Below are 115,343 nucleotides of genomic sequence, written 5' to 3' on the forward strand. Positions count from 1 at the left end.
TGATTGCCTGCCTGTGGGCCATGGAAAAGGCGGCCAACGCGGCCCGGCAGGGCAAGGGCTCGTTCGTGATCGAGATGGTGACCTACCGCCTCAGCGATCACACCACAGCCGATGACGCTCGCCGTTATCGCCCCGGAGACGAAGTGGAAGAGGCCTGGGACCGCGAGCCCATCAAGCGGCTCAACGCCTACCTGACCGACCAGAACGTCTGGAATGAAGAAAAGGAAAACGAGCTGCTCGAAGAGTGCAAGCAGTGGGTTCAGCAGGCCGCCGATGAATATCTCGACACGATCGAGAACGACCCGCAGCCCGTGACCGCGATGTTCGATTACATGTTCGCCGAGCTGCCGCACGATCTGGTCGAGCAGCGCAGCTACGCCCAGAATTACGCCGAAGACGGAGGGCAGCACTGATGGCAGAGATTACCCTGATTGAAGGCGTCACCATGGCGCTCGCCCGGGCCATGGAAGAAGACCCGAGCGTGGTGATGTTCGGCGAGGACGTCGGCGTCAACGGCGGCGTTTTCCGGGCCACCGCCGGCCTGCACGACAAGTTTGGCGACGATCGCGTGATTGACACGCCGCTGGCCGAGGTCATGATCGCGGGCATGAGCGTGGGCATGTCGACCCAGGGCATCAAACCGGTCGCCGAAGCTCAGTTCTGCGGCTTCACCATGCCCATGATCGACCACATCATGTGCCACGCCTCGCGCCTGCGCAATCGCACGCGCGGGCGCATGAGCTCGCCGATGGTGCTGCGCTTTCCTTCCGGCGGCGGCATTCACGCACCCGAACACCATTCCGAAAGCCCGGAGGCGCTGTTTGCCCACATGCCGGGCGTACGCGTGGTCATCCCGTCATCGCCTTCACGCGCCTACGGCCTGATGCTGGCCGCCATCCGCGATCCCGATCCGGTGATCTTCATGGAGCCCAAGCGCATCTACCGCTGGCAGAAGGAAGAGGTGATCGACGACGGCGAAGAGCTGCCGATGGACGTGTGCTATACGCTGCGCGACGGCAACGACATCACCCTGGTGACCTGGGGCGCAATGATCAAGGAGACCATGGAGGCCGCCGACCAGCTCGAGGAACAGGGCGTCAGCGTCGAGGTCATCGACGTGGCCACCGTCAGCCCGCTGGACATGGACACCATCATCGAGTCAGTCGAGCGTACCGGTCGCTGCGTGATCGTGCAGGAAGCGCCCAGGCAGTGCGGCGTGGCGAGCGAAATCGCCGCCGGCCTGGCCGATGCCGGCATCTGGCACCTGCTGGCACCGGTCAAGCGCGTTTGCGGCTACGACGTGGTCATGCCACTGTACCGAAGTGAAATGAAATACATGCCCAGCGTGCGGCGCATTGTCGACGCGGCCCAAGAAATCCTGGAGGTCTCATGAGCGTTTTCCACCTACCCGATCTGGGCGAAGGCCTGCCCGACGCCGAAATCGTCGAATGGCTGGTTTCCGAAGGCGATGAAGTCGAGGTTGATCAGCCGATGGTCTCGATGGAAACCGCCAAGGCCGTGGTCGAAGTGCCCAGTCCGTTCGACGGCCGGGTAACCAAGTTCTACGGCCAGGCAGGCGATGTCATCAAGACCGGCGCGGCGCTGGCTGAATTCGAGGTCGAGGGACAGGCCGGCACTGAAGAAGCAGCCACCCCGGACCAGCCGCCCGCCACCGAGGCGGCCGCCGATCAGGCCAGCCCTGACGAGGCGACCCCTGCTGCACCCGCCGACGAGGCGGATGCAGACGAGGAGCGCGAAGATTCCGGCACGGTCGTCGGCAAGATGCAGGCCGGCGGTGAAGTGCTGCGCGAGCGCACTTCCACCATCGGCGGCGTCAAGGTCACACCGGCCGTGCGCGCGCTGGCGCGCAAGCTCAAGGTCGACCTGTCGCAGGTCAGCCCCAGCGGTGCCGACGGCGTGGTTACCGCCGCCGACGTGCGCAAGGCGGCCGAAGAAGGGACCGCTCAGGCACAGCCGCGTCAGGCGCAGCCGGCCGCAGATTCGGGACCGGCGTTCCCTACCCGCCCGGAAAGCGGGCAGCCGGCCGCCTCATCGAGCCCGGCGAGCGCAACGGCCAGCCGGCCGGCGGCCGTCGCCAGCGGCGAGTGGGAACCGCTGCGCGGCACCCGCCGCACGATGGCGCGCACCATGAGCGAGTCGGCCAAACGCGTAGTGCCGACCACGCTGATGGACGACGCCGACATCCACGCCTGGCACGCCGGCGAAGACGTCACCTTCCGCCTGTTGCGCGCGCTGGCGGCCGGAGCGAAAGCCGAGCCGGGCCTGAATGCCTGGTACGACGATGAGCAGAACATGCGCATGCTGCACAAGGGCATGGACGTGGGCATGGCGGTGGACACCGCCGACGGCCTGTTCGTGGCGCGGGTCAAGGGCGTGCACAATGGCTCTCGCGAGGACATCCGCGGCGAGATCAATCGCCTGAAAGACAACGTCAACAACCGCAGCATTCCGCCCGAGGATCTCAAGGACTACACCATCATGCTGTCCAACTTCGGGGTCTTCGCTGGGCGCTACGCCACGCCGATCATCAATCCGCCCTGCGTGGCCATCGTCGCCGCCGGCGTGCTGCGCCACGAGGTGGTGCCGGTGCTCGGCGGGGTGGAAGTGCACCGCACGATCCCGCTGTCGCTGACCTTCGACCATCGCGCCTGCACCGGCGGCGAAGCGGCCCGCTTCCTCAAGGCCATGATCGCCGACCTGTCGAAGGCGGAGTAGAAACCAAAAAAGCATGCAACCACGGAAATCACTGAATACACGGAATGTCTCGACTCGATCGTTTTCAACTTCCGTGAATTCCGTGTCTTCCGTGGTTCCATGTCTTGTGTAGGGCGCAAGAGATGATGAAAGGCCACGCCGCTCCCAACATGATCGTCGGGGCCTGTGAGTGGGTCGCCCTGCCCGAGCTGGGCATACGCCAGCTCCGGGCGCGCGTCGACACCGGCGCGAAATCCTGCGCCCTGCACGCCTGCGATATCGAGCCGTTCGAGGTTGACGGCCAGAAACGAGTGGCGTTCAGGGTGCCCATCGGGCACCCTCGACCGAGGCGCTGGCAGCATTGTGACGTTCCGCTGCTGGCACAGCGGCGGGTTCGCAACACCTCCGGCGAGTTCGAAAAGCGCTATACCATCCGCACGCCTTTGGTTGTTGGTCACTCGCGATGGGATGTCGACATCACGCTGACCAACCGTGAGAGAATGAAATATCGCATGCTGCTCGGGCGAACCGCGATGGAAAACCATGCGCTGGTCTACCCGGCCCGCACGTTCCTGCAGGGCAAGCCGCGCCTGTAGGTTTCACTTTGCATATCGAGGGATTCGCCCGCCATGCGCATCGCCATCCTCTCTCGCAGCCGCACGATCTATTCCACCCGGCGCCTCGTCGAAGCGGCCCAGGCCAACGGTCACGAGATCGAGGTCGTGGACACGCTGCGCTGCTATATGAACATCGCCTCGCATCGCCCGACCATCCACTATCGTGGCGAGCAGATCGAACCCTTCGACGCCGTCATCCCGCGAATCGGCTCGTCAATCACGTTCTATGGCACGGCCGTACTGCGCCAGTTCGAGATGATGGGCACCTTCCCGCTCAACGAATCGGTGGCGGTAACGCGTTCCCGCGACAAGCTGCGCTCGCTGCAGCTGCTGGCGCGCAAGGGGATCGGCCTGCCAGTCACCGGCTTTGCCTACGCCACCAAGGATATTGACGATCTCATCCGCATGGTCGGTGGTGCGCCGCTGGTGGTCAAGATGCTCGAAGGTACCCAGGGCATCGGCGTGGTGCTTTGCGAAACCCGCAAGGCCGCCGAGTCGGTGCTGGAAGCGTTCATGGGCCTGAACGTCTCGATCATGGTGCAGGAGTACATCAAGGAGGCCGGCGGCGCCGACATCCGCTGTTTCGTCGTCGGCAACCGCGTCGTGGCCGCCATCAAGCGCCAGGCACAGCCCGGTGAATTCCGCTCCAATCTGCACCGCGGCGGCTCGGCCAGCCTGATCAAGATCACCCCGGAGGAACGCTCAACGGCAGTGCGTGCGGCCAAGATCATGGGCCTCAACGTCGCCGGCGTGGATTTGCTGCGCTCCAATCACGGTCCGCTGGTGATGGAAGTCAACTCCTCGCCCGGACTCGAGGGCATCGAGAAGGCCACCGGCAAGGACGTCGCCGGACTGATCATCCGCTTCATGGAAAAACACGCTCGCCACAACAAGACCCGCACCCGCGGCAGGGGCTGAGGCGCGCCTGGCGTCTGTCAAGCGCGTGCGCGCCGCCAGCGCAGCAGCCAGCCGCAGCCAAGCCCGCTGAGCAGCACCAGATAAGCGCTGACAACCGCCATGATGTTGCGGTTGAGATCCTCGTATTCCAGCGTCAGATGCAGCCAGACCAGGACCACGACGGATGCCACCAGGGACACTGCCGCCGGCAGTCGATCGACCCACCAGCGCCGTCCGCTGAGACCCCGCGGACCCGAGTAGGCGTAAAGCCAGAGCAGAAACACGGTCACGGGCAACAGAATCAGGGCGTCGATCAGCATCATGTTCTCCAGTCATTCATTCAGTGGCCGTTGCGTTGCGCTGCGGCCGCAGACAGGCCTGAGCCCGCCATCAGGCGGCTGTCATCACGAAATCAAGCTCCGGCAAGCCCTCGATATGCGCCTTCACCCGCTGACCGGGCTCGAGCGCCGACACCCCGGCCGGCGTGCCGGTGAACACGGCATCCCCGGCGGCGAGCGTCACCGTCTGCGATAGCTCCGCGAGCAGACCGGCCACGGTGCAGAGCATCGCTCCCAGCTGCGCTGATTGTCGCAGCTGGCCGTCAACCGACAGCTTGATTGCGGTGTCGGATGCCGGCTGCCAGTCGCGCGCCGGGACGATCAGGCCGACCGGGCCCGCCTGATCGAAGCCTTTGCTCATTTCCCAGGGCTGGCCGGCCTGTTTGGCGCGGGCCTGAACTTCGCGCCGCGTCAGGTCGACCCCGACAGCGTGACCGAAAATCGCGGATCGAGCCTGGGCCGGCGACAGATCACGTCCTCCCGAGGCAAGAAAAACGACCAGTTCGACCTCATGATGAAGCAGTGCCGTTTCCGGTGGCCAGGCAATGCTTTCGGTGTGCACCAGAGCCTGCGCCGGCTTGGAAAAGAAGACCGGCGCCGAGCGATCCGGATCAACGCCCATCTCGCGCGCGTGTTCGGCGTAGTTGCGCCCGACGCACCAGACCTGGCGTACCGGAAACACCCGCCCGTCGGTGACCGGCAACAGCGGCGGCTGCCACGTTACCGCCGGCTTGTTCATCCCAGCGCTCTGATGCCCACGGCGTCGCGCAGCTCGGCAATGAACGGCCGGCTGAGCTCGCGCGCCCGCTCGGCGCCGTGCTGAAGCTCCTTGTCGACCCTGGCCGGGTCGCTGATCAGCGCAAGATAGCGCTCGCGCGGGCCTTCGAGCTCGGCGTTGATCAACTCGAACAGCTGCTGCTTGACCTCACCCCAGGCAATGCCGTCGGCAAACGCCTGGCGCATCTCGGCGCGCTGTGACTCGCTGGCAAAGGCGGCATAAACCGAGTAGACCGCAGCGCTGTCAGGATCCTTGGGTTCACCCGGCTCCTGGGAGTTGGTCTTGATCCGCATGATCGCTTTCCTGAGCTGTTTTTCCGGCAGCCACAGCGGGATGGTGTTGTCGTAGCTCTTCGACATCTTGCGTCCGTCAGTGCCCGGCAGCGTGGCGACATGCTCGTCGATCACGGCCTCGGGCAGCGTGAAATGCTCGCCATGGCGGTGATTGAAGCGACCGGCAATGTCGCGCGCCATCTCCAGGTGCTGCATCTGGTCGCGACCGACCGGCACACGATGAGCGTTGAACATCAGGATGTCGGCGGCCATCAGCACCGGATAGGAGAACAGACCCATGGTGATGCCCCAGTCCGGGTCCTCTCCGGCTTCCGTGTTTTCATCAACGGCTGCCTTGTAGGCGTGCGCACGGTTCATCAGCCCCTTGGCGGTCACGCAGGTGAGAAGCCAGGTCAGCTCGGGAATCTCGGTAATGTCGGACTGACGATAGAAAATCGAGCGTGAAGTATCGAGCCCCAGCGCCAGCCAGGTGGCTGCAATTTCCAGCGTCGAGCGCTGCACGCGTTCGGGCTCTTCGCACTTGACCAGCGCATGATAGTCGGCCAGAAAATAGAAGGCGTCGATCGCGGTGTCGCGGCTGGCGGCAATCGCCGGCTTGATGGCGCCGACGTAGTTGCCCAGATGCGGCGTACCGGTCGTGGTGATGCCGGTCAATACCCGTGTCTTGTGTTTCATCCGAACAGATTTTCCCTGAAGATGGCGATCAAGGGGGGTATTTTACCGCCTGAGCTCCGGCAGTGGACCACGACTCACTCAGCGGCACCCGGGCCTGCGCGCAGGCTCATTCACGAATGACGGGCATCGGCTTCATCTGCTGGTCGACAGCGACCATGGCCAGATCCCCCTCGATGGCGAGTTTCTGTGCCCCGGACTCGACTTCCTCGACCAGAATCTGGACGCGCACGCCCATCGAGGTGTTACCAACGCGCACGACCTCGCCGACAAGCTCGACAATGGCGCCCTGGGGAATGGCCACCTTGAAATCCACGCGATCCATGGAAACGGTCACCACCTGGCAGCGGGCAAAGCGCGTGGCAGCCAGAAAGGCAACCTCGTCCATCCACTGCAGCGCGGTGCCGCCGTAGAGCGTACCGATGGGATTGGTGTCGTGCGGAAACACCTGGCGGGTGATGCGCGTTCTCGACCGCGCGACGCGATGTGAATGCTGTTCCATGGCGCCAGTATACGTGGAGTTACGGCCTCGGTCGCAAGGGCCTCGCGGTGTCGCGAGGCCATCACCGGCGCCGGCGGCGCAAACCGCGGGCGCACCGTCAACAACTCATGTCATGCAGCCGCTTGGGAGCGCCCGTCGAGCCCCTCGGCGTCGAACACGGTTGCCACCGCATGCACCACCGAAGCAATCCGAACGGCGTGCTGCACAACGTCATTGCTCACACCGGCCTGCTTGAGCACTTTCTCGTGGCTGTCGATGCACAGCCCGCAGCCGTTGACGGCAGAGACCGCCAGCGACATCAGCTCGAAATCCACCTTGTCGATCCCGGGGCGACCGATCACGCTCATGCGCAGCCCCGCCGGCATGCTGCCGTAATCCTTGTTCGAGGCGAGATGCACGAAACGATAGTAGATGTTGTTCATGCCCATGATGGCGGCCGCCGCTTTGGATGCATTCAGCCACTCTTCACCGAGCTTCGGGGCAACCTCTTGCTCGATGGCGTTCATCAGCTCGAGATTGCGGCTGGCGATGGCCGTGGCCAGCGCAGTGCCGTAAACCTGCTCGGCCGACATGCCGTCGGCGGCCCGCTCGGGGTCGAGAACGTTGCCGATATTGATACGCAGATCCTTCGCATAGTCGGGAATCTGCTGTTTGATGCGATCGATGCTCATGGATTCACCCGCTTTGTGGATTGAATGGTGTTGGGATAGTTGCGGACCACCCGCGCAGCGCGCGGGTGTCCGTTTTCACTACAGGCGCCGGAAAGAGCAGCCGGTGTGGCCGCCGTCCGGGCTGGCCTGATCAACGCGGCTGCGCCGGCTCAGGCGGCTTCCAGCACGTCGTCGCCGGGCTGCCAGTTGCAGGGGCACAGCTCGTCGGTCTGCAGCGCATCGAGAATGCGCAGCGTTTCCTTCGGGTTGCGGCCCACGCTCATGTCAGTGACCGAAACGTGGCGGATGATGCCCTGCGGGTCGACCAGGAAGGTCGCGCGGTTGGCCACGCCTTCTTCCTTGTGCAGGATACCCAGCGCCGAGCTCAGCTCACGCTTGACATCGGCCAGCATCGGAATCTTGAGATCCTTGAGATCTTCATGGCTCTGACGCCAGGCCAGATGCACGAACTCGGTGTCGGTGCTGGCAGCCAGGACCTGGCAATCGCGATCGGCAAATTCGCCGGACAGATCGCTGAAGGCCTTGATCTCGGTCGGGCAGACAAAGGTGAAGTCCTTCGGATAGAAGAACACCAGCTGCCACTTGCCGGCATAGGTGTTGTTGTCAATGTCGGTGAAGGCGGACTCGAGCTCGGTGTCCACGGTGGCCTTCAGGTTATAGTTGGGAAACTTGTCACCAATTGTCAGCATGTGATTGATACTCCTTTGGGTTCAGGGCTTTGAATGGTTCACGGCGGGCAACTCCGCGCCGCCGATTAATAGGATCGGGGCTGGCGCGATTCTTTTCAAATTGATTGTTTCAATCATATTGATAGGCAATTGATATAGTGGCGCAATGAACCTCCGCTCTCTTCGATATCTCGTCGCCCTGGCCGATGTCCGCCACTTTTCACGCGCGGCCGAACGCTGCCACGTCAGCCAGCCCACGCTGAGCACCCAGATCCGCAAGCTCGAGGACAAGCTCGAAGTTCAGCTGGTCGAACGCCACCCCCGCCAGGTGATGCTCACGCCGGTGGGCGAAGAGATCGTCAGCCGCGCACGCAGCGTGCTCGGCGAGCTGGATGCCATTCGCGCGATCGCGCGCCGCTCGCGCGATCCGCACAGCGGCATGGTGCGCATCGGTATCTTTCCAACCCTGGCGCCCTACTTTCTGCCGCACGTGATTCCCGAAATTCGCCGGGCCTTTCCCCGTCTCTCGCTGCGCCTGTACGAAGAAAAGACCGAGGACGTGATTCGCATGCTCGCCGAGGGCAAGCTCGATGCCGGACTGTTGGCCCTGCCCTTGAACGAAGACTGGCTGGTCAGCCACACCTTGTTCGAGGAACCCTTCGTGCTCGCCATGCCCGAACAGCACCCGCTGGCCAGCAAACGGCAGGTGTGCATGGCCGATCTGGCCGGCCAGGAGCTGCTGCTGCTCGAGGAGGGACACTGCCTGCGCGACCAGGCGCTGGAGGTCTGTCACCTCGCCGGGGCGGCCGAAAAGCTCGATTTCAACGCCACCAGCATGGAAACCCTGCGCCACATGGTGGCCGCCAACACCGGCATCACGCTGATGCCCGCGCTGTCGGTCAATCCGCCGCCGGCCGGCACGCCAAACCTGGTCACCCGCCCTTTTCTCGAACCCGCTCCGAAACGAACCATTGCGATGGCGTGGCGCAGGTCTTCTGCCCTGGCCGGTTTTCTGCAGGAGCTGGCCGATATCTTTGCCGCTATCGATCCCGAGCTGCTGGCACCGCCGGCAGCGCAGTGAACGGCGCTACTCCGACGCCGTCGATTCCTCGTCGGGGGGCAGCAGCAGATCTCCGCCAGTCGGGCGCAGCCGCTCGAAGCGCTCCTCGGTGATCGCAAACTGCCAGGGCGACAAGCGACCATCGACGGCAACGATGTCGAGATCCGGCCCGTCGGTTTGCGTGTCGTTGTCGCCGGCATCGGCCTCACCGACGCTGAAGTGCACCCAGTGGCCCCGATCGTCGCTGAAACTGCGGGCGACGAACTGCAGGCCGTCGCGCGTGCGAAAAATCGTGGTCACTGCATCCTCGGGCACCGGCACCGAGTCGGCCGGCCGCACGTCTTTCATGTTCAAACGCGCCAGTACACTTGCCGTCTGTGCCAACTCCCAGCTCGGCTTGACCTCGCGGCCTGCGGGCACATCGAGCATTACCCAGTCACTGCCCGGCTCATTGCCGGAGCGCAGTTCGACCTCATCGCCATCGGCAGACCGGATGGTCACCGATCGGATATCGGCCGCAGGAATGTCCATGATGGCGCGCTCGAGCCATTCCATGCGCTCGAGCGGCAGGTCGATATCGCGGTCGATCAGCCAGGCGTGGGTTTCTCCCTCAAGGCGTACATAGCGCCCCAGGCCGGCGGGATCCTGGTGACCGATGATGACAGCCGGCAGATCGAGGTCGGGGAACTTCACCAGTACACCATCGGCACCGGCCTTGCCCGGCGAGACCACCCCCAGACGCCCGTACCAGTCGGGGTTGCCGGTCTTCTTCTCCAGCCGGAAGGCCTGGGCCAGATCGCGCAGCAGCTGATGAATGCGCGCGAAATCGGCTTCGTAGTCGTGCTTCTGACGCAGCCGCCAGCGCTCGCGCGAGCGCTGCAGGCTAGCGACCGTTTCGCCCTCCGGCCCGACGATCTCCAGCGCGGCGACGGCATTGACCCGATCGGAAAGCGCCGGCAACAACAAGGCGGCGCTGCCCGCACCCGATGTGGGCTCATCGGGGCGATCGACAAGCGTCAGCGCCAGACCCACGGCAACAATGACTGCCGCGATCAGAAAGATAAAGGCCGTTCGGTTCATGGTGATACCGCCTCCCCGCCGGCACGCCAGCGCCGTCGCCGCCAGGCCAGCAGCAAGGCAAACAGCGTGACCAGAGCCGGCATCAGCGCAATATTGATCACCTTGATGCGCGCACCCAGCGCTTCGATGTCTTCGTCAAGCTGGCGCCGCACCCGCCGCAGCTTGCGGCGAATGTCCAGGCGCTGCTCCATGAATCGGTCGAGTTCGGCCTGCTGCTCCGCGGTCAGGATTTCCAGATTACTGTCGCCGCGTGCCTGCTGCAGTTCCGTCAGGCGCTGCTCGGCTTCGGCCAGCTCGGCCTCGAGGCGCTGTTCGGTGGCTCGCAGGTTCTCTTCGGCCTCGCGCCGCAGCGACTCGACCAGGGTGAAGGGCCGATTCGAGGTGGCCCGGGAACGAACGCTGATCAGGTCCGCATTGCCCATGAGATTGTCGATGGCGTTGACCACGAAATCACCGTTGTCGGCAAAGGGCTCGAGCATGGTGGTCCCGAAAAATCGCTGGCGCTGCACCCAGTAACGGTCGGCCAGCAGGTCAACGTCCGCCACCACGATGGCATTGAGCGGATAGGTGTTGTCAGCGCCATCGCGACCGTCTTTTTCTTCCAGCGCGCGGGGCACCTCGCCGCCCAGGCGCGCTGCCAGCGTATAGCGCTCGCCGGTCGCGCCCATCTGGTCAATCAGGCTCGACGGATCGGTCAGCATCTGCAGGCGCTGAACATCGAGCAGGCCGGCCTGCTCGCTGGAGTGCATCAGCGGCTCGAAGTCAAGCGGGCTGTCGTCGGCCAGGGCCAGGCTGCCGGCGCTGGCCAGGTTGACCGCATCCAGCTCGCCGGTAATGACGTCATCGGGATTCATGTTGTCGGCAGGAACGCCCAGAATGCCGACGTGACGCACCGGCCGCTGTCCCTGGGCGACGTTGACCTGCAGGGCCAGGCCGACATCGGCCACGAAACGCTCGGCGCTGAAATCAAGGCCCCAGGCGTCGAACAATGCCGCCAGGTTCGAGGTGCGATCCATGCTCATGGCTGCCATCGGATCATTCGGATCAGGTGGCGTGGCCGACTCGGCGTGTGGGTCGACGAAAGCCAGCAGACGCCCGCCTGCGGCCAGGAAACGCTCGATGTCGGCCAGCAGCGGATCGGCAAGGTCTCGGGGATGAATCACGACGAGCACGTCGACGTCCTGCGGCAGCGATTCATCGTCGGCTGCAACCGTCTCGACCGAAAACATCTCGTTGATCTGCTCCTGTATCGCCCAGGGCTCGCGTTGCTGACCGGTCTGCATGTCCATGCCACCGCTCATGTCAATGCCGCTGAGCAGCGCGACGCGCGGTTTGTCCGGCCGGCTCAGCAGATACACCATGCGCGCCAGCTCGTATTCCATGAACTCCTCGCGCGACGGCGAGACAAACGGCAGCACTTCCAGGCCATCGATGGTATTGGTGCCGACAACGCCGAGATACAGACTGTCGCCGGCACGGCCCACGGGCACCGCCTGCAGACCGTAGCTGGCCGCCTGATCTTCAGCCTCGCTGAACGGCTCGGGGTTGACCCGTCTTACCTCGAGCCGGCCATCGGCGCGCTCCTCCATTTCGTCGAGCAGCTCCTGAATCCGGCGGGCAAAATTGCGCACCATCGGCAGCTCGGCGCTCGCCTCCTCGCTGAAGTAGAACTCCAGGGTCACCGGCTCCTGCAGGTCCTCAAGAATGCTCACGGTTCCGGGACTGAGCGTGTAGAGCCCCTGCTCGGTGAGATCGACACGCATACCGCGCAAGGTCGCGCCGCTGAGGATGGTCAAGGCCAGAAACAGGATGGCGAACAACACCAGGCTGGTTGCGCTGTAGATGTTCTTCATGACTCAGTCTGCCTTTTTCAGTTCAAGCACGATGCAGTTGGCCAAGAGCCAGAAGCCGATGACCAGGGCAAAGTAGACGAGATCACGCAAGTCGATCACGCCGCGCGCAATCGAATTGAAATGCACCAGAAAACTCAGGTTGGCAACGCCATCGATCAGCACCTGTGGCAGCCAGCCGCGAAACAGATCCAGCACCATGGGCAGACCCGACAGCAGAAACCCGAAACAGACCACCACCGAGATGATGAAAGCCACCACCTGATTGCGCGTCACCGCCGAGAGCGCCTCGCTGATGGCCAGCATGCCCCCGGCCATCAGCCAACTGCCGATGTAGGCAGCCAGGATGACGCCATTGTCGGGATTACCCAGCAGATTGACCGTGATCCAGATCGGAAAGGTCAGCGCCAGAGCCAGGCCGACGAACAGCCAGGCAGCGATGAACTTGCCCACCACCGCCTCAGCGATGGTGATCGGCAAGGTCAGCAGCAGCTCGACGGTGCCGGACTTGCGCTCCTCGGCCCACAGGCGCATGCCCACGGCGGGCACCAGAAACAGATACAGCCACGGGTGAAAGCGGAAAAAGGGCTCCAGATCGGCGATTTCGCGTTCGTAAAAGCCACCCAGATAAAAGGTAAAGGCAGCCGACATCACCAGGAAGATGACAATGAACACGTATGCGACCGGGGTAGCGAAATAGCCGGTCAGCTCGCGCCGCAAGACGGTTCCCACACTGCCCGGCCTCATGCTGCCTCCTCACGCGTGATGGTTCGAAAGACCTCATCGAGTCGACCGGGCTCATACTGAAGCTGCTGCACAGGCCAGTGCTCCTGCTCGATGACCCGGGTGACGGCCTGCAAGAGATTGCCCTGATCGGAGGGGAAGACAGTGACCCGGGCATGACGGACCTCGACCTTGCGCGCCTCGGCAAGCTCGCTCAGGCGCGACGCCGCCCGCTCGGGATCGTCCACATGCAGCGTCACCGCGTTGTGGTAGCGCGAGCGCTTGAGCAGGCCAGCCGGTGTATCATCGGCCAGCAGCTGGCCACCGGCAATGATCATGGCCCGCGAACACAACGCGTCGACCTCCTCGAGCAGATGCGTGGAAATGACGATGATCTTGTCCGGCGCCATGTCGCGAATCAGCTGGCGTACCTGCTGCTTCTGGTTGGGATCAAGGCCATCGGTCGGCTCGTCGAGAATGAGTACCGGCGGGTCGTGCAGAATGGCCTGCGCCAGCCCGACCCGCCGCTTGAAACCCTTGGACAGCGTTTCAACGCTCTGGCGCATCACCCCACCGAGCTCCAGCCTGGCGGCCGCATCGGCAACGCGCCGGTCGCGCTCGCCGCCCGAATAGCCGCGGGCGTCGGCTATGAAACGAAGCAGCTGGGCAACGGTCAGCTCGCCGTACAGCGGCGCCCCCTCCGGCAGATAGCCCAGCTTGCGCCGCGCCGCGACCGGATCGGTGCGCGTGTCGTGGCCAAAAATTTCGGCCGTCCCCGAGGATGGCAACAGAAAGCCGGTGAGCATTTTCATGGTGGTGGACTTGCCCGCGCCGTTCGGGCCGAGAAAACCGAGAACGGTTCCGGGCGCCACCTCGAAGCTGAGGTCGTCGACGGCGACAAGATGACCGAATCGGCGGGTCAGATTCCTGGCTGCAAGCATTCGTCCATTCTCTCGTGGTTGATTATCAAGCTCCAGCGCTGTCCGGAGTAGGGGCAGATGCGCAAGTTTTCAAGGTCGCCGAGAGCGCTCGAACCGGGTCGTTGGCGCGGCCCGAGTCCAGCATCGCGCGCTTGGTCAGTGAAAATCGTGATGACGCCGAATACGGTAACAGGTCTTTCCAGCGCGGCACCAAACGGTTAGTTTATCGGGTGTCATGGAACCCGTCATTATCGATCACCTGCCCCCGAACCTGCTCGAGCGCCCGGCCGAACAACTGCACGAAGTGCTCGACGGCCCGACCCTCATCCACCTGCCCGGACGCCGTCCACAGCCGCTGTTTGTGTGCGTGCTCCAGCACGGCAACGAAATTTCCGGCTGGGACGCCGTGCGGCGCCTGCTCAAGGGCCGCTACGCCCGCGACCCGCTGCCGCGCAGCCTGATTCTGATGATCGCCAACGTGCGCGCGGCCGCCCGCAACCGCCGCCACCTGGCCGACCAGCCCGATTTCAACCGCTGCTGGCCAGGCAGCGATACAGCACACGGACCGCTGCATGAGCTGTTCGCGCGCATTACCCGTTATGTGCGCGCTCAAAAGCCGCTGGCCAGCATCGATATTCACAACAACAGCGGCGAAAATCCGCACTACGCCGCCATCAACCGCACCGAGCCGGCACATCTGCGTCTGGCCTCGCTGTTTTCGCATACCGTGCTTCACTTCACCCACCCGACCGGCGTGCAGTCGATGGCGTTCGGCGAGTTCTGCCCCGCCGTCACGCTGGAATGCGGCCCGCCATCAAGACCCGACGGAGCTGACCACGCGCTGTCCTACCTCTCGACCATTCTCAATGCCGAGCCAGCCGACGCGCGGCCGCCCGCACCGGAAGATATCGAACTGTTCCGGATGGTGGCCACCGTGCATCTGCCGCCGGCGCACTCCTTCAGCTTTTCCCCCGACGGCTCGGATATCGAACTGCGCTCCGACCTGGAGCAGCTCAATTTTCGCGAGCTTCCCCCAGGTACCCGGCTGGGCCGGGTGAACGCGGCCCTGGATCGCGCGCTGCTGGTGAAAGCCCACGACAACGCCGACGCCGCGGCTGCCTGGTTCAGCCTCGACCAAGGCGAAATCCGGACCAACCGACCGCTGATGCCAGCCATGCTCACCACCGATGAACGTGTCATCCGCCAGGACTGCCTCTGCCACCTGCTCGAGCGCCTGACCATGCGAAAACCCTCGCAGTTGCAGGTTGACTACCGGCCCGGCTTGCCCGAGAGAAACTAGCTTCGCCGACGGCAGGCCACGAAACAAGACCCCATGCTTGACATTAATCACATCTCCATTGCATAGTGTGATCAACATCACAGTGTGATGAAGGTTACACAGGCTAAAACCAGTCCGGATCAGCAATCTCGGTGAGGGTCGAGACAACGTGGGGAAAGTACGCTTCGGAATTGCCGTCTTCTCCAAGCGAGCAGCTCATGCACACAACGCAACAGAATTTGCTGCCCCGCCGTCCTTCATAAGGGGTGACGGGAACAGCAGATGATTGCCCGCCTGCACCACCACTCGTTGCCGAATGTCTATTGCCGCTTCCGTCGATTGATCTTGACTCGCACCACGGAGCCGCGGTGGGTCCGTGGCGTCATGAAACAAGCAGGGAGCAACCGTGCAGACAACGCAGAGCAGAGGGAGCCGGCCGACCAAAAGCGGGATGTGGCTGGCCGGACTATTCACCGTTCTGCTGGCCGGACAGGCCAGCGCCCAAATCGACCTCACCGCCGACTTCAGCGGACCAGCCGAATACACGCCCGGCAGCTCGAATATCAGCTACCAGCTGGTAGTCACAAACCGCGGCGGCACGGATGAGACCGCACCTGCACTGAGCACCAGCTTCCCCGCTGGCGCCAATGTGGCATGGAGCTGCACCGCCAGCGGAGGCTCGACCTGCAGCGCCGGCAACGGCAGCGGCAACCTCAATGACAGCACAAGCATGATCGCTGCCGGCGGTGGCAAGCTCACCTTCAGCTTCGAGGTCGATTTCGGCTCGAACCTGATTGCTGACCCACTGACGGTCGCCGCCAGCGTGATCGATAGCAACAGCACCCCGGTCACACCAGCGTTGAAGGTTGCAAGCGACCTGCACCTGGTAGCCGATCTGTCGATCACCAAGACCGCAGCAGCCGCCAGCTACGTGCCGGGAACAAGCGTCACCAGCAACTACACGATTGCGGTCACCAATGCCGGCCCGTCCGATGCCGACGGCGTATTGCTGGAGGATACCGCGCCGGCCGACATGGTCATCGGCGCCTGGGGATGCGAAGACTCCGGGGGAACCCCCTGCCCCAATGGATCGGGCAGCGGAGACATCAGCGAGACGTTCACGATTCCGGCCGGCGAGACCTTCACTTGGACCCTCGATGCCAGCTATCCGGCCGATGCGCTCACCGACCCGCTGGTCAACGAGGCCGTACTGACCGTGCCCGACCGGCTGAACGATCCGGACGACAACGACCCCAATGCCGGCGACCACAGCGAGTCTGACAGCAGCAGCCAGGACCGTGATGCCCGGGTTGATCTGAGCGCCGGCTTCCAATCTCCGACCAGCACCTATACCCCCGGCACCACAGCCACGCATCACCTGATGCTGGCCAACGCCGGCCCGAGTGACGCTCGCGCCGCGGACGCCAGCATCAGCTTGACGCTGACCGATCCGGACCGGATCGAAAGCCTCGATCTGAGCTGCGACCCGACGGCCAACTGCACCCCGTCAACGGCAGTGCTGACCGATTTCAGCGCCGCACAGAATGGCGATGGCAGTTTCACTTTGAGCTTCGACTTTTCTGTCGATATCGCCAGCTCCGACAGCGTGAATGTCGCGCTGGAAATCGACCACGACAGCCGTGCGCTCAGCGACGAGCTGGTGCTGGGCGCCACCATCACGGCCGCGGCGGATGAAACCGATACCGACACAGACAACAATGACTCCGAGCTGCCGCTCGACATTGACCGGCGCGCCGGCATCCGCATCGAAAAGACCGCATCGGTTGCACAAACCAGCCCCAACAGCGAGTTCACATATACGCTGATCGTCCACAACGACGGCCCCGGCGATCTCGGACACGACCAGGGCAGCAATGACGGCGCACTGGTCACCGACCTCCTCTCGACCAGCCTCAAGGGTCAAGCCAGCGTCTGCCCGGAAAATGACGGCAGCCAGCCCTGCTGGAAATACTGCCGAAGCGATAACGGCGCAAGCACACCGATCGACCCGGACAACTGTCCGAGCGAAGTTGTCACCGGCCAGGGCAGTCTCGATAACGTGCCACTGTCCATTGCTGCCGGTAATTCCAGCACCGTTGTCATCTACGTTGCCACCGCAGGCACCGCCTCAAGCTCCATCAACAACACCGCCAGCGTCGCGCTTGCCTCGCCCGGCCCGGTAACCGAAGAAGGCCCGAGCGGCGACAACGAGGACTCCGCAACCGTCGAGGTCATCATTGGCGGCGACCTGTCCGTAGCCACCGACGACGGCACGACAACGGCCGTACCCGGCGAGGAGCACAGCTATACGGTAGTGGTCGAGAATCACGGGCTCATCGGCGCCGACAAGGTCCGGGTGGCGAATGCCCTTCCGATCTTCAGCACCGGCAACAGCGCCGGATTCGAGCCCGGCAGCAGCTCCTTCCAGTGCCAGGCATTCGACGGCGCCTGCTGTCAGCACAACTCTAGCCAGTGCGGCGCAGGCCAGCCAACGCCCCCGCGATTTGCCGACGGCCTCGACGAGTACGTTGACCTGCCCGGCGGCTCCAGCGTGGTCTACACCATCACCGGCACACTTCACCCCAAGGCTGAGGGCACACTCAGCAACACCGCCTCGATCACGGCGCCGGCCGGATTCGAGGATCCGAACCCGGCCAATGACTCCTCGACCGACGACGACACCGAGCTGGTTCCGGTCGCCGGCCTGGCCATCACGAAGAAGCTGGTCAGCCTGGAGCCGGTCAATGAAAGTGACGACGGCCCACCGTTCCAGATGACCTATCAGATCGATGTCAGCAATGCCGGCCCCAGCCACGTCGACGACGGGCTGATTCAGGATCTGCTCGACGACCCCGGGTTTGAAAACGGCACGGCGAGCTGGTACTGCGAGGTCACCGATCCATCGGGCGGCAGCGAATGTCTCGACACCAGCCCCGCAGCGCCGATACGAGACGTCTCCTCAGTTACCGAACACGTCATTCTCGGCCCCGGTGGCTCAGTTCGACTGATGGTCGAAGTCGCCACCACCGATATCGCCGAGGGCCAGATCAACAATCAGGCGGATGTTACCTCCGGTGCGGGCAGTGACTCGACTGCAATCAGCTCCGGCCTGCGCGGCCAGGCCGACCTGTGGCTGAACAAGACCTCCAACCGCAGCGCCATCGCGCCCGGAACAGAAATCGAGTATCTGATCACGGTAGGTAACGACGGCCCGGACAATGTATTCGGCGCCGCCGTCAGCGACACCTTCCCGCCGCAGATCACCGATGTCTCGTGGACCTGCCAGGCCACCACACCCATTCCCGGCGATCTGAGCCTGCAGCGAACCCTTGGCACGGCCGAGACAGCCGGTCGAGCCGCGGTCAGCAGCGCCGACGGCCGCCACATCTATCTGGCCGCCGGCAGCGGAGCGCTTTTCGTCTTCGACCGCGACGCGACACCCGGTCTGACGTTCGGCCGCATTGCCCTGCTGGAGACCGAAATGCAGGGCAAAAACGATTCCAGCGATACCGGCCGCGCCGTCAGCGGCATGACAGCCCCCATCGATGTGCTGCTCTCGCCCGACGGTCGCCACGTCTATGTGCTGTCGGCAGCGGCCGGCGAAAACCCGGCCGCGATCGCCACCTTTAAGCGCAATTACGACCGCGACGACCAGGCTAGCTTCGGCCGCTTGACTTTCGTCGATCAGGTCACCGAAGGCGTGCCCTCGACACCGCGGCGCATGACCATGACCGACGACCACCTCTACTTGAGCGGCGACGAGCAGATCGCGATATTCGCTCGCGATCCCGCCACCGGGCTGCCGGCCCACAACGGCGATTTCAGCGTTGATCTGCCGCCCGCGCCAGGCCCAATGGTGATCGATCCGGCCGGCCCGTATCTGTTCGCAGGCTCAAGCAGCGGGCAAGGCATCACGGCCTATACCATCGCAACGGCCGGTGGCGACTTCCCTGCCGGGCAGCTGATACCCATCAACACCTTGAACACGTCCGATAGCACGGGTCTGGTTGACCTGAAGCTCGCACCGGATGCCCCCCAGCTATATGCCGTGGCGGCACAATCTCAGCGCCTTGTAATGATCGACTACAGCGATCTTGACGCCACTGGCCTGCGCCTGGACTTCAGCTACACCAACACCGACCTGGGCGGCAGCGGCTTGCTCGATGCCAGCGCCCGAATTGATATCACCGGCGACGGCGAACACCTGCTGCTGAGCAATCACAGCGCTGGTGCTCTGACCCGTCTGCGTCGCGATCCGGCCTCTGGCGGCCTCAGCCTGGAGGAGTCCCTCAGCAGCGCTGATGCGGGCCACGCCGTGCTGGCTTATGCATCAAACCTGCTGGTCACGCCCGATGGCCGCCATGTACTGGTCGTGCTCGACGGCTCGCCGGCCGGCAGCCTGGCTCGCTATTCACGGCTGGCACCTGATCCCCTGTTTGCATTCATCGAACAGGATCGCGATGGCCAGGCTGGCCTTACCGGCATGCGCGGAGTGCACGATGTCGCCGTCAGCGTCGACGGTGATCATGTCTATGCCCTGAGCTTCGCGGATGACTCGATTCATGTCTTCAACCGCGACCCGCGCGGCGGCATGACCGACGATACGCTGGGCGCTCACCTGCAGCACTTAGCCTCCTACAGCCAGGGTGAGAACGGCATCGACGGTCTGGTCGAACCGCGCCGCATTCTACTCAGCCGCGACGGTCGCAGCGTGTTCGTGACCAGCGGGGATCATGACTCGCTGGCGGTATTCCAGCGCAATAACGACGACGCCAGCCCGAACTACGGCCGGCTGAGCTTCCAGGCCGTCCATCGCGACGGCAACGCTGGCGTGAATGGCCTGGCCGGCGCCCAGGGCATGGCGCTCGACAGCAGCGGCCGGCACCTCTATGTCGCGGGTGCCTTTGCTGCCGCCATAGCGGTTTTCGATCGCGACCCGACCACGCTCGAGCTCACCTGGCGCCAGCACCTGCTCAACGGCGTCGATGGCGTCCGCGGGCTCAACGGCATTCGCGATCTGGCGCTCAGCCCCGACGGCAGCCAGCTTCTGGGCGTGAGCACAACCGACAACTCCCTGGTAGTGTTCAACCGCGACAATCAGGCTGCCAGCGAAACGGCCGGCGCACTGACCTTCCTGCAGCGTCAGCAATCAGGCATCGGAACACAGCCAATGGCGCTGGCCATTCCCGGAGCCAGCGCTGAAGGTAGCGGCGAGCATGTCTACGTGGCCGGGCAGAACAGCAACACGATTGCCGTACTGCGGCGCGTAACTGACCCTTCCAGCTTGGCTTTCGGCCAGGTTCAACCGCTGGAGATCCTGAACAACGGTGACGCCGGGGTGGCGTTTCTTTCCGGCCCGCGCGCGCTGGAAGTCAGCCCCGACGGCAAGCGGGTTTATGTCGCGTCTGAAGGCTCCGGATCACTGCTGGTGCTCGATCGCGACCTCAATGCAACCAGCCCCGGTTTCGGCCGCCTGACGGCCGTCGAGGTACGGCGCAACCAGGTCGACGGGGTGGCCGGCATCGGGCAGGTGCGTGCCCTGGCCGTCAGCAACGACTCGCGCAACGTCTACGCTGCCGGGTTCGGTAGCCACGCACTGGCTTCCTTTCTGCGCGGCACGGGCTCGTCCTGTACCGCCGGCGGCGGCGGCGATATCGACGACCGGGTGGACATCGGTGTCGGCGGCACGCTGCAGTACCGCGCCCGCGGCACGGTTGCGGCCAGCGCTTCCGGCCAGCTGCTCAACACTGCCCGGATCAGCCCGCCGGAGCGCTTTGATGACCCGGACGCAGATGACCCGGGCGGCAACAACGAAGACGACGACCGCATCGACCTGATTCCCGAGGCCGACCTGAATCTTGCCAAGGTCGCCGGCAGCGTCTCCGTTACCGCTGGCGAATCCACCAGCTACGAGCTGACCATCACCAACCCCGGCCCCAGCAACCTGGTGCACGAGCCCGGGATGCCGCTGACCCTGACCGACAGCCCGGATCCGGCGCAGTTTGATATTGCCAGCGCAAGCTGGACCTGCCAGGCCAGCGGCTCGGGCGCGCTGGAGTTTCTTTCGGCGCGGCTTCCGGCCGATGCCGGTGGTGCTCCAGGTTTTGATGCCATGCGCGGCCTGACCGGTGCTGTTTATGTTGACGCCGCGGGCAACATTCCCGCTCTGGCTGCCGTGAGCGTGATCGACAGTGCGCTGCTGGTCTTCCCGCTCGATCCGATCAGCGGCGAGCTGGCGCCGCCCATCGTGACGCAAAACGGCGACAGCCTGCCCGGCGGGATTGTCGCAAGCCTGAGCGGCGCAAGTTCCATTGCCGCCAGCGCTGACGGTCGTTTCCTGTACGTGGCCAGCCGGATTGACGACGCGGTGACGGTATTCGAACTGCTCGACAACGGTGGCGACATCGAAATCGATCTGCTTGAGCAGCATGACGGCGCTACGGGGCTCGATCAGGCAGTGCACCTGATCCTGGGCCCGGGCGATGCCCAGCTGTATGTGGCCGGCGTCAACGATAACGCCGTGGCGGTATTCACGCGCCATGGCGATGGCTCGCTGACTTTGCTCGAGTCCCTGCAGAACGGCCAACCTGGCGCTGGGAACGTGATCGCCGGCCTGCTCGACGTGGAACATCTGAGTATTTCACCCAACGGCGAGCACTTGTACGCCCTGTCGGGCAGCAGCGGCCAGATTGCCGTATTCGCAAGAGACGCGGCCGACGGCAGCCTGATCTGGCAGCAGCGCTATGGCGAAAGCGAGCTCGGCAGTCCCATGGGCGGCGCGGGCTCGGCAGTGTTCGATACGCAAGGGCAATATCTCTACGTTGCCGCCGCGGCTGCCGATCGCATCGTCGTCTTGCAGCGCGAAAGCTCCGGAGAGCTCAGCCTCGCGTCTTCCTTCAGCCAGGACGAGACCGGTATTTCAGGTTTGGGTGGCGTGCGCAGATTATTGCTCAGCGGTGACGACCATCACCTGTACGCCACCAGCCCGGTCGCCAACTCGGTGATCTGGCTGCGGCGCGACCCGGCCGACGGCAGCCTTCGCTACGGTGGCGTTCGCGCCAACTCGTCAGCCCTGGTCGACGGTCTGGAAGGCGCCACCAGCATGGCGCTCAACCCCGCGCTTGATCAGCTATTGATTACCGGCACCCAGCAGCCGGCCGTCAGCCGCTTTCAGCGCCAGAACGACTCTTCCTGCCCGGCCAGCGGCAGCGGCGCCATCGAGGCCGTTGCCTTCGACATTGCCGCCGGCGGCACCGTGCGCTTCGACATGACCATTGATGTGCTCGCCGAAGTCGATTCGGAAGTCACCAATACCGCTTCGCTGAATGCCGCGCGCGACAGCAACCAGGCCAACAACAACGCCACCGAAACGAGTCCCATCTCGCAGTCGGCCGACCTGAGCATCACCAAGGACGACGGCCTGCGCGAAATTGACGGCCTTGCCGACGCTGCAGCTCTGGCCGGCACGGCCGACACCCTCTACGTTGCCGGCCGCGGCGATGCAGCGATTGCGGTATTTAATCGCAACGCCGCAAGCGGCGACGCGCAATTCGGCAAGTTGAGCTTCAAGACCGCCCTGCGCGACGGCGACGCCGGCCTGACCGGCTTGAGTGAAGTCTCGGACCTGGCCCTCGACAGCCACGCCGAAACGCTGTATGCCGCTGCCCGCGGCGACAACACGGTGGTTGTCTTCAACCGCCAGGCCGATGGTGGTCTGGAAGCCCGACAGGTCCTGAAAAACGGCGTCGACGGCGTCAGCGGAATTTCCGGCGCCAACCGTCTCGCGGTGGCACCCGACAACGCGCACGTCTACGTGACCGGGGCCTACTCGAACTCAATTGCAGGCATGAAGCGGACCGACAATCCAGGCGGCAGCGACCACGGCCAACTGCAGCTGTTTGAAAGCCTGGAAGACGGCGTCAACAACGTACAGGGCATCGGCAGCCCCGCTGCTTTCGCGCTCTCGCCCGACGGCCGACATGCCTATGTCCTGGGGCGCGAGGAAGACTCGCTGGCACTGTTTTCCCGCAAGGCCAACCCCCGCAGCGCAAACTTTGGCCGCCTGAGCTATCAGACGCACTACCGCAACAACCGCGATGACATTGTCGGGCTTGGCGGCGTGCGTGATATGGCCATCAGCGCCGACGGCCGGTTCGTCTACGTGCTCGGCGACGAGGACGGCACGCTGGCCGTTTTCGAACGCGACCCCTCCAGCGGCGAGCTGGTCTGCCTGCCCAATAGCGAAAGCGAACAGACCGCCTGCTTTTTCCGACAGGACGGCTTCGGCGATACCGCGGGACTGCGCAACGCCCGCTCGCTGCGCCTGGACGGCGACAATCTCTATGTTGCCGGTAACGGCAGTATCGCCCGCTTCAGCTTAGACCCGAGTGATGGCATCCCGACGTTCACCGAACAGATCGTCAATGGCGATCCGGCGCACTTGACCGGCGGCGAAGTATTTGGCCTGGATGACACGGCGGCACTCTGGCTTCCGGCCGACGGCGGGCAACTCTACGCTGCCTCCGGCCGCGCCAATGCCGTCATCACCTTCCAGCGCAATGTCGCTGCCGAGCCTTCGCTTGCCTTCGCCGACATTCAAATCGACGGCCTCGGCGGCGTCGCGCCCGGCGAAGAGGTGTTCTACACCATTGTGGTGCACAACCACGGGCCCAGCGCTGCTCCTGAAGCACTCGTAGTTGACGAGTTTCCGGACCAGTTTGAAAACGTCTCCTGGACCTGCACTGCCGCGCACGGCGCGCAGTGCGCCGGTTCCGGCGAAGGTGACATCAATACCGAGGTTGCACTTCCAGTCGGCGGTCGCGTGACCTTTACCGCCGGCGGTCGCATCAAGGATGACGCCACCGGCCGCCTGGTCAACACCGCCAGCGTCAGCGGCGGCAACATACTCGACCCAGACCCGTCCAATAACCAGGCGACCGACGACGACACCGTTCTGGCGCCGGCCTCGGATCTCAATATCAGCGTGACCAACGGTAGCAACGAAGTCACGCCCGGGCTTGCAACAAGCTACGAGGTAAAGATCCGGAATCTCGGACCCTCCTACGCCGACGATATTGGCATCAGCGACATCGTGCCGGCTGCGCTCTACGATGTCAGCTGGGAGTGCACACCGCAGCCGCGGGCCGGCGAGCTGGCTTCCTCGATCGGCAGCCCGATGGTCCTTGATGAACACCGGGACATCATTTTTTCCGGCAACGGTCGACATGCCTATGTTTCAGGCCGGATCGGCGGTGACGATGCCGTGGTCGTCTATCAGCGCAACAGCATCAGCGGCGCACTGGAGTTCAGTCAGGCTCTTCGCCAGGACGTCGACGGCGTGGTGAGCCTGCAGGGCGTCAACGGCCTGGCGCTATCGCCAGACGGCCGCTTTCTGTATGCTGCGGCGCGCAGCGCCGATGCCATCGCCCGCTTCGAGCGGGATGCAGCCAGCGGTGATCTGAGCTTCCAGGGCTTTGTGCAGGACGGCCAGGCGGGCATTCAAGCGCTGGGCGGCGTCAGCCGTCTGCTGTTCAGTCCCGACGGCGCCTGGCTGCACGCCATCAGCCCCGACGCAGCGGCATTGTCCGTCTTCGCGATCAACCCGTCCGATGGCTCGCTGGATCAGCAGTGGGTGCTGCGCAACGGCGACGTCCTGCCTGACCAGGCCTTTGTGCTGGATGGCCTCAATGACGCAACCGATCTTGCCTGGAGCGCTCAGGGCGACCATCTGCTGGTCAGCGCGGGGGCCAACCGCAGCCTGACGGCCTTCAGCCGCAATAGCTTCAGCGGGGAGCTCGCCTGGGCGGGGATGATCAGCAGCGACGGCAGCGATCAACTCGATGATCCTGCAGCGCTGGTGGTGACCGAAAATGATGAAATATTCGTCAGCTCGCCGACGGCCAACCGAGTCGACCGCTTCCAGTTCACGGTCGCGTCAGACAACGGCGTCGAGTTCGATCCGCTGACACCCATCACTGCCGCCACCCTGCCCGGCGCGAACATGGCCTCGGCCGCCGCACTGGGCTACTCGGCCGATCGCGCACGCCTCTACGTCCAGCATCAGGGCGGGGTGACCCTGATCAGTCTGATGCAAACCGAGCCGCTGCTGATCGCCAACTACCGCATCAACGACCATGCCCTGCTTCAGGGGCTGCGCTCGCTGACAATCGGTCCCGGACAACGCCAGCTCTACACCCTGGGCAACCAAGTGGCCGCCTGGTCGCGCGAGCGCGGCTCGCGCTGCCAGCTGGAAGGCCACGAGCAGCTTGACGGTCAGCAGGCAGAAATCACCGCCGGTGGCAACTTGACCTATATAGTCCACGGGCGAATTCAGGCCAACGCCATTGGCGAACTTCGCTATCGCGTTGAGGCCATGAGCGCCCTGCCCGAGCGCGAGCTCAACCCGGCAGATAACCAGGCGGTCGACAGCGATACGCTGCTGCCCAGGCCCGACCTGTCGATCATCAAATCAGCCGCTCCCAATCCGGTCGTCGCGGGTGAAGCCATTACGTTCGCCATCGATTCACGCAATGACGGCCCCAGTGACGCCATGCTGGCACAGCTGGCGGATACGCCGCCGATCCACCCGGACGCCGGCGGCCTGCTGGCCGGCTCCGGCAGCTGGCAGTGCAGCGCCAACCCGCCGCTGGAGGCAGCACAAGCCTGGCCGGGCAGCCATGTACTGTCGGACCTGGCCGTGGGCAACTTCGGCGTGTACGCCGTCAGCGCGACGGACGATGCCCTGATTATTTATCCGCGCACAGCCAACACGCTCGGCACGCCTGCCATCATTCAAAACGGTGACATTCACAGCGGCAGCACCGTGGCCGGACTGGGCGGTGCGACTGCACTGACCGTCAGCCCCGAAGAGGATCACCTCTACGTGGTCGGCCACGCAGACGACAGCCTGACGGTCTTCACGCGATCGGGTCCGGGCGCAGCGTTCGAGATGCTCGAACACCATCAGTCGGGAGTCGACGGCGTCATCGGGCTGATTGCGCCGGTCTCTGTGCAGCTCTCGGCAGACGGGCGCAACGTCTACGTCGCATCCGATGCCGCTGACGGCCGGGCCAAACCGGCGATTGCCGTATTCTCGCGCGAGCCAGGCAGCGGCAAGCTGGCCTTCGTGGAGCGACTGGCCGACGGCATCAGCCTGGGCCAGCAAAGCGATGTGCTCAACGGCATTCGTACTACCTTCACGACCCGCGACGAGGGCCACCTGTATGCCGTGGCGCATGATTCAGCAGCGCTGTCGCACTTCCAGCGCAGCCACGAAGACGGGTCGCTGTCCCTGGCTGCCGTCTGGCGCCACGGTGATGTCGACGATGGCCGCACGGTGGCCATCGAAGAGCCAGTCGATCTGACCAGCGGGCCGGGCGATGAACAACTCTACGTGCTTGGCAAGACCGGCATCGCCCGCTTCAATCGGACGGCCGACGGCAGCCTGGTATTTCAGCAGGCCTGGTCCGACATTTCAGGCCTGGGCGAGCCCCGGGCGATCGAGATCGACCCGGCGGGCACCCGCCTGTATCTGCTCGACGACCAGGCCATCCATGTATTTTCCCGCGACTGGGCGAGCGGCAATATCGAGCACCGCGACCGCATCGAGCTGGCGGGCGCCTCCCGCCTTGCAGGCGACTCCGACAGCTCCCTGCTGTGGTCTTTCGCAGGCGACACGCTGCTCGCCTTCCCCGAGCTGGCCCTGTCGCGCTGCTTGCAGTCACAAGACATTGCCGACAACCTGGCTGTGGAGCTCGAGCTGGGCGTCGGCGGCTACTCGGCAATCGATTACGGCTCCGTGGTTCATCCGTCCGCACGGGGGCAGGTGATCAATATCGCCAGTATCGACTCTGGTACGGGCATCGATGATGACACCAGCGACAATATCTCCGAGTCAGTGACCGACATCGAAGTGGTATCCGATATTGCCATCAGCAAGTCCGGACCCGCAGAGGCCATCGCCGGCGAGCGCATCACTTATCGCTTCGAGGTAACCAATGCCGGCCCCAGCAGCGCGCTGGGAATCGGCATCGATGACTTCACCGACCCGCCGGCGGCGCTGCTCGATCCCGAGTGGTCCTGCACCGTGGTCGACAACGGCGGCACCGGTGATTCCACCTGCCCGAGCACCAGCGACAGCGCCGGTTTTGCTGCCGACCTGATGGTCGGAGACGTACTGATCATCGAGGCTGAGGTCACCATCGATCCAGCCATCATCGGCGAGCTGATCAATACCGCCGAGCTCGTCCCCGAACCGGATGCCACCGATCCCACCCCGCAGGACCAGTCGTCTTCGGCTCGCACCCAAGTGCGCGCAGTGGCCGATGTGGCCGTGAGCAAGAGCCTGCAAAACGACGCCGTGGTCGCGGGCGAGCAAATCGAGTGGGAAATCGTCGTCAGCAATCCCGGCCCCAGCGATGCGCCTCAGGTGGCCGTCAGCGACGTGCTTGACAGGCGCCTGCGCAACAAGCAGTGGACCTGTCAGGGCATCAACGGCGCCACCTGCCCCGGCGCCAGCGGCAGCGGGGATCCCGTGCTGACTCTTGCGCTCCCGGCCGGCAGTCAAGCGCGCCTGGGGGTGAGTGGCCTGCTGCCTTCCGATGCCACCGGCGAGCTGTTCAACGAAGCCACCGTTGAAGCGGCCGCCCCGGTCGAGGATCCGGATCACGGCAACAACTCGGCTGCCACCCGTCACAGCGTGGTCGTTCAGCCGGATGTGGCAGTTGCCATCACCACGCCTTTGAACCCGTTCGACCCCGACGGGCCGGCACAGCTTCCGCTGACGTTGACACTGCACAACAACGGCCCGTCCGATGCGAGCGAAACCATGGTCGATCTGAGCTTCGACGCCGGGGTATCGGCCACGGCCCAGGGCTGTTCACGCCAGACCAATGGCCTGAGCTGCCGGACGCTTGTCCTGCCGAGCGGGGACTCGGTCAGCTGGCACGTTCTGATTTCCGATCTGCCCCCGGCCGGACGATCACTTGTGGCTCAAGCCCTTGCAGTCACCCTCGATGACGACCCGAGCCTTGCCAACAACGCGGCCAATCAAACGATCGAGCTGCGCAACGGGCCGGACGTGAATGTCGCCATTGATAACGGGCGCGACGAAGTCAGCCCGGGCGAGCAGCTGACCTACACCATCACTTTCAGCAACCTGGGTTCAAGAACGGCCAACGTCGTTGCGGTCAACGTGCCGATTTCCGCTGATCTGATCGACGTCAACTGGACCTGCCTGGCCGCCGGCAGCATCGGCTGCGACAAGGCCGGGACCGGCGACATCAGTGACCAGCTGACCCTGGCCCCTGGTGAGCAGGTGGTTTACATGCTCGAAGCCCGCGTGGACCCGAACCTGAATCCGGGCAGTGGCATCTACTTCGTGGAGCAAGCAGCGCACGCCACTCCGGCAAGCCCCGATGAACTCAACGACGACAACAACAGCGCCATGGATCGCGATCTGGTGCGCATCACCCTGTTCCAGGACCGCTTTGAACAACATTAATCACGGAGAGAATCAATGAAGCAACTCTTCATCGCGCTGCTCATCTTTGTCGCCGGCCTTGCCGCCGGCTGGTGGTGGAGCAGTACAGGACAAACGCTGGCCCAGGCGCCCGACGGCTGGATTGCGCGCATTGGCAATACCTATATCGACGCAGACGAATACGTTGATGCAATGCGCCGGCGCGGCGGCCACCGGCCCGGGCAGTATCACGAACTGGCACAGAAAGAAGAGCTGCTCGAAGCCTTGCTCTATCGCAAGGCACTCGCAGCCGCTGCCGTGCAGGACGGGCTTGATGCCGAACCGGAGGTGCGGCGCTCGCTGGAAAGAATCCTGGTCAACAGCTACGTGGCCCATCACCTTCGCCCGCGTCAGGAAGACGCCACCATCACCGATGAAGATGTCGAGCGGATCTATCGGCAGGAAGCCGATGACTACGCCATCCCCGCCCGCCGGCGAGTCGCGATGGTTCACATCAAGGTGCCCGGGGGCGCCGACCCGGCAGCCCGCGAAGCCGCGCGCGAGAAAGCCATCGAGGCCTACCAGGCAGCAAAGCAGCTCGATCCGGAAGTCACACACTTTGGCGCGGTGGCGCGCGAGTACTCACAGGATCAGTCCAGTCGCTATCGCGGCGGCGTCATCGGCTGGATCGGCGAAGACGCACCCGAGCGCTATCGCCACGACCCCGCCGTTATAGAAACGGCCAACAGCATGTTCGAACCCGGCACGCTATCAGGCGTGATTGAAGGAGCCCAGGGCTTCTATCTGGTCCGGCTGGTCGAGTATCAGCCCGAGCGCAGCCGGCCACTCGAAGAACTCCAGGCAGGCATTCGTCAGCGCCTGCTGCGCGACCACTACCGCAGCGTGGAAGACGCATTTCGCCAGGAGATGCTGGCACGTTTTGAAACCGATATTCGCCGGCAGCGCCTGGCCGACATCGAACCGCTGGGTCCGCCAGGCCCTGAAGAGCAACGCCCCCCACAGGGTCCAAGCACCGCATTGACAAGGTCATGAACATGCTTTCTTCAATCACTCGTCTCGCCGCACTCGCAGCGCTGTCGGCAGTTGGTCTTGCAGTGGCCAATCCGGTCGCGGCACAGCAGTCGGGCACAGTGCAGCAGGTGATCGATCTCGAGCCCGGCTGGAATGCCGTGTATCTCTACGTCGAGCCTGATGAGCGTGACATCAGAAAGGTCTTTGCCGGCCTGCCCATCGCCAGCGTATGGCGCTGGTTGCCAGACCAGCCCGGCGCAGAGTTCATCGAGGACCCTTCCGAAGGCCTGGAAAACATCGAAGGCTGGTTCGCCTGGTTCCCGGAACCACGGCCCGAAGCCTTCCTTTCGAACCTGTTTCGCATCGATCCGAATACCGCCTATCTCATCGAAGTAGAAGGCAGTACGACGCAGCAGATCACCATCGAGGGCCGCCCGCGCCATCGCCGGCAAAGGTGGGAAACCGATGCGTTCACCCTGACCGGGCTTACGGTCAATCCTGATGCGCCGCCCACCTTTCAGGAGTTTTTCGAGTCCTCGCCAGCGCATGCCGGGCAGCCGGTCTATCAGCTCTCGGCCAACGGCAAGTGGCATGCGATCGACAAATCGTCGACGCCCGTCAAGAACGGGCAGGCCTACTGGATTCATACCCGCGGAGCATCACGCTATCAAGGCAAGATGGCGCTGGTTCTCGAACATGGCGACTCACTCGAGTTCAGCGCGGCGCTGACCGAAAGCCGCCTGGTGTTGCGCAACCGAAGCGGACACAACGGCTCGTTTCTCATACGCCGCGTTGGCGGCAGCAGCATGCCGATAGCATTTCTCAACGAGGATCCGGAAACGGGAGAAACAGCCTGGCCGGATCTGCGAAACCAGCTCGTTGTGCCGGCACCAGCGGGCGAGGACATTCAGCTCACGCTGGCCGTACTACGAGAAAGCTTCGACCGCTCACGCATGGAGCAGGTACTTGAAATTACCGACGAAACCGGAGAGCGCATTCTTCTTCATGTCGGCGGGAACACCATTCAACCTGTAGCCGGCGCGGCCACTCAGGGCAGTGGCCTGCAGGCGACAGTAACCGACAGCGGTAGCGATATCGTGTCGTATGCCGGCCTCTGGGTAGGGCGCATCGAGGTCAACGCCGTCAGCGAATCCCAGCAGGGCGGAGTCGAGCCAACGCCGGTGCGCGATCCTTTCACCCAGCGAGTCATCATTCACGTCGACTCTGCCGGTCGTGCCCGCCTGCTCAAGGACGCGATTCAGATGTGGCAGGAAGGCACAACGGTACCGAGCAGCGCCGAACCCGGCATGCGCGAGGTCGCCGAGCCCGGACGCTACGTGCTATTGACCGACAAGAACCTGATCCCGTTGTATTCCGGCGCGGTCAACCGAGGCGGACGCTCAGTGGGCTTGCGCTACAGCACCATTGCCTACGACTTCCCCGGCCTGGAGCAGGAGTTCAGCGGTGACTTTGGCCCCGGGCAACAGCTCAATACGACCTTGATTGTTGACCCCGAGCTGCCGACCAATCCGTTCAAGCATCGCTACCACCCCGATCACGACAATCTCGACGCACAGTTCATGAACTTCAAGCAGGAGGCCTATCAGGTCACCCGCGACATGCGTTTCATCTTTACCAGCGACGATCCCATCGGCAGACAGCCCCCCGGCTGGGGGGACTCGATACTTGGCGGCGTCTACGAAGGCGCGCTCAGTGGTCTGCACCACAACACGATTTTTACCTCCGGCATTTTTCGGCTGCGCCGTATTTCGGCCATCCCGGTACTGAACCAGTAAACAAGGACGTTCTGGAATGAATTCATCCCGGCACCCCGGTCAGCTCATGACCACGACTGCGACCACTATTGTGACCACAATCGTGCACACGACCCTGCTCGCCGTACTGCTGACGGCATCTCTCACGGCACGGGCCAGCTGGCCCATCTCTGCCGGCAGCGGCGAAAACGACGAAGTCGTGGCCATGGAAACCGGCCCGGCGGGTGATACCTATGTCGTCGGCCATTTCCGCGGCAGCATCGATATCGGCGGCTTCACTCTCATATCGCAAGGCGGCCAGGATGTCTTCATTGCCAGAATCAGCCCCGGAGGCATCACCGAATGGGCGGCATCGGCGGGCGGGCCCTATGACGATCATGTCCACGGCATGACGCTCGACAATGCCGAAAACGTCTTTGTCGCCGGCGATTTCTATGCCCAGGCAACGTTTGGCGGCAGCGATATCTCGGCCGACGGCGAGGCAGACGGCTTTGTCGCCAAAATCAACAACCAGGGCAGCTGGAAGTGGGCTCGGGCCATGGGCGGCAGCGGCAATGACCGCGCAACCGCTGTTGTCGCCGTACCGGGAGACAGCTCGATTGCGCCGCCGGTGCCCGAATCGATTGTGGTGGCCGGGCGATACGAATGCTCGGCGCAGTTTGGAGCCAGCCATTCGCTGGCCAACGGCAACTGCGCGGCGACCTCCAGCGACTTGTTTCTTGCTCGCCTGGCCTCGACCGACGGCGAATTCCTGTGGGCCCGGGATCGGGGCAGCGCAGCCTCGGGCGATGAGGGCATTCAGCATCTGGAAATAGACGACAGCAATCGCGTCTACGCCGTCGGCACCCGATCACAAGGTGGCACCAGCGAACTGCTCAGCCAAAACTTTTCGTCCTGGAACGGCTGGAGCAGCAGCGATACTGAGTATGGGTTTCTCTTTGACACCCAAGGAGTCATCTTCGTCAACCGCGGATGGTGGGCGCCCTTTATCCCTTACTCTTATGCCTTTTTTACCGACACCCGTGCACTAGCCCTGCGCGGTCGTGCTGTATCGGTAACCTCCCCGCTCATTGACGCCTCGGACGCCGAGCGACTGCTTCTGCAAGGCGACTTCATGCGCGGATTTGATCCGGAAAGACAATTTCTGGAAGGGCTTATTTCAGAGAAGCCAGATCGCGGTGAAGACGTTGTTATCGAGTATCGCGACAAGAGTGGCAACTGGCGCCGGATCCATCGGCTCGAGGGGCGAGGCACGGGCGGGCAGCAATTCAAATTCACCGGCCCGGACACGCTGACCATTTCAGACAAGCGGGCGTTGCACAAACACCTCAGGATCAGGTTCAGGTTCACCGGCGGCAGCGGACCTTATTCAACGCCGCACCATACGCGCTACAACGACTGGTGGTACGCTGACAACATCAAACTGGAAAAGATCGGCAAACAGGTTCCCTTCCTGATGACGGTCGGCAACCTGCTCAACGAGAGCGGACCCAGCCTGGGCAGCCCGCAGAACCTTCCGGACGCGCTCCGAATCCAGGACACTGCCCTTGATGATGGTGGGCAGCGCCTGCTGGTAGCTGCTGACTACTCCGGCGATTTCACTTTCGCCCCCTGCGCTCCGCAAACGGGCGAGGGGCTGTATATCGCCAGCATCGACATCGCCACCTCAAGCATCAGTTGTGCCTGGGCAAGAACCGTTGCCAGCGCGGCGGCGGGCGCGATTACGGTCGACGCGCTGGGCAAGGTGTTTGCCACCGGATCGTTCGAGAATAGCGCCACATTTCACTCCGGAAGCAACGGGCTCGGCACCCTGACCAGCAGCGGCGGCGAGGATGTCTATATCCTGTCGCTCGAATCTGACGGTAGCTGGGACTGGGTCACCGGCGGCAGCGAGTACAACGAAGTTGGTGGCATACCGGCCAATGCCGGCGGCAGTGGCAACGATGCCGGCCAGGCCATTGCCACCAACGGCATCGGCGCAGTCTTCGTCGGCGGTCGCTTCAGCGCAGTGGCGTACTTCGGACCGGTCGACACCCTGGCCTCGATCGGCGGCGACGACGCTTTCGTCGTCAGCCTCGGTGCCGACGGCCGCTTTTTCAAGGAAGAGGCCTGGCTTGCCGGCACCCCGCTGACGCCGCCGCCGGACGCCGAGGTCAACAAAGTCGCCTTCACGCCTCAGTTCGAGATCAATGGCGAACCTTTCGACGCTCTGGCCGAGAACATCTTTTACTGGGCGCCTCCCATTGGCGGGAGTGCTGCCAGGCTCATTCCGCTGCAGCCCATCGACAGCATCGAGGTCAAGTGGCGCATCAAGGGTCGGGAGCTCCAGGATGAGGCGCGGATCAGCAGCTTCGGTGCCGTGGGCTGGCCACGAGAGCCCTGTTCTGACGCCGTATCGGAAGACTGCTATCAGGTTCACATCACCGGCGCACCAGTTGAAGCCGAGCCAGCCAGCGGCAGCTATCGCGTGCTGGAAGTCATCGACCCGACCAGTGGCTCCAGTAGCCCGGAATACAGCTCGGGTTCGTTCAGCACCTCGCGCTCCGGATCGGCCACGATCATCTACGTCAACGGCCCGGAAATCGATCCCACGCAGTATCCGGTCGAGGTAGAAATCGTTCGCTCCCTGCCCTACCCGGCGGTGCCGCAGTTTGTAGATAACGTCGAAGTCGAGATCGGGCGCAAGATCAGCGACCCCTTCCACAATGAACCCAATCGAACCGGCTGGGTGGTCAACGAGCTCGCCTACTACGACGGCACGGGTGCCGAAGCGGCCTACACGCGCAGCGGCCGGACCGGGGCAATCATCCCGGTCAACCGCTACAGCAACGCGCGGCCACAGGAACAGGGGCGTGAGCTGGTCGTCGGCTGGTATCGCGACAACGCCAAAGGCGTGTACTGGCCGGCCAAAGCCGTGCGCTACGCCCCGCGCTGGCCGTTTGACCCGGAACGGATTGTCGTTGCCAGTGAACTGGGCAGCGAGGTCCTGGGACAGCAGCCCTTGAGCGCTCAGGGGTTTCCATCTGCGCGAATCTACGTGCAGAATGAATTCAGCCAGCCGGGCTACAACCCCAATGACGAGCACGCCTTCATGGCGCCCTCCAACACCGGATCGGGCGAGCAGGCGGTGTTCGCCCTGCGCGCGGATTTTGGCGAAAAGATTGACGGCGACCGCGCCGCCGCTTCCGATCCCTACGTGCTGGTCAAGTACTTCAATCAATCCTCGCAAGAGTGGCGGTTCCGGGTGTTCCGCGTTGATGCCACCGGCGCGGGCTTCAACCAGTTCCGCTACTCCGGCACCGTGGGCACAACCGTGGCGCCGCCGTACCCGGTGACATTACTTGGTGGCTGCAGCGAAACCTTTGTGGAAGGCCAGGGCCTCGGCCAGCCGGCGCCACCACCTTTTTTCCAGGATTACAAGAACCAGCTCTGGTCCAAGTCGGCCGGCAGCGGTGCGGTGCATTATTACTATCCGGCGCAGCCGAATTTCTTTGTCGACCTCGACAACAACGACGATAACGATATCGAAGCTGCCACCTGCGTGCCCTGGCTGGAGCGCCTGCCGGCCGAACATGGCGGCAGCGACTCGCCGCTGGAACCGATCCGGGTCAGCTACGAGATTGCCTGGCCGACCGATATCCCCTTGCTGACCAGCGGCGAGACCCTGCTGAGTCCGAAAAGAGGCCTGCCCGACATCATCAACCAGGCAGCCGTCGAGGTCGTCTACGACGAGCATCAGGAAACGACGGCCAATGCCCTGCCCGGCGACACCCTGGTTCAGCTGATCGACCCGCTCAATCCCCGCATCGTCTATCTCGATGCAATACCCGAGGAGGTTGCCACCGAGTTCCAGACCAACGGCACCGAGGCCATCCTCGGCAGCCAGGACGGATCAATCAAACTGCCGGTCTCGATTCGCGACCGTATCGCCTACGACCCGCTCAACAAGCGTCTGATTCTCAGCGGCCTGTTCGACGAAAGCGGCGCGGGTGAACCGTTTCTGCTGCTCAACGTGCTGTCCAAGCGTGACCGGGTCACGCTCAAGACGCTTGACGGCGGCGACGGCGGCGAAGCAACCGGCTATGACAATGACTGCCTGAGCCCCGGCTCGTCCTGTTCTTGGGACCAGGCCATCGAGGCGCTGTTTCGGCTATCACGCAACCCGCAGCGCATCGAGAAGATCTGCCTGGAAACGCGCCTGGACGACAGCCGCAATCTGGTTTGCGAGCAACATCGCCCGGTGGACGCTGACGATGTACTCATCGGCTACCAGGATGACGGCAACGACGGCATTCTCGAGCCCTTCCAGGCCGTCGGCGTCGACGCTGCACTTACCGCCGGGCTCTCCCAGGGCAGCGGCTATGTCACGCTGGCCTTCAACAACGATGAATCGCTCAACCCCGAGCCAGTCAGCCTGGAGGTCATCGAGGTTGGCTGCCTGCGCTCACCACCGCCGCCGGCCGCCGCCGAAATTCTGAGCACTTACCAGGGCCAGATCAATGTGATCGCACCAGACAACATCTTCGATGAGCAGCTGGTGCTGCGACACAGCGGCGATTTCGGCGGCGATCCCGATGCGCTGGAGTTCCAGTGGTTCTACCATCCAGACGAAAACGGCACCCCGCCGCTGCCCGTTCCTGATCCGGAAAGCGGGCAGATGAACGGCTGGATTCAGGTTCCGGTGGACGATTCCCAAGGCGCTGTCGAAATCAGTATCGAAGGCGCAAATATCCAGACCCTGTCGGACAACTGGTACCTGGCTCGCTATCGTGGCCTGCCCACCTGCGGCAATGCGACCGAGTGGAGCCTGTATGCCGGCAGCCCGGGATCGACTCCTCGCGACCAGATCGCTCAACTCGCACAGGGCTGGGTCAAGCGCGTTCTCAGCCGCCTCAACCCTTTCGAGGCACGCGTGCAGGACTTTGCCAAAGCGGCCACGAACAACTACGTGAGCATGATCATCCAGCTGGGCGAACGCTATGAGGGCCCGGTAGCGCTCAACAGCGATCCGAACAACATCAATCAGCTGGGGCTGATCGAGGCCTACACCACCGTCATGCGCCGGGCCATGCAGCTGTCGGTTGACGGCACCCCACCGGTCAACTACGGGCCGGCCAATAACGCCATTTTGCTGGTCGCCTCCCGCCTGGTGGACTTCTACACCTTGCTGGGCAACGAAGCCTACGCCGACGCTCAGGACCCCACCATCGGCATCAGCACCGGGGGCGGCAGCTATCTGTCTCTGGCACCCAGTATCTTCAACTTCCAGAATCAGCTCGCCTCCCTGCTTGAAGAAGAGCTGGTGCTGCTGCGCGGCCGCGACAAGAGTCAGGGTCCGGTCACCGCTAGCCCCGTGTACAACCGCCTGTTCTGGAACTTCACAACGGGCGATGGCGAGGTCGCCTACAGCCAGAGCTATAACATCAGCGACCAGAATGCCGATGGCGTCATCGACGAGTATGATGCCCGCATCATGTTCCCCCAGGGTCATGGTGACGCCTGGGGCCATTATCTGACCTCAATCAAGACCTATTACGACCTGCTGCGCCATCCCTTCTTTACCTGGGAGCCGCGACCGGAAGCCGTCACCGTAGCCGGCGTGCCGATTCAGGTCGACTTTCTCGACGAACGCCAGTTTGCCGAATCGGCCGCGGCCAAGGCACGCACCGCCGCCGAAATCGTTGATCTGACCTATCGCTCACGCTACGTCGAAAACCCCGACGGGCAATGGCAGGGATACGAAGATACCGACCCGCAACGAGCCTGGGGCCTGAGTGAGTGGGGCCGGCGCGCCGGCATGGGCGCCTACTTTGACTGGGCGACCGCCAATTCGATTCTGCCGGAACAGGATCCGGATCCTGCGCATGTCGGCATTGAGCGCATCGATCGTACGACCGTGCGCGAGCTCAACGAGATTGCCACCCAGTTCACTGATATACAGGGCCAGGTCGACAAGGCCGATGCCGGCCTCAACCCGCTGGGGCTTGCCAAGGACGTCGTGCCGTTCGATATCGATCCGGCGCAGCTGGCCAAGTGGGGAACCTCACACTTCGAACAGGTCGCCGAGCGTGCCATGGGTGCGCTCGAGAATGCGGTCCAGGTGTGGGACTTTGCCAACCAGCTGGAAAACCAGATCCGCCGCACTCAGAACGAGGTGGACGATCTGACCATCGATGCCAACGCGCAGGAAACGGACTTTTCGAACCAGCTCATCGAAATCTTCGGCTACCCATATGCAGACGACATCGGGCCAAACGGCACCTACCCGGCAGGCTACGACGGCCCGGACATGTATCACTACATGTACATCGACGTACCGGCCCTGGCTGGAACGGACTTCGACTTCGCCGACGATATCAATAATCTAGGCATCAAGCGGATCAAGGAGTTCACCGGCAGTTACGACCCGGTGCCCAACGGCATCAACTTCTTCGACATGACGCCCAGCTCGAGCGAAACCGAGCACACCGGCTCTCACGGCCTGCCCTGCAAACTACTCCCGATTTCAGAGGGCTGCGCGCTGGGCGAGGTCAGTCTCGACGACAGTCTGGATGTCAGCTACGTCACCATCGAATCACCGGACTTCGGTTTCTGGTTCACCAAGCCTGGCAGCTGGAACGGCCAGCGACGCGCACCGGGCGAGCTGCAGCAGATCCTTCAGCAGATGCTGCAGGCCCGCATTTCACTCAAGCAGGCGCTGGTCGAATATGACCAGCTGCGCCAGGAAATCGTGTCGGAAATCGACACCCTGCAGGCCACCTTCGATATTACCGAAGACAACCTCAACCTGGCCATCAACCAGCGCAACACCCTGCAAACCCTGACCGCAGTCGCGGAAACGATGAGCGCCAGCGCGGTGGTAGCCAGTCGCGTGGGCGCCTTTATCGACGCAAGCTTCAAGGACTCGGCGACCTGTATCCCGGACAACACCATTGCTGGCCTGGCGGCCGGGGGTGATCTGTTCTCGGCCGGCCGCTGCGCAGTCAATGCCGGCGGCAGTGCAGCCGCCTTTGCTCTGGACACCTCGGCCGACGCGCTCAACATTGCCGCCAGCGCTACCGACGCTGCCAAGGAAGATGTTGCTCAGCTGTCGGGCATCAAGACTGCCATCAACGATGCCACCCTGGATCTGTTCAACGCCAAGGGCCAGGTGGATGCGCTGATGCGCAAGGAGCCTGTTCTGCGCTCGGAGATCTATGCTCGCACAGAGGCCATCAAACAGCTGCTGGGTGACTACAAGGCCACCCTGGCGCGCGGCCTGCGCAGCTTCGAACGCCTGGTCAGCTTCCGCAAACGCGGCGCCGCCGCCGTACAGGAGCACCGTTACCAGGACATGGCGTTTCGCATCTTCCGCAACGATGCCCTGCAAAAATATCGCGCCGCTTTCGATCTGGCTGCCCGCTATGTCTACCTGGCCGCAGCCGCCTATGATTACGAAACCAACCTGCTCGGCAGCGACGGCCAGGCCGGCCAGGATTTCTTGACCAGCATCGTGCGCGAACGCTCGCTTGGGGAGATCATCGGGGGTGAGCCAGTGCCGGGCACTCCGGGCCTGGCGAATGCGCTCGCCCAGCTCAGCCTCAACTTCGAGGTGCTCAAGGGGCAGATGGGCTTCAACAATCCCCAGGTCGAGACCAACCGCTTCTCGCTGCGGCGTGAACTGTTCCGTATTCCGGAAGGTGAAAAAGGCGACCAGGAATGGCGACTGGCTCTTGAAAACGCCCGTGTCGACAATCTCTGGAGCATCCCGGAGTTCCGGCGCCATGCACGACCATTCGCGCCCGAGTCGGCCGGCCCACAGCCGGGACTGGTGATTCCATTCTCGACCAACGTCACCTTTGGCCTGAACTTCTTCGGCTGGGATCTGGGTTCCGGAGACAGCTCCTACGACTCCAGCCAGTTCGCCACGCGTATTCACTCGGTCGGCGCATGGTTCGGTGAATACGCCAATCTTCCCCTGGCCGATGATCCGCGCGTCTACCTGTTCCCGGTAGGTGCCGATGTGCTCAGGGCCCCTGCGGCCAACGACTTCACGATCAGAGAATGGCAGGTCATCGATCAGGCCATCCCGATCCCCTTCCCGATCAGCTCACAGGAACTGGGCGAGTTCGACTGGCTGCCGATTCGCGATACAGTCGCCGAGTCGCCGGTCAAGACGCGGCGCTTCGGCCGCATTCCGGCCCACCACTTCAGCGAGCCCTTCGACCCGTCACAGGTCATTTCCGACAGCCGGCTGATTGGCCGCTCGGTCTGGAATCGACGCTGGCTGATGATCATTCCCGGCGGCACTTTCCTCAGCGATCCGGTCGAAGGACTGGAAACCTTCATCCATGGCGAGGAAATACCCGGCGGTGCTGGCCAACGCGACGGCCAGGGGATCAACGACATTCGCATCTTCTTCGAAACTTACGCATATCCGGGTAACTGAGCATGCAGCCGACCTACAGAACCATCACGCTTCTGCTGACACTTCTCGCGCTGGCGTTTTCAGCCCAGGCCAGGATTGACCAGCCCAGCCACGTTTTATACGGCAACGCCACATTGTTCGGGCAGCCGGTCGCGCCTGGAACGATCGTGGAAGCCAGGTTGAGCGCAACCGGCGAGACGCTGATCAGCTACCACATGGGCAAGGATCCCCGCCTGGAGGGCCAGTACGCGCTGCCGGTCGGTATGGATGACGTGTCGCCCCGACGACCCGGGTATGCGCGACCCGGCAATGAAGTCGAGATCTATATCGGCTCACGCCTGGCGGCCGAAACCACGGTCGGCGCCATCGGCCGCGCGGTTCGGCTCGACATCGACCCGCAGTATGTCGAAGGCGGCCCGACAATCACCATCGAAGACGCTGAAGTCCTCGAAGGAAACAGCGGCGACGCGCGGGTGGTGACCCTGCCTGTCACGCTGTCGACGACCTCGACCGAGGCCATCGACATCAGCTGGCACACCCGCGAAGGCACTGCCACCGGCGGAGCAAGCTGCAACTCCTCAGTTGATTTCATTTCCGCTTCGGACACGCTGACCATTCCCGCCGGCAGCATGAACGCCGACATCACGGTGACCATTTGCCCCGACGATATTCCGGAAGCAGACGAAACCTTCACTGTCGAGCTCACCGCCACCTCAAGCGGCACCTTTGCGCGCCAGGTGGCCACGGTGACTCTGCTTGATGACGACAATAATCCCGAAATTCGCGTCACCGATACCTGGGTCGAGAAACCGCGCAGCGGCACAGCCGAAGCGGTCTTCTCGGTCACGTTGTCGCGAGATCATCACCGCAACGTCTCTTTCGACTGGCAGACTGAAGACCGCACGGCTGTCGCCGGCCAGGATTACCTGGCCAGCCAGGGCACGCTGGAGATTGAGGCCGGTGACATCGCGGGCCAGATCCGAATCACCGTTCTGCCCAGCGCAGCAAGCGGGCCGCAGAAGGCGTTTGCGCTGCGCCTTGACAATGCGCAAATGGGCACGCTGCTGCGCAGCACGGCTACGGCCATCATTGCCGACCCCGATCACGACCCCAGCCTTCGCCATGAACAGGACGCAGTCAACGGCGAAGACGGCATTCACGGCATCGCCGATCCCTCGGCGCTGGCCATCACGCGCGCAGGCCACCACCTCTATGTCACCAGTGAATCAACCGGTCAACTGACCATCCTGGACAGACAACGCGCCAGCGGTCGGCTCAGCGTGTTTGACAGTATCGACACAGAAACGCCCGGCTTCGAGAGCATGGTCATGGACGGGCCAGTCGATATCGCCATCAGCAACGACGATGCACACGTCTATATCGTTGCGCATGGCTCCGACAGCCTGGTTGCCTTTACCCGCAGCGCCGCCGACGGCAGCCTGGCCCTGCAGGACAGCTATGTTCACGGCAGCCGTTCCATCACCGGCATGCAGGAGCCGCGCCGGCTGACACTGAGCCCTGATGGCGAACACCTGTATGTCAGCGGCAGCAACTCGATTGCGGTGTTTTCACGCGACAGCGCCACCGGCGCGCTGACGTTTCTCGAGTCGGAGTCCAACAACACCGACGACCCGGAAGACAGCGGCGGCACGGTAGTGGCGCTGCAGCGCCCGGCCGGCCTGACGGTCAGCCCCGACGGCAGCCAGCTGCTGGTCGCCACGCGGATGGGTAACGCCCTGCTGATCTTCGAGCGCAGTAACGACCCATCCAGCCCTGATTTTGGTCAACTGAGCTTCCGCCAGGCGCTGCAGGACAACCTTTCCGGAATCGAAGGCTTGACGGGGGCCACGGATGTGGCTGTCAGCGCAGACGGCGGCCAGGTTTACGTCACGGCCGAGCAGGCCAGCACTCTGATCCGCTTTGATCGTAACGGCGACGGCAGCCTGACTCAGAGCCGCATCTGGACCAGCGGCGAGCCACAGCTGCCCGGGATGAGCGGCCCCCAGCGCCTGGAGCTGGCGCCAGACAACGTCGAGCTGTTCGTCAGCGGCTTCGCGGATAACAGCTTCACGGTCTTTGATCGGATTTCCGCGCAGCAGGATCCCACTCGCGCTGGTCACCTGGACGTCGCGCAGACGATCTTCGACGGCCAGGCCACCACCGACCATCTCGCCGGCCCTACCGATATTGCCGCCTCCCACGACAAACGGCATATCTATGTGCTTGCCAATCAAGACAATGCCATCGTGGTGTTCACGCGGCTATCCGCCGACGCCCTGTTCTCCGACCGTTTCTCGGCGGACTGATCCCGTGAACTGACTTGCCGGACACCGGCAGCAATACCAACCCGGCATGCAATCGGCAAAGCCGCCGGGTTAATATCATGAAGCAGGCGCTACGATTGTCGGGCGCCTGCTTCATACCGGAGTACCCGCATGAATCTTTTTGCTGCCCTGGTCGCAATCACTGCCATCATCGGTTTTGTCCTCATCAGCCGACACTGGCTGGAATCCCGGCGCAGCCGCAGCGCATGCCAGGCGCGGCTTGATCAGATCGAAGACGAGTTTCGCAAACGTATCGAAACGCTTGAGCGCATCGTCACCGATCGGCGCGAGGCGCTGAGGAAGCAGATCGATGAACTCTGAAAATGACCGCCCGGTCGCGCACCTGATGCGCCTGTTCTTCAAGGGCCTGGGCACGATCATCCCGATCGCGCTGACGCTGCTGATCGTGCTCTGGCTCGCCGGCATCGCCGAGCGTGGCATCGGTTCACTGATCAAGCTTGTACTGCCGCATGACTGGTACATCACCGGCATGGGCCTGGTCGGGGGCGTTGTCGTTGTGATCGCCATCGGACTGCTCAGCCAGGTGTGGCTGTTTCGCAAGCTGATCGGCCTGGGCGAGGCCGCGCTGGAACGCATGCCGGTGATCAAGTCCGTATTCCGGGCGACCAAGGACTTCGTGGAGTACTTTTCCAGCGACGACGCCAAACGCTTCAATCAGGCGGTCATGGTTCGCCACCCGGAACTGAACGTCGGCGTGATGGGCTTCATCACCCGCGAGGATTTTTCCAACCTGCCTTTCGGCGAAGCCGGAGAGGTCGCCGTCTATCTGCCGCTGAGCTATCAGATTGCGGGCTATACGGTGTTTGTGCCGAAACAGTGGTGCGAACCATTGGACCTGCCCTTCGACGACGCCCTGCGGTTCATTCTGACCGCGGGGATGTCGCGGCGGGGAGGATAGCTTATTAACCCGGCATCAAAGCAGGTTGCATCCGTTTCCGACTTTGGATGTGGTGCGCCGGAGTCGAATCTGGAAAAAGCCGGGCCGTCAGCGGCCCGGCCTTGTCTGCCCGATCAGCGCTCGTCAAGCGGCGGCACCGCGCGATCCTCCGGCCCGGTGTAGTCGGCCCCGGGGCGGATGATGCGATTGTTGGCGCGCTGCTCCATGACGTGGGCGCACCAGCCGGTCACCCGCGCCATCACGAAGATCGGCGTGAACAGGCTGGTGGGAATACCCATGAAGTGATATGCGGAGGCATGATAGAAGTCAGCGTTGGCAAACAGTTTCTTTTCGTCCCACATGGTCTTTTCGACCGCTTCGGAGACGTCAAAAAGCGTGTCGTCTCCGACATCGTCGGCCAGCTTGCGCGACCATTCGCGAATGATAGCGTTGCGAGGGTCTTTCTCGCGGTAGACGGCGTGCCCGAAGCCCATGATCTTATCCTTGGCCTCGAGCTTGGCCAGCACGTCTTCGCGCGCCTGCTCGGGCGAGTGATATTTCTCGAGCATGGCCATGGCCATCTCGTTGGCACCGCCGTGCAGCGGACCTCTGAGCGAGCCGATCGCGCCGGTCACGCACGAGTGCATATCTGACAGGGTCGAGGCGCAGACCCGGGCGGTGAAGGTCGAGGCGTTGAACTCGTGCTCGGCGTAGAGAATCAGGGAGACGTCCATCACCCGCGCGTGCAGTTCGCTTGGTTCGCTGCCGTGCAGCAGGTGAAGAAAATGCGCGCCGATGCTGTCGTCATCGGTCTCGACATCGATGCGCTTGCCGTCGTGGCTGTAGCGATACCAGTAGGTGATCATCGAGGGGAACGAGGCCAGCAAGCGGTCGGCGACATCCTGCTGCGCATCGAAGCTTTCTTCGGTCTCGAGGTTGCCCAGAAACGACGCGCCGGTGCGCAGCACATCCATCGGATGGGCGCTGGCAGGAATGCGCTCGAGCACCTCCTTGAGCGTATCGGGCAGGCCTCTGAGTCCCTTCAGGCGGCCGGCATAGGCGTCCAGCTCCTGTTTATCGGGCAGGTGACCCTTGAGAATCAAATGCGCAACCTCATTGAACGAGGCCTTCTCGGCCAGCTCGTCGACCGCATAGCCACGGTAGCGCAGGCTGTTTCCGGCCGCGCCCACGGTACAAATTTCAGTCTGTCCGGCAGACTGGCCGCGCAGGCCGGCTCCGGGTTTTTTCTCGCTCATGACGACTCCTTGCTGAACAACTGATCCAGTTTCTGCTCGAACTCGTGATAGCCGAGCACCTCGTACAATTCATCACGCGTTTGCATGGTATCGACCACATTCTTCTGGTGGCCGTCGCGACCGATGGCCTCGTAGACCATCAGCGCGGCCCGACTCATTGAGCGAAACGCCGACAGCGGATACAGCACCAGGCCGGCCCCGGCCTGACGCAGCTCGTCGACGGAAAACAGCGGCGTCTTGCCGAACTCGGTGATATTGGCCAGCACCGGCACGTCAACCTGACGGGCAAACTCGCCAAACTCCTCCAGCGTGTGCAAGGCCTCGGCAAAGATCATGTCGGCGCCACACTCGACGTACAAGTTGGCCCGATCCACAGCCGCGGCCATGCCCTCGCCCGCATAGGCGTCGGTGCGCGCCATGAACACGAAGGAATCATCGCTGCGCGCATCCACCGCCGCACGCACGCGATCGGCCATTTCTTCAGGGCTGACCAGGGCCTTGTTGGGCCGGTGCCCGCAGCGCTTGGCCGCCACCTGGTCTTCCAGATGCACGGCGGCGACGCCGGCCTGCTCCATCTCGCGCACGGTTCGGGCAATATTGAAAGCACTGCCCCAGCCGGTGTCGACATCAACCAGCAGCGGCAGATCGCTGGCCGCGGTGATCCGGCGGGCGTCTTCGACCACATCGGCCAGCTGCGTGATGCCCAGGTCCGGCAAGCCATAGGACGCGTTGGCCACGCCGGCGCCTGAAAGATAGATGGCCTGATGGCCGGCCTGCTCGGCCAGCAAGGCGGAGTAGGCGTTGACGGTGCCCACGACCTGCAGTGGCGGCTGGTCGGCAACCAGCTTGCGAAAGCGTGCGCCGGGTGTTCGATCGCTCATGCTCAAGCGGACTCCAGGAATATGGAAACAGCTCAACATTTTATCATGGGAGATGCTCTCGGCTGCCTTGTCAGCAAGCAGCCGGCCGAAGTTCAAACGCGGTGGACCCGCGCGGTCTCGGCCGCATGGATTGCCCGGTTGGCCAGCTCAGCTGCATCGCTGACCGAGATGAAAGGCACGCTGACCTGTCCCTGGGGCAGCACCAGGCGCAGCGTGGTCAACCCGTGGCGGCGAAGATAGGGGGATTCCACCAGCACCACCTGCTGCACCATTGCCAGCTCGAAAGCGTCTTGGCGCAGCCCGAACACGCCCTGGCGAATCCAGCACACGCCGTCAACGACCTGCCAGCCCCAGCAGCGCCAGCTGCGGTGAATGAGAAACAGCACCACCAGCAAGACCGCCAGAAAAACTGCCAGTAGCGGCCTCGCCGCCGGCAGAAACCACCAGCCAAGCGCGACCGCTGTCAGCGCCACTGCGGCAAGTCGCATCCACAGCAGGCTACGCAGGCGCCGGCTGACCGCATTGAAACCCGGCGGCACCGAAAACCCCGGCATCAGCCGGGCAATCATGCCGAGATCATCGCGGCGCATGCCCGGCACCAGGAACTGCGTTTGCGAGCGCCCCGTGCCCTGCTCCCGGCTGCCGGCCTGCTTGCCCACCAGGTACCACTGCCCGATCAGGCGGCCCAGCGCCGTCTGGTGCAGCGCAAGTCCGGTCAGTTTTTCACGGCGTATGTCCTGCTCACGCCTGTCGAGCAGCCCGCTGACCGCCAGAAAGCGATCACCACGATCGCGCAGGACAAAGCCATGGAAGCGCACCAGAGACAGAGCACCGGAGAGGGCGAACAACAGCGCAAGCAGTCCGACCAGGAGCGCGGCCGCCCCGATCCAGCCAATGGCCAGCGCGCGCTCGAACAACAGCTTGGCGCCAAACGATTCGATCCATTGCTCGACTCGCCCGCCGAGCGTGCCGACCAGCCAGGCGGCCACGCCGACAATCAACCAGACCTGATTGCTGACCAGCCCATGCAGAAACAGCCGCAGACCGCCGGGCGCGTGCAGCAGCTCGGATTCGAGCGGCGCTTTGTCGTTGCCGCCCTCCCCTGCACCGGTGCAACGTTCGGCGCTTGCAGTCAGATCGATTTCGCCTGCGCCGTGACGGGCTATATGGTCGCGCAGCGCCAGGGCCAGCTCGCGGCCGATCCCCGGCAGCACGACCTCGGCTGATTGTGCGCCGGGCGTCTCCAGCGTGAATCGCACCAGACCAAAGGGCCGAAAATAAAGCGGCTGGCTCAACCCCACGTTCTGCACTCGGGCGAAGCGAACGCGCAGATCCTTGTTCTCGATCAGACCGCGACGCAGGCGGATGGCATCGCCCTCGATACGAAAACGGAATCTGCGATGGTAGACCGCGGCGATCAGCGCGCCTCCGAGCAACAGCACCAGACCACCGAGCAGAAACTCGCGCAGGCCCAGACGATCAAGAAAGGCAAAGCCGGCGCCGGCGCCGGCAAAGGCGTAGAAATTTTCCCGTACCAGCTTGACGCCGCCGTTGACAATCAGAAACAGCAGCGCTATCGGGGCCAGACGCTGCCAGGCGTGAAGGTCGGTCTGCTTCATCGACAGTGACCTCAGCCGTCGCCCGTTCGGTCTTTCTCGGCCTCGTCTTCGGCGGTCGCGGCAATCTGTTCGAGCAGATACTGACGCACACGCCTCGCCGCCGACTGATCAAGACCCCTGACGGTGAGATCGGCACTCATGCCACCGGCGGTGAAACACTTGACTCGCATCAGCCCCAGATGACGCTCCAGCGGCCCATGCACCGCCTCGACGTGCTGGATGCGAGCAAAAGGCATGATCACGGTCTTGCGCCAAATGACGCCGTAACGATAGATCAGGTCGTGCTCGCGCAAGGCCCAGGCCCGATAGCGCACATCCAGCAGGGCATGCACCGCGGCCAGCACGGCGATCGCGGCGGGCACGAGAGGCAGCCACCAGAACCCCTCCAGCGGCACGAAAGGCAGCATCGGCACCACCAGCACGGCCGCGGCCAGCATCAGCCAGAAGCCGGTCTGCGTGATCAGCGCCCAGGGCAGAAAGGCGCGCGCCGCGGCGGTGAGCTCGACGCGTCGGAAATCCGGCAGTGCCGACAAGTCAACCTGCTCATTGCTGAAAGAATCTGCCCGTTCCATCCTCAAACCAGTTTCTGAAGCATAAGTCACCATCGGTCTGCGGTCAGCAGGCCATGCGCCGCTTGAGTGCGTAATCTGCTCAATGATACAGGGCCTTCTGGTTCCGCAGGTCGGGGTTTGCCTGATCAAACCGATTCACCCTGTCTTCATTTTCTCGCAGAGCGCGTATCCCAATACAAGATCCCAATAAAAAAGCACAATGAACTCATCGAAATTGATTCGCATGTTCCACGCCATACTGATATTTGGCCTCAGCCTCGCCGCCGGCGCAGTACTGGCACAAACCACTTTTACCATCAACTCGCTTGGAGATGCTCAAAACTCGGATCCGGGCGACGGGCGCTGCTGGACCGGCGTTCAAATCTGGGTCGGACCAGTGCGGATGAGAGAATGCACCTTGCGAGCCGCCCTGGAGGAAGCAAACGCAACCGCCGGTCCGGTCACCATCGAGATCCACCAGGACATCGAGCGCAACGTCGTCCCTGCAAAAATGTCGATAATCGAGGTCAACTCTGGCCTGCCCTTCATCAGCAACAAAGTGACCATCGCTGGCGAAACCCACCCGGACTGGGAGCAGGATGGCGCCACTCACCTGGTGATTCGCGGCCCGGGCAGCGGCGGTTTCAGTGGGCTGAGGTTCTCGTCGGGCGCGGCGGGCTCGACGGTGAGTAACATCGGCATTCAGGGATTCGGTCAGCATGGCATCCTGCTGAGCGGCGGCGGCAATTATCTTATCGAACACAACGTGCTTGGCGGCGCCTGGACGCCCTATGGGTACGCTCCCGCAGGAAACGGAGCCAACGGCCTGAGAATCAGCGGCTCCGATTCCAACAACATTCGCAACAACACCATCAGAGCCAATGGCAAAAGCGGCATCTGGATACACAATGGGTCAGCCCATAATGTCATGCAGAGCAACGTGATCGGGCTGATACGGACCGGCTCATCATCCGACAGCTATTCACCATTTGGAGCAAGTGGCAATGGCGACTACGGAGTATTCATTGCCGACAGCGCCGGCCCCAACAACGCCGTCGGATTCATCAGAGGCAACACCATCTCCAATAACGGCATATCGGGCATTCTGGTCGAGGCTGATGAGCAGATTATCTGGAGTAACCGTATTGGCACACCTCATACCAATGGCACTGCGCCGGGATACGTTCCGCAGACTACGGGAATAGTCAATCTGGCATCGTAATCTCCGGGGGATCCGACAATCGCATTGGCACCTACGGAGGCGGCAACGTGATCGGGCACTCGCTCATCGGCATACACCTTGTTTGGGGGGCCAGCGCTAACAGGATGACCTCGAACTTGATCGGGATCAATCAGGCCGATGAAGATCTTGGGATGAGATATGGAATCTATGTGTCCGATTCTGTCGGCCTAAACAGCCGGATTATCAGCAATACGATCGCGCATAATTTCGACGGAATATATATTGCCGGTGCCGGCGATTTTATCCATCGAAATCAAATTAGAAATAACGCCAACGGTATCAGATTCATAGGATATGGTCATGGTAGGGTCGGTTCTTCCGATATCGCCGACGCAAACGTGATTGGGCACAACGGTACTGGTATCAGTGTCAGCTTCGATGTGATCAACCCAATAACCATCATCAACAACTACATTGGAACCAATGCCAGTGGCGCATCACTCGGCAACACGACAGGAATAAATGTTTCTGCCCCTCATGGCAGAGTCAGCATCGGCCTGTATGAAGATCCATTTGGCCCCTACGAAACAGGCAACATCATTGTCAACAGCACATCTAGCGGCATTCGTCTACATGGGGATGCCAGCGGCGTCATTATCGCCAGCAACCTTATCGGTGTCCATTCAAGCGGCGAGCCCATGCCCAATCGCAAAGGCATTTACTTCGACGGCAGTTCCAGCTCGACCATAACCGACAATCGGGTGGGCTACGCGCTGAGCGATGTCATCAACCCCGAATCCTGGCTGCCCGGAGGAAGCGGTGACGGCAACATAATTGCCTACAATGATGAAGCCATAAGCCTCGAGCGCGCCGATGACAATTCGACCGGCAACGTGATTCGAGGAAACAGCATTTACAGCAACGGGCCGGCCGGCACGCGGGGCATCGACCTGGGAATGGAAGAACTTGATATTGGCGGCGCTGCAAGCGGGCCGAACAGGCTGATGAACTACCCCGACTTCGACGCCGCTGCCACCGAATACGATGCCGAAGCAGGAGAAATAAATTACCGCGTCCGCGTCCAGACCACACCAGCTAACGCCGACTATCCGCTGACCATCGACTTCTACCTGACCGACGGCAGCAGCCCGCAGGGCAAGACCTTCATCGGCTCCATGGTTTATCCGATCTCGGCAGCGTTCGAGTTTCGCACCGGCACGCTGGCGCTCAACCAGCCGGTTGATACTTCAACCTACCTGGTCGCCACCGCAACTGACGCCTCTGGCAACACCAGCCAGTTCAGCAACCAGCCCTGGCGGCTGATCACCCCCGAAGACGCGATCTTTTCGGACCGCTTCGAGTGAGCACGGGGCATGCACAAGCACTCCAGATCAAGCAGGTGAAGTGGACATGCCCGGGCTTGCAGATGCAAGAAGCAAGAAGCAAGAAGCACCCTAGCCCGGGTCGAATTCAGCCAGCTCGATTGTCAGCCAGGCCCGCGCCCGCCGTAGATCGCGAATCACGGTGCGGCTGGACAAGCCGAACATTTCACCAATTTCCTCGACGGTGAAGCCGGCATAAAGCTGAGCCACCAGCGCCTCTGTCATGCGGCGATCGTCTGTGGCCATGCGCTGGAGCGCCGCGTCCACCGCCATCACCCGCACCAGATCCTCGGCTTCCAGGCTGTACTCAGCCTCTTCGAAGGTCTCGCGGATCTGGTCGCCGCCGCGTTTTTCCGCCAGTTGCTTGCGAGCGTAGTCGACTATGAGCTGGCGCATGACACGGGCAACCAGGCGTTGAAAATGCAGCCGGTTCTCGATCTCACCGCCGGCACTTTTTTGCATCTTCAAAAAGGCCTCATGCACCAGCGCAGTCGTTCGCAGCGTCGCGCTGCTTCCCAGGCGCTGGCGCTGGGCACGACCGATCCGCTTCATGTCGTCATAGACAAGCGGCAACAGTTGTTCGAACAGCTCCGGCTGTTTGTGGATCTCGGCCAACAGTTGCGTAACCTCTTGCTCGGGCACCGGCCGAAAAGGATCGACCTTCATGACCCGACCTCGGCCGGCCGCAAACCGCAGCGCCAATCCAGCACTGCCTTTACATTCCCGGTGTTCACGGAACCGTCTCCTCAGGGTTCAGTACTGCCTGCCAGTGTCTTGCGCGTTCATCATGTCCCGCCTCGGGCGCGGCCTCGTGCCAGCCAGTGTAGGCATTTACGAGAGACTCAACCACGACTTTGGTGCCCTTGTCCTCGGCACCGAGCGCCTCGACGAAGATCTGATGCGCTTCCAGCATGGCTGCCACAGCTTCGTCATGACGACCCAGAGCCGCCAGATCACGGCCATGACGGTTCAGGAACACGCCCAGATACCAGTGGCCGTCGGCCAGCGATTGACGACCTCGATTTACGGCTTCGTTTGCAAGCGCTTCGGCCAGTTCAAACCGCTCGAGCTTGTGCAGCAGGCCAGCCAGGTTATTCATGGCAATCAGGGTTCTGGGATGGTCGTCACCACGAACCTTTCGCGAAATGGACAAGGCCTCCCGATAGTGAATCTCGGCTTCTGCCAGCCGTCCGGTCTGGTCCATCAGATATCCAAGATTGTTGGCTGATGTCAAAGTCTGGGGATGCTCCCGGCCAAGCACCTTGCGACGACGAACCAGCGCTTCTCGATAATAGGGCTCAGCCTCATCAAAGCGTTTCTGGCTGGCAAGAAACACACCAAGGTTGCTGATCGATTGCAGCGTGTCGGGGTCTTCATTCCCCAGCAGTTGACGTCGCTTGTCGAGCGCTTCCCGATACAACGCCAGAGCCTCATCAGGTTGGTCCAGACTGTCGAGCAAAGCAGCCATGTTGGAAATGGAAATCATCGTATCCCGGTGTTCGTCACCGAGCACGACGCGCCGCCCCTGCAAGGCCTTGCGGAAAAAGGGTTCGGCTGCGGCATATTGCCCCAATGCTTCCAGCGCGGTCCCTACATTGCTCAGCGCGGTAAGCGTGGCCGGATGCTCGGGCCCATGCAGGGCCTCGAAGCCGGCCATGGCCTCGCGGAAGAACCCCAGTGATTCCTCACGCCGACCCTCGAAAGCCATTTGCTGCCCCATGCGGTTGATCGAATCGAGCGTGTCCGGGTGCCTGTTGCCCAGCCGCTCTCGCCGAATCGCGAGAGCCCGGGCCTGCGGCAGGCCAGCTTGCATGCCCAGGCCCAGCGTGCGCAGTGTCGCTGCTGCTGATTGCAGCAGCCGGGCGCGAACCAGCGGCTGATCGGCAAATTGCGTGTCGATGGCATCGAGCGCGCGGTCGAAGATGTTTTCCCGAAGCGTGTTGCGGGCCAGGTCCGTGAAGTTGATCCGAGCAAGCATGGCTTGCGCATTTGATTCTTCCCGTTCCAGCTCCTCGTTGCCGAGACCGTCTCGCGCCAGCGAAACTCGGTGCAGATCAACGATCGCCGCCCGCATCCCGGCGCCCATTTGCCGGGCGTCGATCGAGGAAAGCTGTTCGGCCTGGAAAGCAACGACTTGCTCCAGCTCACGAGCCAGCTGCGTGCTCTGGGCTTCGGCCTGTATGGCGCGCTCGGTCTGGGCCGTGGCGCGGTCGCGCTCGAGCATTGCTGAACGAGCCTGCCAGAGGGCTGTGGCAAGCGCCAGGCACAGCGCTAACGTTACCGCCGTGGCCGCGCCAACCATTAGGCGATGGCGTTGCACGAAGCGCGTCAGGAGATACATCCGCGTCGGCGGGCGCGCACTGACCGGAAGCTGCGCACGATAGCGATGAAGGTCTGCAATCAGACCGGAGACGAATCCGTATCGATCCCGCGGCTGTTCGGCAGTCGCCTGCGTAATGATTGCCGCCATGTCTTCGCGGCGAGCAAGGGTTTCAGGCAGCTGACCCGCGTCAACCGCACCGGCATGCCGGCCCGGCAACGCGCCGGTCATGAGCCAGTGCAGCATGGCGCCCAGCGACCAGACGTCGGATTGGGTCGACACCGGCTCACCGGCCAGAAGCTCAGGTGCTGCGAAGGCGGGCGTCAGTACCTTGAGCCCTGACTCATCACTCGCCTGGTCTTCGAGCAGCTGCGCCACGCCGAAATCGACCAAACGAACTGCACCTTCCTCGTTGATGCGAACGTTGCCGGGCTTGAGATCGCTGTGCACCACCCGGCACTGATGCGCATGCGCCACCGCGCGCGCCATCTGCTCGAACAGGTCCAGGCGGGTCGCCAGATCGGGGCTTTCATCGCGAATGTATTCATCGAGGTCGCGCCCGGGAACCCACTCCATGACCAGATAGGCATGACCATCCTCGGTGGTGCCGCCATCGATCAGGCGGGCGATATTGCGGTGGCTCAGCCGCGCCAAGAGCTGCCGCTCGACGGCAAGCCGCTGATCCAGGGCTTTCTGCCGAACCCGGATGAGCTTGATCGCTGCATCCATCTCGAACGCCCCATCGGCCCGCCCTGCCCGGTAGACCGTGCCCATCCCGCCGCTGCCAACGGCTTGCTCGATTCGCCATGGGCCCAGCCGAGTGCCGGCTGGAAGCAGCACTTCCTGCCTGAAACGCGCGTCCTGCCTGGCGGCCAGACCTACGCGCTCAAACAGGGTATCCAGAAACCGGGCCGGCTCCAGGCTGGCCGCCAGCAGGTCGACCAGCCAGCGATGAACCCGCGGTGCGCGCGCAGCGATGGCTGCCAGCTGTTGCTCACGAGCAGGATCGTCCAGCTCGAGAAGCTGGTCCAGAAGTCGATTCAGCAACAAGCGACGTGCTGGAGTCAGGCGCGACACACCGTATCCCTCTGAGATCACCCGGCCCTTTGCGTTCGCAGTCGTCACCCACCGCGACGGCTGCAGCCCTGTTAAGCCGGCATCAAAGCAGGTTGCATTCAGGGCTCCAGGAATGGCCCGAATCGAGGCGTCGCTCGCCGGGAAGGGTCATTCCCTCTTCAAGAGCGGCAACGCCGAGTCGGGCCACTCCTGGAGCCCTGGATGCAACCTGCCTTGATGCCGAGTCAACAGTGTACCCCAGCACTAACCGTGAATCGGAAGGTGCCCAGTGAGTGACGGGGCCGACTAGGCTCGCCCGGCGCGCTTGCGCTCGTGCTCCTTGAGCAGGCGCTTGCGCAGGCGGATGTGCTCGGGCGTGACTTCAACCAGTTCGTCGTCATTGATGAACTCCAGTGCCTGTTCGAGCGTCATTCGGACCGGCGGGGTGAGCTGGACGGCGTCGTCCTTGCCGGCGGCGCGAATATTGCTGTGCTTCTTGCCTTTCATCGGGTTGACGACCAGGTCGTTGTCACGGGCATGCAGGCCGATGATCTGGCCTTCGTAGATGTCCTGCCCAGGGCCGATGAACATCTTGCCGCGGTCTTGCAGATTGAACAGTGCAAAGGCAACGCTGGTGCCGTTTTCCATGCTGATCAGGGTGCCGTTGGCGCGCTCGGCGACGCGCTCGGTGGCCGGGCCCCAGTGGTCGAAGACCCGAAAGAACAAGCCGGTGCCCGACGTCATCGTGCGATAGGCGTTCTGAAAACCGATCAGGCCGCGCGCCGGCGCGATGTAGTCGAGCCGCACCCGGCCCTTGCCGTCGGGCTGCATGTTCTCGAGCTGGCCCATGCGCTCGCCCATGGCCTGCATGACCGCCCCCTGATGGGCTTCGTCGATGTCGAGCACGACCTGCTCCCAGGGCTCCTGCACCGCACCGCTGTCGTCTTTTTTCTTGCGTACCCGCGGGCGCGAGACGGCCAGCTCGTAGCCCTCGCGGCGCATCGTCTCGATCAGCACCGACAGGTGCAGTTCGCCGCGACCGGCGACGTCGAACTGTTCAGGGTCGCCGGTATCGGATACCTGCAGCGCGACGTTGTGGCTGGCCTCCTGATACAGGCGTGCGCGCAGCTGTCGGCTGGTCAGGAACTTGCCTTCACGCCCGGCAAACGGCGAGTTGTTGACCTGAAAGGTCATGTGAATGGTCGGCTCGTCCACCTGCAGCGCCGGCATGGGTTCAACGCTGGCCGGATCACAAAGCGTCGCCGAGATGCCGAGATCCTCGACCCCGGTCACCGCAATGATATCGCCGGCGCTGGCCTCGTCGACCTCCTCACGCTTGAGCCCCTTGAAGCCCAGCACCTGCAGCACCCGGCCGGAGCGGCTCTGGCCGTCGCGATCGACGACGGTGACCGCCTGATTGGGCCGGATTCGACCGCGCTTGATGCGCCCGACCCCGATCAGGCCCACGTAGGAGGAATAGGCCAGGCTCGAGATCTGCATCTGGAACGGGCCGTCGGGATCCACGTCGGGCGCGGGCACGTGCTCGATCAGGGCCTCGAACAACGGTGTAAGGTCGCCGTCGCTGACGTCGGGCTCGGTCGAGGCAAAGCCGTTGAGCGCCGAGGCATAAATGACCGGAAAGTCGAGCTGTTCATCGCTGGCGCCAAGCTTGTCGAACAGATCGAAGGTCTGGTTGAGCACCCAGTCCGGGCGCGCGCCCGGCCGGTCGATCTTGTTGATCACGACGATCGGACGAAAGCCCATGTCGAAGGCCTTCTGGGTCACGAAACGGGTCTGCGGCATCGGTCCATCGACAGCGTCGACCAGCAGCAGCACCGAGTCGACCATCGAGAGCACCCGCTCGACCTCTCCGCCGAAATCAGCATGACCGGGAGTGTCGACGATATTGATCCGCCAGTCGTTCCAGTTGATGGCGGTGTTCTTCGACAGGATCGTGATACCGCGCTCGCGCTCCTGATCTTCGGAGTCCATGACGCGTTCTTCAACGCGCTCGTGGGCGGCGAACTCGCCGGACTGGCGTAGCAGCTGGTCAACCATGGTGGTCTTGCCGTGGTCGACGTGGGCGATGATGGCGATATTACGAAGTTTCATTGACTCTCGCTTGGTTGTGGGGTGCGCATTATAGTGCGGCAGCGGACCCGCCGACTGCAGTAAAGTCGGCAATGATGCCCTGAACTGCCCGCACTCCATCGCGCGGGTTTAATATGGTGACATGCCTGTAGCAACCGATTCTTTCATTCTTCTGAGCGTGGCGCTGGCCATTGGCCTGCTGATCGGTGCCGAACGCGGCTGGCAGGGCCGCGACGTCGAAGAGGGCCGGCGCGTGGCCGGACTGCGCACCTACGGCCTGATCGGACTGATCGGGGGCACGGTCGGGCTGCTCAGCCAGGACGGCTCCACCTGGCTGATCGGCCTGGTCTTCATCGGTCTGGTCATCTCCAGCGCCACGGCCTATGTGATGACCACGCGCACGGGTCATGACTTCGGCATCACCAGCGAAACGGCCTCGCTGGCCACCTATCTGCTGGCTGCGCTGGCGGGCGTTGGGCATATCGCACCGGCCGCAGCGGCGGCCATCGTCATGGCCATGCTGCTGCGTTTCAAGGAACAGTTGCACGGCTGGCTCGAGCGCGTTCGGCGCGAAGAGCTGTCGGCGGTGCTCAAGCTGCTGCTGATCTCGGTGGTGCTGCTGCCCATTCTACCCGACCGTGGTTACGGCCCCTGGGAGGCGCTCAACCCGCACACGATCTGGCTGTGGGTCGTTCTGATCGCGGCGATCTCGTTTTTCGGCTACATCGCCATTCGCGTCATCGGCCCGCAGAAAGGTATCGTTTTCGGCGGCCTGGCCGGCGGCCTCGCCTCTTCGACTGCGACCACGCTCGCCTTCTCGCGCATCAGCCAGCAACAGGGTGGCATGACCTCGGTGCTGGCGGCCGGCATCCTGCTGGCCTGCACGTCGATGCTGGGGCGCATGATCGTGGTCGCCGCGCTGGTCAACCCGGCGCTGCTGCCGTTGCTGTGGATGCCGGCAACGGTCATGCTGGTCGCCACGCTTGCGCCGGTCTATTTTCTGCTGCGCCACCAGAAGCACGAATCCCATGCCGAGCAGGAAGCCAGTGCGCTGCGCAACCCGATGGAGCTTAAATCGGCGCTGCTGTTCGGCGGGCTGCTGGCCGTCGTGCTGCTGCTGGGCAAGATGCTTTCCGAATGGGCCGGCAACGCCGGGCTGTGGGCACTCGCGGCAGCGTCGGGAATAGCGGACGTGGATGCCATCAACATCTCCCTGTCGCAGATGAGCCGTGACCAGATCAGTGCGACCGTTGCCGTGGTCGGCATTACCATTGCCGCCAGCGTCAACTCGCTGGTCAAGGTAGCTCTGGCGTCCGGAATCGGCGGGCGCGCGCTTGGCCGGCGGGTCATCGCGCCGTTGGTGGCGGCGGCCATCGGTGGACTGGCCACCGCACTGTGGCAACACCTGTGAGGCTCTGAAGCGCATGCCCCGCAAAATGGAAAACCAGCCGATCCGGATCGGCAGCGTTGAAGTTCACCCCGGCGAGCGTCGCAGCATCAATCTGGAAGCCGGGCGCCTGTACACGCATTCCCCGGCCACGATGCCGGTTCAGGTGTTGTGCGGCAAGCGCGCAGGCCCGGTGCTGTTTGTCTCCGCGGCCATCCATGGCGACGAGCTCAACGGCGTGGAAATCATCCGGCGTCTGCTCAAGGTGCCGGCGCTCAAGCGCCTGAAAGGCACCTTGATTGCCGTCCCCATCGTCAACCTGCACGGCTTCATCAATCAGTCGCGCTATTTCCCCGACCGACGCGATCTCAACCGCAGTTTCCCCGGCTCGGGCAAAGGGTCGCTCGCCGCGCGGGTAGCGCATCTTTTCATGAATGAAATCGTCAGCCAGGCCACGCACGGAATCGACCTGCATACCGGCGCCTTGCACCGCAGCAACCTGCCGCAGATTCGCGCCAACCTGGACGACGAAGACACCCTGACGCTGGCACAGGCGTTCGGAACGCCGGTCATTCTCAATTCTGCCCTGCGCGATGGTTCTCTGCGGATGGCTGCGATGGACCACGAGATTCCGATCCTGCTCTACGAGGCCGGTGAGGCCCTGCGCTTTGACGAAGTGGCCATACGCGGCGGAGTGGAAGGCATCGTGCGCGTCATGCGCCAGCTCGGAATGCTGCGCAGAACCCGAAAGAAAGCGCCCCCCGTGCCGGTCATCGCCCGTTCGAGCAGCTGGGTACGCTCACCGCAGAGCGGACTGTTCCGCGCTCGCGCGCAGCTGGGTGATCGCGTCAGCCGTGATGAAACCGTGCTCGGGGCAGTATCTGATCCATTCGGCGAGGAGGAAACGGAGATCAGAGCGCCCTTTTCCGGAATCGTCATCGGCTGTCTCAACCTGCCGCTGGTCAACGAAGGCGACGCGATCTATCACGTCGCGCGCTTCTACCGCACCGATATCGCCCACGAACGCGTCGGCGACTATACCGAGTCGCTGGAGTCCGACGACTTTCCCTACGGCGAGGAAACCTGACTCGACAAGCTTCCGCTCACCGGGCTCGCCCGGCCTTGCCCGGATCCCAGGAGCGGATCACACCTTCCTGAGCCGTGGACGCCACCAGCTCGCCCGACTGACTGAAGAACTGGCCGCGGGTAAACCCGCGCCCGCCGTGGCTGCTGGGGCTGTCGCAGGCATAGAGCAGCCATTCGTCAACCCGGAACGGGCGATGGAACCACAAGGCATGATCAATACTGGCCATCTGCACCGGTCGCGTACTGAAGTCCAGCTCGTGCGGTAAAGTCGCTGTTCCCAGCAGTTCGTAGTCGGACACGTAGGTGAGCAGATTGCGGTGCAGCGCCGGATCATCAGGCAGCTGATCCCAGGCGCGCATCCACACGTGTTTTCGCGGCGGGCGGGCCTCGGCATCGATGAACTTTGGCGGCTCGACCGGACGAAACTCCAGCGGCGGCCGGTGCGCCAGCAACCTGCGCATTTTTCCGGGCACGCGGTCGATGATCGAGTCCTGAATGTCGATGCTCTTTGACAGCCCCTCCGGCCCCGGCACCGACGGCATCTCGAACTGGTGTTCGAATCCTTCCTCGCCGACGTGAAACGAAGCGGCCAGGTTCAGAATCGGCTGCCCGTGCTGAATGGCCAGGACACGGCGGTTGGAGTAGCTGCCGCCGTCGCGCGAGCGCTCGACCTGGTAGATCACCGGCAGGTTGAAGTCACCCGGCCGGAGAAAATAGGCGTGCAGCGAGTGCGGCCTGCGCCCCTCGACCGTGGCGTGTGCAGCAGACAACGCCTGCCCCAGAACCTGGCCCCCAAACACCTGCGGCGCGCCGATATCATGGCTCTGACCGCGAAACAGGTTGTTTTCCAGGCGCTCGAGATCAAGCAGCCCGATGACCGATGCCAGGGCATCGTTCATGCATCATCTTCCCAGCCCCAGGGCGCCGGCGGCGCATCAACCGGGTTGCTCAAATCAAAGTCAACCTGAAACACCCGCGGCGTGCCCAGGCGCCACAGACCGTAAGTAAAGGTTTCATCCGGCTCGACGCGCATCGTCCAGACATTCGAAAATGCCGGCTCGATGATTTCACGCGTCTGCTGGTCGGCGGGAAAGTACTGAACCCCCGCCATGCCGCTATTGGTCGTGGTGCCGCCATACATGGTCACGTCCTCGTCACTGCCGTCTGCGTGACGATGATCATGCTTGAGCTCGATGCGATCGCCCTTGCGCGTAAGCACCCAGGTGCGCGAGCGATCATCGCCCACCATGAAGGGAATGCGGATTTTCCCTTCGCTGCATTCACGCACGTGCATCAACAGGCGCTTGCCGGCAGAATCGTTCTCTCCGGCTGGTGCCTCGATCAGCTTACCCTCGAAGGCCTGGCCGCAAAGCGCCTGCAGACTGGACCAGAAATCATCCACCGGTTTTGCGCTGGCGGATGTGAATAACAGCAGTGCCCCAAGGCAGACGATGCTTCGCATGATGTACTCCGACTGGGTTGACAGGCTGAATACTATACCTCCTGCAGAGGCACCGCGGGTCCGGCCGGTTTGCCACCGGTACCGCGGCAATCAGGCTGGGCGTCCTGCTTGCGTTAAAATGGGCAATTGCCAACCAACATCATGCAGGAGATCACCCATGGAAAAACCCGTACGCGTGGCCATCACCGGCGCCGCCGGCCAGATCGGTTATCAGCTGTGTTTCCGGATTGCTGCCGGCAATATGCTGGGTCTGAACCAGCCGGTCATCCTCCAGCTGATCGAGATTCCGCCAGCCATCGACGCACTCAAGGGCGTTGCCATGGAGCTCGAGGACGCCGCCCTCCCCTTGCTGCACGGCATCGTCACGACAACCGAGCTTGACGAGGGTTTCAAGGACGCCGACATCGCCCTGCTGGTTGGCGCCAAGCCGCGCGGTGCCGGCATGGAGCGCGCCGACCTGCTGGCTGAAAACGGCAAGATCTTCGGCCCCCAGGGCAAGAGCCTCAACGCCGTGGCCAGCCGCGACGTCAAAGTGCTGGTGGTTGGCAACCCGGCCAATACCAATGCGCTGATCACTCAGGCGAACGCACCGGATCTGCCGCCGGAAAATTTCACCGCCATGACGCGCCTCGATCACAACCGCGCCATCGCCCAGCTGGCGAACAAGACCGGCACGCACCATACCCGCATCAAGCAGATGACGATCTGGGGCAATCACTCTTCCACCCAGTATCCGGACATTCACCACGTCAATGTCGACGGCAAGGCCGGTATCGATCAAGTCGACCGCGACTGGTACGAGAACGACTTCATCCCCACGGTGCAGCAGCGCGGCGCCGCCATCATCAAGGCCCGCGGAGCCTCCAGCGCGGCGTCGGCGGCTTCCAGCGCCATCGACCATATCCGCGACTGGGTGCGCGGCACCGACGGCGATGACTGGGTCTCCATGGCCGTCCCTGCAGACGGCAGCTACGGCATCGAGCAGGGCGTGATCTTCTCTTTCCCATGCACCTGCGAAGGCGGCGAATGGAAAATCGTCCAGGGCCTGGAAATCAACGAGTTCTCGCGCGCGCGTCTGGACGCCACCGACAAGGAGCTGCGCGAAGAGCGTCAGGCGGTGGACTCGCTGCTCTGAATGCCCGCTGATCAACGACGTCATTGGTAAACCGCTCAGGGAGATTGCAATGAAGGCACTCAAGCTTCCCGTGCTCACGCTCCTGCTGCTCTTGCCAGCCTTGGCCCCGGCCCAGGGAATGGACCGCATCAAATCGCCCGACGGCGCCCGCGTTTATTTCATCACGCCCGACGACGGCGCCACCGTGTCCAGTCCGGTGACCATCCGCTTCGGGCTTGAAGGCATGGGCATCGCCCCGGCCGGTGTCGTCCAGCAAGGCACGGGACACCATCATCTACTGATCGACCTTGGCGACAGCGAGATGCCGGGCATGGATCGCCCCCTGCCCACATCCGATCAGCTGATTCACTTCGGCGGCGGGCAGACCGAGGTCGACATCGAACTCGAACCGGGAGAACACACGCTACAGCTTCTGGTGGGCGACTACCGTCACGTTCCCCACAATCCGCCGGTGATATCGGAACGAATTACCATCACGGTCGAGTAACGGCGCCTGGACACACTCGCGCACAAAAAAAGCCCGGCGCATGCCGGGCTTTCGCTTTGGCGAGCCAGCGAGCTACCGCCATCTCAGCCAAGGCTGCGGTGCTTGCCGACAATGCGCATCGACAGTTCCAGCGCCTGCTCATAGTTCAGGCGCGGGTCGACCGTGGTCTTGTAGGCGCGGCAGAGGTCCTGCTCGCCCAGCTCACGCGCCCCACCGGTGCATTCGGTAACGTTCTCTCCAGTCAGTTCGAGATGCACGCCACCCAGCCGGGAGCCAGAAGCGGCATGAATATCGAATGACTGCTCGACCTCGGACACGATATTGGCAAAACGCCGCGTCTTGTAACCGTTTCCGGTCGTCTCGGTATTACCGTGCATGGGGTCGCAGATCCACAGCACCGGCGAGCCAGTCGCGCGCACGGCCTCGATCAACGGCGGCAGCTTGTCGGCAACCTGGCTGGCGCCCATGCGATGGATCAGCACCAGGCGGCCCGCCTCGTTGTCCGGGTTGAGGGTGCGGATCAGGTCCTTGAGCCAGCTGGCCGACATCCCCGGCCCGAGCTTGATGCCCATGGGGTTGCGGATGCCGCGGAACATTTCCACGTGCGCACCTTCCATGTCGGCGGTCCGCATGCCGATCCACGGGAAATGCGTTGACAGGTTGAACCAGCCCCACTGGCGCGGCACCCGGCGCGTGAGCGCCTGTTCATAGTTCAGGTGCAGCGCTTCGTGCGAGGTGAAGAAGTCTACTCTGCGTACACTGCCGGGCTTCTGTCCGGTAATGGTTTCCATGAACCGCAGTGAATGGCCGATGCTGTCGGCAATGCGTTCGAATTCCGCGGCCAGGGGTGAGTGTTCGAGCCAGCCCAGGTTCCAGTATTCCGGATGATGCAGATCGGCAAAGCCGCCGTCGACCAGCGCACGGACGAAGTTCATCGTCATTGCCGAGCTGGCATGACCGCGCAGCAGGCGCTCGGGGTCGGGCGTACGGGCCTGTTCGGTAAATTCCGGCGCGTTGACCAGATCACCGCGGTAGCTCGGCAGGGTGACCCCGTCGCGCGTTTCGGTATCGGCCGAACGCGGCTTTGCGTACTGGCCGGCAAAACGACCGATCCGCACAACCGGCTTTTCCATTCCGTGCAGCAGCACCAACGACATCTGCAGCAGCACCTTGAGGCGGTTGGCGATGATGGTCGGCTCGCAGTCGTCGAACAGCTCGGCGCAGTCGCCGCCCTGGAGCACGAAACGCTTGCCTGCCTGGGCCTCGGCGATCTGCTCCTTGAGCGTGAGAATTTCCCATGAGGTCACCAGCGGCGGCATCGCCGTCAGGCGATTCAGCGCCTGATGGAAGGCCACTTCGTCAGGATAGGTGGCCTGCTGACTGGCCTCCTTCTGCTGCCAGGAGTCCGGCCGCCAGCCGTGGGCAGGAGTGATGGTCTTGAGTTTTTCGCTCATGATGATTCAGATCCGATCGTGTGCACGGGGTGCCAACAGCACCCACAGCATGAAAGCTGCAAGTCCAACATACCAGATCAGCGTCCACAGGGGCATTGACAGACCAAGAAAGTGCCAATCAACTTCGGCGCACTCACCTGCGCCCGTGAAAGCTTCGCGCAGGATCTCGGCCAGCGGAAAATCGTACTCGAGCATGAAATACATGCCGGGGCCGCAATCGGGCACCTTATCGGCCGGCAGACTCTGCAGCCACACGTGCCGCGAGGCAGTCACCACCCCCCAGCCGGCGCCGAGCAGGATCGGCACGCCATAAATCCAGCGCCCCCAGGCCACGGGACCATGAACGGCACCAGCCAGTGCAAATACCCCCATGAGCATGAACCCCAGGCGCTGCAGTATGCAAAGCGGACAGGGCTCCAGCTCGAGGACGAACTGGGCGTAATAGGCGTAGGCCAGGAGGCCCGCACAGGCGACAAGAATCAGCAGGAAAGGCCAGCGGCCGCGGATCGGATTCATCATGGCTCCATTGTATTCAATTTTGCGGCGTCGACGCACCCGCACAGATTGATTACCAGCGCTGCCCGAGCAGGCGCACAAGCCCGGCTGGAGCATGCCGGATTGGTATACTCGAGGTCACTGTTCAAACCGCACAGGAAATCCATGACCCAGCAGAGTCCGTCCACCTCTCCGGTGCGCGCTGCTCGCGGCACCACCCTGCGCTGCCGCGGCTGGCACCAGGAAGCGGCCATGCGCATGCTCATGAATAATCTCGACCCGGAGGTGGCCGAACACCCCGACAAACTGATCGTCTACGGCGGCACCGGCAAGGCTGCGCGCAATCACGACAGCTATCGCGCCATCATCAGCACGCTCGAGCGGCTGAAAGACGACGAGACCCTGCTGGTCCAGTCGGGCAAGCCGGTCGGCGTGATCCGCACCCACGACCAGGCGCCGCGCGTTCTGATCGCCAACTCCAACCTGGTCGGGCGCTGGGCCAACTGGGACACCTTCCGCGACCTCGAGGACAAGGGCCTGACCATGTACGGCCAGATGACCGCCGGCTCGTGGATCTACATCGGCTCGCAGGGCATCGTCCAGGGCACCTACGAGACCTTCGCCGAACTCGCCCGTCAGCATTTCGGCGGTTCGATGAAGGGCCGGCTGACGGTCACCGCAGGCCTGGGCGGCATGGGCGGGGCCCAGCCGCTGGCCGTGACCATGAACGAGGGCCACTGCATTGGCGTGGAAGTCGACGAAACGCGCATCGATCGGCGCGTGGAGACCGGCTATTGCGACCGCAAGGCCAACAGCCTCGACGAAGCCATGGAGATCATCGAGAACGCAAAGGAGCCCGTCTCCGTCGGCCTGCTCGGCAACATCGCCGAAGTGCTGCCCGAAATGCTCGAGCGCGGCATCATCCCCGATGCGCTCACCGATCAGACCTCTGCTCACGACCTGAGAACGGGCTATATCCCCGCCGGCCTTTCTCTCGACGATGCCCGGGTCATGCGCGAAAAGGATCCGAAGGGCTACGACGAGCGCGTGCTCGACTCGATGGAGATTCACGTCGATGCGATGCTGAAAATGCAGGAACGCGGCGCGATCACCTTCGACTACGGCAACAACCTCAGAGGCCAGGTCGCAGATCTGCGCGGTATGAAAAACGCCTTCGATTTTCCCGGCTTCGTGCCCGCCTTCATCCGGCCGCTGTTCTGTCGCGGCGCCGGGCCGTTCCGCTGGGCCGCGCTGTCGGGCAATCCGGCAGATATCGCCGCCACCGACAAGGCCATCCTCGAACTGTTTCCGGAAAAGGAGCATCTGCGGCGCTGGATCCACCAGGCGCAGGAAAAGATCCACTTTCAGGGCCTGCCCTCGCGCATCTGCTGGCTGGAATACGGCGAGCGCGCCGAAGCCGGCGAGAAATTCAACTGGCTGGTGGAGAAAGGCAAGGTCGACGCCCCCATCGTCATTGGCCGCGATCATCTCGACACCGGCTCGGTAGCCTCGCCCAACCGCGAAACCGAGGCCATGAAGGACGGTTCGGACGCAATTGCCGACTGGCCGATACTCAACGCCCTGGCCAACACCGCCTGCGGCGCCAGCTGGGTCTCCTTCCACCACGGCGGCGGCGTGGGCATCGGCTACTCCCTGCACGCCGGCATGGTCGCGCTCGCCGACGGCACGCAGTCCGGCTACGAGCGGCTGCAGCGCGTACTCACGGCCGACCCCGGCCTGGGGGTGATGCGCCACGCCGACGCCGGCTACGACGAAGCGATCGAAATCGCGCGCGAGCGCGGCGTCGATATTCCGATGCTGGACGGCAAGCATGAATGACGCTCTGACCATCGACACCCTGTACGCCGACCTCGAGCGAGGGCTGAACGCGCTGCGGGCCGACGACGGCGCCGTGGAGCGCTCACGCGCCGTTGTCGAGCGCGCGCTCGAAAGCGGCGATGCCATCTACGGCGTCAATACCGGCTTCGGAGCGCTGGCGAGCAAGCGCATCGACGACGATCAGCTCGGCCAGCTCCAGCGCAACCTGCTGCTGTCGCACGCCTGCGGCACGGGCGCGCCCGTGCCCATCGAGATCACGCGGCTGATGATGCAGCTCAAGGTTCACGCCCTTGGGCTGGGAAATTCAGGTATTTCGCTGCCGATCTTCAGGCAGCTCCTGAGGTTCTGCGAGCTCGATATCCTGCCCTTCATTCCCAGCCGCGGCAGCGTCGGCGCCTCGGGCGACCTGGCCCCGCTGGCGCACATGAGCCTGCCGCTGATCGGCCGGGGGCAGTGCTGGAACGCCGAGCGAACCGGCCCGGAGCCGGCAAGTGCCACGCTGGCCCGACACGGTCTTGAAGCCGCCGAGCCCGCCGCCAAGGATGGCCTGGCCCTGATCAACGGCACCCAGTTGATGTCGGCCTACGGTGCGTTCGTGCTCGAGCGCGCCCGCCACCTGTTGACCGCCGCCGACATTCTCGCCGGCATGAGCCTGGAGGCCCTGCAGGGCTCGGCAAAGCCCTTCGATGCGCGGGTTCACGAAGTGCGTCCGCACCCCGGCCAGCAGGCGGTAGCCGCCAACGTCCGGCAGCTGCTCGACAATTCCGAGATTCTGGAATCACACCGCCACTGCGGCAAGGTCCAGGACCCCTACTCCCTGCGCTGCATTCCCCAGGTTCACGGCGCCAGCCGCGATGCCCTGGCACACGCCGCCGAGGTCGTCGAGCGCGAAATCAACTCGGTCACCGACAATCCGCTGGTGTTCGACGACGGCGACACGGTCTCGGCCGGCAATTTCCACGGCCAGCCGCTGGCGCTGGCGCTCGACTACGCCGCCATCGCGCTGTCGGAGCTGGCCAGCATCTCCGAGCGGCGCACCTATCTGCTGCTCGAAGGCCACGACGGCCTGCCAAAGCTCTTGATGAGCGACACCGGCATCAACTCCGGCTTCATGATCCCGCAGTACACCGCGGCCGCCCTGGTGAGCGAAAACAAGGTGCTGTGCCACCCCGCCAGCGTCGACTCCATCCCCACCAGCCTGGGCCAAGAAGACCATGTCTCGATGGGCTCGATCAGCGCGCTCAAACTCTTGAGCGTGCTGCACAACGTCGAGCGCGTCATGGCCGTGGAAATGCTCACCGCCGCCCAGGCGCTGGATTTTCGCCAGCCGCTCAAGCCGGGTCGCGGCGTGCTCGCCGCACACGAATTCGTCCGCGCTCACGCCAACCACGCCGAAGAAGACTACGAGGTCGGCGCCGACATCGATACCTGCACCCGGCTGCTGCAGTCCGGCGAACTGGTCGCTTCGGTAGAGTCGGTTGTCGCCGGGCTTCGATGAGCCCTGCTTGTGATCCATTTGCGGGCTCGGTTGAAAAAGATAGAACCGTGCCGAGGAAGTCGCTATTTTTTCTTGCTTGTCGTTGTTTTCCTTATCTGTGTTCATCTGTGGACAAAAAGGTTTTGATCTTCAGGTTCTGATCTGAGGTTTTCATGAAATCACTTACCAACATCTCCACTCTCTACCGCGTGCCGGCCGACGGCGCGCACGACGAGGTGGATGCAATCGAACGCGCTGCAGTGGTCTGGGAGGGCGACGCGATTCGCTATGCCGGGCCGGAAGCTGATCTGCCGGCCGAGTACGCCGATGCCGAGCGCTTCGATGCCGGCGGCGGCTGCGTCGTGCCCGGACTGATCGACTGCCACACGCACCTGTGTTTTGGCGGCTGGCGCGGCGACGAGTTTGCCGCCCGGCTGGAGGGCGCCAGCTACCAGGATATCCAGGCGGCCGGGGGCGGCATCAATGCCACCGTCAGCGCCACGCGTCAGGCCGATCTCGACACACTGCACGCCAAAGCCGGCAAGGCACTGGCTGACATGGCGCAACTGGGCATCACCACCGTCGAGGCCAAGTCGGGCTACGGCCTCAACCGCGATGACGAGATCAAACAGCTTGAGGTTTATCGCCGGCTCAACGAAGAGCAGCCGCTGGATATCGTGCCCACTTTTCTGGGTGCCCATCTGGTTCCGGTCGAATACCGCCAGCGACGCGATGAATACATCAACCTGTTGTGCGAGGAACTGATTCCCGAAGTCGCCAAACGAAAACTGGCGCGCTTCTGCGATGTGTTCATCGAAGAAAATGCCTTCACGCTCGCAGAAGGGCGCCAGATTCTGGAAACCGCGCAGGCCCAGGGGCTGGGACTCAAGATTCACGCCGACCAGCTGTCGTCCGGCGGCGGCGCCGGCCTGGCTGCCGAGCTCGGGGCGGTTTCTGCCGAACATCTGGAGTATGCAAGCGACGGAGATATTGCGGCCATGGCGCAGGCCGGTACGGTGGCCGTCAGTCTGCCGATTGCGTCAATGTATCTGCGCGAGCCCTTCCTGCCCGCACGACGCTGGATCGAGGCCGGTACACGCGTAGCCGTGGCCACCGACTTCAATCCCGGTACGGCTCCGAGCTACCACCTGCACCTGGCGATGACCCTGGCCGCCGTACACCAGCGCATGAGCCCGGCCGAAGTGCTGCGTGGCGCGACCACCCACGCCGCCCGCGCTATTGGCCTCGAGGCATCACAAGGCAGCCTGCAGCCCGGCTACGCCGCCGACCTGGCCGTCATCGACGCACCGGATATCAATCACTGGCTCTATCACTTCAGACCCAATGCCTGCATTGGCACGCTGAAGTCGGGCGATTGGCTGCGCCAACCCGACCGCCCGGGGGACTGATCGAGCACAGAACGGTGGCGCATTCGCCCAATGCATCCGGTCCGGATGCTTGGGCTGCTGCGCCAGGTAACGAGCGTCAACGGCGTTCGCCGTGCCGGCGCGGCGTGTCAATCGCCCGCGAAACTGAATTGGCCGATGGTGGGATGCGGATCGGGGCCAAAACCGTCTCGAAACAGCGACTCGGGATCGATAGTCAGAAGCTCGACGGGGAGGTAGACCCGAGGGCGTTGGCCGGCGGCGTCGAAAACCACCTCGGCCGTGCCCCGCCAGCCGGCTTCGCTGTCTGCGGGAGCGCGTATCACGAGGGTGAGGCCGGCGTCCGGCCGCCCTTCGACCGACGGCTGGATGCGCAACCAGTGCGGGCTGTCTTCCACCGTGACGACATCGACGACAGCGCCTGCCGGCAGATCGACCAGCAGCCTCTGTTCAAGACTGGCGCCGGCCGCCAGGCGAATGGACAGCCCGGTCAAGCCACCAGCACCGCACTGCACGCTGACGGCGTTTGCCTGCGGCGCAACGGCCAGCACGGTGTCTCCCGGGGCGCGACCGGCCACCTCATCAGCGTCGATCACGCAGGCTTCTTCGGCCAACGCCGCGGAAGAAGCCAGCAACACGACTATTGCAGCAGTGCAAAAGCGCCAAATCGGCATAAGCAAACCAATCCCCGGGTGAACGCGCGTCAGCCTTCATTCTAATCCAGCACCGGTGGTAAAGTGAACCGTGTCCGGATATTCCCCTCCGGCAGTGACCTCCGGCAAGCCCGACAGCAGACTCGACCGATGAGCAGTAATCTTCCACAGCGCAGCAAACACCTCGAGACCCTGGTCCGGGAGCATGCGGGCCGTGGAGAGAAATCCCTGTCGCACTTGCTGCCGCTGGTTTACGACGAGCTGCAGGCGCTCGCTGCGCGACAGCTGGCGCGCCAGCGTCGCGACCACACCCTGCAGCCCACCGCCCTGATCAACGAGGCCTATCTGCGGCTGGCCGGCCAGGAGTTCGAGAGCTGGGAGGATCGGCGTGAGTTCGTGCTGGTCGCCGCCACGGTCATGCGGCGGGTACTGGTCGACTACGCGCGCCGCCGCAACGCCGACAAGCGCCCGCAGGAAGCGCAGCGCGTCGACCTTGAAGATGCCACTGCCGGCGAGGCCTTCGGGCTCGAGCTGATCGCCATCGATGAGGTTCTGGAGCAGCTGGCGGAAATCGACGGGCGCCAGGCGCGCATTGTGGAGCTGCGTTATTTTGCCGGCCTGAGCATGGAAGAAACCGCCGAGACCATGGATTTGTCGCGCTCGACCGTCGCCCGCGAGTGGCGCATGGCGCGCGCCTGGCTCAAGCGGCGCCTGGGTGAAGACTGAGGTCAGGAACGACCGAGCTCGCGCTCCAGATCCGTCAGTTTGCCGATAATGCGCTCGCGCAGCTCCGGCCACGCCTCCGGATTGCGCGCGAGAGCATCGCGAGCGCGTTCATAGGTCGTGATGGCGTCGGCCAGCCGCCCCTGCGCCACTTCGGCGCCGCCGAGCACTTCCAGCGTAAAGACCCAATAAAAGGTCTCGATGCCACCCACGCGCGCATGGCGCTGCTCGAGCCCCGGCAGAATCTCCTGCAGCAACCGCTCGGCCTCCTCGGGTTGACCGACGCGCAGACGTATCGCGGCCAGATTCATCATCGACAAACGATAGAGATAATGATCGCGGCCAACGGTGTCTTCGATCATGTCGGCCGCACGCCGGAAGGCGGCCATGCTTTCCTCGTTTCGCTCCAGGCGCGAAAGTGCCACCCCCAGATTGCCGATGGTGTTGGCCATGCGCTGGCTGGGGCCCACCAGCTCTGCGTGATCGGCAACCAGCGCTTCGAGCATGGCCACGGCCTGCCGCGGCTGGCTGAGCATCAGTGCGGTGGCGTGCAGATAGCGCCCGCGCAGCCGGCGCGGATCGTCGCGCGCGTAAAGAAGCTCGGCCAGTTCGCGGGCGCGCAGCGCGTCGTCCAGGGCGGCTTCCTGCTCACCGGCGGTGACCCGAGCGCCCACCAGAGCGGAGCGCGCATCGAAGAGCAGCTGCTGATCGGGCGCCGGCTGCGCCTTGACCCGCTCGATAATGGACTCCAGCTGGCGGATGATTCCGTCTGGCGCCTGATCCAACACGTTGGCCATGTTGCGCAGCCGCCGAATTCTTGCACGCGTGACCTGCGGCGATTGCGCACCCACACTGTCTTCCAGCAGACGGATGGCGCGCTCATCGGCGGCAATGGCCTCGGCAGCGCGGCCGGCCGAATCGTAGGCCGCGGCGAGTTCAGACTGGATCATGGCCACCGTGCGCGGCGGCGCCCGTCCGTCGAGACTGTCGCGCGCGTGCTCGAGCAGCGGCAGTGCCTGCTCACCCAGGCCCAGCGCGTTGTAGGCCTGCCCCAGCGCCAGATACATTTCCCCCAGTGCGGCGGGGTGCTCGCGCACGGAAGCGGCGAGCCGGCGGGCGCCCATATCCAGGATTTCACGCACCGTCACATCGCGCCCGCGTGCCGGCAAGGCGTCGGCACCGGCAATCAAACCGGACATGAAGTCAGTGACGGCTTCGGCACGATCGCGCTCCCAGGCGATGCGTTCAAGCTGCACCTCCCGGTTGACCATGAATGCCGTCAGCAGCACGACCGCGGCCACCCCCAGCCCCAGACTGGCGCGGTGGCGACGGGCGAAACAGCCCGCCCGGTAGAAAATGCCGCCATCGAGGGCGCTGACGGGGCGATGCTCCAGGAAACGCCCAAGGTCTGCGACAAAAGCGCCGACTGTGGGATAGCGCCGCCGGGGGTCGACCTGCATGGCCCGCTCGACGCTCGCCGCCAGGGCCGCCGGAAGCTGCCGGCCATGGCGATCAACGGGCGCGGGATAACCACCTTCCAGCACGCAACGGGACAGGTCCGAATCATTTTCGAAGCCTGCAAAAGGGTGCCGCCCGGCGAGCAGTTCGTAGAGCACTACGCCCAGCGAATAGACATCGGTTGCCGCGCTCAACCCCTTGCCGCGCAGTTGCTCGGGGCTGGCATAACCCGGCGTCAGCGCGCGGCTGTCGCCATCCTCCGAACCGGCCTCATCGTCGAGCAGGCCGGCCACACCGAAGTCGAGCAGGCGCGGATCACCCGAGGGCGTGACCAGAATGTTGGCCGGCTTGATATCGCGATGAATGACCATGTGGCGGTGAGCGTAATCGACCGCTTCGGCCACCCTGATGAAACGCTCCAGGACGTCATTGCGGTCACGCTTTCGAGCGGCCCAGTGGTCAATGCGTTCGCCGTCGACAAACTCGGTGGCGAGAAAGGGCCGTCCCTCGCGGGTCATTCCGCCGTCGAGCAGTCGGGCAATGCCGGGATGATTGAGGCGCGAAAGGATGGCGCGCTCGGTCGCAAAACGCTGCGCAAGCGCCGGGTTGTCAGTTTCGTTGAAGTGCAGCAGTTTGAAGGCGACCGGCTGGCGCAGGTCGCCATCGATGCGCTCGGCCAGATAGACCATGCCCATGCCGCCCTGCCCCAGGCGCTTGAGCAGACGGTAGTTGCGCGGCAGTGGCACTTCAAACGAGACTTCCTGAAGCGCACTGCGGGCCGCTCGCTGGAAGTTTTCCGGCACTTCGTCGTCGGCGCCGTCTTCAGCGGCTGCGAGCAGCCACTCGACCTCGTACCGGAGCATCTCATCGTCGGCGCAGCGCCGAGCAACAAGCGCTGCCCGTTCCGACCGCGGACCATCGATGACCTCGTTCACGATGGCCTTGGCGCGGCGATAACGTTGCCTGGCGTCAGACTCGCTCATTCCAAGCGGATCGGCTGATGGGGGTGAGACGCCAGATTACGCCAGAGGGAGTGCTCGGCGCCAGACCGCAAAGGCGACTCGCAATCAGGTCCGGGGAGTTTCCGGCGGCACACGAGAGGCCCGGGCCGTGAGATGGAGCAGGCTGTTCTCCGGCTCGGCTTGATCGACTCCGGGTGCCACCACCGACATCGTCGCGCTCCGCCCTTCGGGCACGCCCAGAAGGGAGTCGGCCAGAACTTCCCAGTCACCGTCGCGGCGCTCGTGTACCGACAACTCAAGCCAGATGGCGCCCACCGGCGCTCCCTCGGATACCACGGGTGGCTCGACCCGCAGCTCGATCTTCCAGCCGTCGCCCTCGGGGGCATCGGCCACTGCAACGGACGCTGGCCGACCGGCCACAGTCACCACCGAAGGTGTACCGCGCAGCTCACCGTCAACCCACAGCTCCATGGCCACCGCGTATCGGGCTTCTTCATTCGACCCCTCGGCCAGCGCGCTGGCCACCAGCATGGCTGGCAGCACAAACAGCACGCAAGCCCGCAGGGCCCGCATGTCAGGCGCCCCGATTGCGGAAACGCTCGGGCAGGATCTCCTGATCCGGCTGATCGACGCCCTCTTTCTGCACCGGCATCAGATCCTGCTTTGACACGCCCAGCTTGACCGCAAGACTGCCGGCTATGTAGATCGACGAATACGTGCCGGTGACGACCCCCATGATCAGGGTGAAGGCGAACGCGTGGATGATTTCGCCGCCGAAATAGAACAGCGCGATCAGGACTACCAGCGTTGTCAGCGAGGTCATCACGGTTCGACCGAGCATCTGGTTGATGGACAGGTTGGTCAACTCATACGCGCTGCCCTTGCGCTTGGTCTGGAAATTCTCGCGCAGACGGTCGTAGACCACGATGGTGTCATTGAGCGAGTAACCAATCATCGCCAGGATGGCGGCCACAACGGTCAGGTCGAAGCTGACCTGGAAGATCGACAGCAGCCCGAGCACCAGCACGGCATCGTGGACAAGCGCGCCTACGGCGCCAACAGCGAATCGCCACTGGAAGCGGAATGAAATATAGAGCAGCACGCCGATAAGCACGTAGAGCAAGGCCAGGCCACCCTGCTCGGCAAGCTCCTTGCCGATCTGCGGCCCGACGAACTCGACCCGGCGCATATCGATACCCGGCGCGGATTCCGACAGCGCCTCCAGCACCCGCGTGCTGATGTCCGCGCTGGATTCGCCATCGTCGGCTACCGGAATGCGGATGACAACGTCGCTGGCGGTTCCAAAGGCCTGCACGACAAAGTCCTCGAAGCCGTTCGACTCCAGCGTCTGGCGAATGTCGTTGAGCTCCGGCGCCTGCGGGTAATGCAGCTCGATCAGCGTGCCGCCGGTGAAATCCAGCCCGAAGTCCAGGCCGCGCGTCGACAGCGATACGATGCCGGCAATCAGCACCAACGCAGAGATCACCAGGGCGACATTGCCGTAGCGCAGGAAGTTGATGCGGGTTTGGCGTTTCAAGATATCCATGACGATTCGACGCTCCTCAAATGGCCAGTGACTTGACGCGCTTGCGGCCGCCGTAGACCAGCGAAACCACGCCGCGCGTGCCCAGAATGGCCGTGAACATGGAGGTGACAATACCCAGGCTGAGCGTCACCGCAAAACCCTTGATCGAGCCGGTACCGAACATGAACAGCACGATGGCGGCGATCAGCGTGGTGACGTTGGCGTCGGCGATGGTCGAGAACGCTTTCTCATAGCCGGAGCGGATGGATGCCTGCGGCGTGTTGCCGTTACGCAGCTCCTCCCGAATACGTTCGAAAATCAGCACGTTGGCATCGACGGCCATGCCAACGGTCAGCACGATCCCGGCAATCCCCGGAAGGGTCAGCGTCGCGCCCAGCAGCGACAGCAGAGCAACGATCAATACCAGGTTGGCAGTCAAAGCAAGGTTGGCGATCAATCCGAAGACCTTGTAGTAAACCGCCATGATGATGAGCACCAGCGCGAAACCGATCACGACCGACATGAAGCCCTGATCGATATTGTCCTGACCCAGGCTGGGGCCGACCGTTCGCTCCTCGATGATCTGCATTGGCGCTGCCAGCGCACCGGCGCGCAGCAGCATGGCCAGCTGGGCAGCTTCGGTTGCCGAGCCCAGGCCCGTGGTCTGGAAACGCTTGCCGAAAGGCTCGCGCGTGACCGGGGCGGAAACCACTTCTTCCACGCGGCGGGTGCTGTGCACTTCCTCGCCGTCGACCATTCTGGTTTCCGGGCGATATTCGATGAATACCACCGCCAGGCGATTGCCGACATTCTGGCTGGTGTGATCACGCATGCGGCGGGCACCCTCGCCGTCGAGCGTGACCACCACGTTGGGCTGGCCCGACTGCTGGTCGAAGCCGGCGGCTGCGCCGATCAGGTTCTGACCCGATGCAATCACCTCGCGCGACAGGAGAATGGGCTCGCCGCTGCGCATGTGATAAAGCATGGAACCCGGCGGCACGCGGCCGGTGCGTTCGGCTTCGTAGGGATCGTTCTGCTCATCGACCGCGCGATACTCGATGGTTGCCGTTGCCCCCAGCACGCGTTTGGCCTGAGCGGTATCCTGCACGCCCGGCAGCTGCACCACGATACGGTTGCCGCCCTGCTGCTGGATGACCGGCTCGGCCACGCCAAGCTCGTTGACGCGGGCACGCAAGGTGGTCATGTTCTGCGTGAGCGCGTTCTGCTGAACCTCCTGCAGAAACTCGTCGGTGATGCTCGCACGCAGGTTATGGGTCTGCCCGCTGTCAGCCGATTCGATGCTCAGGCCCTCGAGTTCGCGCGTGAGAATCTCGCGCGCCTCGTTGCGGTGTTCTTCGGTACGCAGCTCGGCCACCACCGTCTTGCCGGCAACACGCACCGAGCGATAGCGGATGCCGGCGTCGCGCAGCAGGCCGCGGATGGAATCGACATAGCTGTTGAGGCGTTGTTTGCGGGCGGCCTCCATATCGACCTGCATGAGAAAATGCACACCACCCTGCAGATCCAGCCCAAGCACCATCGGCTCGGCATTCAGCCCCGCCAGCCACGCCGGCGTGGCCGGCGCCAGGTTCAGGGCGACGACATACTCATCGTCATCGAGGGCATCGCGCAGGGCGTCGGCGGCCCGCAGCTGCCGGTCACTGTTGGCAAAGCGTATCAGGATCCGCTGCGGCGAGAACTCGCTGCGCCCGTGCTCGATACCGGCCGATTCGAGCGTTCGCTCGACCTGGCCGACCAGCTCCTGCTGCAGATCGAAGCCGCGCGCGGACGAGACCTGAACAGCCGGATCGTCGCCGTAGATGTTTGGCAGGGCGTACACAAGCCCGAGGCCGAGCACGATGATCAGCAGGGCGTACTTCCAGGGTGGAAATCGATTCATGAGTCAATCATTCGTTGGTTCTGATTATTTGGAAAGCGAGCGCCGGGCCTGCAAGGCATGAATACCCGGTCAGCTCGAAGAGTCGATCGTTCCCTTCGGCACGACCTGCGCCACCGAGTGCTTCTGCACCTTGATGATCACCCCCTCGGTCAGCTCCACGGAAACAAAGCTCTCGCCCACTTCGGTGATCTTGCCGAGCATGCCGCCGGCGGTTACCACCTCGTCACCCGCCGACAGGGCGGCAACCAGCTCGCGATGCTGCTTGTTGCGCTTCATTTGCGGACGAATGAGCAAGAACCAGAAGATGACGACAATCAGGATCAGCGGCAGCAGGCTGCCGAGCATGGAGGGCGCCTGGCCCGCTGCATCCTGCGCCAGGGCACTGGAGATCAGAAAATCCATAGATTCTTCCTTGAGAAAAAACGTTTCACGTCACAGCGTATCTTGGGACCGCTGAGAAGGAATCCAAACGCGCAATTATTGCACAGCTGACCGGCTACGACCATACCGCCCGGCGGGTCGGCCGCTTTCAGCGCTCAGGCGTCCTGCCGCGCCCAGCCTGCGGCCAGCTCCCGCGCCAGGCGCTGGAAGTTTCCCGCCTCGATGGCGCGGCGCATGCGCTGCATGAGGGCCTGGTAGTAATGCAGGTTGTGGATGGTGGCCAGGCGGTGACCGAGAATCTCGTTGCACTTGTCCAGGTGCTTGAGATAGGCGCGTGAATGATGGCGACAGGTATAGCACTCGCACTCGGGGTCGATCGGGCCGGTATCGCTGGTGTGGCGGGCATTGCGGATCCTGACCACGCCGCGGCTGGTAAACAGGTGGCCGTTGCGGGCGTTACGCGTGGGCATCACGCAGTCGAACATGTCCACTCCGCGCGCCACCGCGGCCACCAGATCTTCGGGGCGCCCGACCCCCATGAGATACCGCGGCTGCCCGGTCGGCAGCAGCGGACAGGTCGCCTCGAGCATCGCTTCCCGTTCGCCGGCAGGCTCACCGACACTCAGGCCGCCAATGGCGTAGCCGTCGAAACCGATTTCGAGCAGCCCCTCGCTGGAGCGCCGGCGCAATTGCGGATACATTCCGCCCTGCACGATGCCGAACAGCGCCGCCGGATTGTCCGCATGCGCTTGACGCGAACGCTCGGCCCAGCGCAGGGAGCGCTCCATGGATTCGCGCGCCTGGGCCTGAGTGGCCGGGTACGGCGTACATTCGTCAAAGATCATGACAATGTCCGCACCCAGCGCACGCTGCACCGCCATCGACTCTTCAGGCCCGAGAAACACCCGGGCCCCATCCACCGGCGATGCGAAAGTCACCCCGTCTTCGCTCAGCCTGCGCCGGTCGGCCAGGCTGAAAACCTGAAAACCACCGGAATCGGTCAGGATCGGCCCGTTCCAGCCCATGAAATCGTGCAGGTCGCCGTGGGCGGCGATGACCTCCGTGCCCGGACGCAACATCAGGTGGAAGGTGTTGCCCAGAATCATCTCCGCGCCGATCGTTCGCAGCTCCTCGGGCGTCATCGCCTTGACCGTTCCATAGGTTCCCACCGGCATGAAGGCCGGCGTTTCAACGGTGCCGCGCTCGAAGGTCAACCGCCCCCGACGGGCATCGCGATCATTGGCGAGGAGCTCAAAATTCATCTGAAATCAATTTCCCAAGTGTTTGATCTTCACACACAATGGCTCACCCAATGAACATGGCGTCGCCATAGCTGAAGAAACGATACCCGGCCTCGACTGCATGGCGATAAGCCGCCAGCACATTTTCGCGTCCGGCGAAGGCGCTGACCAGCATCAGCAGGGTCGAACCGGGCAAGTGAAAGTTGGTGATCATTGCGTCGACCACCCGGAACTGGCTGCCCGGATGAAGAAACAGCCGACTGTCGCCAGCAAATGCGGTCAACCTGCCGCCAGCGGCGGCTGTCTCCAGGGCGCGTACGGCGGTGGTGCCAACCGCAATCACCCGGCCGCCGCGAGCACGTGCGGCTTCCACGGCCGCGACCAGACTGTCGGAAACCGACAGCCACTCGGCGTGCATGCGGTGCTCGGAAATCCGCTCGACGCGCACCGGCTGGAAAGTGCCGGCACCAACGTGCAGGGTGCACTCCGCGCGGTGCACGCCCAGCGCGTCGAGGCCGGCAAAGACGGAGGCGTCGAAATGCAAGCCGGCGGTAGGTGCCGCCACCGCGCCGGGCACCTTCGCGAAAACCGTCTGGTAGCGCTCCGCGTCCAGCGCCTCGTCGCTGCGCTCGATATAAGGCGGCAGCGGCATGTGGCCAACCGCCTCCAGCAGCGCAGACCAGCCCGAACCGGACACGATACTCAGGCGCCAGAACGCCTCCTCGCGGCCGCATACACACAACTCGGCCTGACCATCGATGAACAACCGTGAGTCGATCACCGGCTTGCGGTTGGCTCGCAGCTGCACGATCGCTTCCCGATCGGAGACCACACGCTCGATCATGATCTCGACGCGGCCGCCACTTTCCTTGCGCGCCCACAGACGAGCCGGGATGACTCGGGTGTTGTTGAACACCAGCAGATCTTCCGGCGCCAGCAGCTCGGGCAGCCCGGCAAACCGGCGATCATGCCAGCGACCGCTCCTGCGCTCGAGCTGCAGCAGCCGACTCGCCGAACGTTCGGCGAGCGGGTACTGCGCGATCTGATCTTCGGGCAGATCGAACTGAAAGTCGGAAACCTTCATTGCGAATGTTCCATGAATGGCGTGGCATGAGCTGACGCGGCGTCAGCGAACGCCATTGTAGCGGCACCTGCAGCGCGGCACCCGTCGACATCGCCGGCGCCTTTCGGCTCGACGGGTTTCCGGCTATGCTGCCCCTGCACCTTTGTTTGCCTGACTGCTCGAACCACGGACTGTTCGAACCATGACCCACGCCACACCCACAACCGGATTCACACCCGGTCGGTTTCGTGACCGCTTTCGCATACCCGGCGGCGCCGGCGCCGCCGGCCAACCGGGCACCTACTTGTGCGGGCACTCCCTGGGCGCGCAGCCCCGCGATGCTGCCGACACCGTCGATGCCGAGCTGGAGCGCTGGGCCCGGCTGGGTGTGGCCGGCCATTTCGACGGGCCCACGGCCTGGACCGGTTATCACGAGCTGCTTGGCGACGCGCTGGCGCGCCTGTTGGGCGCCCATCAGGAAGAGGTGGTCGCTACCGGCACGCTCACCGCCAACCTGCACCAGATGCTGATCAGCTTCTACCAGCCGACAGCAAGGCGCCGGCGCATCATCATCGAGAAAGGCAGCTTCCCGTCGGACCGCTACGCAGTGGCCTCGCAGCTGCACCTCCACGGCCTCGATTCCGAACACGATCTCGTCGAGCTCGCCACCCGTCGCGACGGCCTGCTGCATGAGCAAGATCTCGAAGACTACCTCGAGCGCTACGGCGATCAGGTCGCGCTCGTGCTCTGGCCGGGGGTGCAATACGCCACGGGGCAGGTTTTCGATATCGGGCGCGTCTGTCGCGCAGCGCGCAAGGCCGGCGCCGCAGTGGGCCTGGATCTGGCGCATGCAGTAGGCAATGTTCCCCTGCAGTTGCACGACGACGGGCCCGATTTTGCCGTCTGGTGCAGCTACAAGTATCTCAACGCCGGCCCCGGCGCCATTGCCGGCCTGTTCGTGCACGCCCGCCACGCGCACTTCGACGGTCCGCGTCTTGCCGGTTGGTGGGGCCAGGAGGTCAGCACCCGCTTCCGGATGCAGCCGCAATTTCGACCGCAGCCCGGGGCCGCCGGCTGGCAGCTCTCGACCCTGCCGGTTCTGGCCAGCGCGCCCCTGCTGGCCTCGCTGCAGCTTTTTGATGATGCCGGGGGCATCGCGCCCCTGCGCCACGCCTCGCTGGAGCTGACCGGCTATCTGGCTCATCTGCTCACGCAGGAACTACAGGATCAAGTCGATATCATTACGCCGCTGGAACCGCACCGCCGCGGCTGCCAGCTGTCGCTGAGGCTGCACGCCGGCGAGCAGGAAAGCCGGCGGTTGCTCGAACGTCTCGAGGCGCACGGTGTCACATGCGACTGGCGTCCGCCCGACATCATCCGGGTCGCGCCGGCGCCGCTCTACAACAACCGCGAGGACGTCGAGCGCTTTGTCGACCTGACCGGCCGGATGCTGGCCGTCGACAAGCGCTGAATACCATGCGACACAAACCTTTCAAGCTGGCCCTGGCCGCCCTGGCGCTGTCGATCGTGCTTGCCTTTGCCGTGGCGCTGACCGATATCGGCCAGGCCTCTGTGCTCAGGCTGGTCGGGCAGCTCGAAGGCATGGTTGCCACCCACTACTGGCCCGGCGTGGCCATCTATATCCTGGCTTTTGCCGTATTGATCACGCTGACGCTGCCGGCGGCGACCGTGTTCACGGTGGCCGGCGGCTTTCTGTTCGGGGCCGGCGTGGGGGCAGCGGCAGCGCTCGCCGGCATGACCGCAGGAGCGGTACTGACCTTCACGCTGATGCGGCTGCTCGGCGTGCGCGAGGACAGCGCCTTTCTGCGCGAGGGACGCGCGCGGAAGATATTCGCGCTGATGGACAGAAACGCGTTTTTCTACGTCACCCTGCTGCGCATCGTTCCGGTCGCGCCCTGTTTTGCGGTCAATGCCGGCTCTGCCTTTACCCGCATCGATCTCAGTCGCTTTCTGATCGCCTCATTGATCGGGCTGACGCCGTCGGCCATCGTCTACGCCGGCGTCGGCTCCGGTCTCGACGCCCTGCTCGACGCCCGCGGCCTGATGTCGCCGGCGCTGCTGCTGGAACCCGAAATCGGCCTGCCCATGCTCGGTGTGGTGCTTCTGGTCTGTGCGTCGTGGCTGCTCAGGCGTCGTCTCCCCGGCCTGACGCCGGAAGCCTGAACACGACGTGGTCTTCGCTTTCGTACCAGGGCGGCCCGACCTGCTCGCGAAAGGCCTCGATACAAGGTGAGAGATCGGGTAAGGGTCTGGTCGGGTGGTCGAACGGGTTGCCCAGGTGGAAAACCACCAGGCGATTGACGGAGCCCGGCTCGGCAAGCACATCGCTGAGATGGACAAACTGCCGCAGCTCGATTTCGAGACCGTCATCCGGATCGAGCTCGCCTGCGACCCAGTCGGTGCACAGCCCGCTGATCATGCCGATCTCGACCTCAAGCTGATGCTCACGCTGAAATTCCGAAATCGGGGTGAAGTTCGTCTCGAAATACCAGGCAGCCTCGACTACGATCCATTCTTCCTCAGCGGCGGCAATCTCACGGTAGAACGGCGGCGTCTCGAGCGGCGCCATGATGCCATGGTAGACGCTGCGCTGAAAATTGTAGTCAACCTGGTAACGCACCGCGTTGGTGAACTGGTTGATACCGCTGTAGACCGCCGGCAGCGGACCGGCAAGATAAAGGCCGCCGACCAGCAACAGGGCCACGGCTGCCGCGGGCTGCCCGGCGCGTCCGGCCCAACGGATGATCACCAGCACGATATGCACCAGGCCGATCGCTAGCAGCGCCAGGACAACAGGAACCGAAATCGCCATGTAGCGCACCAGCACGAGAGCATGGCGGATCCACTCCGGCCCCAGGACCTGGAGGACACCACCGACCGCGGCGCTCAACACCAGCCAGAAGATGAGGAACGCCCGATCGCGGCGCCAGAGCAGGTGCCCTCCCACGGCCACCGGCACCGCCAGCAGCGCCGCCAGCCAGGGACGCCCCAGGCCAAGGACCATTTCCCAGCTCCGTGCCAGGGTCTCGAGCTCGATCGAATGCTTGCCGGCCTTGACCGCAATGGCGCCGGTATCAGCCAGCAGTGGCGGCAGAATCAGCGCGCTGCAGGCAAGCGTGGTGGTCGCGCCGAGCGCGACAGTCTTCCAGAAAGTCGCTGCGCCCTGCCCCTGGCGCCAGCGCCACAGCCCCGCCACCGCAAACCAGCTCAGCGCCGCGCCGGTGTAGAGCGTGGTCAGCGGGTGCAGCCAGGCCGCGGCCACGGCGCAGGCCAGAAAACCGGCAGCGCGCCCACGGCCGCCGTGATGCCACCAGTGCCACAACAGGATGATGGCCGCAAAGCCCAGCAGAACAACCAGCGCATAAGGGCGCGCATAGCGCGAAAAATGCACCAGCAGCGGCGAGATCGCGATCAACGCACCCAGGCACAGACGCTCACCGGGCCGCAGCCAGGTACGCAACAGCCAGGGCAGCAGCACCACCGCCGCCAGTCCAGACAGCATCGGCAGCGCCCGCATCTGCCATGCATGCAGGCCGACGGTCTCGGCCAGGGCCTTGAACATCAGCGTGAGCGGAATACAGTAGTCAGCGTGACCGAAACTGAGAAAGATCTCGCCGTAGCTGGCGTGCATCAGCCGATGCAGTGCATGCCACTCGTCATCGAGCAGAATCTGCAAATCGATCTGCCACAGCCTGAGCCAGGCGGCGGCAACGACGACCGCAAGCCACAGCAGCACAAACCAGAAGCGGCCGGTCATGCGCCGCGAGGCGACTATGTCCGCCACCATCGCGGTCGATACAACCGGCTGCGGGCGAGCAGATGCTGCAGGGAAATCCCGAGCACGCCCAGGCCGTAGGTTACCGAGCGCCTGAAGTTGATCGAAGAGGCGTCGCTGAAATAGTGCGTCGGGCAGCTGATCTCGCCTATGCGATGCCCGCGCGCCAGGACTTGAGCCAGCATCTGGTTGTCGAAAATGAAGTCGTCCGAGTTGCCGTCGAGATCGAGCTGCTCGAGGATGTGCGCAGAAAAAGCGCGGTAACCGGTGTGATACTCCGACAGCTTGGCACCCGTGCACAGGTTCTGGAAGGCGGTAAGAAACCGGTTGGCAATGTACTTGTAGACCGGCATGCCGCCGCTGAGGGCGCCGCCGCCGAGAATGCGCGAGCCCAGCACGACCGGAAACAGACCGCTGGCCACCAGCTCCGCCATGGCCGGAATCAGACGCGGATTGTATTGGTAGTCCGGGTGCAGCATGATCACGATATCGGCCCCGCGCGCCAGCGCGGCCCGATAGCAGGTTTTCTGATTGCCACCGTAGCCGCGATTGCGGTCATGCCGTATGACCTGCTCTATTCCCAGCTCCCGCGCCAGCTCGGCAGTATCGTCCTGGCTGGCGTCGTCGACCAGAATGACCTCATCGACCACCTCACGCGACACCTCCGCCAGCGTCTGCTCCAGCGTTCGCGCCGCATTGTAGGCGGGCATGACTACCACGACCTTGTGATCTCTGATCATATCGACAGGGCTTTGGATGAGACCGATCGCATCGGCCTGGATTCACCAGGCCGATGCGGTGTGTCAATGCTCCTACGGACAGTTCCGGGGCGCCGTCAGCCGCTTGATGTCCACCTCGGTTGCATACGGCTGGTTCAGCGGCGGACTCGACTTGAATTCCAGGATTTCAGTCGCGGTATATTCATCTTCGAACACGCGTGAATAGCTGCCGACCGTCTCCCAGCTGACCTCAACCGGTTCACAGCCGGGGCAGAACCCGCGCACATCCAGCACATCAAGCTGTTCGGCCAGCGGCCCGGCGCCGGCAGAGTCGCTGGTAATCACCCAGCGCCCCACGCCCAGCTGATCAAAATAATAGCGTACCTGAGCCTGCGTCGACGCGGTAACGATCATGGTGGTACCGCCCTGAGCCTCGCCGGGCACGCTCCAGTGGCCGCTGTAGTCAACCATTTGACCGCCAACCTGCGGACAGGTCATGGGGCTGTCGGGCGACAGGCGCTCGGAGCCGTGAGTACCGTTGAGCCGCCAGGAAACGATCATGTCATCGTCGTCGATGGCCGTCACTCCGAGCTGTCCGACCGTACTGATGTTGTTGCGCACACCAATGCTGGTGGTTCGCAGCAGGTCTGCCGACCAGGTCGAGCGATCCGGTGCGACCGGACCGATGGCGTTGTAGAACACCGGCAGCCCGGCGTCATCGTAGCTGTACCAGACAATCAGACCGGCACCGCCCTCAGCCCATTCGAAACCCTGATAGGTGTCGCGGTCGCGCGCGCTCCACAGGCCGAAGCGCGGCAGCCCGGCGGCGGCTGATTCGGTGAGGTTTACGCTGACCTCGACCCGGCGCTCGTCGGCCGCGTCATTTTTCAGCACTACATAGTAGCGGCCGGCAGTCAACGTGCTGCCGCCGGAAGCCGCCTGCTTGAGCGTAAAGCCCGCGGATGACGCTTTGCCGCTGCTCAGCGGAGCTCCGGTCGGGGCCGGCGGCGTGGCCGGGGCATGGCCCTTGATCCGTGCAAAATCCAGTCGATGGAGTTCACCTTCAACGCGACTGTCGCCCTTGATTGTCACTTCCAGCCGGCGTGCCGAGGGCGGCACGTCGACAAACAGCAGATCGTGCCGGCTTGTGCCCGGAAGAACGACGGCGCGGGTCTCACCGTGAAACAGGGCGGTCGGCTGCGGAGCATTGGCAGCCGTTCGCGTCACGTAGACCGGCACGATTCCCTGGTCTCCGAGCGCGTCCGGTGAGCTGCTCAGCTCCACGGCAGCCACCCGACGCTGATCTCTGAGCATGGTCGGCTCATCCCAGGAGAACCCGAGCTCCAGCTCGCCGCCCGGGTGGAACCCCGGGCCGGTGACGCTGAATCCGGGTTCGTCGCTGACCCCCAGGGCGGCCATCTCCAGTTCAACCGGGTCGCGTCGACCGGTCACAGACGATCGCCAGTTCTGCACCAGCACCCACCAGGTCCCGGCAGCCGGTGACTCGATCAGGCACTGCTCCAGCTCACCCGGAGTAGTGGATTTGCAAACCTCCTCGGACTCATCGGCGCGACCGTTGCCGTTGTCGTCACGACCAACGTACAGATCGATATCCACTGCCGCCGAAGAGACAATCTCGGCCATCAGCAGCAGCGCATCCTGCGGCACATCGATCAGAAATGTCTTGCGACCATCGTTGCCGGAATAAGGGTCGTCACGGGTGCTGTCCTGGGGCAGCAGGAATGCCTCTCTGGTCACCGCGACCAGGTCGCTGGTCCGGAAAACCGGCTCAGGCAGCGGCCCGGAGGTGACGCGCTGGCTGCGTCGCCCGCGGTTGCTGTCGACCTCGAACTCGACCGTCGAGGGCAGCTCGATCGCGGCCACCTGCACACCGACTCTCAGCTGTTGCGAAACGAAGTCTCCCCGGGTGGGCCGAAGTTCAACCTGCCCGTGCCCCAGCGCGCCGGCAAACAAGGCGCCGGTCTCGACCTCGATCTGCAGCGTCCGGGTTTCACCCGCCGCCAGTTCGAAGCGCTGCGGGGTCACCGAAATCTCGACGTCTCCGGTCGTCTTCACCTCCCAGGCACCAGCTTCGATGGCGCGGACCTTGCGGGTAAACGAACACGTCGAGAGGCAGTCAGGACCCCAGACCCCGGGCAGATTGAGCTTTGCCGGATCACCGCCAATGGCGGGGTTGGCGCGCTCGAAGTCTCGCCGCGAGATGGGCAGGTACAGCCCGGCACGCGCCGCCAGGTCAACGCGAACCCGGCCGCTGCCGCGGTCGGGCATGCCGGCGGCATCTTCTCCATTGCGCAGCGGCACGGTCTCGGCCGTTGTCTCCAGCGCTGACTGCAGCATGGCCGGGGTCCAGTCCGGGTGAATCGACTTCAACAGCGCCACCGAGCCGGCCACATGCGGGCTCGCCATCGAGGTGCCGCTGGCCGTCGCAACGGAATTGGCGCCGTCATACCAGCCGGCCACGATGTTGGATCCCGGCGCCACGACGTTGGGCTTCATCACGCCCGGCGGAAAGACGTTCGGCCCGCGGGAGCTGAAGTCCGACATGAAATCCTGAAGGCCTTCATTGATGGAGGCAAAGCCCTCGGTGCTCAGCGTCGCTCCCGGATAGCTCTGCTCGGCCATCGCCGCGCGAACCGCCAGGCCGTCCGGGCGGCTCATCATCGCTGCCGGAATGGTGCTGCCTTCGAGCCCCCCCATGATGATGGGCGGACCGGAGACACTGTTGTAGACCAGGACGCCGGCTGCACCGGCGTTGGCCGCATGCCTGACCTTGTCGGCAAACGTGCAGTTGCCGCGCTCGATCAGCACGATCGCCTGTTGCAGCGAAGCGGCGGGGAAGGCATTGCAGCCCAGATTGTTGCTGGCTACGTCATCGGCGGCAATCAGTGGGGCGGTCAGCGCCGACGACAGGGGCGGGCCGCTGCCGTAGGTCACCACCAGGTCGCGCAGACCCGCGACCGTGGCCCTTGAGCCGACCTGACGTCCATGCGTCGTACTGCCCACGGCAAAGGCCCAGGGCGCATTGGCCGGCGAGCCGATCGTTTCGCTGCCCGGGCCGGCGTTGCCGGCCGAGGTCACGAAAGGAATTCCGGCGTCCCACAGGTTCAGAAGCGGTATCGCACTGGCCCAGGGGTCAGCCGCGTCGCTTCCGATGGAGTAGTTGACCACATCGACGCCGTCGATCACCGCTTGCTCCCAGGCTTCTCTGATGGCGCTGCTTTCACAGCTTTCGTTCAGATCCTCGTTGCTGGGATGCTCCTTGTAGCAGACCTTGTAGGAAATGATGTTGGCATGCGGCGCCACCCCGGTGGTGTCATACAGGTAGCTGCCCGAGTCCGTCAGCGTAAAGCTCCACGGCACGCCGGCCGCTATCGACGCTACGTGCGTGCCATGGCCCTCTGGGTCCTTGCCGTCGGTGCCCTCGATGGTGAAGTCGTAGACCCCCACCAGCTTGTCGTTGCACTCGACATTTGCTTTCGAGCACTCACCGAGCTGCCGGCCATACGGGTTCGAAAAGACGTGCCCGGAAGCCAGGTCGTCGTCCGAGAAATACAGGTGCTCCCAGTTGATGCCGCTGTCGATGATGCCCACGACCGTCCCCTCGCCGCCGTTGGCGGGCATGCCGGCCAGCCCCGCGTGCACGCGCCGCGCGCCGATCAGCTCCGGGCCGGCATCCAGCTGCATCTTGTAGGCCATGACCGGCTGGACGCTGCGAACGCCGGGCAAGCGGGCCACCTCATCGGCCTCTTCGGCGCTCAAGCTCGCCTCAAAGCCGTTGAAGACATGCGCATACACGCGCCTGGCCGTAACCGTGCGGCCCAGCCGATCGCTGGCCCGCTCCAGTACGCTGTCGCGCTGCTGGCCCAGGTAAGCGGTATACGCTGCCACTTCCGCCGTGTGCGCATCGTAACGCTGTCGCCCCGTCGCGCGCGGCGAGGTCGGCGCCAGGCGCTTGCCGGTGCTCCCGCCACCCTCATCGTGCAGCACGGCAACCGGTCCGCCTTCATAGGCCACCGCCGGTGGCGCTTCCAGTTCCACGATCCACTTGCCGGGAACGACAAAGCTGGCCTGAGCAGCTGACACCGGTGCCGAACTCGAAAAGGCGAGTCCCAGCGCCGTGAAAACCCCAACGATAAAAAATCCGATCCCTGACTTCATCGACTTTTCCCTGCCTGATCCAGACTGTGTCATGACGCGACGGGCTGACGAAGGGTCACCAGCTCCTCGGCGCTACTGGGGTGGATTCCGATAGTGCGGTCGAAATCTGCCTTGGTCAATTGTGCCCTAACCGCCACGGCAAAGCCCTGGATGATTTCCGGCGCATCCGGGCCGACTACGTGACAGCCGAGCACTCGATCGCTGCCGGCATCCACCACCAGCTTCATCATGCTTTTTTCCTGCCGTTCGCTGAGGGTGTATTTCATCGGCGTAAAGGACGACCGGAAAATGCGAACCTGTTCGTACTGCTCCCTTGCCTCCGCTTCGGACAACCCCACGGTGCCGACCGGCGGTTGGCTGAACACGGCCGCCGGCGTAGCGGCATGGTCCACCGGTCGATCCATGCCGCCAAACTGCGTATCGGCAAAGGCGTGGCCTTCCATCAGCGCCACCGGCGTGAGATTGAGCCGGTCGGTGACATCGCCAACGGCAAAGATGTTGTCGACATTGGTGCGGCTGTAGTGGTCAACCTCGATGCGATTTTCCGCGCCCGTATGCACGCCCACCTCTTCCAGGCCCAGATCCCAGGTGTAGGGAGAACGGCCGGTTGCGAACATGACGCAGTCGAAGACCTGGCGGCGATCGTCGGAAAAGGTCACGGCGATGCCGTCATCGCACCGCTCCAGGCGCGCAGGCGAGCTGTGATACTGAACAGCGATGCCGCGACCGCGCATGCCGGCCTCCACGGCCTGACGCACGTCGTCGTCGAACCCGCGCAGAATCAGGTCACGCCGATAGGCCAGCGTGACGTCACTGCCCATGCCCTGGAAAATGCCGGCAAACTCGACGGCGATGTAGCCGGCACCGGCAACCAGAACGCGCTTGGGCAGAGTGTCCAGATGGAAAGCCTCGTCGGAGGTGATTCCCAGCCCGGCACCGGGGATGTCCGGCACCCAGGGTCGTCCGCCGGTGGCAATGAGAATTTTTTCGGCACTCCAGCGGCGCCCGTCCACCTCCACGGTGTGTCGGTCGATCAAGCGCCCCCGGCCTTCGTGAAGCGTGACCCCGGCGTTGTCGAGCAGCTTGTGGTAGATGCCGTTGAGACGGTCGATCTCCTGGTCCTTGGCCGCAATCAGATCGGGCCAGGAGAACGCTGTATCGCCCACACTCCAGCCGTGGCCGGCTGCGTCCTCGAAATACTCGGAGAACTGCGATGCATACACCAGCAGTTTCTTGGGCACGCAGCCGCGAATCACGCAGGTTCCGCCAACGCGTGACTCCTCGCAGACGGCCACGCGGGCACCGTGGCCGGCGGCAATTCGGGATGCTCGCACTCCGCCGGAGCCGGCACCGAGCACGAACAGGTCATAATCAAAGCTGGGCATCGCGATTTCAGTAGACCCCTCGAATAATTGCAATGGATTTAACTCAGGTCATGCCCGAGCTGTCTCACACGCTAAAATACTACGTTGTCAGTCGTCATATCCGGACAACCGCCCGAAGTCGATGAAGAACCAGACCGACCAGCACTCGCCCGAAGCGCTCCTGCAGGCATTCTCGCGCACCGATTACCGGGTGACCATCGATCGGCACGAATACAGCATTCGAGTCGGGCAGACTCACAGCGCCCTCGATCAAGCGCTTCACGACCGACCCTGGGCGATCGTGACAGCATTCAACCCGGGCGCAAGACAGCTGGGCGAGCGTACCAACCTGGCGCGCCATCGGCAGTTGCTGACAAAGGCTGCGAACCTGGGACGGGAACACCACCCCGCCGTCAACCGCGCCCCGGACGGTGACTGGCCGGACGAAAGCGGCCTGCTGTTCATCGACGCCGAGCCGGCCACCCTGGATCGCATGGCGGAGACATTCGGGCAGGCCGCAATCGTCACCGGACGTGCCAGCCAGCCGGCCGAACTGCGGCTGTACGGGCCATGCTGGCCGCATACCCTGCCCTTCTGGGCCGGACGAGCCCACTGATGCGCGCCCTGCTCGAGGCCAAACAGGCCGGCTTTGCGCGCGCCGGCGAGCTGGTGTTCGAGCCCGTCGACCTGGCGCTCGGGGGTGGTCAGGCGCTGGTGGTACGCGGCGCCAACGGGTCCGGCAAAACCACGCTCTTGAGACTGCTGGCCGGCATCCTGTCGCCGTCGTGCGGGGACATCCAGCGGCGGGCGCCGATAGCTTTTCTCGGGCACCAGGCGGCGATCAAGGGTGAACTCAGCTGTCGGGAGAACCTTCAGTTCCAGCGTCGCTTCCGGGGCACGACCAGCGGCATGAGCAACAGCCGCGCGCTGGCCCGGGTGGGCCTGGCCGGCCTGGGCCTGCGCCCGGCGCGCGCGCTGTCAGCCGGCCAGAAACGCCGCCTCGGCCTGGCCGCCCTGCTGGTGGCACCGGCGGCCGTGTGGCTGCTCGATGAGCCCTACGCCAGCCTGGATGACGACGGCTGCGCGCTGGTCGATGCGCTATTGCAGGAGCAGCTCGGCCGCGATGGTTCAGCCGTACTCTCCACGCACCAGCGCCAGCCGCTGATCCAACGCGAGCCGGTACTGCTCACGATTCGGCGACACACGCAACCACAATCGGAACAGACGGCATGATCGGACGCATGAACGCCCTGCTGCGCCGCGACCTGCGCCTGGCTCTGCGCCACGGCGGCGAATCACTGATGCCGCTGATCTTTCTGTTTGCTGTCATCATTCTGGTGCCGCTGGGCGTCGGCCCCGGGCCAAACCTGCTGGCCAGCATCGCACCGGGAATGATCTGGGTCGCGGCGCTGCTGGCCAGCCTGCTCGCCCTGGAGCAGCTGTTCCGGCCCGATCTTGAAGACGGCACCCTGGAGCAGTGGTGGGTGGGCGCGTCGTCGCCCGGCCCGCTAGTCGCCACTCGCCTGTTCAGCCACTGGTTGATCACCGGTGTACCGGTGATCGTATTCGCCCCGCTGGCGGCGCAAATGCTGTATCTGCCGGACCGCGCCCTGCCCACGCTGATGCTGACCCTGCTCATCGGCACGCCGATTCTCAGCCTGGTCGGCGGTCTGGCCAGTGCACTGACCCTGGGAACGAACCGCGGCAGCGTTCTGTTGTCCATCCTGGTGTTCCCGATGGTGGTGCCTGTACTGATCTTCGCAACCGGCGGCGTGACGGCTGCTGCGGAAGGCTTGTCGGCGCGAGCGCACCTGGGCCTGCTGTCGGCGCTGCTGATTCTTGCCGTGACCCTGGTCCCGTTTGCCACCACCGCTGCACTGAGGTTGAACATCGAATGATTTTTCAGCGTCTGAAAGTCGGCTTTCACCGCCTGGGCTCACCGCCAACCTTCTACCGGCTCTGTCGCGTTCTGTCGCCCTGGCTGTGGGCTGGTTTCCTGGTCTGCGCCGCCATCGGCCTCTACCAGGCGCTTTACATCGTGCCGCCCGATTATCAGCAAGGCGACAGCTATCGCATCCTGTTCATTCACGTGCCAGCGGCGTGGCAAGCGCTCGCCAGCTATCTCATCATGGCGGTTCTGGCCGCCATCGCGCTGATCTGGCGCATTCGCACCGTCGAGATCATGGCCATGGCAGCCGCTCCGATCGGCGCCGGGCTCACGGCGCTCTGCCTGGCCACCGGCTCGCTGTGGGGCAAGCCCATGTGGGGCACCTGGTGGGCCTGGGATGCGCGCCTGACGTCGATGCTGGTGCTGCTGTTCATCTATCTGGGCATCATGGGGCTCTACGCCGCCTTCGAGGATCGGCGCAAGGGCGCCCGCGTGGCCTGCATTCTCGTGCTGGTGGGGCTGGTCAATATCCCGCTGATCCACTTCTCGGTAGAATGGTGGACCACCCTGCACCAGGGCGCGACGATCCGCCTGCTGGGCGAATCACGAATGCACTCGAGCATGCTGTCGCCGCTGATCTGGATGACCGTGGGCGTCAAACTGATGTTCGGAGGGGCGCTGCTCGACCGTGCCCGCAACGATCTGATCGAGCAGGACCGACGCAAGAACTGGATTGGCCGCGTGATCGGACAGGACACAGCGAAAGGAAAGACATGATCCCGCAACTCGACTACGCCTTCTACGTTTGGAGCAGCTACGGCCTGTTCGCCGTGATCATGGCCTGGCAATTCCTGCAGCCGCGCGTGCGCAGGCGGCAGCTCATCGCCGAACTGCGCGAGGAACAAGCACTACAGACCGGAAACTACGATGACACCGACGCGTAAGAAAAGACTGGCCCTGGTGGCGTTGATCGTCCTCGGCGTGGGCGCTGCCACCGCCGTGGCCATCACTGCACTCAATGACAACATGCTTTATTTCGTCAGTCCCACCGATGTACATGCCGCCGCGGCACCCGCCGACCGCCAGATTCGCCTCGGCGGTCTGGTGGCTGCCAATTCGGTCAGTCGCGACCCCGACAGCCTCAAGGTCGAGTTCACCGTTACCGACGGCCTCCACGACGTACCGGTCAGCTTCGAAGGCATCCTGCCCGACCTGTTTCGCGAAGGCCAGGGAGTGATCGCGCACGGCCAGCTTGACGCGGCCGGGCACTTCCACGCCAACGAAGTTCTGGCCCGCCACGACGAGACCTACATGCCGCCGGAAGTGATGAAATCGCTGGAGGCCGCCGGCCACCCGGCGGAGGCGTCGACGCGATGAGCGCCGAGCTCGGACAGATCTCGCTGATCCTGGCCCTGGTGCTGGCCGCGCTGCTGGCGGTTCTGCCGATGGTTGGCGCCCAGCGCAACAACGAGGCGCTGATGAAACTCGCGCCGTCGCTTGCGATCGGACAATTCGTGTTTCTCGCCGGCGCCTTCGCGGCGCTGACCATGGCATTCCTGCAGCACGACTTTACCGTCACCTACGTGGCCATGCACTCCAACCTGCTGCTGCCCTGGTTCTACCGTGTCACCGCGGTGTGGGGCAGCCACGAGGGTTCGCTGCTGCTGTGGATGCTGCTGCTGGGTGGCTGGATGCTGGCCGTGGCCGCCTTCTCGCGCTCCGTGCCGCGGTACTTCACCGCGCGCGTGCTCGCGGTGATGGGCATGATCTCGGTCGGCTTTCTGTTGTTCATCCTGTTCACGTCCAACCCATTCGAGCGCATCCTGCCCGGCCCGATCGACGGTCGCGACCTCAATCCGCTGCTGCAGGACCCCGGCATGATCTTTCATCCGCCGCTGCTGTATATGGGCTACGTCGGCTTTGCGGTCGCCTTCGCCTTCGCCATTGCCGGGCTGATTGGCGGACGCGTCGAGCGCGACTGGGTGCGCTGGTCTCGCCCCTGGACCCTGGCGGCCTGGTCGTTTCTCACTTTCGGCATTGCGCTGGGCTCATGGTGGGCTTATTACGAGCTCGGCTGGGGTGGCTGGTGGTTCTGGGATCCGGTCGAAAACGCCTCTTTCATCCCCTGGCTGATTGGCACCGCGCTGATTCACTCACAGGCAGTGACCGAAAAGCGCGGCGCCTTCCCGGCGTGGACCGTATTGCTTTCCATCGCCGCCTTCTCGATGTCGCTGCTGGGCACCTTCCTGGTGCGCTCGGGCGTGTTGACCTCGGTACACGCCTTCGCCAACGATCCTGAGCGCGGCCTGTTCATACTCGCCTTCATGGCCCTGATCGTCGGCGGTGCGCTCACGCTGTACGCGCTGCGCGCGCCGCGCATCATGGTTGGCCAGGGCTTCGACTGGCTCAGCCGCGAATCCCTGCTGCTGCTCAACAACGTCTTCTTCACCGTCTCGGCGGCAATGGTCTTGCTGGGCACGCTCTACCCGCTGATCATCGACTTCATGGACTGGGGCCAGATCTCGGTCGGCCCGCCCTACTTCGGGGCCATGTTCATTCTGCTGATGACGCCGGTGGTGCTGCTGCTGCCGCTGGGACCGTTCACGCGCTGGAAGCGTGACGCATTCATGCGCGTCGTACGCCCGCTGGCGTTGACCGCGATCGGGTCGGTCGCGGCTGCGCTGGCGGTGTGCGCCTGGCTCGATACCTGGAGCCTGCGCGCAGCCAGCGGCTGGATCGGCGGCTTCTGGCTGATCGGTGGCGCTGCCGCGTACGCCTTCCGCACGGCCCGCGCCAGCCGCTCTGGCCTGCCCCGTCATCAATGGGGCATGGTGCTGGCCCATGCCGGCGTTGGCGTGTTTCTCATCGGCGCGGCCATGGTCGAAGCACACACTTTTGAACGCGACGTGCGCATTGCGCCCGGCGAGACCATCGAGGCAGCGGGCTACAGTTTCACTCTGCACGAAGTCGCCCAGGTCAAGGGCCCCAACTGGCGCGCGGATGAAGCCCGGATCACCATCCACCGCGGCGACCGTCAGGTAGCGCACATGACGCCTCAGAAACGCCTCTACCACCGCGGCGGCCAGACCATGACCCAGGTAGCGCTCAAGCCCGGCGTGTTCCGCGATCTTTATATCGCCATGGGCGACCGACTCGACGACAGCGGCGCCTGGAGCATGCGCCTGCACGTCAAACCTTTCGTGCGCTGGATCTGGGGAGGTGCCGTGCTGATCGGCATCGGCGGCCTGATCTCGGCCTCCGATCGTCGCTACCGCAAACGCCGCAGACACAAGGCGAGCGATGCCACTGCCACCGGTGCCGAGGCGCCGGCATGATTCGCATGCTGATTCCGCTCGCTGTCTTCCTGGGTCTGCTCGGCCTGCTCATCGCCGGCCTCCAGACCGGCGATGAACGCAAACTGGTACAGTCGCCGCTGATCGGCAAACCGGTGCCGCAGTTCAGCCTGCCCGGCCTGTACGACCCGCAAACACTCACCAGCCGCGATGATCTGCTCGGCCAGCCGTATATTCTCAATGTCTGGGGCAGCTGGTGCTGGGCTTGCCGCGCCGAGCACCCATTCATGGAGCGCCTCGGCAAGGAAGCCCCGATCGATCTGGTGGGCTTCAACTGGAAGGACGATCGCGAGGACGCGCTGGCCTGGATCGATCGCTTCGGCAGCGCCTGGGATCGGCACCTGGTCGACCATGAAGGCCAGGTCGCCATCGATCTGGGCGTTTATGGTGCCCCGGAGACCTTCCTGGTCGATCACGAGGGGATCATTCGCCACAAACACATCGGTCCGGTCGACGCCAACGTGTTTCAGGACCTGATGCGACGCGCCATGCAGTTGCAGGCGGAAACCACAAAATGAAACTTCAGTTGCAACCAGTGATATGCGGCAGGTGGCTTTTGATCCTGGCCCTTTTGCCCCTGCTGGCGCTGGGCTCGGCAATCGAGCCTTACGATTTTCAAAGTGAACTGCAGCGCCAGCGGTTCCGCTCACTGGTCGAGGAACTGCGCTGCACGGTGTGCCAGAACCAGTCGCTGGCAGATTCGGACGCACCACTGGCTCAGGATCTGCGGAGTGAAGTGCTGCGCATGCTGCAGGACGACCGCAGCGACCAGGAGATCCGCAACTTCATGGTCGAGCGCTACGGCAACTATGTACTCTACCGTCCGCCACTGGCCGCACAGACCTTTCTGCTGTGGGGTGGCCCGGTCATTCTGCTGCTGATCGGCCTGACGGCCGCGGTCCTCGTCATTCGCAAACGGAGATCGGTGCTTTGAGCAATCCGGTGTTTCTCTTCATCACCGTCGCGGCGGTGCTGCTGGCGTTGGCATTCGTCATCGCCCCCCTGCTGGGCAGCCGGCAACGCATGACGCTGATTGGCGCGGTGATTTTCGTGCCCGCTGCAACCCTTGCCGTCTACTTGTCTGTAGGCCACCCGGCGGCAATCAAACCCGATACCGGCCAGACCGGTGAAATTCGCACGGCAGTGACCGAGCTGGCCCAACGCGCGATGCGTGAACCGGATATCGCCGAACACTGGGCTCGTCTCGGGCTGGCGTACAAGAGCCTGGAAGAATTCAGCTCGGCCGAGCACGCCTTCCGTCGCGCGCTCTTCATCAACCGGGAAGATGCCCGAATCAAGACGGAGCTGGCCGAAACCCTGCTGTACGCCTCCGGCGAGCGCCGCCTGCCCGATGAGGCGCACCGCCTGCTGCGAGAAGCGGCCGATGGCGGCAACCAGAAGGCGTTATGGTTTCTTGGCCTTGCGGCTTTTCAGCGCGAAGATTACCCGGCCGCCGTTCGCCGCTTCGAGCGCCTGTTGACTCTGGTGCCCGAGACCAGCGACGTCAGGACAACCATCGAGCGCTATCTGGCGACTGCCCGAGCCGGGGGACCCGACGATCGAACTGTCGGCCCGGCCGACGCAGAGCCGGCAACCTCCCTGTCGGTTTCGATAGACATCACCGACGAACTCGCCGGCAGGCTCAATGGAGATGAAACGCTCTTCGTAGCGGTTCGCTCCGGTTCCGGCGGGCCGCCGCTGGCCGCCCGTCGCCTGCAAAGCGGCCCTTTCCCCGTGGAGCTGACGGTCGACGACGATGACGCCATGATGGCCGGCAACAGCCTGTCTTCGGCCGAGTCCATCATGGTGATCGCCCGGGTATCTTTCAGCGGCGACGCAGCGCCCCGATCAGGCGATCTGGAAGGCCGTAGCGACAGGCTCACGATCAACAACAACAACACCAACGTGGAGGTGCTCATTGAAGAGGTCCTTTGAGACCGCAATTCGGGGGCTTGCGGCAACATTTCTTCTCTGCACAGCATTCGCGGCCCAAGCCGCAGACAGCGACAATCACGGCAACGGTCGGGAACCCGACCGTCAGGAAACCGATCGTGAGGAACCCGATCGTCGTGAACTCGAAGAGCGCGCCATCTGGGTCGTCGAATACGAAAACGACATCTTCGCCAACGAAGACCGTTACTACACCAACGGCATTCGACTTTCACGGGTGGGGCAGGTTCGTACGCCGCCCTCCTGGCTGGCGCGGGTGGCCCGGAAGTTTCCCGGCATCGATGAAGCTGACGCGCTGCCCTATCGCTTGTCCATCAGCCACAACCTTTATACCCCGCGCGATATCGAAAACCCGCAGTTTCCGCCCGATGACCGGCCTTATGCTGCCTGGTTCAACGTGCAGTTCGCTACCGGCACCGCCAGCGAAAAAGGCGCCGATCGAGTCTCCGTCGGCGTCGGCGTTACCGGCCCCCTGGCCTTCGGTGAAGAGATTCAGAAAGCCATCCATTCGGCCATCGGCTCGCCCGAGCCCGTGGGTTGGGATGAGCAGATCAGAAACGAACCCACCCTGCAGCTCGGCTACGATCGCGTCCGCCGGTTTGCAAGCCTGGGCAACCCCGGCGGTGCCGCCATTGACGCATCCTGGATGGGCGGCGCCATGCTCGGCAACGCCCACACCCACGTTGCCGCCGGTGGTTATCTGCGGGCAGGCCATAACCTGCCGCGCGGATACGGACCGCCGCGAATCACCCCGGCCCTGTCGGGCGAGAATTACTTCATACCCACCCGCGCCGCTTCCTGGTATGTGTATATCGGCATGGAAGGACGGCGAGTCTTTCGCGACATGTTCATCGAGGGAAACACGTTCGGCGGCGTCGACGGCGTCAGCCGCAAGCGGCACGTCGGCGAAGTCTATGGCGGCCTCGTCTATACGCGTGGGCCCTTCCGCATGACCTATACACAGGTCTGGCGCTCGCGCGAGTTCGTCGGGCAGCGTGAAGGGCAAAGCTATGGCGCGCTGTCATTCTCGCTGTGGTGGTAGTCAGCCAGCGGCCGGGGGCGGCCGAACAGAAACCCCTGCATGTAGTCAATACCGACTTCGCGGCAGAGTTCGGCCGTTGTTTCCTGCTCTACGCCTTCGATCAGCGTGCGCACACCCATTGAAGAAATCATCCGGCTGAGCTCGGCCAGAAGGCGATAGCGTGGCGAATCCCGCCCGGTCACATCCTGAATGAGCCCGCGATCGAACTTGAGATAGTCCGGCGGCACTTCAACCAGCTCGAGCAATCGTGCCTGCCCGGCGCCGAAATCATCGTAGGCCAGGGCAATATTCATGCGCGCCAACTCCTGCTTGACCTCGGCCATCGCGCCCAGATCGGTGACAACCGACTCGTGCACTTCGAAGACCAGGCTGAGGTCCGGATACGCGCGCCGCAATCGCTGTATTTCCTCCAACAAGCCCCCCATATCCTCGCATTCGGCGGGGTGGTTGTTGAAAAACAGGGGCATCCGCAGGCCGGCGCGATCGGCCTGCTCGAAGCAGCGACGACGCAGCATGCGGCTCAGGCGCATTTCGGCATCCAGCGTGGCAGCCAGCGCAAACAACTGCGCCGGCCCGTCTTCCAGATCGGGATGCTCGCTGCGGCCGAGCAGCTCGACGGCGCAGGGTTCACCCGCCGCGGTGACGATCGGTTGACCGTATCCGGTGACCTGTTCACCGGCAAGCAGCTGAAAGAACGCGGGCATCTGCAGCGAAAAATCCTGCGGCAGCGACGTCATGCCAACCACGGTCTCCTCACCGGTGCGCCCGGCACCGGATGCCTCCCGCCCGATCGAGTCGACCATGACCCGGAACTCGTGATCGGCCAGATGGAGCACGTCACCCACTTGCAAAGCGGTGGGCTCGACCACCCGCTGATGGTTGACGAAGGTGCCGTTGGTGCTGCCCAGGTCACGTACCCAAAGCACCCGGCCATCGAGATCAAAGCGAGCGTGCATTCTCGACAGGCGAGCAACCGCGAGCTGAACGCCACACTCCGAGTGTCTTCCCACCGTCACCGGAAATTCGTCGAGATGGATATGGCGCGGCAGGTAGGCGTCCTTGCCGGAACTCTCCAGGTAGAAGCGCTGAGGCATCAACCCCCCTGCGAGAATGCGGAACAAGAGCAGTATCCGCGTATTGCCTCAACAGCGCAAGGCCACTTCACGGGGCCGCGGCAGGAAAATGATATTGACAATGATTCGCATTCATGCAAACATGCGCTCATGTACGTTTGTATCTGCAATGCCGTCACCGAGCGCACGATTCGTGAACTGGTGGCGGATGGCTACCACAGCCTCAATGAAATCCAGGCCTTGACCGGCTGTTCCGGCACCTGTGGTCGCTGCCGTGAACATGCCGAAGCCGTGATCGCGGCTGCCCTCAGACCCGCTCAGCCCTCACTCCCCGTGCTCGGCCCCGGCGGCAACCCCTCGCCCCTGCGCACGGCCTGAACACTGCCGTCACTGGCCACTTTCAGCCACGGACGTTATGCTAGTGACAGTCCAATCGCTGAGAGCACGAACCATGAAAGGCGACAAGAAGATCATCGATCTGCTCAACCAGGCGCTGAAAGCCGAGTTGACCGCCATCAATCAGTATTTTCTGCACTCCCGCATGTTTCAGGACTGGGGCCTGAACAAGCTCGCCGAGCTGGAGTACCAGGAATCGATCGACGAGATGAAGCACGCCGATCGCATCATCCAGCGCATTCTGTTTCTCGGTGGCCTGCCCAACCTGCAGGACCTGGGCCACCTGCTGATCGGCGAAAACCCGGTCGAATGCATCCGCAACGACCTCAAGCTGGAATACGAAGCGCTCGAGATGTACAAAACAGCAGTCAAGGAATGCGAAGCCGCTGCCGACTATGCCACCCGCGACCTGTTTTCAGAGCTGATTCACGACGAGGAAGGCCATGCCGACTTCCTCGAAACCCAGCTGGAGCTGATCGAGCGCATTGGCGAGCAGCGTTATCTGCAGTCGCAGATGGGAGAGCAGGAAGCCGGGCACTGACCCACGATCGCTTCAGCCCGATGGTGCCCGCGCACCACGCTCAAGGCGCCTGCGAAAGAACACGACGCGCGACTTGCCGTAGCGCGTTCAGGCAATCCACTTGAGCAAACGCGCCTTGAGCCGGCTGTAGGGCGGAAAACGGATGGAAACCTCGGGGAAGCGGCCGCGCTTCATCACCGCTTTCAGGTGAGACAGCCGCTCAAAGCCCGCCTTGCCGTGATATTGGCCCATGCCGCTCCCCCCCACCCCGCCGAAGGGCAGCCCCGGCACGGACATGAACATCAGCGTGTCATTGATGCACAGGTTGCCGGTCGACACCGCTTCCGAGAAGCGGCGTTCGGACTCGCTCGAACGCGTAAACAGATACGACGACAGCGGCTTGTCGCGCCGACGGATGAAGGCAATGGCGTCTTCCAGGCCATCGACTTCGATCAGCGGCAGGATGGGCCCGAAGATTTCATCCTGCATCAGCGGCGAGCTTGAGCTGACCCCGGTCATGACCGTCGGCTCGATGCGACAGCGCGCCTGATCCACGCGGCCGCCGATGACTACCTCACCATTGTCGAGCAGCCGCTCGAGGCGATCGAAATGTCGACGATTGATGATCTTGCAATAGTCCGCGCTGCCGAGACGATCCGGGCCGTACATTGCTGACAGCTCCTGGTCGATGGCGTCGATCAGCCGATCACGATCGGCGGCGGTAACCAGCACGTAATCAGGCGCAATGCAGGTCTGCCCGGCATTGAGACACTTGCCCCAGACAAGTCGGCGCGCGGCCGATGGGATATCAGCACCGGGATCGATCACGCACGGGCTCTTGCCCCCCAGCTCAAGCGTGACCGGCGTGAGGTGCCGTGCCGCCGCCTGCATGATGATCCGGCCCACTGCCGCGCCGCCGGTATAGAAGATGTGATCAAAGCGCTGCTCGAGCAGCGCGGTCGTTTCCTCGACCGCGCCTTCGACCACGCTGACGGCGCGGCAATCAAGATACCGTGGCACCAACTCGGCGAACAGCTGCGATGTGGCCGCAGCCACCTCGGAAGGCTTGAGCACGGCGCAGTTGCCGGCGGCCAGTGCCGCAACCAGCGGGCCGAGCACCAGCTGAATCGGGTAGTTCCAGGCGCCAATGATCAGCACCACGCCAAGGGGCTCGGGCTGCACCCAGCTGCGCCCGGGCTGGCCAACCAGCGGGGTTCTCACCCGGCGTCGTCTGGCCCAGCGCCTGAGGCCTTTGCGGGCGTGCCGGATTTCACTGAAAATCAGCGCCGTCTCGCCCAGCAGCACCTCCTGATACGGCTTGCCTAGATCCTGCGCAAGGGCCTTGCTGACGCGCTGCTCGTTTTCTTCCAGCATGCGCCCAATCGCCGCCAGCTGCTGGCGTCGCCACGCCAGCGGGCGCGTCAGGCCCTGCTCGAAGCCGGCGCGCAGTGCCTCGAGCAGCTGCGGATATTGCGCGACCTCAGTGATCTCGCTCATGACGATGCGGTCTCCACCGGGTCGACATCATGCGATCGGCTCGAAGTCCGCAGTGAAGTGCCGCAAGAATCGCGGCTCGCGGATGATTCGATAACCCGGTGCCTTGCGGCGCTGGTCACGAACGTGCTCGAAGGCCTCGATCAGGTAGTCGACGTGGCTTTGAGTGTAGACGCGGCGCGGAATGGCCAGGCGTACCAGCTCGCGCGGAGCGGGAATCAGCTGACCGTTACCGTCATACTTGCCGAACATCACCGAACCGATCTCGACCGAACGGATGCCGCCGATCCTGTAGAGCTCGCACACCAGAGACTGGCCGGGGTACTGTTCGACCGGTAGATGATCGTAGAGCTTGCCGGCGTCGACATATACGGCGTGACCGCCGATCGGCTTGATCACCGGAATCCCCAGACGATCGAGATGTTCGCCCAGGTAAGCCGTCGAGCGCGTGCGATAACGCAGGTAGTCTTCGTTGAAGATCTCTTCGAGGCCGATGGCAATCGCCTCCATATCGCGGCCGGACAGACCGCCGTAGGTTGTATAGCCCTCGGTAATGATCAGCACGCTGGTGCAGTGCTCGGCCAGTTCGCCATCCTTGAGCGCAAGAAAACCGCCCATGTTCACCAGCGCGTCCTTCTTGGCGCTGAACACGCAGCCGTCGGCCAGCGCAAACATCTCGCTGGCGATCTCGCGGCAGCTCTTGCTGCCGTAGCCATCTTCGTCCTGCTTGATGAACCAGGCATTTTCGGCAATTCGGCAGGCGTCGAGAATGAACAGAATGCCGTGCCTGCGGCACAGATCACGCACCGCCCGTGCATTGGCCATGCTCACGGCCTGACCCCCGCCGGAGTTGTTGGTCACCGTCAGAATGATCGCGCCGATATTGCCCGCCCCCCGGTCGTCGATCAGCGCGGCCATGCGCTCGACATCGGCATTGCCCTTGAACGCGAAATCGCTCTCGGCCCGACTCGCCTCCGGCGTGACGCAGTCGATGGCTTCGGCCCCGCTGTATTCGACGTTGGCGCGGGTGGTATCAAAATGCGTGTTGCTCAGGAACGTCTTTCCTTCGCCGCCCAGGTGGCTGTAGAGAATGCGCTCGGCCGCGCGCCCCTGGTGCGTGGGCAGGATATGCGAATAGCCGGTCAGATCCTTCACGATCCGCTCCAGGCGTTGCCAACTGGTGGATCCGGCGTACGACTCATCGCCACGCATCATGCCACCCCACTGCTCGGCGCTCATCGCCGAGGTGCCGCTGTCGGTCAGCAAGTCGATGATGACCTGCTCGGACTGAAGCTTGAACGGATTGTAGTGAGCTTGTTCAAGGTACGCTGTCCGCTGCTTGCGGGTGGTCATGGCGATGGGTTCGACGGTCTTGATGCGGAACGGCTCGATGACCGTGCGGAACGCTTCAGGCATGGCTGGCTCGACTCTCATAATCTGGAAACAACGTTGGATGATAGCGACACAGAAGGGCGACGTCACCCGCGCTGCCCGGGGGCCGATACAGCCGCCGGGCAAATGACGTTCATGCGAGCCGGCACAATTGTGTACAGAATGTGATCAACTGAGCACAATCTATGTGATATGCGTCACATTATTGCAAATCCATCGCGGTTTCCGCTGGCTTTTACCCGGCGCGATCAGGTATACCTCTCACGCGGTTTCGGGACGACCCGCAGCCGCTTAGCGATCAAGGGGAATCATAAATTGATCCTAATGGGAGACAATCCAACATGTTACGAAGACTATCGCTAGTCCAACTGGCCGGTGCCTTACTGCTGGCCGCAACCTTCCTCTCCACCGCGCAAGCCGCGCAACTCTACTCCACCGCAAATCCGATCGAGGGCCAGTACATCGTGGTTCTCAAAGACGGAGTCACTGCGTTCGGAGAAAACAACGCCAATGGCGTTTCCGTCGCTTCAGCGGCCGCCAGCATGGCGCGCACATACGGTGCAAAGGTCCAGATGACCTACGAGCACGTGCTGCCCGGTTTCGTCATCAAGGCCGGCCCGAGATCCATAGCCAAGCTGCTTGAAGACGACCGTGTCGCCTACATCGAGGAAGACGGCATCGTCTCGATCAGCGCCACCCAGAACAACGCGACCTGGGGCCTGGATCGTATCGATCAGCGTAGCCGTCCCTTGAGCGGAACCTACACCTACACCACCACTGCCAGCAACGTGCACAGCTACATCATCGATACCGGCTTGCTCGGCTCGCACAACGAATTCAGCGGTCGCGTGGGTAACGGCTATTCCGCCATCAACGACGGCCGCGGCTGGACCGACTGTAACGGTCACGGCACGCACGTCGGTGGCACGGTGGCCGGCACCACTTATGGCGTAGCCAAGCAATCCACCTTGCACGCCGTTCGCGTTCTGGGGTGTGACGGCTCCGGTTCCAACTCCGGCGTCGTTGCCGGAATGGACTGGGTTGCCGGCAATGCGCAGTTCCCGGCCGTGGCCAACATGAGCCTGGGCGGGGGCGCCTCGCAGGCAACCGACAACGCCGTGACCCGCATGCGCAATGCCGGCGTGACCGTGGTGGTTGCCGCGGGCAATGAAAGTCAGAACGCCTGCTACGGTTCGCCGGCGCGCTCGTCGGACGCGATCACCGTTGGTTCGACCACGAGCTCCGACTCGCGCTCGAGCTTCTCCAACTACGGCAGCTGTGTCGACGTGTTCGCACCGGGTTCGAGCATTACCTCGGCCTGGCACACGAGCCGCTCGGCCACCAACACCATCAGTGGCACCTCGATGGCCTCGCCGCACGTGGCCGGTGTTGCCGCACTCTATCTGGCCGACAACCCCAGCGCTTCGCCGAGCCAGGTCGAAAACGCCATTTACTCGAACGCCTCGAGCAACAAGCTCAGCGGCATCGGTTCCGGCTCGCCCAACCTCCTCGTCTACTCGCTGTTTGACGGCGATGGCGGCGGCGGCGGCGGTGGCGGCGGCGGTGGTGGCACCACCGAGCTGTCCAACGGCGTCCCGGAAACCAACCTTTCCGGCAGCCAGAACTCGGAATCGCATTTCGTCATCGACGTGCCGTCCGGCGCCAGCAATCTGGAAATCGCCACCAGCGGTGGCTCGGGCGATGTCGACCTGTACGTGCGTATCGGTTCCAAGGCGACCACCTCGACCTACGACTGCCGCCCCTACCGCAACGGCAACAGCGAATCGTGCACTGCCGCGAGCCCGCAGGCCGGCAGCTACTACGTCATGCTCCGTGGCTACCGCAGCTACTCCGGCGTGAACCTCGTTGCCAGCTTTGATCAAGCCGGCGGCGGCGGCGGCGGTGGCGCGCCCTGCAGCAACTGCACCGAATACACCGGCTCACTGTCGAGCGGTGGTGCGGCCATCGAACCCAACGGCGACTACTACTATGCTGCGGCCGGCACACACAACGGCTGGCTCTCGGGCCCGTCGAGCGCCGACTTCGACCTCGCTCTGTATCGCTGGAACGGCTGGGACTGGACTCGCGTCGCCCAGTCGCGCAGCACCTCGAGCGAAGAGCAGATCAGCTACAACGGCACGTCCGGTTACTACTACTGGCGCGTGGAGTCCTACTCGGGCAGCGGCAGCTACAGCCTGTGGCTCGATACCCCGTAAGCTGAAAGGTCAATCGACCTGAAGTGAAAACGCCCCGGCTCCCCGGGGCGTTTTCTTTTATAGTGTCGAGTCGACCACACCACGGATCGACGCATGCGCATGCTCAATCACGACAAGCTGACGAGAGCGCTTTTGCTGCTGGTCACGCTGGCCATGAACTTGTCGGCACTCGCGGCACCAGACGGGGTGGTTGTTGTCCGCCACGCCGAAAAGGCTGACAACGGTACGAGCGACCCGGCGCTGAATGCAGCCGGGCGCGAGCGCACGCGCGCACTTTCCCGATCTCTTCGGCAGGCTGAAATCGCCGGCCTGATCGCCACGCAATACCGGCGCACACAGCAAACGCTATCCGGCCTGGCTGAACGTACGGGGCTGGACATCATCACGGTACCGGCACAAGCAGGTGAAACGGATGCACACGTCGCCGAAATTGTCTCGCAGGTCAAGAGCATTCACGCGGCGGGCCTGCTGGTCATCGCGGGTCACTCCAATACCGTGCCCGCCATCGTCGAGGCGTTGAGCGGGCAATCGGTCCCGCCGCTGGACGAAACCGACTACGACCGAATGTACGTCCTGCTGCCGACCGGCTCAGGCATGACGGTCGTGACCGCACGATACGGCACAGCAGCGCCACCAGGGGAGGCGGCAAGCATCAGCCGTTGACGTGACATATGAGCGAGATCTTGCCACCGCGTACGTAGACCTGGATGGTCTTCTGCCGCAGGTAGAAGTCGTAGCGCAACCCTGCTGCTCCGCCATGGCGGTTTTCCAGCCGGATCACCCGATCGGGCTCGTGACGCAGCACCTTGCGCTCCGAATCACCGACCTTGAGCAACTCGTTGCCCAGGCGGGCCGATGAAAGCTCACAGCTGGCCTCGGTGACCGGCGCCAGCACCAGAACGACCACGAAAAGCAGCACACGCATGACTTCCACTCTTTATGACCCAGTGGCGAAGCAGCTTAGCATGCGGCAGCTGAGCGGCGGCTGAATCACCCGCGGCGGCGCTGGCGCCACTGCCGGGGCACTCCCCGACTGCAACCTCAGGGCAGCCAGAAATCGACGCGGCCTTTCAACTCCTCGATATCCTCGGCATACATCGCCTGCAATCGTCTCTTCTGCTCATCCGACCAGGGGTCGAAGCGTGGATACTCCGACCCCACCGGATAGCGCTCGCGGGCGCGTCGAATCCGTCGCCGCCCCGGGCGGACGCCGGCATATCGACTCAGCTCGGCAATCGCTCGGGCCGAAAAACCGGATTTGGGAGGTGAAACAAGCGGCGGCGGGAAGGACTCGACCGCACCACCAGCGTAGAAGCAAATGATGTCTTCGGCGTGGTCGCGGTAGTCTTCGTAGCGCCACAGGTGAATCGGCACACCGGGCAGCGCAGCCTGAAGATCAACTACCACGTCAGTCCAGCGACGAGCGGGAAGGTGCGGCTCGAACGGCTCGAACGGGTGGCGCCAGAGGCGCTCTCCCCAGGCCGAAGGCAGGAAGGTATCGTAGGAGCGAATAGCCATGAACAGCTCGAGGTCGCAGTCGGCGAAATACTTCAGGGCGGCGGCCGGCTTCTGGTACATGCGCATGACATTGGCCGAGTTGCCCAGAATGTTTTCGTCCGAAAACAGCCAGGTGCCCCGATGAAAGCGATGCCACGGCAGGAAAGGACGCCCCTTGCGAACCGGAGAAATCAGAAGGCGCCGCAGTCGCTTGAGCGGCACATAACGGCTACCCCTGGCAAGCCGGCACCCCGCCAGCGTCATCTGCAGGTGGGTACTGGCGGTCTTGTGTGCGCCAATATGGAAGCGGATACGGGTCATTCCGGAGAGTCGACTATTTGCTGCCCTCGCGGTAGCGCAGCTGAACGCCGCGCACCCAGGTTCGCATCCGCGTGTTCCAGCCCGGTTTGTGATAGCGCCCCTTGGCCTGATGACGAATCCGGTAGATGCCGGCCACCGGTACCGGCATGCCTTCGCTGCCCAACAGCCAGCGGAAGGCGCGGTCCTCACGCGCTTTGGCAAACCGGTCGGTGGGCTGCTGATAGACCGCAATATCGCGACAATAGCCGCAGGTTCGGGCGACATCGCCATGAGTGATCTGCATGGCGCCCACCGCGCGCGTGTAGTCGCGGCGTGAAAAGGCGGCCGGATCGATATCCACCAGCCGCGGTTCACGCGCGGCCTCGAGCACCGGATCGCCGGGCTCGTAGACCGGTGAGACAAATTCATGAGTGGGGTAGACCAGAACGTCGCGCCGTCCTTGAAGGGCATAACCCATGGCATCCAGGCAGCCGTCGCGAAACAGCACGTCACAGTCATTGAACCAGACCCAGTCGGCCTTGCTGTCGAGTGCGGCCCGGTTGCGGCCAATGGCACGGCGAAACAGCCGCGGCGGGTCCACCGCCTGCCAGTTCCAGGTCACATTGGGTACTTCCATGCCGCCAAACAGCTTCAGCAGAGCCACGGTATCGGCATCTTCGGTCGCGTAGAACACCGTCATGGTCACGTCGATCTCCTGCGGCGGATCGTTGACCAGAGAGCTGAGCTGATAGGCCAGCAGGTGGGCATAACCCCAGCAGTGGCTGACGATCTCGATGTGCAGCCGTCCCTTGCGCGCAGTCCGTTCGGATGCCGGCGGCGCCGGTTTCTGAAACCAGCGCGCCGGCAGTTTCAGGCTGACCGCCAACCAGATGGCGGCCAGACGAAGTCGATACCCCAGCCCCCCTGCCGGAGCAATGCTTTCAGACATGGGCACTCTCCCGAAGGCCGCAGCAAGGGATCCGTGATGGAAAGAATCTCGAGTCGTTCAATGAAAGCATGATGTCGTCGGCAACCGGAACGCTCATAGACTAATCGTGGAGCGTCATCATGGCAAACCCTCGTCGCTGACGGAACCGTGCCAGGCCCGACCGTGACCACTCTGGATCATGCCGGCGACTCCGCAGGCAACCGCTACAATATCGTTCCCGGAGCATGCCGGAGCCATCAGTGAGCACAGGGAAATACCACACCCCCGTACATGACTCACCGAATGGCGACGTACTCCAGAACCGCAGGAACGCACCAGGGACCCGACCGCATGATTCAGCAATGGGGCGAACTGACCAGCGAAACACTGGCGACAATGACGGCGCGGCGGCCGGTGGCCGTGCTGGTGCTCGGCGCGATCGAGCAGCACGGCCCGCACCTGCCGCTGGCCACCGACTCGATCATCGGCGAGGGCCTGCTGGCCGCCGCAGCCGCAACGCTGCCCGAAGACTTTCCGCTGATCGCCCTGCCCACGCTCGAGCTTGGCGCCAGCGACGAACACGCCGACTTTACCGGCACCCTGAGCCTGCCGGCCGACCAGATGAAACACCAGGTCAGAGCCATCGGCGAAGGCCTGGCGCGCGCCGGACTGCAGCGGCTGGTGCTGATCAACGCCCACGGCGGCAACATCGGCTGGATGGAAGATGCTGCCCTCGCGCTCAGGCGCCAGCACCGGCTGCTGGTCGTCAAGGCCAGCTACATGCAATTCAACGCGCCGGCCGGGCTGGTCGGCGGCGACGAACTGCGCGATGGCCTTCACGGCGGGCAGGCCGAAACGGCCATGATGCTGCATCTGGCACCCGAGCTGGTCGACATGAGCCGGGCGCGAAACTTTACCCCCCGCCATGCACACGGCGACCCGCTGCCGCCCGAAGGCGAAGCCTCATGGGCCTGGCTGGCCGAGGATCTGCACCCTGACGGCGTGGTCGGCAACGCCGCAGCCGCGACCACGGATCTGGGCAAGAGTCTGGTGGCCCACTATTCCGGAAGGCTGGCCGACATCCTTGCTGCCTGTCGCAACAAGAACTGGCCGCCCCCGGACGTATAGCTGGCCGTGCGGCTCGCCGGGGGGCTACTCGCCCAGCACCTCGTCGAGCAGGTGCCCCGAGCGGCTGGCCTTGGCCTTGAGATAGCGGCGATTCTGGGGCGTGACCCGTCCGTAGAGCCCCTCGCGAGCCACCACGTCGATGCCGCCTTCATCCAGCGCGCGAACCTTGGCCGGGTTGTTGGTCAGCAAGCGTACGCGGCTGATTGACAGATCGGTCAGGATGTCCACCGCCACGCGATAGCGGCGATTGTCGTCGCCGAAACCGAGCACCCGGTCGGCCTCGACCGTGTCCAGCCCGGCGTCCTGCAGTTCATAGGCGCGCAGCTTGTTGGCCAGGCCGATGCCCCGCCCCTCCTGCGCCAGATAGAGCAGCACCCCGCCGCCGAGCTTCTCGATGGCGCGCACGGCGTTTTGCAGCTGCTCGCCGCAGTCGCAGCGCAGGCTGCCGAACAGATCGCCGGTCAGGCAGGCCGAGTGCATTCGCACCGGTACCGCGTCGGCCCATTCGGCCGCCTCGCCGATCAGCACGGCCACGTGTTCGCGCAGGCCGTCGGGCTCGCGAAAGAGCACGAAACGCGACCGACCGGATTCACCCAGCGGCACGTCGGCCTCGCTGACCCGGCGCAGCATCCCGGCGCCCGACTCGAAGCAGCGCTCGGCCAGGCCCGCGGGCACGCGCAGCAGGCTGCCGTCGGCCACGGCCTGATCCACCGCCACCTGCCGGCTGCTGTCGACCCGCGCGGTGAGCACGGCCGGCACCAGCAGGGCCCGCCGCATCAGCGCCAGCGCGGCGCGCTCGCCCGGGCCGGCCGGCCGCAGCGCATCGAACAGCTCGTCGTGCGCTCCACCAGCGGCGGCAGCAGCGCAGTAGAGGCTTTCGGAGCTCAAGCCATCGCCCCGTTTCAGCGGCAGCGAGGCGGGCTCAGTCTGCCGGGCAAACCCCATCGCCTGCAGGCGATGGCCAGTCAGCGTCAGCGCCGGCGCGCTGCCGGCAGTCGCGAAAATATCGGTCAGCTCGGCATCCCCGATCGACTCCATCGGGTAGACCAGCAGATCGGAGTCCGGCTGTTCGTCGCGGGCCCGGATGACGACCGGCAGACCGCGGCGCAGATCAAAGATGGCTCGTTCTACTTGATGCATGGGTTTCTCGCGGCCTGTGCCATGATGTCTTGCATGAGCGATGAACTTACTTCAAATGGGGCTCGATTGCGTGAATTGCCAGCTTATCCCACCGCCAAGCGCGCCGCAGGCGATCATTGCGACCGCATCTGGCGGCTGCTGATCGAAGCCCGGCATCACGACTGGGCGCACCATTCGACGCTGCGCGCCGCCCTGCCCCATGGCGAGGTGGCAATTCATCGCTCGGGCGACTGGCATGCCGAAACCCGGCTCGACGGCGGCTCGGGCGCGCTGCTCGACGTTTTCGCCCCGATCGTCAGCGCTGAGCGGATCGTCATCGCCCAGCTCGGGCAGAGCCTGGACGGGCGCATCGCCACGCGAACGGGGCACTCGCACTACATCAACGGGCCGGTGGCACTGGAGCATCTGCATCGGCTTCGAGCGCTGGTCGACGCGGTGATTGTCGGCGCCGGCACGGCCTGCGCCGACCGGCCTCGCCTGACCGTGCGCCACATCGACGGCCCGGATCCGACGCCCGTCATCATCGACCCGCGCGGCCGGGTGCCGGCCGCAGGCCCGCTCTTCGACGACACCCCACGTTCCCGTCCGGTGCTTCATCTGATTGCCGAGCACGCCGAACCGGCACCGGCACCCGATCACGTCGAGCGCGTTCGGCTTGCGGCCAGCGACGGCGCGTTCAGGCCGGCGGCGATCGTGGCCGCGCTCGAAGCGCGCGGGCTGCGGCGGCTTCTGGTCGAAGGCGGCGGCGATACCGTCTCGCGCTTCATGGCCGCCGACGCGCTCGACCGGCTGCACCTGCTGATCGCACCGCTGATCATCGGCTCGGGACGCAGCGGGCTCGACCTGCCCGCCATCGACCGGCTCGACGACGCCCGCCGGCCGCCCGCTCGCAGCTTCGCGCTGGGAGAGGAGCTGCTGGTCGACGCGCCGCTGCGCTGATCCGGGCGGCGCCCGCACGGGGTCAGGTACGCGGCCGCAACAGCAGCACGACGGCACCGGGCAGCGACCCGATGAGCACCACGATGCCGTAGGCGATCGCCAGCGCCGCACCCTGCTGCGCCGGCAGCCCCAGTGCCAGCCAGACCGAGGCGGCGGCCGCCTCCCGGAAACCCCAGCCGGCCACCGACAGCGGTATCACCATGGTCAGCAGAATCGGCAGGGCCACGGCCAGCAGCAGGCCGAAGCCGACATCGATACCCAGACCACGGCCGATCAGCGCAAAAACCAGCGCATAGCTGAACACGATCACCACTGATGCAGCGAGCTGCCGCGGCCAGGCGCCGGGCGAGAGCAGCGCCCGCTGCACGGCCCGGCGCAGCACGCGCCAGTGATGCGGCCAGCGACACATTGCGGCACCGGCGGCCACCGCGACCAGCAGCAGCACGAGCACCGCCCAGAGCCGGATTTCGCCTGCCCACTGCCACAGCGCGACCAGCAGATCGCGCCAGGCGGGCACCAGCACCAGGACCGACAGCGTGGCCAGCACCGCCACCACCTGACCGGAAGCCCGTTCGATGACCACCGCCTGCCAGGCCGGGCCGGCTGCGTCGCTGTGGCGCGCATGCCGGTGCGCGCGCAGCGCATCGCCGGCCACGCCGCCGGGCAGCGTCTGGTTGACGAACAGCGCCAGGTAGTAGTCACCCACCGCCCGCGACCACGGCAGCGACAGCCCCAGACGCGCGCTGGTGAATCGCCAGCGCCAGGCCGAAACCAGCGTCTGGACGACGGTCATCGCCAGCGCAGCAATCAACCAGGCTGGCGAGATATCGGCCACCCCCGCCACGATGGCGACCGGATCCAGCCACCAGGCCAGGCCGGCCAGGATCGCCAGGCTGACGGCCCAGCGAAGCCCGACAGCGAAGCGGCGCAGTTCAGCCATCGCTCGTCGGCAGGGCAAGGACATCCACATGGCCGATGCGGAGCCCGACGGCGCCGTCGCGCAGCGCGGCCAGGCGCCCGCGCTGCCAGCGCTCGATCCAGCCCCTTGTCTGTCCCGCGGCAACCGCCAGCGCAGCGCCGGCCCAGTCGGCAACCAGCGCGCAGCCGAGTTCCACCGTTCGTTCACCGCCGGCTTCGAGCCACCAGTCCGAGCGCTCCATCCGAACCTGCAGCCCGGCGCGCTCCAGCGCCTGCGGCAGACAGTGCGCGGCATCCGGGCCCAGCGCCTGGCCCAGGCGCTTGTCTTGCCGCTGATGGCGGTTGAACAACTCGACCATGGTCTTGTCTTCGGCACTATCGGTTGCCCGTCCCTGCGCATCGACGAACCCGCGGCAGCCATCGACCGTCAGCGCGAAAAGGCCGAGCGCGCCGCTGCTGGCCAGCCGCTGCGCCAGCGCCTCGGTCCACTCGCGCGAGACCAGATCGAACAGCGCCGAGGCCGTGACCAGATCGGCGCCGGCCAGGTCATCGTCGGCCAGTTCGGCCAGATCGAGGCAGCGTGTCTCGACCTTCACGGCCGGCCGATCACGCGCGCCATCGACCGCGGCTCGACGCGCGGTTGCAAGCAGCGTCGGGTCACGATCGAGCAGTCGCCAGTGCTGATTTTCGAGCAGGCGCGGCGCCAGCCAGCGCAAGTTGCTGCCCGTGCCCGCGCCCAGATCGACGACCTCGAGCGCGCCCCGCCCGGCCAGCCAGCGCGAGGCGAGAGTGGCCAGCTTCCGCGAACGTGCGGCGGCGTCGGCGGGCTCGCGCAGCGCCAGCCAGCCGCTGTCGAACACCGCGCTGCCTTCAGCCATCAGACCGGCGACGCCTTCAGCGCGGCGGCGAACGCCCGCCCGGCCGCAGGCCAGTCGCGCAGGCCCTCGCGCCGGGCCGCGGCTCGCTGCGTCAGGCGGTGACGAAGATCGGCGTCGTCGAGCCACCTGCCAAGCGCTCCGCGAAGGCCGTCGGCATCGCCCGCGGCCACCTTCAGGCAGCAGTCGTCCGGAGCGGTAGCGGCCAGCGCGCCGCCGGTGGTGGTAATCATCGGCAGCCCGCGGGCAAGCGACTCGCCCACCACCATGCCGTAGCCCTCGTAGTGCGATGGAAGAACGCAGGCTGAAGCCCGGTGGTACTCGGCGGCCAGGGTCTCGGCCTCGCACTCGCCAAGGCACTCGATGCGGTCGCCCAGCCCGGCCTTGCCGATGGCGGCAACCATCTGTTCGGCCCAGGCGGTATCGCGCTGCACCGACCCGGCCAGCACGCAGTGCCAGTCGCGATCAGCCAGCCCCGCCAGCGCCCGGATCAGCACGTCGTGCCCCTTGCGCGGCGTCAGGGCGGCCACGCACAGCAGCCGCTGGCGGCCGCTGTTCTCGCGCCCTTCCAGGCGCGCGGCGACACGATCGGCCAGCGGCGCGGCATCGACGCCGGGCTCGATCACGTCCGCGGCCCGGTCGTCGAGCCCCAGAACCTGCAGGCGCCGGGCCGTGAACGCGCTGGTGACGATCACCCGTCCACAGGCGGCCAGCGCCCGGTGCTCGAGCGCCAGAAAACGCGCGCGCGCGGGCGCGTCCAGGCCGGTCTCGTCGGCCAGCGGATGATGAACCAGCGCGCTGATATCGAGGCGTTGCGACTGCCCGGCCAAGGCGTCGGGCAGGCCGCCGAGCGCCAGGCCGTCGATGACCACGCGCGCGCCGTCAGGCAGCCGCCGCAGGGCGGCGTCCATCGACTCGCGGGCCTGGGTATCGGCGTCGGGAAAGCGCCCGGCAAGTCCGACGACCTCGACCGACCAGCCCAGCCGGCGAAGCTCGCGCACGATCCGTGCATCGTAGAGATAGCCGCCGGTACGCTGGTCGGGGTCGCCCGGCACGATCCAGGTCAGCGCCTCGCTCAAATCGCCGCCTCCCAGGCCGCCCGCGCAAGGTGAGATTCACTGAGCTCGACCCTCAGCCGCGTCAAACCCGTTGCCGCCGGCCCCAGCCGGCCTGTTGAGATGGCGCTGACCAGGCGCTCGAAGATCACCCGCGCCATGAACTCGGTCGTCGTATTGCGGCCGGAAAACTCGTCGATCTCGTCGAGATTGCGATAATTGAACTCGGCCAGGATCTCGCCGAGCACCTCGCCGGCCAGGCCGATATCGACGACGAGATCGTTGGCGTCGAGTTCGGGGCGCATGAAGCTGGCCTCGACCACGTAGGTGGCGCCGTGCAGGCGCTGAGCAGGCCCGAAGGCCTCGCCGTCGAAACTGTGGGCGATCATGAAGTGATCGCGGACGGTCAGTGAGTACATCGTGGATTCCCTCTCCTCGTCAGGTGTCATCGCAGGTGTCATTGCAATGGTCATTGGATTGGCCGGGCGGCTCGCCGTAGTCGACCCGGTGGCAAAGCACCTCTCCCGGGCCCTGCAACAGCGGCGGCAGGTCTTCGGGCAGGGTTTCGAAAGCACTGGCGCCGGAGATCAGCTGATCGAGCGCCGGATCGGCCAGCAGCGTCAGCGCCAGCGCCAGCCGCCGGCGGTGACTCCAGCGCGGCTGCCGCTTGGGCGGCAGTTGCCCGACCTGGCTGCCGATCAGGCGCAAACGGCGCGAATGGAACGCCGCGCCCAGCGGCACCGCCGGCCGGCTGTCGCCGTACCAGCTCATCTCCACGACCCGGGCCTGATTGCCGGCCAGGCCCAGCGCGGTGCCCAGACCGGCCTCGCTGCCGCTGGCGTGGATGACCACGTCGCGCTCGGCAGCGGCCTGTTCAGGCAGGGAAAACCCCACCCCCAGGGCAGCAGCCAGGCGCTCGCGCCGGGGCAGGATATCGACCAGCGCGACCTCCGTTCCCGGCATGCGCCCGGCCAGCCAGGCCGCCAGGGCGCCGACCGCACCCGCCCCGACCACGGCCACGCGATCACCGGGCCCGATGCCGGCATCCCACACGCCGTTGATGGCGGTTTCCAGATTGGCCGCGAGCACCGAGCGCCCGGCGGGCACGCCCTCGGGCAGCGGCAAGACGGCCGCGGCGGGAACGACAAAGCGGTCCTGGTGCGGATGCAGGCAAAACACCTGCCGGCCGATAAGCGGGCCCGGCCCGGCCTCGACCACGCCCACCGCGCTGTAGCCGTACTTGACCGGCGCCGGGAAGTCGCCCTGCTGAAAGGGCGCGCGCATGCGCTGATGCTCCGAGGCCGGCACCCGGCCGTGAAACACCAGCGCCTCGCTGCCGCGGCTGATGCCCGAATGCAGGCTGCTAACGCGCACGTCCCCGGCAGCGAGCGCCGGCAGGGTCTCGGGCCGGATCTCGCCGCGGCCGGGCGCGATGGTCCAGAACGCTCGGGCGATGTCGGTCATCTGGCGGGGCTCGCTTCGTCCATTGGTCGATCATCACGATAACCCAGTGATGCCCGCGTTGACGTGCCCGTTCGGCGTGATGTGCGAGTATGTAGACGTGATGCACACCACAGTGTGGAGGCACGGCAATGCGCAAACCCGCGATTGTGGTCGACCTGGCCGTCGGTGCCGGGCTCACCGGAGCACTGGCGCTGCTGCTGGCCGCCCCAGAGGCCGCGGCGGCCGTAATCACCGCCCTGAGCGTTTATCTGGCGGTCTCGGTGTGGCTGGTCATCGCCCGGCGCGATGACGCCGCGCTGGGCTGGGCCAACCGCGTGACCCTGCTGCGCGCGGCCATCGTGTGCGCCCTGGCCGGCACGCTGGCCGAGCCGGCGCTGTTTGTCGATCGCGCGCAAGCCATCGTCGCGCTGGTCGTGCTCGTGCTGACGCTCGACGGCCTCGACGGCTGGCTGGCACGGCGGCTGGAGGAGTCCAGCGCCTTCGGCGCGCGCTTCGACATGGAAACCGACGCCGCCCTGATCCTGGTACTGTGCGCCGGCCTGTGGCTTTCGGGCCTGGCGCCGGCCTGGGTGCTGGCCATCGGCCTGATGCGTCCGGCTTTCCTGGCCGCCGGTCTGATCCACCCCGCGCTGTCGCAGCCTCTGCCCGAGAGCTTCCGCCGCAAACTGGTCTGCGTCGTTCAGATCGGCGCCCTGCCGGTCGCCCTCCTGCCCGGCCTGCCCGAGGCGCTGCGCCTGACGGCGCTGGCCGGCGCCCTGCTCGCCCTGATCGCATCGTTTGCCATCGACACGACCTGGCTGCTGCGTCGGCATCGACTATCCGCAACCCCCGAATGGAGGACACCATGAAAACCATTGCAGAGCTTCGCTGTATCCCGACCGCGCTGGCGCTGGGACTGGCCACCGCCGCGGCGGCCGAACCCGCTACCTTCGAAATCGACGCGGAACACTTCTCGATCGGCTTTCTGGTCGAGCACGTCGGCTATGCTGACACCCTCGGGCAGTTTCTCGAAGCCGAGGGCCATTTCGTCTACGACGAGTCGGCCAACGAACTGAAAAGCGGCGAAGTCACCATCGAGGCCGACAGCGTGTTCACCAACCACGAGCGCCGCGACAAGCATCTGCGCGGCGGCGATTTTCTCGACGCCGGCGATCACGACAGCATCCGCTTCGAGGCCACCGACTGGCAGCCGTCCGAAGACAACCCCGAGCGCGGCACGCTCGAAGGCGAACTGACCCTGCTGGGCAAGACCCGCCCCGTTGCGCTGGAGGTGACCATCAACAAGGCCGCCGAATATCCCTTCGGCCACGGCGAATACACCCTGGGCATCTCCGCACGCACCACCATCGAGCGCAGCGAGTGGGGCATGACCTACGGCGTCGACAAGAACCTGGTCGGCGACGAGGTCGAACTGATGTTCGAGCTCGAGGCCAACCGGCAATGAAGCATCTGCGTGTGCGCGTGTGGTGTCAGCCCTGATGAAGCCGTAGCACCACGCCGTCACGCAGAATCCGGTGGGGATCGGGAAAGTTCTCTCTGGCGACAGCGGGAATCACTCGCCATGAGGAGCCGGGATGCGCTTCCTGGAAATGTCCGAACGCTTCAGCGCCCGGCCCGCTGATCTCGCCCACCACCAGGCGCCCGACCATGCCGGCGCCTTCGTGCGGGATGCAGAAATAGTCATACACACCGGGTACATCGAAGCGGCGCTCGAAAGCGTCTCCGGGATTGACCAGATAACCGGAATCCCAGGGCTCGGCTGAAGCGGGGATGCGCAAGGGGCGCGCGCCGTTGGCGGGGTGATAGGCGGTGACGGTATGCACGCCCGACTCGTTGAGCCAGCGCACAGTCTGACCTGGCCGCACAAACAAGCCGATTGGCGAGTAAGCCACCGTCGCACCCGAGCGATCGCTTGTTATCCGGATGGTAACGTGGTCACCAGCGTCAGCGCCGCCAGCCCGAACCACCCCGGCCGCCCCGGAGGCAACCAGCATGGAAAGTCCGGAGTAAACGAGAAACTGCCGCCGCTTCATCGTCTTCAGTCCAACTTGGCGGTGTCGGAGTCGACGTGCCAGAGAACAATGTGATAGTGCGGCTCGGCAACTCCCGGATGGCCAGCGTTGTACTGAATATCGGTCTCGGCCACCACCCGCCCGGGCGTTGCCAGAGAATCGAACGCTGCGTGCTCATTCAGATCATCCAGGGGAATCATGTAAATGGTGGACACCAGCCTGTCGTCGCGGTCATAGGCCAGAAAAGGCCCCGCCGGAAGCGTCTCGGGCTGAACATAAAGCGCGCCCATCCCGG

Annotated in this window: 92 protein-coding genes (2 of these 92 running past the window's edge); 45 read left to right on the top strand and 47 right to left on the bottom strand. The window is 64.1% G+C overall.

The features are described from left to right. The 5 genes from pdhA to rimK all read left to right on the top strand — a co-directional run. Positions 1-413, top strand: the 3' portion of a protein-coding gene (gene pdhA, locus ACEWQZ_RS12345) for a pyruvate dehydrogenase (acetyl-transferring) E1 component subunit alpha (RefSeq protein ID WP_476483399.1). 688 nt of this gene lie to the left of the window's left edge; the window shows 413 of its 1,101 coding nt (coding positions 689-1,101); its start codon lies off the left edge, out of view; the stop codon is at positions 411-413. Further along, positions 413-1,393, top strand: a complete 981-nt coding sequence (locus ACEWQZ_RS12350; RefSeq protein ID WP_476483400.1) for an alpha-ketoacid dehydrogenase subunit beta — start codon at positions 413-415, stop codon at positions 1,391-1,393. The genes pdhA and ACEWQZ_RS12350 overlap by 1 nt, the downstream gene beginning before the upstream one ends. Next, positions 1,390-2,736, top strand: a complete 1,347-nt coding sequence (locus tag ACEWQZ_RS12355) for a dihydrolipoamide acetyltransferase family protein (RefSeq protein WP_476483401.1) — start codon at positions 1,390-1,392, stop codon at positions 2,734-2,736. Before ACEWQZ_RS12350 ends, ACEWQZ_RS12355 begins: the two co-directional genes overlap by 4 nt. A gap of 122 nt (positions 2,737-2,858) precedes the next feature. After that, positions 2,859-3,311, top strand: coding sequence for an ATP-dependent zinc protease family protein (locus ACEWQZ_RS12360; protein ID WP_476483402.1), 453 nt, complete (start codon positions 2,859-2,861; stop codon positions 3,309-3,311). 33 nt (positions 3,312-3,344) lie between these two features. Continuing rightward, positions 3,345-4,250, top strand: coding sequence for a 30S ribosomal protein S6--L-glutamate ligase (gene rimK, locus ACEWQZ_RS12365; RefSeq protein ID WP_476483403.1), 906 nt, complete (start codon positions 3,345-3,347; stop codon positions 4,248-4,250). A gap of 17 nt (positions 4,251-4,267) precedes the next feature. Here the strand turns inward: rimK and ACEWQZ_RS12370 are convergent, their stop codons facing one another. The 6 genes from ACEWQZ_RS12370 to ACEWQZ_RS12395 all read right to left on the bottom strand — a co-directional run bounded on the left by ACEWQZ_RS12370 (position 4,268) and on the right by ACEWQZ_RS12395 (position 8,172). Continuing rightward, positions 4,268-4,552, bottom strand: coding sequence for a hypothetical protein (locus tag ACEWQZ_RS12370; protein WP_476483404.1), 285 nt, complete (start codon positions 4,550-4,552; stop codon positions 4,268-4,270). Positions 4,553-4,619: 67 nt separating this feature from the next. After that, positions 4,620-5,306, bottom strand: a complete 687-nt coding sequence (locus ACEWQZ_RS12375) for a fumarylacetoacetate hydrolase family protein (RefSeq protein WP_476483405.1) — start codon at positions 5,304-5,306, stop codon at positions 4,620-4,622. Next, positions 5,303-6,313, bottom strand: coding sequence for a tryptophan--tRNA ligase (locus ACEWQZ_RS12380; protein ID WP_476483406.1), 1,011 nt, complete (start codon positions 6,311-6,313; stop codon positions 5,303-5,305). Before ACEWQZ_RS12380 ends, ACEWQZ_RS12375 begins: the two co-directional genes overlap by 4 nt. Positions 6,314-6,419: 106 nt before the next feature. Further along, the gene (locus ACEWQZ_RS12385; RefSeq protein ID WP_476483407.1) at positions 6,420-6,812 is read right to left on the bottom strand and encodes an acyl-CoA thioesterase; all 393 of its coding nucleotides are present in this window, start codon (positions 6,810-6,812) and stop codon (positions 6,420-6,422) included. Between the two features lie 110 nt (positions 6,813-6,922). Next, the gene (gene ahpD, locus ACEWQZ_RS12390; protein ID WP_476483408.1) at positions 6,923-7,483 is read right to left on the bottom strand and encodes an alkylhydroperoxidase, AhpD family; all 561 of its coding nucleotides are present in this window, start codon (positions 7,481-7,483) and stop codon (positions 6,923-6,925) included. Positions 7,484-7,632: 149 nt separating this feature from the next. Continuing rightward, positions 7,633-8,172: a peroxiredoxin gene (locus tag ACEWQZ_RS12395; protein ID WP_476483409.1), complete on the bottom strand. Its 540-nt coding sequence runs from the start codon at positions 8,170-8,172 to the stop codon at positions 7,633-7,635. A 145-nt stretch (positions 8,173-8,317) separates the two neighbouring features. Here ACEWQZ_RS12395 and ACEWQZ_RS12400 point away from each other — a divergent pair, with 145 nt between their 5' ends. Then, positions 8,318-9,232: a LysR substrate-binding domain-containing protein gene (locus ACEWQZ_RS12400; protein WP_476483410.1), complete on the top strand. Its 915-nt coding sequence runs from the start codon at positions 8,318-8,320 to the stop codon at positions 9,230-9,232. A gap of 6 nt (positions 9,233-9,238) precedes the next feature. On the opposite strand, the gene ACEWQZ_RS12405 is transcribed toward ACEWQZ_RS12400, so the two are convergent. The 4 genes from ACEWQZ_RS12405 to ACEWQZ_RS12420 are packed head-to-tail and all read right to left on the bottom strand — an operon-like array spanning position 9,239 to position 13,805. Next, positions 9,239-10,291: a DUF4340 domain-containing protein gene (locus ACEWQZ_RS12405; protein ID WP_476483411.1), complete on the bottom strand. Its 1,053-nt coding sequence runs from the start codon at positions 10,289-10,291 to the stop codon at positions 9,239-9,241. Beyond that, positions 10,288-12,144, bottom strand: coding sequence for a GldG family protein (locus ACEWQZ_RS12410; RefSeq protein WP_476483412.1), 1,857 nt, complete (start codon positions 12,142-12,144; stop codon positions 10,288-10,290). The genes ACEWQZ_RS12405 and ACEWQZ_RS12410 overlap by 4 nt, the downstream gene beginning before the upstream one ends. A gap of 3 nt (positions 12,145-12,147) precedes the next feature. Then, a complete protein-coding gene (locus ACEWQZ_RS12415; protein WP_476483413.1) occupies positions 12,148-12,888 on the bottom strand; it encodes an ABC transporter permease subunit in 741 nt (246 codons plus the stop codon). Continuing rightward, on the bottom strand, positions 12,885-13,805 hold the full coding sequence (locus ACEWQZ_RS12420) for an ABC transporter ATP-binding protein (RefSeq protein ID WP_476483414.1): 921 nt from the start codon (positions 13,803-13,805) through the stop codon (positions 12,885-12,887). The genes ACEWQZ_RS12415 and ACEWQZ_RS12420 overlap by 4 nt, the downstream gene beginning before the upstream one ends. A gap of 214 nt (positions 13,806-14,019) precedes the next feature. On the opposite strand from ACEWQZ_RS12420, the gene ACEWQZ_RS12425 reads away from it, so the two are divergent. The 8 genes from ACEWQZ_RS12425 (at position 14,020) to ACEWQZ_RS12460 (ending at position 42,979) form a co-directional block, all read left to right on the top strand. Continuing rightward, on the top strand, positions 14,020-15,084 hold the full coding sequence (locus ACEWQZ_RS12425; RefSeq protein ID WP_476483415.1) for a M14 family metallopeptidase: 1,065 nt from the start codon (positions 14,020-14,022) through the stop codon (positions 15,082-15,084). A gap of 430 nt (positions 15,085-15,514) precedes the next feature. After that, complete coding sequence (locus ACEWQZ_RS12430) at positions 15,515-28,564, top strand: beta-propeller fold lactonase family protein (RefSeq protein WP_476483416.1); 13,050 nt, start codon at positions 15,515-15,517, stop codon at positions 28,562-28,564. A 15-nt stretch (positions 28,565-28,579) separates the two neighbouring features. Next, the gene (locus ACEWQZ_RS12435; protein WP_476483417.1) at positions 28,580-29,575 is read left to right on the top strand and encodes a peptidylprolyl isomerase; all 996 of its coding nucleotides are present in this window, start codon (positions 28,580-28,582) and stop codon (positions 29,573-29,575) included. Then, positions 29,572-31,350 carry a hypothetical protein gene (locus tag ACEWQZ_RS12440; RefSeq protein ID WP_476483418.1) on the top strand — a complete coding sequence of 593 codons (1,779 nt, stop codon included), beginning with the start codon at positions 29,572-29,574 and terminating at the stop codon, positions 31,348-31,350. Before ACEWQZ_RS12435 ends, ACEWQZ_RS12440 begins: the two co-directional genes overlap by 4 nt. A 16-nt stretch (positions 31,351-31,366) precedes the next feature. Then, positions 31,367-39,757 (top strand): hypothetical protein, encoded by an 8,391-nt coding sequence (locus ACEWQZ_RS12445; RefSeq protein ID WP_476483419.1) that lies wholly within the window; start codon positions 31,367-31,369, stop codon positions 39,755-39,757. Between the two features lie 2 nt (positions 39,758-39,759). Beyond that, positions 39,760-42,042 (top strand): beta-propeller fold lactonase family protein, encoded by a 2,283-nt coding sequence (locus ACEWQZ_RS12450; protein ID WP_476483420.1) that lies wholly within the window; start codon positions 39,760-39,762, stop codon positions 42,040-42,042. Positions 42,043-42,171: 129 nt separating this feature from the next. Then, positions 42,172-42,381, top strand: a complete 210-nt coding sequence (locus ACEWQZ_RS12455) for a hypothetical protein (RefSeq protein ID WP_476483421.1) — start codon at positions 42,172-42,174, stop codon at positions 42,379-42,381. Beyond that, positions 42,371-42,979 carry a DUF502 domain-containing protein gene (locus ACEWQZ_RS12460; protein ID WP_476483422.1) on the top strand — a complete coding sequence of 203 codons (609 nt, stop codon included), beginning with the start codon at positions 42,371-42,373 and terminating at the stop codon, positions 42,977-42,979. The genes ACEWQZ_RS12455 and ACEWQZ_RS12460 overlap by 11 nt, the downstream gene beginning before the upstream one ends. 113 nt (positions 42,980-43,092) lie before the next feature. On the opposite strand, the gene prpC is transcribed toward ACEWQZ_RS12460, so the two are convergent. The 4 genes from prpC to ACEWQZ_RS12480 all read right to left on the bottom strand — a co-directional run bounded on the left by prpC (position 43,093) and on the right by ACEWQZ_RS12480 (position 47,286). Continuing rightward, complete coding sequence (gene prpC / locus ACEWQZ_RS12465) at positions 43,093-44,214, bottom strand: bifunctional 2-methylcitrate synthase/citrate synthase (RefSeq protein WP_476483423.1); 1,122 nt, start codon at positions 44,212-44,214, stop codon at positions 43,093-43,095. Continuing rightward, on the bottom strand, positions 44,211-45,095 hold the full coding sequence (prpB, locus tag ACEWQZ_RS12470; RefSeq protein ID WP_476483424.1) for a methylisocitrate lyase: 885 nt from the start codon (positions 45,093-45,095) through the stop codon (positions 44,211-44,213). The genes prpC and prpB overlap by 4 nt, the downstream gene beginning before the upstream one ends. Before the next feature lie 92 nt (positions 45,096-45,187). Then, positions 45,188-46,714 (bottom strand): PH domain-containing protein, encoded by a 1,527-nt coding sequence (locus ACEWQZ_RS12475; RefSeq protein ID WP_476483425.1) that lies wholly within the window; start codon positions 46,712-46,714, stop codon positions 45,188-45,190. An 11-nt stretch (positions 46,715-46,725) separates the two neighbouring features. Then, entirely contained in the window at positions 46,726-47,286 is a 561-nt protein-coding gene (locus ACEWQZ_RS12480; RefSeq protein WP_476483426.1) for a PH domain-containing protein, read from the bottom strand. A 199-nt stretch (positions 47,287-47,485) separates the two neighbouring features. On the opposite strand from ACEWQZ_RS12480, the gene ACEWQZ_RS12485 reads away from it, so the two are divergent. Together ACEWQZ_RS12485 and ACEWQZ_RS12490 are read left to right on the top strand one after the other, a co-directional pair. Then, positions 47,486-48,487 (top strand): right-handed parallel beta-helix repeat-containing protein, encoded by a 1,002-nt coding sequence (locus ACEWQZ_RS12485; protein ID WP_476483427.1) that lies wholly within the window; start codon positions 47,486-47,488, stop codon positions 48,485-48,487. Between the two features lie 116 nt (positions 48,488-48,603). Next, positions 48,604-49,812, top strand: a complete 1,209-nt coding sequence (locus ACEWQZ_RS12490) for a right-handed parallel beta-helix repeat-containing protein (RefSeq protein WP_476483428.1) — start codon at positions 48,604-48,606, stop codon at positions 49,810-49,812. Positions 49,813-49,902: 90 nt separating this feature from the next. Here the strand turns inward: ACEWQZ_RS12490 and ACEWQZ_RS12495 are convergent, their stop codons facing one another. From ACEWQZ_RS12495 to typA, 3 genes are all read right to left on the bottom strand, one after another. Continuing rightward, positions 49,903-50,496 carry an ECF-type sigma factor gene (locus ACEWQZ_RS12495; RefSeq protein ID WP_476483429.1) on the bottom strand — a complete coding sequence of 198 codons (594 nt, stop codon included), beginning with the start codon at positions 50,494-50,496 and terminating at the stop codon, positions 49,903-49,905. Between the two features lie 64 nt (positions 50,497-50,560). Then, complete coding sequence (locus ACEWQZ_RS12500; RefSeq protein WP_476483430.1) at positions 50,561-53,197, bottom strand: serine/threonine-protein kinase; 2,637 nt, start codon at positions 53,195-53,197, stop codon at positions 50,561-50,563. 315 nt (positions 53,198-53,512) lie between these two features. Further along, complete coding sequence (gene typA / locus ACEWQZ_RS12505) at positions 53,513-55,318, bottom strand: translational GTPase TypA (RefSeq protein WP_476483431.1); 1,806 nt, start codon at positions 55,316-55,318, stop codon at positions 53,513-53,515. 121 nt (positions 55,319-55,439) lie between these two features. On the opposite strand from typA, the gene ACEWQZ_RS12510 reads away from it, so the two are divergent. After that, positions 55,440-56,708, top strand: a complete 1,269-nt coding sequence (locus ACEWQZ_RS12510) for an MgtC/SapB family protein (RefSeq protein ID WP_476483432.1) — start codon at positions 55,440-55,442, stop codon at positions 56,706-56,708. Between the two features lie 13 nt (positions 56,709-56,721). After that, a complete protein-coding gene (locus tag ACEWQZ_RS12515; protein WP_476483433.1) occupies positions 56,722-57,771 on the top strand; it encodes a succinylglutamate desuccinylase/aspartoacylase family protein in 1,050 nt (349 codons plus the stop codon). A 16-nt stretch (positions 57,772-57,787) separates the two neighbouring features. Here the strand turns inward: ACEWQZ_RS12515 and tesB are convergent, their stop codons facing one another. Beyond that, entirely contained in the window at positions 57,788-58,669 is an 882-nt protein-coding gene (tesB, locus tag ACEWQZ_RS12520) for an acyl-CoA thioesterase II (RefSeq protein WP_476483434.1), read from the bottom strand. After that, on the bottom strand, positions 58,666-59,232 hold the full coding sequence (locus ACEWQZ_RS12525; protein WP_476483435.1) for a hypothetical protein: 567 nt from the start codon (positions 59,230-59,232) through the stop codon (positions 58,666-58,668). Before ACEWQZ_RS12525 ends, tesB begins: the two co-directional genes overlap by 4 nt. Positions 59,233-59,389: 157 nt before the next feature. On the opposite strand from ACEWQZ_RS12525, the gene ACEWQZ_RS12530 reads away from it, so the two are divergent. Continuing rightward, complete coding sequence (locus ACEWQZ_RS12530; RefSeq protein WP_476483436.1) at positions 59,390-60,367, top strand: malate dehydrogenase; 978 nt, start codon at positions 59,390-59,392, stop codon at positions 60,365-60,367. A gap of 49 nt (positions 60,368-60,416) precedes the next feature. Continuing rightward, positions 60,417-60,854: a DUF4399 domain-containing protein gene (locus ACEWQZ_RS12535; RefSeq protein WP_476483437.1), complete on the top strand. Its 438-nt coding sequence runs from the start codon at positions 60,417-60,419 to the stop codon at positions 60,852-60,854. Between the two features lie 83 nt (positions 60,855-60,937). Here the strand turns inward: ACEWQZ_RS12535 and ACEWQZ_RS12540 are convergent, their stop codons facing one another. Both ACEWQZ_RS12540 and ACEWQZ_RS12545 read right to left on the bottom strand, forming a co-directional pair. Beyond that, positions 60,938-62,308 (bottom strand): class II 3-deoxy-7-phosphoheptulonate synthase, encoded by a 1,371-nt coding sequence (locus tag ACEWQZ_RS12540; protein ID WP_476483438.1) that lies wholly within the window; start codon positions 62,306-62,308, stop codon positions 60,938-60,940. 6 nt (positions 62,309-62,314) lie between these two features. Next, positions 62,315-62,824: a disulfide bond formation protein B gene (locus ACEWQZ_RS12545; protein ID WP_476483498.1), complete on the bottom strand. Its 510-nt coding sequence runs from the start codon at positions 62,822-62,824 to the stop codon at positions 62,315-62,317. Between the two features lie 144 nt (positions 62,825-62,968). On the opposite strand from ACEWQZ_RS12545, the gene hutU reads away from it, so the two are divergent. From hutU to hutI, 3 genes are all read left to right on the top strand, one after another. Continuing rightward, entirely contained in the window at positions 62,969-64,642 is a 1,674-nt protein-coding gene (hutU, locus tag ACEWQZ_RS12550) for a urocanate hydratase (RefSeq protein WP_476483439.1), read from the top strand. Further along, positions 64,635-66,140 carry a histidine ammonia-lyase gene (hutH, locus tag ACEWQZ_RS12555; RefSeq protein ID WP_476483440.1) on the top strand — a complete coding sequence of 502 codons (1,506 nt, stop codon included), beginning with the start codon at positions 64,635-64,637 and terminating at the stop codon, positions 66,138-66,140. Before hutU ends, hutH begins: the two co-directional genes overlap by 8 nt. A gap of 152 nt (positions 66,141-66,292) precedes the next feature. Continuing rightward, entirely contained in the window at positions 66,293-67,528 is a 1,236-nt protein-coding gene (gene hutI, locus ACEWQZ_RS12560) for an imidazolonepropionase (RefSeq protein ID WP_476483441.1), read from the top strand. A gap of 107 nt (positions 67,529-67,635) precedes the next feature. On the opposite strand, the gene ACEWQZ_RS12565 is transcribed toward hutI, so the two are convergent. Then, the gene (locus ACEWQZ_RS12565) at positions 67,636-68,139 is read right to left on the bottom strand and encodes a hypothetical protein (RefSeq protein WP_476483442.1); all 504 of its coding nucleotides are present in this window, start codon (positions 68,137-68,139) and stop codon (positions 67,636-67,638) included. Between the two features lie 168 nt (positions 68,140-68,307). On the opposite strand from ACEWQZ_RS12565, the gene ACEWQZ_RS12570 reads away from it, so the two are divergent. Beyond that, entirely contained in the window at positions 68,308-68,883 is a 576-nt protein-coding gene (locus tag ACEWQZ_RS12570) for an ECF-type sigma factor (protein WP_476483443.1), read from the top strand. Positions 68,884-68,885: 2 nt separating this feature from the next. On the opposite strand, the gene ACEWQZ_RS12575 is transcribed toward ACEWQZ_RS12570, so the two are convergent. The 7 genes from ACEWQZ_RS12575 to queA form a co-directional block, all read right to left on the bottom strand. Next, positions 68,886-71,321: a serine/threonine-protein kinase gene (locus tag ACEWQZ_RS12575; RefSeq protein WP_476483444.1), complete on the bottom strand. Its 2,436-nt coding sequence runs from the start codon at positions 71,319-71,321 to the stop codon at positions 68,886-68,888. A gap of 84 nt (positions 71,322-71,405) precedes the next feature. Further along, on the bottom strand, positions 71,406-71,873 hold the full coding sequence (locus ACEWQZ_RS12580; protein WP_476483445.1) for a hypothetical protein: 468 nt from the start codon (positions 71,871-71,873) through the stop codon (positions 71,406-71,408). A gap of 1 nt (position 71,874) precedes the next feature. After that, entirely contained in the window at positions 71,875-72,846 is a 972-nt protein-coding gene (gene secF, locus ACEWQZ_RS12585) for a protein translocase subunit SecF (RefSeq protein ID WP_476483446.1), read from the bottom strand. 16 nt (positions 72,847-72,862) lie between these two features. Next, complete coding sequence (gene secD / locus ACEWQZ_RS12590) at positions 72,863-74,725, bottom strand: protein translocase subunit SecD (RefSeq protein ID WP_476483447.1); 1,863 nt, start codon at positions 74,723-74,725, stop codon at positions 72,863-72,865. Positions 74,726-74,794: 69 nt separating this feature from the next. Next, a complete protein-coding gene (yajC, locus tag ACEWQZ_RS12595; protein ID WP_476483448.1) occupies positions 74,795-75,127 on the bottom strand; it encodes a preprotein translocase subunit YajC in 333 nt (110 codons plus the stop codon). A 134-nt stretch (positions 75,128-75,261) separates the two neighbouring features. Beyond that, entirely contained in the window at positions 75,262-76,368 is a 1,107-nt protein-coding gene (gene tgt / locus ACEWQZ_RS12600) for a tRNA guanosine(34) transglycosylase Tgt (protein ID WP_476483449.1), read from the bottom strand. Between the two features lie 43 nt (positions 76,369-76,411). Beyond that, positions 76,412-77,431, bottom strand: a complete 1,020-nt coding sequence (gene queA / locus ACEWQZ_RS12605) for a tRNA preQ1(34) S-adenosylmethionine ribosyltransferase-isomerase QueA (RefSeq protein ID WP_476483450.1) — start codon at positions 77,429-77,431, stop codon at positions 76,412-76,414. A 181-nt stretch (positions 77,432-77,612) separates the two neighbouring features. Between queA and kynU the strand changes: the two genes are divergently transcribed. Both kynU and ACEWQZ_RS12615 read left to right on the top strand, forming a co-directional pair. Beyond that, a complete protein-coding gene (gene kynU / locus ACEWQZ_RS12610; protein WP_476483451.1) occupies positions 77,613-78,881 on the top strand; it encodes a kynureninase in 1,269 nt (422 codons plus the stop codon). A 5-nt stretch (positions 78,882-78,886) separates the two neighbouring features. Beyond that, the gene (locus tag ACEWQZ_RS12615) at positions 78,887-79,594 is read left to right on the top strand and encodes a TVP38/TMEM64 family protein (RefSeq protein ID WP_476483452.1); all 708 of its coding nucleotides are present in this window, start codon (positions 78,887-78,889) and stop codon (positions 79,592-79,594) included. Here the strand turns inward: ACEWQZ_RS12615 and ACEWQZ_RS12620 are convergent. The 4 genes from ACEWQZ_RS12620 to gor form a co-directional block, all read right to left on the bottom strand. Further along, complete coding sequence (locus ACEWQZ_RS12620; RefSeq protein ID WP_476483453.1) at positions 79,557-81,218, bottom strand: glycosyltransferase family 39 protein; 1,662 nt, start codon at positions 81,216-81,218, stop codon at positions 79,557-79,559. The genes ACEWQZ_RS12615 and ACEWQZ_RS12620 overlap by 38 nt on opposite strands. After that, complete coding sequence (locus tag ACEWQZ_RS12625) at positions 81,203-81,946, bottom strand: glycosyltransferase family 2 protein (RefSeq protein ID WP_476483454.1); 744 nt, start codon at positions 81,944-81,946, stop codon at positions 81,203-81,205. Before ACEWQZ_RS12625 ends, ACEWQZ_RS12620 begins: the two co-directional genes overlap by 16 nt. Positions 81,947-82,018: 72 nt before the next feature. After that, positions 82,019-86,029, bottom strand: coding sequence for a S8 family serine peptidase (locus ACEWQZ_RS12630; protein ID WP_476483455.1), 4,011 nt, complete (start codon positions 86,027-86,029; stop codon positions 82,019-82,021). Between the two features lie 104 nt (positions 86,030-86,133). Then, positions 86,134-87,489 (bottom strand): glutathione-disulfide reductase, encoded by a 1,356-nt coding sequence (gor, locus tag ACEWQZ_RS12635; protein ID WP_476483456.1) that lies wholly within the window; start codon positions 87,487-87,489, stop codon positions 86,134-86,136. A gap of 121 nt (positions 87,490-87,610) precedes the next feature. Here gor and ACEWQZ_RS12640 point away from each other — a divergent pair, with 121 nt between their 5' ends. From ACEWQZ_RS12640 to ACEWQZ_RS12690, 11 genes are read left to right on the top strand one after another with little or no spacing between them, the layout of a single operon-like run. Then, entirely contained in the window at positions 87,611-88,084 is a 474-nt protein-coding gene (locus tag ACEWQZ_RS12640) for a DUF3293 domain-containing protein (protein ID WP_476483457.1), read from the top strand. Beyond that, positions 88,084-88,701: a heme ABC exporter ATP-binding protein CcmA gene (gene ccmA / locus ACEWQZ_RS12645; RefSeq protein WP_476483458.1), complete on the top strand. Its 618-nt coding sequence runs from the start codon at positions 88,084-88,086 to the stop codon at positions 88,699-88,701. Before ACEWQZ_RS12640 ends, ccmA begins: the two co-directional genes overlap by 1 nt. Continuing rightward, entirely contained in the window at positions 88,698-89,366 is a 669-nt protein-coding gene (gene ccmB / locus ACEWQZ_RS12650) for a heme exporter protein CcmB (RefSeq protein WP_476483459.1), read from the top strand. The genes ccmA and ccmB overlap by 4 nt, the downstream gene beginning before the upstream one ends. Further along, on the top strand, positions 89,363-90,133 hold the full coding sequence (locus ACEWQZ_RS12655; protein WP_476483460.1) for a heme ABC transporter permease: 771 nt from the start codon (positions 89,363-89,365) through the stop codon (positions 90,131-90,133). The genes ccmB and ACEWQZ_RS12655 overlap by 4 nt, the downstream gene beginning before the upstream one ends. Then, entirely contained in the window at positions 90,130-90,300 is a 171-nt protein-coding gene (ccmD, locus tag ACEWQZ_RS12660; RefSeq protein WP_476483461.1) for a heme exporter protein CcmD, read from the top strand. The genes ACEWQZ_RS12655 and ccmD overlap by 4 nt, the downstream gene beginning before the upstream one ends. After that, positions 90,284-90,733 carry a cytochrome c maturation protein CcmE gene (ccmE, locus tag ACEWQZ_RS12665; protein ID WP_476483462.1) on the top strand — a complete coding sequence of 150 codons (450 nt, stop codon included), beginning with the start codon at positions 90,284-90,286 and terminating at the stop codon, positions 90,731-90,733. Before ccmD ends, ccmE begins: the two co-directional genes overlap by 17 nt. After that, positions 90,730-92,691, top strand: coding sequence for a heme lyase CcmF/NrfE family subunit (locus ACEWQZ_RS12670; protein WP_476483463.1), 1,962 nt, complete (start codon positions 90,730-90,732; stop codon positions 92,689-92,691). Before ccmE ends, ACEWQZ_RS12670 begins: the two co-directional genes overlap by 4 nt. Then, on the top strand, positions 92,688-93,227 hold the full coding sequence (locus ACEWQZ_RS12675) for a DsbE family thiol:disulfide interchange protein (protein ID WP_476483464.1): 540 nt from the start codon (positions 92,688-92,690) through the stop codon (positions 93,225-93,227). Before ACEWQZ_RS12670 ends, ACEWQZ_RS12675 begins: the two co-directional genes overlap by 4 nt. Next, positions 93,224-93,643: a cytochrome c-type biogenesis protein gene (locus tag ACEWQZ_RS12680; protein ID WP_476483465.1), complete on the top strand. Its 420-nt coding sequence runs from the start codon at positions 93,224-93,226 to the stop codon at positions 93,641-93,643. The genes ACEWQZ_RS12675 and ACEWQZ_RS12680 overlap by 4 nt, the downstream gene beginning before the upstream one ends. Beyond that, complete coding sequence (locus tag ACEWQZ_RS12685) at positions 93,640-94,644, top strand: tetratricopeptide repeat protein (protein WP_476483466.1); 1,005 nt, start codon at positions 93,640-93,642, stop codon at positions 94,642-94,644. The genes ACEWQZ_RS12680 and ACEWQZ_RS12685 overlap by 4 nt, the downstream gene beginning before the upstream one ends. Then, positions 94,628-95,701, top strand: a complete 1,074-nt coding sequence (locus tag ACEWQZ_RS12690; RefSeq protein WP_476483467.1) for a lipid A deacylase LpxR family protein — start codon at positions 94,628-94,630, stop codon at positions 95,699-95,701. Before ACEWQZ_RS12685 ends, ACEWQZ_RS12690 begins: the two co-directional genes overlap by 17 nt. Here ACEWQZ_RS12690 and ACEWQZ_RS12695 read toward each other — a convergent pair. Next, positions 95,668-96,795 carry an EAL domain-containing protein gene (locus ACEWQZ_RS12695; RefSeq protein WP_476483468.1) on the bottom strand — a complete coding sequence of 376 codons (1,128 nt, stop codon included), beginning with the start codon at positions 96,793-96,795 and terminating at the stop codon, positions 95,668-95,670. The genes ACEWQZ_RS12690 and ACEWQZ_RS12695 overlap by 34 nt on opposite strands. A gap of 129 nt (positions 96,796-96,924) precedes the next feature. Here ACEWQZ_RS12695 and ACEWQZ_RS12700 point away from each other — a divergent pair, with 129 nt between their 5' ends. Together ACEWQZ_RS12700 and bfr are read left to right on the top strand one after the other, a co-directional pair. After that, positions 96,925-97,152: a (2Fe-2S)-binding protein gene (locus ACEWQZ_RS12700; RefSeq protein WP_476483469.1), complete on the top strand. Its 228-nt coding sequence runs from the start codon at positions 96,925-96,927 to the stop codon at positions 97,150-97,152. 73 nt (positions 97,153-97,225) lie between these two features. Further along, positions 97,226-97,711, top strand: a complete 486-nt coding sequence (gene bfr / locus ACEWQZ_RS12705; RefSeq protein WP_476483470.1) for a bacterioferritin — start codon at positions 97,226-97,228, stop codon at positions 97,709-97,711. Between the two features lie 87 nt (positions 97,712-97,798). Here the strand turns inward: bfr and ACEWQZ_RS12710 are convergent, their stop codons facing one another. After that, positions 97,799-99,187, bottom strand: coding sequence for an aldehyde dehydrogenase family protein (locus ACEWQZ_RS12710; protein WP_476483471.1), 1,389 nt, complete (start codon positions 99,185-99,187; stop codon positions 97,799-97,801). Between the two features lie 27 nt (positions 99,188-99,214). Next, positions 99,215-100,600, bottom strand: a complete 1,386-nt coding sequence (locus ACEWQZ_RS12715) for a tryptophanase (protein WP_476483472.1) — start codon at positions 100,598-100,600, stop codon at positions 99,215-99,217. Positions 100,601-100,917: 317 nt separating this feature from the next. Between ACEWQZ_RS12715 and ACEWQZ_RS12720 the strand changes: the two genes are divergently transcribed. Next, entirely contained in the window at positions 100,918-102,792 is a 1,875-nt protein-coding gene (locus tag ACEWQZ_RS12720; protein ID WP_476483473.1) for a S8 family serine peptidase, read from the top strand. Between the two features lie 93 nt (positions 102,793-102,885). Beyond that, positions 102,886-103,455 carry a SixA phosphatase family protein gene (locus ACEWQZ_RS12725; RefSeq protein ID WP_476483474.1) on the top strand — a complete coding sequence of 190 codons (570 nt, stop codon included), beginning with the start codon at positions 102,886-102,888 and terminating at the stop codon, positions 103,453-103,455. Here ACEWQZ_RS12725 and ACEWQZ_RS12730 read toward each other — a convergent pair. From ACEWQZ_RS12730 to ACEWQZ_RS12740, 3 genes are all read right to left on the bottom strand, one after another. After that, positions 103,445-103,717, bottom strand: a complete 273-nt coding sequence (locus ACEWQZ_RS12730) for a hypothetical protein (RefSeq protein WP_476483475.1) — start codon at positions 103,715-103,717, stop codon at positions 103,445-103,447. The genes ACEWQZ_RS12725 and ACEWQZ_RS12730 overlap by 11 nt on opposite strands. A gap of 116 nt (positions 103,718-103,833) precedes the next feature. Beyond that, complete coding sequence (locus tag ACEWQZ_RS12735; RefSeq protein WP_476483476.1) at positions 103,834-104,610, bottom strand: hypothetical protein; 777 nt, start codon at positions 104,608-104,610, stop codon at positions 103,834-103,836. Between the two features lie 13 nt (positions 104,611-104,623). Further along, positions 104,624-105,538 carry a glycosyltransferase family 2 protein gene (locus ACEWQZ_RS12740; protein WP_476483477.1) on the bottom strand — a complete coding sequence of 305 codons (915 nt, stop codon included), beginning with the start codon at positions 105,536-105,538 and terminating at the stop codon, positions 104,624-104,626. A gap of 330 nt (positions 105,539-105,868) precedes the next feature. Here ACEWQZ_RS12740 and ACEWQZ_RS12745 point away from each other — a divergent pair, with 330 nt between their 5' ends. After that, the gene (locus ACEWQZ_RS12745; RefSeq protein WP_476483478.1) at positions 105,869-106,645 is read left to right on the top strand and encodes a creatininase family protein; all 777 of its coding nucleotides are present in this window, start codon (positions 105,869-105,871) and stop codon (positions 106,643-106,645) included. A gap of 24 nt (positions 106,646-106,669) precedes the next feature. On the opposite strand, the gene ribA is transcribed toward ACEWQZ_RS12745, so the two are convergent. Further along, complete coding sequence (gene ribA / locus ACEWQZ_RS12750; protein ID WP_476483479.1) at positions 106,670-107,785, bottom strand: GTP cyclohydrolase II; 1,116 nt, start codon at positions 107,783-107,785, stop codon at positions 106,670-106,672. Positions 107,786-107,851: 66 nt separating this feature from the next. Here ribA and ACEWQZ_RS12755 point away from each other — a divergent pair, with 66 nt between their 5' ends. Then, entirely contained in the window at positions 107,852-108,724 is an 873-nt protein-coding gene (locus ACEWQZ_RS12755; RefSeq protein WP_476483480.1) for a RibD family protein, read from the top strand. A 22-nt stretch (positions 108,725-108,746) separates the two neighbouring features. On the opposite strand, the gene ACEWQZ_RS12760 is transcribed toward ACEWQZ_RS12755, so the two are convergent. From ACEWQZ_RS12760 to ACEWQZ_RS12780, 5 genes are read right to left on the bottom strand one after another with little or no spacing between them, the layout of a single operon-like run. Continuing rightward, a complete protein-coding gene (locus ACEWQZ_RS12760) occupies positions 108,747-109,664 on the bottom strand; it encodes a lysylphosphatidylglycerol synthase transmembrane domain-containing protein (RefSeq protein WP_476483481.1) in 918 nt (305 codons plus the stop codon). Then, the gene (locus ACEWQZ_RS12765; RefSeq protein WP_476483482.1) at positions 109,657-110,520 is read right to left on the bottom strand and encodes a class I SAM-dependent methyltransferase; all 864 of its coding nucleotides are present in this window, start codon (positions 110,518-110,520) and stop codon (positions 109,657-109,659) included. The genes ACEWQZ_RS12760 and ACEWQZ_RS12765 overlap by 8 nt, the downstream gene beginning before the upstream one ends. Beyond that, complete coding sequence (locus ACEWQZ_RS12770) at positions 110,520-111,596, bottom strand: glycosyltransferase family 4 protein (RefSeq protein WP_476483483.1); 1,077 nt, start codon at positions 111,594-111,596, stop codon at positions 110,520-110,522. Before ACEWQZ_RS12770 ends, ACEWQZ_RS12765 begins: the two co-directional genes overlap by 1 nt. Then, on the bottom strand, positions 111,593-111,991 hold the full coding sequence (locus ACEWQZ_RS12775; protein WP_476483484.1) for a 6-pyruvoyl trahydropterin synthase family protein: 399 nt from the start codon (positions 111,989-111,991) through the stop codon (positions 111,593-111,595). Before ACEWQZ_RS12775 ends, ACEWQZ_RS12770 begins: the two co-directional genes overlap by 4 nt. Positions 111,992-112,010: 19 nt before the next feature. Further along, a complete protein-coding gene (locus tag ACEWQZ_RS12780) occupies positions 112,011-113,036 on the bottom strand; it encodes a zinc-dependent alcohol dehydrogenase (protein WP_476483485.1) in 1,026 nt (341 codons plus the stop codon). A gap of 128 nt (positions 113,037-113,164) precedes the next feature. Between ACEWQZ_RS12780 and ACEWQZ_RS12785 the strand changes: the two genes are divergently transcribed. Further along, on the top strand, positions 113,165-113,884 hold the full coding sequence (locus ACEWQZ_RS12785) for a CDP-alcohol phosphatidyltransferase family protein (RefSeq protein ID WP_476483486.1): 720 nt from the start codon (positions 113,165-113,167) through the stop codon (positions 113,882-113,884). Beyond that, on the top strand, positions 113,881-114,480 hold the full coding sequence (locus ACEWQZ_RS12790; RefSeq protein WP_476483487.1) for a YceI family protein: 600 nt from the start codon (positions 113,881-113,883) through the stop codon (positions 114,478-114,480). The genes ACEWQZ_RS12785 and ACEWQZ_RS12790 overlap by 4 nt, the downstream gene beginning before the upstream one ends. 25 nt (positions 114,481-114,505) lie before the next feature. Here ACEWQZ_RS12790 and ACEWQZ_RS12795 read toward each other — a convergent pair whose 3' ends face one another. Together ACEWQZ_RS12795 and ACEWQZ_RS12800 are read right to left on the bottom strand one after the other, a co-directional pair. Then, on the bottom strand, positions 114,506-115,069 hold the full coding sequence (locus ACEWQZ_RS12795) for a plastocyanin/azurin family copper-binding protein (protein ID WP_476483488.1): 564 nt from the start codon (positions 115,067-115,069) through the stop codon (positions 114,506-114,508). Between the two features lie 5 nt (positions 115,070-115,074). After that, positions 115,075-115,343: the 3' portion of a hypothetical protein gene (locus ACEWQZ_RS12800; RefSeq protein WP_476483489.1), read on the bottom strand. Its footprint extends 154 nt past the window's final position; only the last 269 of its 423 coding nucleotides appear in the window; the start codon falls outside the window, past its right edge; the stop codon is at positions 115,075-115,077.

Source organism: Wenzhouxiangella sp. YN1 (assembly GCF_056324145.1).

What these genes read in the sequence shown, in the direction of transcription:
- ACEWQZ_RS12350 (WP_476483400.1), top strand. Translation starts at nt 413, where the DNA reads ATGGCAGAGATTACCCTGATTGAAGGCGTCACCATGGCGCTCGCCCGG.
- ACEWQZ_RS12355 (WP_476483401.1), top strand. Translation starts at nt 1,390, where the DNA reads ATGAGCGTTTTCCACCTACCCGATCTGGGCGAAGGCCTGCCCGACGCC.
- ACEWQZ_RS12360 (WP_476483402.1), top strand. Translation starts at nt 2,859, where the DNA reads ATGATGAAAGGCCACGCCGCTCCCAACATGATCGTCGGGGCCTGTGAG.
- rimK (WP_476483403.1), top strand. Translation starts at nt 3,345, where the DNA reads ATGCGCATCGCCATCCTCTCTCGCAGCCGCACGATCTATTCCACCCGG.
- ACEWQZ_RS12370 (WP_476483404.1), bottom strand. Translation starts at nt 4,552, where the DNA reads ATGATGCTGATCGACGCCCTGATTCTGTTGCCCGTGACCGTGTTTCTG.
- ACEWQZ_RS12375 (WP_476483405.1), bottom strand. Translation starts at nt 5,306, where the DNA reads ATGAACAAGCCGGCGGTAACGTGGCAGCCGCCGCTGTTGCCGGTCACC.
- ACEWQZ_RS12380 (WP_476483406.1), bottom strand. Translation starts at nt 6,313, where the DNA reads ATGAAACACAAGACACGGGTATTGACCGGCATCACCACGACCGGTACG.
- ACEWQZ_RS12385 (WP_476483407.1), bottom strand. Translation starts at nt 6,812, where the DNA reads ATGGAACAGCATTCACATCGCGTCGCGCGGTCGAGAACGCGCATCACC.
- ahpD (WP_476483408.1), bottom strand. Translation starts at nt 7,483, where the DNA reads ATGAGCATCGATCGCATCAAACAGCAGATTCCCGACTATGCGAAGGAT.
- ACEWQZ_RS12395 (WP_476483409.1), bottom strand. Translation starts at nt 8,172, where the DNA reads ATGCTGACAATTGGTGACAAGTTTCCCAACTATAACCTGAAGGCCACC.
- ACEWQZ_RS12400 (WP_476483410.1), top strand. Translation starts at nt 8,318, where the DNA reads ATGAACCTCCGCTCTCTTCGATATCTCGTCGCCCTGGCCGATGTCCGC.
- ACEWQZ_RS12405 (WP_476483411.1), bottom strand. Translation starts at nt 10,291, where the DNA reads ATGAACCGAACGGCCTTTATCTTTCTGATCGCGGCAGTCATTGTTGCC.
- ACEWQZ_RS12410 (WP_476483412.1), bottom strand. Translation starts at nt 12,144, where the DNA reads ATGAAGAACATCTACAGCGCAACCAGCCTGGTGTTGTTCGCCATCCTG.
- ACEWQZ_RS12415 (WP_476483413.1), bottom strand. Translation starts at nt 12,888, where the DNA reads ATGAGGCCGGGCAGTGTGGGAACCGTCTTGCGGCGCGAGCTGACCGGC.
- ACEWQZ_RS12420 (WP_476483414.1), bottom strand. Translation starts at nt 13,805, where the DNA reads ATGCTTGCAGCCAGGAATCTGACCCGCCGATTCGGTCATCTTGTCGCC.
- ACEWQZ_RS12425 (WP_476483415.1), top strand. Translation starts at nt 14,020, where the DNA reads ATGGAACCCGTCATTATCGATCACCTGCCCCCGAACCTGCTCGAGCGC.
- ACEWQZ_RS12430 (WP_476483416.1), top strand. Translation starts at nt 15,515, where the DNA reads ATGTGGCTGGCCGGACTATTCACCGTTCTGCTGGCCGGACAGGCCAGC.
- ACEWQZ_RS12435 (WP_476483417.1), top strand. Translation starts at nt 28,580, where the DNA reads ATGAAGCAACTCTTCATCGCGCTGCTCATCTTTGTCGCCGGCCTTGCC.
- ACEWQZ_RS12440 (WP_476483418.1), top strand. Translation starts at nt 29,572, where the DNA reads ATGAACATGCTTTCTTCAATCACTCGTCTCGCCGCACTCGCAGCGCTG.
- ACEWQZ_RS12445 (WP_476483419.1), top strand. Translation starts at nt 31,367, where the DNA reads ATGAATTCATCCCGGCACCCCGGTCAGCTCATGACCACGACTGCGACC.
- ACEWQZ_RS12450 (WP_476483420.1), top strand. Translation starts at nt 39,760, where the DNA reads ATGCAGCCGACCTACAGAACCATCACGCTTCTGCTGACACTTCTCGCG.
- ACEWQZ_RS12455 (WP_476483421.1), top strand. Translation starts at nt 42,172, where the DNA reads ATGAATCTTTTTGCTGCCCTGGTCGCAATCACTGCCATCATCGGTTTT.
- ACEWQZ_RS12460 (WP_476483422.1), top strand. Translation starts at nt 42,371, where the DNA reads ATGAACTCTGAAAATGACCGCCCGGTCGCGCACCTGATGCGCCTGTTC.
- prpC (WP_476483423.1), bottom strand. Translation starts at nt 44,214, where the DNA reads ATGAGCGAGAAAAAACCCGGAGCCGGCCTGCGCGGCCAGTCTGCCGGA.
- prpB (WP_476483424.1), bottom strand. Translation starts at nt 45,095, where the DNA reads ATGAGCGATCGAACACCCGGCGCACGCTTTCGCAAGCTGGTTGCCGAC.
- ACEWQZ_RS12475 (WP_476483425.1), bottom strand. Translation starts at nt 46,714, where the DNA reads ATGAAGCAGACCGACCTTCACGCCTGGCAGCGTCTGGCCCCGATAGCG.
- ACEWQZ_RS12480 (WP_476483426.1), bottom strand. Translation starts at nt 47,286, where the DNA reads ATGGAACGGGCAGATTCTTTCAGCAATGAGCAGGTTGACTTGTCGGCA.
- ACEWQZ_RS12485 (WP_476483427.1), top strand. Translation starts at nt 47,486, where the DNA reads ATGAACTCATCGAAATTGATTCGCATGTTCCACGCCATACTGATATTT.
- ACEWQZ_RS12495 (WP_476483429.1), bottom strand. Translation starts at nt 50,496, where the DNA reads ATGAAGGTCGATCCTTTTCGGCCGGTGCCCGAGCAAGAGGTTACGCAA.
- typA (WP_476483431.1), bottom strand. Translation starts at nt 55,318, where the DNA reads ATGAAACTTCGTAATATCGCCATCATCGCCCACGTCGACCACGGCAAG.
- ACEWQZ_RS12510 (WP_476483432.1), top strand. Translation starts at nt 55,440, where the DNA reads ATGCCTGTAGCAACCGATTCTTTCATTCTTCTGAGCGTGGCGCTGGCC.
- ACEWQZ_RS12515 (WP_476483433.1), top strand. Translation starts at nt 56,722, where the DNA reads ATGCCCCGCAAAATGGAAAACCAGCCGATCCGGATCGGCAGCGTTGAA.
- tesB (WP_476483434.1), bottom strand. Translation starts at nt 58,669, where the DNA reads ATGAACGATGCCCTGGCATCGGTCATCGGGCTGCTTGATCTCGAGCGC.
- ACEWQZ_RS12525 (WP_476483435.1), bottom strand. Translation starts at nt 59,232, where the DNA reads ATGCGAAGCATCGTCTGCCTTGGGGCACTGCTGTTATTCACATCCGCC.
- ACEWQZ_RS12530 (WP_476483436.1), top strand. Translation starts at nt 59,390, where the DNA reads ATGGAAAAACCCGTACGCGTGGCCATCACCGGCGCCGCCGGCCAGATC.
- ACEWQZ_RS12535 (WP_476483437.1), top strand. Translation starts at nt 60,417, where the DNA reads ATGAAGGCACTCAAGCTTCCCGTGCTCACGCTCCTGCTGCTCTTGCCA.
- ACEWQZ_RS12540 (WP_476483438.1), bottom strand. Translation starts at nt 62,308, where the DNA reads ATGAGCGAAAAACTCAAGACCATCACTCCTGCCCACGGCTGGCGGCCG.
- ACEWQZ_RS12545 (WP_476483498.1), bottom strand. Translation starts at nt 62,824, where the DNA reads ATGAATCCGATCCGCGGCCGCTGGCCTTTCCTGCTGATTCTTGTCGCC.
- hutU (WP_476483439.1), top strand. Translation starts at nt 62,969, where the DNA reads ATGACCCAGCAGAGTCCGTCCACCTCTCCGGTGCGCGCTGCTCGCGGC.
- hutH (WP_476483440.1), top strand. Translation starts at nt 64,635, where the DNA reads ATGAATGACGCTCTGACCATCGACACCCTGTACGCCGACCTCGAGCGA.
- hutI (WP_476483441.1), top strand. Translation starts at nt 66,293, where the DNA reads ATGAAATCACTTACCAACATCTCCACTCTCTACCGCGTGCCGGCCGAC.
- ACEWQZ_RS12570 (WP_476483443.1), top strand. Translation starts at nt 68,308, where the DNA reads ATGAGCAGTAATCTTCCACAGCGCAGCAAACACCTCGAGACCCTGGTC.
- ACEWQZ_RS12575 (WP_476483444.1), bottom strand. Translation starts at nt 71,321, where the DNA reads ATGAGCGAGTCTGACGCCAGGCAACGTTATCGCCGCGCCAAGGCCATC.
- ACEWQZ_RS12580 (WP_476483445.1), bottom strand. Translation starts at nt 71,873, where the DNA reads ATGCGGGCCCTGCGGGCTTGCGTGCTGTTTGTGCTGCCAGCCATGCTG.
- secF (WP_476483446.1), bottom strand. Translation starts at nt 72,846, where the DNA reads ATGGATATCTTGAAACGCCAAACCCGCATCAACTTCCTGCGCTACGGC.
- secD (WP_476483447.1), bottom strand. Translation starts at nt 74,725, where the DNA reads ATGAATCGATTTCCACCCTGGAAGTACGCCCTGCTGATCATCGTGCTC.
- yajC (WP_476483448.1), bottom strand. Translation starts at nt 75,127, where the DNA reads ATGGATTTTCTGATCTCCAGTGCCCTGGCGCAGGATGCAGCGGGCCAG.
- tgt (WP_476483449.1), bottom strand. Translation starts at nt 76,368, where the DNA reads ATGAATTTTGAGCTCCTCGCCAATGATCGCGATGCCCGTCGGGGGCGG.
- queA (WP_476483450.1), bottom strand. Translation starts at nt 77,431, where the DNA reads ATGAAGGTTTCCGACTTTCAGTTCGATCTGCCCGAAGATCAGATCGCG.
- kynU (WP_476483451.1), top strand. Translation starts at nt 77,613, where the DNA reads ATGACCCACGCCACACCCACAACCGGATTCACACCCGGTCGGTTTCGT.
- ACEWQZ_RS12615 (WP_476483452.1), top strand. Translation starts at nt 78,887, where the DNA reads ATGCGACACAAACCTTTCAAGCTGGCCCTGGCCGCCCTGGCGCTGTCG.
- ACEWQZ_RS12620 (WP_476483453.1), bottom strand. Translation starts at nt 81,218, where the DNA reads ATGGTGGCGGACATAGTCGCCTCGCGGCGCATGACCGGCCGCTTCTGG.
- ACEWQZ_RS12625 (WP_476483454.1), bottom strand. Translation starts at nt 81,946, where the DNA reads ATGATCAGAGATCACAAGGTCGTGGTAGTCATGCCCGCCTACAATGCG.
- gor (WP_476483456.1), bottom strand. Translation starts at nt 87,489, where the DNA reads ATGCCCAGCTTTGATTATGACCTGTTCGTGCTCGGTGCCGGCTCCGGC.
- ACEWQZ_RS12640 (WP_476483457.1), top strand. Translation starts at nt 87,611, where the DNA reads ATGAAGAACCAGACCGACCAGCACTCGCCCGAAGCGCTCCTGCAGGCA.
- ccmA (WP_476483458.1), top strand. Translation starts at nt 88,084, where the DNA reads ATGCGCGCCCTGCTCGAGGCCAAACAGGCCGGCTTTGCGCGCGCCGGC.
- ccmB (WP_476483459.1), top strand. Translation starts at nt 88,698, where the DNA reads ATGATCGGACGCATGAACGCCCTGCTGCGCCGCGACCTGCGCCTGGCT.
- ACEWQZ_RS12655 (WP_476483460.1), top strand. Translation starts at nt 89,363, where the DNA reads ATGATTTTTCAGCGTCTGAAAGTCGGCTTTCACCGCCTGGGCTCACCG.
- ccmD (WP_476483461.1), top strand. Translation starts at nt 90,130, where the DNA reads ATGATCCCGCAACTCGACTACGCCTTCTACGTTTGGAGCAGCTACGGC.
- ccmE (WP_476483462.1), top strand. Translation starts at nt 90,284, where the DNA reads ATGACACCGACGCGTAAGAAAAGACTGGCCCTGGTGGCGTTGATCGTC.
- ACEWQZ_RS12670 (WP_476483463.1), top strand. Translation starts at nt 90,730, where the DNA reads ATGAGCGCCGAGCTCGGACAGATCTCGCTGATCCTGGCCCTGGTGCTG.
- ACEWQZ_RS12675 (WP_476483464.1), top strand. Translation starts at nt 92,688, where the DNA reads ATGATTCGCATGCTGATTCCGCTCGCTGTCTTCCTGGGTCTGCTCGGC.
- ACEWQZ_RS12680 (WP_476483465.1), top strand. Translation starts at nt 93,224, where the DNA reads ATGAAACTTCAGTTGCAACCAGTGATATGCGGCAGGTGGCTTTTGATC.
- ACEWQZ_RS12695 (WP_476483468.1), bottom strand. Translation starts at nt 96,795, where the DNA reads ATGCCTCAGCGCTTCTACCTGGAGAGTTCCGGCAAGGACGCCTACCTG.
- ACEWQZ_RS12700 (WP_476483469.1), top strand. Translation starts at nt 96,925, where the DNA reads ATGTACGTTTGTATCTGCAATGCCGTCACCGAGCGCACGATTCGTGAA.
- bfr (WP_476483470.1), top strand. Translation starts at nt 97,226, where the DNA reads ATGAAAGGCGACAAGAAGATCATCGATCTGCTCAACCAGGCGCTGAAA.
- ACEWQZ_RS12710 (WP_476483471.1), bottom strand. Translation starts at nt 99,187, where the DNA reads ATGAGCGAGATCACTGAGGTCGCGCAATATCCGCAGCTGCTCGAGGCA.
- ACEWQZ_RS12715 (WP_476483472.1), bottom strand. Translation starts at nt 100,600, where the DNA reads ATGCCTGAAGCGTTCCGCACGGTCATCGAGCCGTTCCGCATCAAGACC.
- ACEWQZ_RS12720 (WP_476483473.1), top strand. Translation starts at nt 100,918, where the DNA reads ATGTTACGAAGACTATCGCTAGTCCAACTGGCCGGTGCCTTACTGCTG.
- ACEWQZ_RS12725 (WP_476483474.1), top strand. Translation starts at nt 102,886, where the DNA reads ATGCGCATGCTCAATCACGACAAGCTGACGAGAGCGCTTTTGCTGCTG.
- ACEWQZ_RS12730 (WP_476483475.1), bottom strand. Translation starts at nt 103,717, where the DNA reads ATGCGTGTGCTGCTTTTCGTGGTCGTTCTGGTGCTGGCGCCGGTCACC.
- ACEWQZ_RS12735 (WP_476483476.1), bottom strand. Translation starts at nt 104,610, where the DNA reads ATGACCCGTATCCGCTTCCATATTGGCGCACACAAGACCGCCAGTACC.
- ACEWQZ_RS12740 (WP_476483477.1), bottom strand. Translation starts at nt 105,538, where the DNA reads ATGTCTGAAAGCATTGCTCCGGCAGGGGGGCTGGGGTATCGACTTCGT.
- ACEWQZ_RS12745 (WP_476483478.1), top strand. Translation starts at nt 105,869, where the DNA reads ATGATTCAGCAATGGGGCGAACTGACCAGCGAAACACTGGCGACAATG.
- ribA (WP_476483479.1), bottom strand. Translation starts at nt 107,785, where the DNA reads ATGCATCAAGTAGAACGAGCCATCTTTGATCTGCGCCGCGGTCTGCCG.
- ACEWQZ_RS12760 (WP_476483481.1), bottom strand. Translation starts at nt 109,664, where the DNA reads ATGGCTGAACTGCGCCGCTTCGCTGTCGGGCTTCGCTGGGCCGTCAGC.
- ACEWQZ_RS12765 (WP_476483482.1), bottom strand. Translation starts at nt 110,520, where the DNA reads ATGGCTGAAGGCAGCGCGGTGTTCGACAGCGGCTGGCTGGCGCTGCGC.
- ACEWQZ_RS12775 (WP_476483484.1), bottom strand. Translation starts at nt 111,991, where the DNA reads ATGTACTCACTGACCGTCCGCGATCACTTCATGATCGCCCACAGTTTC.
- ACEWQZ_RS12780 (WP_476483485.1), bottom strand. Translation starts at nt 113,036, where the DNA reads ATGACCGACATCGCCCGAGCGTTCTGGACCATCGCGCCCGGCCGCGGC.
- ACEWQZ_RS12785 (WP_476483486.1), top strand. Translation starts at nt 113,165, where the DNA reads ATGCGCAAACCCGCGATTGTGGTCGACCTGGCCGTCGGTGCCGGGCTC.
- ACEWQZ_RS12790 (WP_476483487.1), top strand. Translation starts at nt 113,881, where the DNA reads ATGAAAACCATTGCAGAGCTTCGCTGTATCCCGACCGCGCTGGCGCTG.
- ACEWQZ_RS12795 (WP_476483488.1), bottom strand. Translation starts at nt 115,069, where the DNA reads ATGAAGCGGCGGCAGTTTCTCGTTTACTCCGGACTTTCCATGCTGGTT.